The organism is Pirellulales bacterium (genome assembly GCA_019636345.1).
Taxonomy (GTDB): domain Bacteria; phylum Planctomycetota; class Planctomycetia; order Pirellulales; family Lacipirellulaceae.
The window spans coordinates 115,344-197,605 of record JAHBXQ010000008.1 but is presented as its reverse complement, the minus strand read 5'-3'; the positions used below and the strand labels follow the sequence as shown (position 1 = coordinate 197,605).

The window sequence follows — 82,262 nt, the reverse complement described above, 5'->3', positions numbered from 1 at the left end:
CCTCCGGCAGTAACGTCATCGTCGGCAATCAAGTGTCCGGCAACGGGGGGACGACGTACCCGCCGATCGGTCTCACCGGCACGACAAGCGTCGTGGCCCGCAACTTCGCAGGCGCCGGCGTCGATGTGGCCGACAGCGGCGGATTCCGGCAGACCATCGATGGCTGGATCAAAGACGGAGGACTCACGAGTCTGACGAACTCGGAGATGGCTCGGAACAACTTCACCACCGGCAACGCCGGCGCCGGCCGGTTCCGCGCCGTCCGCTCGGGGTCGGTCACCGGACTCGTGATCACAAGCGACGTTCCTAGCGCGACAACGGTGACGGGGACGCTGACCGCCGAAGTCTTCATCAATTTATCGGGTATTACAGGAGGAAGTGGAACCGGGACAGGGCTAACGGCGGCGTTGGATTCGACAGAGAAGAACATCAAGGCCACGACACAGGCGATGAACGCTGATCCATTTCAAGCGGGCCATGAAATCTATGTCGCACTCACGACTGCCGCTTGGTCGGCGACCGGGGCAAAGATTCGCTGCGCCATTGAAATCGAAGATTGAGCACCGATTTTTCCAGAAAGGAAGAAACACGATGCACCGAATTCTAGTTCTCACGACTTTTTCAGTCGTATGCCTGTTCGCATCGACATGGCTCGACGAGGCCTTCGGGGCTAATCTCGAAGGGAAGGTCATGAAAGTCATTCGTGAGCACCAATCCGATTCGTCGAGCAATATTACTGTCATTGACTCGGGCAAGTTCGTCGTCGGCCCGGGGGTCGAAGTCCCGGGGTTCGGCTACCATGAGAACCCCCAATTGCCGGCGCTGATGGACGTCGACGTGACGAACAACCAGATCATCCTCACGTTGTTGATTGATCACCCCCCCGCAATCTTGGACGCCGTGACGTTCTGGGACATCAACCTTACGATTCCGTCGTTTATCGGGCGGGTCAGCATCAATCCCGCCTCGACCTGGCAGCTGGTCGCGTTTCCAGATAAAGAGGTGATCCTCATCGACTTGAATGTCAATGGCGTAGCGGGCGAGCAGTTCATCCTCAACATCGCCCCCGAACCGGCCGGGGCGACCCTCGCCGCCGGCGCCCTCGCGGCCGGCGTCCTCTTCCGCCGCCGGCGGCTGTAGGGAACGCCCTCCGCGGCGCTGCTCGTCGCTTTCGGTGAAAGCGACCTGCGTAGGTCCCTTTCTCCGAAAGGGGCTTCTCTACGCCGCGTCGCCGCGGCGTTTGGATTTGGGCGCCGCGGTTTTCGCGGGTTCCGTGGGGCGGATGTTGCTCAGCTTCGAGTCGTAACGGCCCGTCAAACGGCTCCGCAGTGCGGCCAAGCGGCCAGTCGACGTCGGCAGCGAGGTCGGCATGTCAGCCGGCGGCGCGGGGCGCTGGCCCAGCGTGCGGACCCCCAGGTCCATCCCTTCGCCGAAGTAGTACTTGCGGGCCTCGGGGTTTTGCAGAATCTCGTTCGGCTGGCCGTGGCACAGGACCTGTCCCGCGCGGATCACGTAGCTGCGATCGGTGATCTGCAGCGTCTCGCGGACCTGGTGGTCGGTGATGAGGATCGAAATGCCTCGCGAGCGCAGGTCGCGGATGATCTCTTGGATGCTGGCGATCGTCACGGGATCGATCCCCGTGAACGGTTCGTCGAGCAGAATGATCTGCGGGTCGGAGACCAGACAGCGGGCGATTTCGAGCCGCCGTCGTTCGCCCCCGGAGAGGCTCATCGCCTTGCTCTTGCGGAGCTTGGCGATGCCGAACTGCTCGAGCAGTTCGTCGCATCGCCGGCGCCGGGTCTTGCGGGGGATGCCGAGCATTTCCATGACCCCCAGCAGGTTGTTCTGCACCGACAGCTTGCGGAAGACGCTCGACTCCTGGGCGAGGTAGCCCATGCCCCCTTCCTTGGCGCGGCGGAACATGGGCCAGTTGGTGACGTCCTTGTCCGCCAGCGACACCTTGCCGGCGTCGGGGTCGATCATGCCGCAGGTCATGCGGAAGCTGGTCGTCTTGCCGGCGCCGTTGGGGCCCAAGAGGCCGACGATCTCGCCCCGTTCGACATGGAACGCGACCCCGTCGACGACCCGCCGCCGGCCGTAGTTCTTCACCAATCCTGTGACGCGCAACAGCGACATTGTCTTCCGTCCTCCTTGACGGGGCATGGCTCTTCAACGACAGCCGGCGTCCGGCCGTCGGCGATCCTCAGCGCACCAACCGCATGTCTCCGAAGTTCGGCCAACCGGGGAGCATCGGCAGGCCCGGGATGGCGCCCCAACTATGGGGCCAAAACACCGCCAGCGCCTTGCCGATCAGCAGTCGGCGATCGACGTAATGGCCGCCCGGCTCGCCGTTGCGACCGCGCGGGTCAGTCCACAATCGGGCGTCAAGGCTCTCGGGGCTGTTGTCTCCCATGACGAAGAACTGGTCCTCGCCCACTGCGAAGTCGACCGTCCGCCGCAACGCGAACCGCGACCATGCGTCGCGGCGCGACATCAATGTCGGCACGCTGTTGACCGCGGGGACGCGCGTGCCGTCCGGCAGCCGCATCTCGAAAGTGAAATGGGGATAGTCGAGCGCCCCTTGGTTGGGTTGCCCGCGTTCGTGCTTGGCGGCTACGTAGTAGATGTCGCGCAGCACGGCGAGTCGATTGATCGCGAGGCTCGTCCCGCGGGCGCCGACCCCTGCGGGGGCCAGATCGCCCTGATCGCCGGCTTGGTCCTCGTTGGCCCAGGGGAGCAGGCCCTGCCGCCCGCCGAGCAGTTCGTCGGGGTCCCAGGTCGCTCCTTCCAACTCGACCAGCTTGTCGTCGACCCACAGCCAGAGCCGATCGTCGACGTTGGCGAATCGCAAGCGGTACTTGCCGGGCGACTTCACCCGGCACTGGCCGGTCGCTTGAAAATCAAGCGGCTCGCCGGTGCGACCGTCGACGATCGAGCAATCGACGGCGCCCGTGTCGAGCGTCACGGTTGCGCGGAAGTGGTAGCCCGCCTCGACGAGGTCCAAGAGCAACTCGCCCTGAGCCTCGCGCACTTCGACGTGGCACTCGAGCGCGAGATCGCCCACCCACTCGTAGCCGGTCGAACCCGTGACGCCGTCCTGCGGCGGTTGCGACGGAGGCATCACTTGCCAGCCGAGCCGATTGGCGACGTCGCGCTGCAGCCGAGCGTTGTAGGGGTTGAAATCGCTGATCAGCTCGGGGCGTTTACTCGGCTCGAGCGCGTCGCGCTCGGCCGCGGTCAATTCCCGGTCGCCGGCGCCGAGCACCAGTTCCCACACGTCCTCGTTGGGAACGAGATGCCGATAGCGAATCCAAGCCGGTTCGCCCTCGCCGCCTGCGGCGTCGATCGTGAACGACTGCACGACGTTCCGCTCAGCGACGTCGACTTCATGCCGCCAGCCGTCGGGGGTGGTCGGCGCCCAGCGCAGCGGCCAGCCTGCCTTCGCCAGGACGCTGGGCTCGAAGTCCGTGTCATGCACTCCCTGCAGCATCGCCCGAACGATCTCGGGGGGGCGGCGCGTAATCTCGAATGCGCTCGAGCCGGGGCTCTGCACGAACAGATCCCCCTGCGTGATCTTCAGCTTGTCGCCGGGCAGGCCCGTGAGTCGCTTGATGTAGTTCATGTTCCCGTCGCCGGGATACTTGAACACGACCACGTCCCACCGCTCGGGTTCGGAGAAGTCGAGCCCGAACTTGTTCACCACGATCCGGTCGCCCGGGTAGGTGCGCTGGAAGGAAGGATCCTGCGTACCGGCCGCTTCGAGCAGTTCGGGCCTCAGGTCCGCGCGAAACGGCATCAGCCGCCGGCACATCGGGCACATCCCCCCCACCGTTTGGGCCAGTTCGGGGTTGCGGGCGTACCGGGGGGGCATGTCCTCGGGGTCTTCGCTGCTGGCGGTCACCTGAAAGCGGTAATCGCACTGGTCGCAGCGGACGTCCTTGTGGCGCCCCTGCAACGCCGGCGACATCGAACCCGTGGGGATGACGAACGCCTCGGCGACGAACGTGCGGAACATGAACGCCAGTACGAACGCCACGGCCACCGACTCAATCACCTCGCGGACCGCGTGGAACTGGCGTCCCCCCGGGGCGAGGATCGCCGGGTGGTCGTCGACCGACTCGGCTTGGGGCTCCGATTGTTTGGGCGTCTTGCGTGCCATGAGGTTCGTCGCGGCGAGCGGGCGGTAAGCGATACCGTAGGGTATTCGTTCGCTCGGAGGCGATCTAGGCGGATTAGGGAAAAGGATTTTGCCCGCCGGCGCTGCCAGCACTTCCGACAAAAATCGCCGGTGCGGCGATCCGCGGCATCGGTTACTTTTCCCGCCCCGCCGGCTGCGCTCGGCGGTGCACAAGTCCTCGCTCGGGAGCCGTTCGTCATGTCCCTCGCTCGTCTGTTCCGTCGCCGCCCGGAGGTGCCGTTCGCCGAATGGGGACACGAGATCCGCGATTTTCACCTGCCGCACGACGGCCGGGTGCAGTACGCCCAGTGGCTTCACCCGTACGAAACGCCCAAGACGATCGACCCTGCCGAGGTGGCCGGCCTGCGGCGATTCATCCGACCCGGGGACTTCGTGATTGACGTGGGCGCCCACACCGGCGATACGACCGTCCCGTTGGCGCTTGCCGCGGGGGCGTCGGGGTGCGTGCTGGCGCTCGAGCCGAACCCGCACGTGTTCAACGTGCTGGCGGTCAACGCGGCGCTCAATCGCGACAAGACGCGGATCGAGGCCCGCTGCTACGCCGCGACCGAGGAGCCCGGGCAGTTCGTCTTTCACTACAGCGACGCCAGCTTTTGCAACGGCGGGTTCAAGTCTCAGCAGCGCTGGAAACTGTTCCGCCGCAAGTATCCGCTGACCGTCGAGGGGCGCCCGCTGGCCGAGGTCCTTCGCAACGAGTTCGCCAGCCGCCTGCCGCGACTCAGCTTCGTGAAGGTCGACGCCGAAGGATACGACCGAGCCGTGCTCGCATCGATCCTGCCGATCCTGCGCGAGTATCGCCCCGTGATCCGCACCGAGGTCTTCCGCAAACTGGTGGCTCGGGAGCGACACGAACTGTTCGAGCTGCTGGCGGACAACGGCTACTCGGTCCACCGGTTCCAAGGCGGGGCCGCTCCCGAAGGAGAGCGCGTGGCCAAGGCGGACATGACCGCGGCCAAGCACTTTGACCTGCTGGCGATTCCTGCGACGCGCCAATTCCGTCGCGCCGCATAACGCGGGGCAGGAGCCAACGAGGACGCCTGATGCTTGGCTTCAGAACATTGCCGCAACGCGCACAAGACAGCAGGCAGCGAGCGTGTCGCTTTCACGGCTCGACGGCGTCGTCGATTCGCTCGATTCGCACGTCATCGATCCACGCTTCGCCCGGAGCGACGGCGAGGATACGCAGCGTGACGTTCCGGTAGCCTTCGACCGTCGGCGCCGTTGCGTCCTTGAGATCGAACTCGCCGGCGAGTTCTTGCCAGTCGTACGTCCCCGCGGGGAGCGAGACGAGCGGCTTGTCGCGGCGATCGTCGAGCACGACTTGCACGACTCCCGCGGCAGCGTCGCTGGCCTTCGCCCACAGCGAGAGGCGGTACCGGCCGCGCGGGTCGGCGGGGAGCGTCTGCGACGAAACCCCGTAACCTTGCCGAACTTCGCGCGGATAGACGACGTGCAGCGAGCGGCCCCCCCCGTGGGCGACGGTCGGGTCGAGCGTGCCGCGCGATTGGCAGCCGCCGACGTTTTGCCACGCCATTCCCGCGATGTCGTCGTTGTTCCAGTGCCGGCCCCCTTGGCCGATCTCGAAGTCGCCGTTGAGCAGCGGCAACTCGCGCGGCGGACCGGCGAGTTCGGCGAGGCGGGCGGCGACGCTGCGCCGCTTCAGCCGGGCCTCAAGCTCCGCAGAGAAGTCGGGGCTGCCGTGTTCACGAGCCGCGATCAGCACGCTGGTCAGCTCGCAGGCGGGTTTGTGCTCGATCGCGGCCGCGGCGGCGGCGAGCGCTTCTTCGCGGCGGCCCGCGGCCAGGAGCGTCCGACAGCGGCCCAATTCGCAAGCCGCGCGTTGAAACGCCGTCTCGGCGCCGGCGAGGGCCGATTCGTACCCCTCGAGCGCTGCGGCGAAGTCCTTCTGCCGTTCGTGGGCCTGGGCCAGACCGAGCCGCGCGAACAGGTCGTGCGGCGCCGCCGCCAGGGCGCGGCGGAAGTCCCCCTGCGCCGCGGCCCCTTCGCCCCGTTCCAACAACAGGCGTCCGCGCACAGCGAACGCCAACGGCGGGGGATCGACCGCCGCCAGCGCCGCGGCGACGTCTTCCCACGCCAAGTCGTTCTCCCCGAGTTGCAGCCGGGCGAACGCCCGCAGCGTGCGCCACCGCGGGTGATCGGGATTTTCGGCGAGCAAATCGTCGGCGATTTGCAGCGTCTCGGGGAGCGCGCGCTGCCGCTCCGGGTCGATCAGCCGTGGAATCGTCTCGACGTCGTAGCGCTCTCCCAGTTCGAGCGCCGCCAGCAGGGCGTCGATCGCCGCCTCGCGATTGCCGGCGATCCAGTGGGCGAACGCCACGTACCATTGCACCTCGGACCGGGTCGAAGCGACCTCGACGGCCCGTTGCGTGTCGCGAATCATCCACTGCAACATCTGCGACTCCGATTCCGCCTGGGAGACGTTGCGTGCGTCCTCGGGGTGACGGCGTCGCGACTCGATCTCCTGGCGGATCGCCCCCGACCGCTCGGCGTACGACAACCAGTAGTCGGGCTTGATCGCAATGCTGTGCCCCAGCGCGCTGCGGGCCGCGGCGTAGTGCGGGTGCGAAACGCTCGGCAGGACGACGGCCGGATCTCCTGCTTCCAACAGCTCGATGAAGCCGAAGAGGAAGTGGCTCCAGTAGTCCGCCGGCGCGAGCGCTTCGACCACCGTCAGTTGTCGTTTCGCGTTGGCCACAAAGTTGGTTTCGCCCCGAGCGTACGTCGCGGCGAGCACCGGATTTTGCGAAGCGACGACCCACAGTCCCCCCAGCATGTAGGCGTCGGCCGCAGTGACCGGGGGGTCGAGCTCCGCGGCGGCGGGCGGGGGAGTCAGGCTTTGCCCCAATCGCAGCCGGGCGCCCCCCGCGAAAAACCGCAGCGACTGCGTGCGCCGGAACCGCTGTGCCAACTCGCTGGCCGCGAGCAGCTCGCGGGCCTCGTCGGCCCCGCCGGCCGACAGCCCGGCCCGCATCATCCGTTTGCTGTGGACGCTCGCCAGCAGAACGAATTTGCGATAGACGTCGAACCGCAAGTCGTCGAGCTGATCGGCCGTGAGGTCCTCGGCCGGCAGGTTGTTCCACCAATCGCCGCGGTCGAGGGCGCCGATGCGTTCCAGCGCGTCGTAGAGTTCCGCCTGCGCCTCGGCGTCGTGCTGGAAGAAGTTCAGCTCCTCGGCCGATTCGCCCCAGCGGCGGAAGTCGGCGAGCCGGGCGGCGCGCTCGCGACGGGCGACGATCTCGTCGCGTAAGGCCGCAAATTGCGGTTCGTCGTCCAACGATTTGCTCGCGCGGTCGAGGAGCCCGACGGCGGTCTCGAACCGCCCGGTCCGCAACTCGGCGAGGGCCGTCTGCTGGGCCGCCTCGGCCGAAACTTCCAATTCGGCGGCCCGCGACTGCCGCTGTTGGTCGAGGGCGTGCTGCTGCTGCCGGCGCTCGCTCTGGACGCGGCTCCACAGGATCGACCCCGCGACGATGGCCGCGGCTGCGACCCCCTGTGCCGCCACCGCCGAGATGACCAGCGTGCGGTGATTGCGCATCCAGCGAAAGGCCCGCTCGGCGAGCGAATCCTCGTACGCGAGCACCGGCTCGTCGGAGAGCCACCGCTGCAGGTCCTCTCCCATCGCCCCCGCCGAGGCGTACCGTCGCTCGGGAAGCGGGTCGAGGGCCTTCATGCAAATCGCCGAGAGTTGCTTGGGGATCCAGCGCTCCCGTTCGCGCGGCGAGCGGAACGAACCGCGATCGATCTGCGCCATCAGCACGCCGATGTCGTCGCTGGCGTCGTGGGGCACGTCCCCCGTCAGGAGGTGGAACAGCGTCGCCCCCAGGCTGTAGACGTCGCTTTGCGGGCCGAGATCGTTGAGCCGGCCGGCGGCCTGCTCGGGGCTCATGTACGCGGGGGTTCCCACGACCGTCCCCATGCGGGTCGCCGAGCCGCTGTCGGCGCCGCTCCCCAGGCCGACCGGTTTCCACTTGGTGTAGGTGTCGACGACGATGTCTTCTTCGTCCCCGACGACCTTGGCCAGTCCCCAGTCGACGACCAGCGTCTCGCCGTAGCGTCCCAACATGATGTTGGCCGGCTTCACGTCGCGGTGGATGATGCCGCGGCTGTGGGCGTACTCCAGTGCGTTGCAGACCTCGACGAACCGCGCCAGCAGCCGCCGGAGTTCGGGGAGCTTCTCCGCACCGTCGGCGCCCTCCTCGCGCGGTTTGTGGAAGCGGTCGATCACCGCCAGCAGACTTTCGCCCCGGATCAGCCGCATGGCGTAGTACGGCCTGCCGCTGGCGTCGGCCCCCAGGGCGTAGATGGGCACGATCCCCGGGTGTTCGAGCCGCCCCGTGATCTTCGCTTCCAGCAGGAACCGCGCCCGCGAGTCCTCGTCGTCGGCCCACTGCGAGCGAATCTGCTTGAGCGCCACCGTGCGATCGATCTCGCCGTCGCGCGCCAGGAACACGGCCCCCAGCCCCCCCTGGGCATGCAGTTGGACAATCTCGAACCGATCGCTGGCGGGGAGGGGTTCGGCCGCAGCCGCGCGGGGGCCGCGCGAACCGTGCGTCGGCCCGTCGCTGGGGAGGGTCGCCAGGGCGTCCCCCTTGGGGGTGTGATACTGCGTCGCCGCCGACCCGGTGAGCCGCCGCCGCAGCTCGGTCGGCAACTCGACCAGCAGCGCCTCGATCGGTTCGCTGCGGGTCTTCATCGCCTCGGCGGCGGCGTCCTTGCGCAATTCGTCGAGCTGCTCGGGGGTGAGCCGGGCGTGTTCCGCGACCAATTCGGCCAGCGACCGCCCGGGAACGCCCCCCCACAGCCGCGCAGCGGCCTCAAGCTGCGCATCGGCAGCCCATCCCCGACGCCGGGCGAGCAGGAAGAACAGAAAGTCGCGATCCTGGGACGAGTAGGCCATACCTGCTCGGTTGTACCTTGGAGGCGACCTCCGGGCCAACTGCGGGGCCGCCAAGTCCGCGTCGTCTCCGAGAAAGCGCCGGAATTTCCGAACCCCCGCCGTCGCGAAGTGTCGGCATAAACGAGCCGGTCGCGGCGAACCCTGCCTTCTGGACGCCGGGGGCCGCAGGTTGTCGCCCCCCGGCGGCGTGGTTATCATCGGAGATTCGTTTTTTCCCGCGTTTGACCAGTTATGCCGGCCTTCCAAGCCGGACCTTCCCCATGCGTCACGTCATTTCCGCGCTGGTGCAGAACGTGCCCGGCGTGCTCGCCCACGTGGCCGGCATGCTCGCCTCGCGCGGCTACAACATCGACAGCCTCGCCGTCGGCGAGACCGAGGAGCCCGAACTCTCCCGAATGACCTTCGTGGTCGTCGGCGACGACACGGTGCTCGATCAGGTCCGCAAGCAGCTCGAAAAGATCGTCACGGTGGTCCGCGTCGACGACGTCAGCTCCAAAGAGTTCGTCGAACGCGACCTGATGCTCATCAAAGTCGAGGCCCAGGCCGCCGGCCGGGCCGAGATCCAGCAGTTGTGCGAGATCTTTCGCGGCAAGATCGTCGACGTCGCCCCCGAGCAGATCATGATCGAGATCTCGGGGCAGGAGAAGAAGATCGAAGCCTTCATCGACCTCATGCGCCCGTACGGCATCGTCGAGTTGGTCCGCACCGGCCGGATCGCGATGGTCCGCGGCGTGAATCGCCCGTTCGGCGGCGAAGCGTAGCGGACGCAAGCGTCCGATCCCCATTCACCAATCACCAGTCACCCTCTCCCCCCACACGCCCATGGCCGCCACGATCTACTACGACAAAGACGCCGACATGAAGGCCCTTGCGGGCAAGACCGTGGCCATTCTCGGTTACGGCTCGCAGGGACACGCCCACGCTCAGAACCTGCGCGACAGCGGCGTCAAAGTGGTCGTCGGCCAGCGTCCCGGCGGCAAGAACTACGACTTGGCCAAGAGCCACGGGTTCGAGCCGGTCAGCGCCGCCGAAGCCGCCAAGCAGGGGGACGTGATCAACATCCTGCTTCCGGACGAACTGCAGGCCGACGTGTTCAAGGCCGACGTGCTGCCGCACCTGAAGCCGGGCAAGGTGCTGATGTGCTCGCACGGGTTCAATATCCACTTCGGACAGATCACGCCCCCCCCGGGGGTCGACGTCCTGCTCGTGGCCCCCAAGGGCCCCGGGCACTTGGTTCGCAGCGAGTTTGAGAAGGGGGGCGGCGTTCCCTGCCTGATCGCGCTCGGGGACGGCGCGAGCGAGGAGACCTTCAAGATTGGCCTCGCCTACGCCAGCGGCATCGGCGGCGGCCGCGCGGGGGTCATTCGCACCACGATCGCCGAGGAGACCGAGACTGACCTCTTCGGCGAGCAGGCCGTCCTGTGCGGCGGCGCCGCGGCTCTGGTGAAGGCGGGCTTCGAGACGCTCGTCGAGGCCGGTTATCAGCCCGAAATGGCGTACTTCGAGTGCATGCACGAGTTGAAGCTGATCGTCGACCTGTTCTACCAGGGAGGCCTCGGCTACATGCGCTACAGCGTCTCGAACACCGCCGAGTACGGCGACTACACTCGCGGCCCGCGAATCGTCACCGACGAGACCAAGGCCGAGATGAAGAAGATCCTCGAAGAGATCCGCAGCGGTCAGTTCGCCCGCGACTGGATCCTGGAAAACCGCGCCGGCCAAGCCAGCTTCAAGGCGACCCGCCGCCGCGAACGCGAACACGGCGTCGAAACGGTCGGCAAGGAACTGCGCAAGATGATGTCGTGGATCGACGACAAGGTCGTCGACTAAGGAAGCCGCAGAGGGTTCGGCCGCAGTGAGGAAGAAGTTCCGCGCTCGGGACGCGGGCTTTGCTCCTCAACGTGCGCCGATTGGCGTCGCCCGCCTCAGCTCAAGCGCTGCGACAAATCACGAGGCGCCGTCCGGCGCAGGATCGTCGCTCTTGCGTTCCAGCGCGTCGCGGATGATCCCCTCGATCGTGCTGACCAGCTGATCGAGACGGAACGGTTTGTAGAGGACCGACTTGAGCCCCTCGCGGCGGGCCTTGACGATCGAGTGCCCCGGGTCGTAGCCGAAGCCGGTCATCAGCACCAGCGGCACGTCGTCCATCGTCTCGCGCAGCGCGACGAGGAACTCATAGCCGTTCATGTCCGGCAGGCGAATATCGGCGATGATCACGTCGTAGCGGGCGTCGGCGTCGAGGTTGCGGACCATGTACTGGGCCTCGCGGCCGTCGTGGGCCGTCTCGACGATCGTATGGTACCGTTCAAGCAACTCGTGAGCGGCGGCGCGGACCGCCTGGTCGTTGTCGACGACCAGCACGCGGCGACCCGCCAACAGCGGCCGCACTTCCTCGGCCAAGCCGCCGGGATGGGCCTGCGTGGGGGCCATTTTCCGGCCCACCTTCTGAATCGCCTTTTTGATGTCGCGGGCGTTCGCCAGGATCCGCTGCAGCCGGGCCACCACGTCGGGCTCGTGCCCGATGTAGCGCTCCATGACGTTCACGGCGTCGTTGAGGATGACGTCGATCGGCAGCGCCACGGCGCTGTGAATCGCCTCGACGCTCGCCGCGGCGGTGCTCGCCTTCTCGGCGGCGAGCAGTTCGAGCGTGTTGAGGGCCGCGGCCACGCTGCGGGCGAAGATTTCGAGAAACTGCAGGTCGCTCTCGTTGAACGCGTTCCCCTCGGGGCTCTCGACGTTCAGCGTGCCAATGAGCTGCTCGTGCAGCATCAGCGGCACGGTCATCGAGCTGCGCGCCCCGCGGGCGCCTTCCAGGTACAGCGGATCCTCGGTCGTGTGGCCGCAAAGATAGCTTTTGCCGGTGGCCGCGACGAAGCCCGTGACGCCGTTGCCGGTCTCGGCGGCGAACAGCTTGCGACGTTCCGCCTCAGGCTCCATGCCGACCGCCATGACGGGATCCAGCTCGCCCGATTCCTGGTCGAGCATGCGGATCTCGATGACGTCCAGGTGGAGCACGTCCTCCATGCAGTGAAGGATGTTGTCTTTGAGCAACTCGACGCGCTCCGCGTACTCGAGGTCGGCGACCTCGTCGGGCATGATGTCGGCCAGCGCGGTGCCGGCTTGGTGGAGCGCCACCATCTTCTGTTGCTGCAGAATTTCCTCGCTGACGTCGCGGATCGTCACGACGAGGTGCTGCGGCTCGCGCACTCCTTCCAGGATCGGCGCCGCGTGAATGCGGTAGTACTTGTTGTGCTCGGTGCGAAGCGTCGACGCGCTCGCTTGGCCCGTGGCCAGGGCGGTGGAGAAGGGGCAAAACTCGGGACCGAGGATCTCGGGACTGCCGAACACCTGGTAGAAGTTCTCGCCGACGACCGAATCGCAGCCGGCCCACTGTCGCAACCGGCCGTTGCCCCACAAGATCGTCTTCTCGGCGTCGAGCAGCACCACCCCGTCGGGCATGGCCTGCATAATGCGGTCGGCCTCCAGGAGCCGGCCGAGATCGACCGCGGCGGCAAAATGGTCGGCGTCGACGTAGACGGCGGCGAACTCCTCGCGAGCCAGTCGGGCGAGAGTACGGGCAGTCGTTGGGGCCGAGACGATTTCGACGTCGTCTCCCAATCGCTCGGGGAGATCGATCGCCTCGTCGTGGGCGCCCCCGATGTAGAGAATCCGCGGTTTGGGGGCCGCGGCGCCTGAGGCCGGACCCGCCAAGGTCGGATCCCCTGCGTGCGACGCCGAATCGGGCGGCTCTATGTCCTCTGACACCACGTTATCCCACGGTGCAAGCCGAGCAAGCGAACCAGTCGGTATTAGCCTCGCGGGAATAGGGGCATATCCCGCCATCATTGCACGGTAGTATAGGGCGCACCGGAAGCGGCAACAAGCGCGAGCGCAGCCGATCAGGGTGAATGCCCGCAAAATATTCGCTCGGGCGCTCCCGAGCGACGCCGCGCCCGAACACGCTGGCGTGCTTCCGATTCGCGAACAAACGGCCGCCAAGAGCGCCGACGGGGCGATGCTCGAGACCCGCGGAGAATCGCCGATCGACGCGATCGCCGAGGGAACGTTCTGCGTCAATTTGCGTTCCGCTGCGGCTTTTTGTTCCAGGGGGTCCAGGCGTTGTCGGAGGCGATCGTCATCGAGACCGCCGCCGCCGTCCCGCCTCGACGCGGGGGTGGACTGCCGCAGGGGGCGTCGATCGCATAGAATCTGAGCCCGCGTCGCTTTCCCCCACTGGCGTCGGCCCCTGGCCGGCGTTCCCGCCTCGTTCGCCCCCGGTACTATGGCCGTCTCCCGTCTGGTCGTCCCCGCCGCCCGCTTGCGCAACGTCGCCATTGTCGCCCACGTCGACCATGGCAAGACGACGCTCGTCGACAAGATGCTGTATCAATCGGGGCTCTACCGCAACGAGCAGCTTGACAAGCTCGCCGGCGGGCAGCACGGCCTGATTCTCGACAGCAACGACCTGGAGCGCGAGCGCGGGATCACGATCCTCGCCAAGAATTGCGCGGTCGTCTATCGGGCCGCCGACGGCGAAATGTACCGGATCAACCTGATCGACACCCCGGGCCACGCCGACTTCGGCGGCGAAGTCGAGCGGGTGCTCAATATGGCCAGCGGCACGCTGCTGTTGGTCGACGCCTACGAGGGACCGATGCCGCAGACGCGGTTCGTGCTGCAGAAGTCGCTGGAGTGCGGCCTGCAACCGATCGTCGTCGTCAACAAGGCCGACCGCCCCGACGCCCGTCCTCACGAGGTCGTCGACGAGGTGTTCGACTTGCTCGTGGACCTGGGAGCGCCGAACGAGGTGCTCGACTTCACCACGGTGTTTGCGTCGGGGCGCGACGGCTGGGCGACGCTCGACCTCGACCAGCCGAACGCCGATCTGACGCCGCTGTTCGAGGCGATCGTTCGGCACGTGCCCCCCCCGGGCGACAACGCCGCGGCGGCTCAACCGATGCAGTTGTCGGTGACCTCGCTCGATTACTCCGACTACGTCGGCCGAATCGCAATCGGTCGGGTTCACGCCGGCACGATCAAGCGCAAGCAGACCGTGGCTGTCATCGACCACCTGGGCGAGGTCGCCCGTCGGCAAGTCAGCCAGTTGCTGGCGTTCGAGGGGCTCGAGCGGATCGAGGTCGACGAAGTGGCCGCCGGCGATCTGTGCGCCGTCGTGGGGCTTGAACCGATCGAGATCGGCGATACGATCGCCGACGCCGAACAGCCCCACCGACTCCCCACGATCAAAGTCGACGAACCGACGCTCCACATGACGTTTCGCGTCAACGACGGCCCCTTTTCGGGCCGGGACGGCAAGTTCCTGACCAGCCGGCAGATTTCCGAGCGACTCGAACGCGAACTCCGCTCCAACGTCGCGTTGCGGGTGAGCCCCGGCGCCACGCAGGAGCAGTTTCGCGTCTCGGGACGCGGGCTGATGCATCTGGGAATCCTCATCGAAAACATGCGCCGCGAGGGGTACGAACTGTGCGTCGGGAAGCCGACGGTCATCACCCGCGAAATCGACGGCGTCAAATGCGAGCCGATCGAGATGCTGGTCGTCGACTGCCCCGACGACAACCAGAACGCCGTCATGGCTTTGCTGGGCGATCGCCGGGCGGAACTGGTGAAGATCAGCCGCCGCTCGTCGGGCGCGGGGTTCGTTCACATGGAGTTCAAGATTCCGGCCCGTTCGCTGATGGGATTGCGCAGCCGCATGCTCAACGCGACCGCGGGGCAGGCGATCATGCACCATACACTGCTGGGCTACGAACCGATCCGCGGCGAGACCCCGAGCCGAGCCCTGGGGACGCTCATCGCCAACGAAACGGGCCAAGCGACCGCCTACGCTCTCGACGCCTTGTACGACCGCGGCGTGTTCTTCATCCGCCCCGGCGACAGCGTCTACGAGGGGCAAGTCGTCGGCGAGAATTGCCGGGCCGGCGATCTGGTCGTCAACGTGGTGCGGGCGAAGAAGCTGACCAACGTCCGCGCCGCGGGCAAGGACGACAACAGCCAAGTCCGCCCCGTGCGCGACATGTCGCTGGAAGGATGCCTCGAATACATCGAAGACGACGAGCTTGTGGAAATCACCCCCACGAAAGTCCGGCTCCGCAAGGCGATGCTGCTGGAGAACGACCGCCGGCGGGCGAACCGGCAAGCCGCGGCCATGGCGTGACGGGCCGACGGTTTGCCGCCGCCTTGCCCCGCGCGATCGCTCCAACTGCGCCAATCGGACCGCCGGAGGCAAGCGGCGCGAACCGCCCCCCGTGTCGCGGCCGATCCCTCCGGCCCTCAAGCTATGATTCGTGAGGCGCAGCCTCCGCGCAGACGGCTGCCGTGCAGGCGCCTCCGACGCACCGTCGTGCGCCGGGCTGCTCGATCACTTCCTCGCTGCGAGCTTCGTACCATGTCGTCACTGCACATCGTCCGCCGTCGGACTCGGCACGGCCGCGCGCGTCGCGGGGCGTCGTTGTTGGAAACCTTGGGTTGCATGATCGCGCTCTGCGCGGGGCTGGTCTTCGGCGCCAATTACATGGGGGTCGACCTCAAAGGAATCGCCGCGGGAACGCTCAAGAGCGCGTCGATCGCGGCTCCCGAGTGGCTCTCCGACGCCGAGCCGCCGGCGCTGGGTCTGACCGCCGAGGGCGTTGTCGAGCCGGCGCCCGCAGCGGTCGACGCGCAGAGCCCCGCCTCGCCGTCTGCCGAGAGCGTCGCCCCGCCGAGCGCGGATCCGGCTCCCGCCGAACCGGTGACGCCGGAGACGGCCCGACAGCGTCAACGAGACTCCCTCGGCTATCTTGTGCCGCTCACCTCGGAACAAAAGGCGGTCCTCACCCGCGCGTACTGGGACGAGTTGGCGACGATCATGGCCGCCGAACGGGCCAGTCGCGAAGCGTCGATCGACAACGTGCACGAACTGCAACTGTTCGACTACCTGACCGACCGCAAGAACGCCCACGGGGCGGCCGTCGCGGCGATCGAGGAACTCGACTCGTTGGGCGTCGATCCGCAGGTCAAGTCGTTCGCCGAAAAGGTGCTCGCCTGGCACGAGGAAGGGCAAGCGCTGTTCGCGCGTGCGATTGCGCTGCTCACGAACGCCCCCACGGCGCAGCTCACCGGCCCGTTCGCCCAAAGCTGGCAGAGCGCCGCGAAACAGCACCGCATGGAAGAGCGGCTCGTGCTCGAGAAACGCACCGCCGTCCAGACGTTGCTCGACCACGAGCTGGCGGGGACGACTGCCGCGTCGGCGGCGCCGACGTCCCGTCCGTAACGACTCCGACCGGGCGGTCATGAACGCCGCTCGGCATGACGACAGCAATGAGACGCACGATGATGACTTGCAAAATCGGACGAGCGGCGGCATGGATCTTGGCGGCGGCGATGTTCGCCCAGTCGGCCGGAGCCGGAGTCTTCTGGCGGCACTGCTGCCGGTGCCGGCCTTGTCCGCCGTCGTGCTGCGAGGAGGCCGCTTGTTGCGCGGCGACGGTCGACTGTCCTTTGGCAAGCGAGCCGGGCGATTGTTCACCCGATCAAGAACCGCCGGCGCCTACTGAGACCGAGGCAATCGCGCCGACGGTCTCGACGCCCGAGCCGGTCCCGACCCCTGCCGCGACCGATCCGACGCCCGCGGACGAACCGGGTGAAGAGGACGCCGCGGAGGAAGTTCGCCCGTTGTCCGCAGCGGTCGCCCCGCCGGTTTGGTCGCCGGAGCGCCCGGCCGCGGCTGACGCCGACGCTCCGAGCGAGTCGATTGCGCCTGCTGAGGATGATTCGTCGTCCCCAGCCCCTGTGCCCGCACCGATCGACGAGCCGACGCCGCAGCCCGCGCCGGCCGCCGATCCCGCAGTCGCGGACGAGGCAGCGGACGAGGCCGCTAAGACCGAGGACGCCGCCGAACCCGCTGCAGACGATCTCGACATGTCCGCGGATCAGGGCGCATACGAGGACGAGGGCGCGTCGATTTTCGGCGAATTCGACGACGCCGAAGAATCCGGGGACGATTCGACCGAAGACGCGGCCGACGAATCCGCAGAGGACTCGGAGGACCAGCCCGACGCTGAATCGGAAGCGCTGGACGACCCGTTCGCCCCGCAGCCGGAGTCGAGCGACGAGCCGGCTGAGGACGAGTCGGAGTCGACCCCCGACGCCGACGACCTGTTCGGCCCGCTCGGCGTCACGGGGCCGGACGAGGCGCTTCGCGCGGCGGGCGGTCTGGCCAGTTCCGCTCCGCGCGGTTGGTCCACGCTCGACGCTCGCCGCAAGTGGGCGGCCCGCCTTGCCCGCGTAACCGCCGACGAAGCGGTCTTTGTGCAGCCGAGCGGTCTGGAGACGCGATGCATGCTCGCCGAGCTCAGCACGGACGACTTGCGGTTCGTCCAGCAGCAAGTTCGCGCCCGGCACGAACAACTCGCCCGGCAGGAGCGAAACGGCGACTCGCAAGTGGCGGCGGTCGCAGGTCGGTGAGCGTCGCTCGCAACGACAGCCAGGCGGAACTTGGCACTCCCATGCCGGACCATGTCCAGACAGGAGTTTCGTCGTGCGCATCGTGGTGCTGCCCAATCGCCGCAATTCAAAGACGAGCCCGCTGCTAGCAGGCTGCGCCGTCAATCGGTCTTGATCTCGGCAAGTTCGCTGGCGACGACGCCGCGTGCCGGCCGATGGAGACGATGCAGGACTGCGCTGTCGCTCGGTCCGGCCCGCTGGGCTTGTCTCACTTCTCGTCGGTGTGCGAATGAATCCGTTGCTCGCTGCGATTGCTGCGCCGGCGGCCCTGACGGTCGCTCGGACTGCGGGGACGGTCGTTGCCGGCGGGGTCGAGTCGTTCGCCGACGCCCTCTCCGGGGCGTTTGCCCGCAGCACAGGGACGGAAGCGCCTTCGGCCGACCAGCCCGAGACGCGTTCGCTCCGCGACCGTTTAGAGCAACGACTTGCCGCGGTGCTGGCGCCGTTTTGGGGAAGCGGGGACCAGATCGGCGTCAGCGTCGATCGCGCCACGGGCGAGTTGGCCGTCCACGGCGATTCGCCCGCCGCCGAGGCGCTCCGCACCGCGCTGGCCGAGGACCCGCACCTGCAGGACGACCTGCGAACGTATCTGGACGAGGAATCTGCCAAGACGAACGACGAAGTGTCGTTTTTTTCCGACGTGTTCGCCGCGAGCCGGTCGCTGCAGATCGAACTGCTCAAGGACGGGCTTGCTCTGAGCGCCGCGGAGTAGCACGAGCGCACGCCGACGCCCTCAGAAATCGCGGAGCGATTTCGGCGGCCACGCGGCGCGCAACGCATTGAGCACTGCGACGACGTCGATCGCTTCCTGGGCCACGGCGCCCGCGACGGGCGGCAGCCACCCCGCGGCGGCCAAGCCCATCCCCACGACGCTCGCGGCCATTCCTCCGACGGCGCTTTGCAGCGCGATCCGCCGCATCCGTCGGCTGATGTGCATGAACTCGTCCAGCTTCCCCAGCGAACTGTCCATGACGACCACGCCCGCGGCCTCGGTCGTCACGTCGCTGTTCTGGCCGAAGGCGATCCCCACCGTCGCCGCGAGCAGCGCGGGGGCGTCGTTGATGCCGTCTCCCACGAACAGCGTGGGGGCGACGGCGGTCTCGGCCCGAACCCGCTCGAGCTTCTCCTCGGGGCTTTGGCCGGCGTAGATCTCGCTGATTCCGACCGCGTCGGCGAGATAGCGGACCTCCGACTCGCGATCGCCCGACAGCAGCATGATTCGCTCGATCGCGTGACGGGGGGCGAGATGTTCGATGAACGGCGCCCCGTCGCGGCGTGGGGCGTCGCGGAATTGATAGGTCGCGGCCAAGCGGTCGTCGACCAGCACCACGCATTCCATGCCGCCGACAGCTGGGGGAAGCATTGTCGCCGCCACGGGATTTTTCTCCGCCAGCTGCGCACGATTGGTGATCCGCACGCGTTGCGAGCCGACCTCGCCGACTAGCCCGGCGCCAGGGGCTTCGTGGACGGAGCCAACCTCGCGGGTCGGCACGCGGCGGGCCTCGCTCGCCCGCCGAATCGCCGAGGCGAGGGGATGTTTCGAGTAGCGTTCGACGCTCGCCGCGAGCGCCAGCACTTCGTCGGCGTCGAACCCGTCGGCAAGCGACTCGCCCACCAACTGCGGCGCGCCGTAGGTGAGCGTCCCCGTCTTGTCGAGGATGACGGTTCGGCAGCGGTCGGCCCGTTCGAGAGCCGCGGGGTCGCGGACGATGATCGCCCGCCGTGCCGCGAGCGAGATCGAGCCGATGATCGCCACGGGAATGGCGATCAACAACGGGCAGGGAGTCGCCACGACCAGCACGGCGAGAAACCGCACGGGGTCGCCCGACGCCAGCCACGCCCCCCCGGCCACCGCCAAGGCCAGCGGCGTGTAGAACGCCCCCAACTGGTCCCCCAGCCGCCGCAACTGCGGGCGCTGTTGCTGCGAGGTTTCCATGACGCGCATGATCTTGGCGTACCGCGAGTCGATCGCCAGCTTGTCGGCGCGGATCGTCAAGGCCGATTCGCCGTTGATCGCCCCCGACAGCACCGCCGCGCCGGCGGTCTTGGCCATCTGGTACGGCTCGCCCGTGAGGTACGATTCGTCCATCACGCCGTGTCCTTCGACGACCGTGCCGTCGACCGGGCACACTTCGTGCGGAAACACCATGACCAGATCGCCGACCTGCACGGCGGCCAGTTGCACGTCGACCAATCGCGACCCTTCCTTGCGATGCGCCAAGGCGGGCATCCGTTTGGCGAGCGCGGCCAGCACCGACGAGGCGCTCCGCACGGCGTACGATTCGAGCGCCTCGCCCCCGGAGAGCATCAGCACCACGAGCGTCCCCGCGAGGTATTCGCCCAACAGGGCCGAGGCGACGATCGAGATTCCCGCGAGCAGATCGGAGCCGAACTGCCGGCGGACGAGCTTGGCCGAAAGCTCGACGACCAGCGGCGTTCCGCCTAGGGCGAGCGCGATCCACAACGGCCAGTCGGCCCGCGCGGCGACTTCTTCCCCGCCTGCCAACCGCATCGCCAGGTGCACGGCGATCATCGCCAGGGCCAGCGCGGCGATCGCCGCCTGCCGCCGCGCCGGCGTGAGGATCGAGACCAGAGGGCCCATGCCTTCATCATACGAACCGCCTGCGCTCCCCGGGAGAGCTCCGAGGCTGCGGCACAGGGGGTCAATCGAGACGTCGTCTCATGACGGGAGTACAACGCTCTGTCGAGACCGTGACCATCGGGCCGTCCCGAAGAACTTGGCCGCTTACGCAGGTCCCCGTTGCCGGACGGCTTCGTAGAACATGATCGCGGCGGCGACCGAGACGTTCAGGCTGTCGGCCAAGCCGTGCATGGGGAGGCGCACGGAAAGGACGTCGACCTGCCGCCAAACGTCGGAGAGTCCCGCGGCCTCGCTCCCCAACAGGATGGCGGCGCCGCCGCGATAGTCGACCGCCGTGTAAAGTTCCGTCGCGTCGGGACGGGTCGCCACGAGCGGCACGCCGAGGCCGCACAGCCAGGGGAGCGCCTCAGCGGTCGTCGCCGTGCAAACGTGCCGACCGAACACCGTGCCGAGGCTTGCTCGGATCGTCTGCGGGTTGTAAAGATCGGTCCGCGGATCGACGACGACGACCGCGTCGACCCCGGCCCCGTCGGCGCTCCGCAAGACGGCGCCGACGTTGCCCGGCTTCTCGATCCCTTCGAGCACGGCCACGAGCGGCGCGGGGGGGAGCTGCAACTCGGCGAGCGACCGTCGCGGCGGCACGGCGACCGCGACCGCTCCGCTGCCGCGCTGGCCGAAGCAGAGTTTCTCGAACACTTCGGGGGTCACGGTGGCGAACTCGCGGGCCGCGGAGCGGAGGGCGGCGATCTCAGGTGCGGCCTGGGGATCGCCCAGTGCCGCGACGAGCGGTTCGCAGACAAACGCCTCGGCGATCTCGACCCCTGCGGCGATCGCCCGGGCGATTTCTCGCGGCCCGTCGATCAGAAACCGAGCCGCGACCTCACGCTTGCGCCCGGTGCGCAGTTTGGCGGCGTCTTTGACGCGCGGATTGTGGCGGCTTGTGATATGCACGAGGGGAAACGCGAGGGGAGAGGGAATAAGCGGCAAGGTCCGACCAAGTCGAAATCGTCTGATCACGAGTCACCGGCCACCAGTCGCCCCGTTCATTCCTCAGCCGCCGCCTCATCCTGCTCCTGACGGACGGCGGCGTTGATGCGGGCGAGGATCGCTTGCGGGGTCGGGTCGTCGGGGGCGAGTTGCGTCATCCGCTCGAGCGCTGCGACGGCTTGGGGCCACTTCTGTTGCCGCTCGCAGATCAGCGCCAAAGCGAGCCAGCTTTGATAGTCGTTGGGCCCCAGGCGGCATGCTTCGACGAGCGACCTGCGCGCTTCGTCGAGATCCCCCAACAGATACAGCAACATCGCCTTGCGATAGTAGGGCGTCGGATTGCCGGGCAACAGGCCCGTGTCGCGGGTTAACAGTTCGACCTCCTCTTCCCGCAGCGCTCGCACCTCGTCAGCGTCTCCCCCCTCGGCTTCGACCAGCCGGGCCAGTTCGCCGCGGGGACCAGTCAGATACGGCTCGCGAGCGATCGCAGCTCGCAGTTCGGCGATCGCCTGCGGCAACTCGCCCAGTCGAAGCGCCAAGCTGGCCAGATTCAGATGGGCGGACGCTCGTTCGAGATGAAGCTGCTGCGCCGCGCGGAACTCCTCGACCGCCTCGTCCAAGGCCGCGCGAAATTCGCTCTGAGCGAGCTCCCCGGCGGCCTCGACCATCCGATGCGCCGTGGCCAGCCGGACCGAGCGGGTCCCGTCGCGCAGCATGGGCGCCGTCTTCTCGATGAATCGCGAGCGTGTCTGTCCCCACGGGTTGAGCGCCGCCTCGGCTTCGTCGTCGCGCGGACCGTCCTGCGACGGGGGGGGCGGCAGCGGCAGGGCCCGCACCGCGGCGCTGCGGACCAGCGGGCTGTCGTCGCGCAGCGAGCGCTCGACCGCCGCCAGGGCGTCCGGCCCCGGGTAGCGGGCAGCCAACTCGATCGCCGTGGCGCGGACGATCGCCGGGGCGTCGCGCCGGCCGATCCACTCGCGCAGGGCCTCGTCGGCGCCCGGTTCGCCGGCCCGACCCGCGGCGATCGCCGCGGCCCAGCGAGGATCGTCGGGTCGCTTCTCGCCGTACCACGCGCGGACCGCCTCGGCCGCCCACTCGGCGTCTTCCTCAGGCTTCGTGTGGCAGTTGTTGCAGGCGTTGGGCGTGCCGAGCGCCGCCGTCAGATCCGGTCGCGGGACCCGCATGCTGTGATCGTGCCGATCGTCGACGACCATGTAGGTGCGGGTGGGCATGTGACAGCTCACGCACTGCGTCTCCGCCGCGTCGGCAGCCGCGGCGACGTGGCGATGGTGGTTGGGGGTGTCGTACTTGCCCGGCTGGTGACACTGGGCGCACAGTCGGTTCCCTTCGTACTTCAGCTTGAGCGAATGGGGATCGTGACAATCGCTGCAGCGGACTCCCTGGCGGTACATCTTGCTCTGCAGGAACGAGCCGTAGACGTACACTTCGTCCTGAATCTGTCCGTCGGCGTGGTAGAGCCCCTCCTCCAGCAGCGCCGGCTCGAAATGATCGAGGTAGTTCGCCCCGGCATGATAGTCGCCGTGCACTTGCGCGCGGCGCGAGTGGCAGGGAGCGCACGTGTCGACTTGCTTCACGTTCGTCGCCCCTTTGAGCGTGTTCGCCATGCCGTAGCCGACGTTGCGGTCCCAGAACAACGAACGGCCCTCAGCCAGCTTCACGTGCACGCTTCCCGGGCCGTGGCACATCTCGCAACTGACGTCGATCTCGTTGTAGGTCGACTGGTACGTGTCCGCGACGGGGTCGTAGTTCTTGCGATAATCGGTCGTGTGGCACTCGGCGCACATCGTGTTCCAGTTCTGGGCGAGGCCCGTCCAGTGGAGCGGGTCGCCGGATTCGATGCGCGAGTCGGGCACGTCCTCGGGCGTGACGAAAAACCACTCGTTCTTGCGGACGTCCCACGATTCGCGGAGGACCTGGATCCGCCCGTCGGGGAACTCGACCATGTACTGCTGCAGCGGGTTGACGCCGAAGGTGTACTTCACCTCGTAGTCGCGGAACTGTCCGTCGGGGCCCTCGGTCTGGACCATGAATCGGTCCCCGTCGCGGAAGAACCGCGTCTCGACTCCCAGCCGCTCGAACCGGGCGTCGTTGAAGTCCCCCAGCACGGATTCGTCGGTCGCCAGTTCCATCGCCCGATCGTGATTCGAGCCGTGCCACAGGGCGGCTTCCGCCTGATGGCAGGCGATGCACGACTGCCGTCCGACGTACGTCGCCGTGCGAAGCGACGAAAACGGCTCGGCCGAATACCAGTCGGCCGCGGCCCAGGCGGCCAACAGCGCAATCGCCGCGGCCAACAACACGAGCGAACGACCCACAAGCGGCGAGGCCAATGGCATGGAGAGCACTGCAAGCGGTCGATGGCGAGGCGACTTCCCGGCGGCGCGGGGAATCGTTCCATCTTACTCGCGTTCACGGCAGGCGTCACTCGGCTGCAGATTCGAGGCAACCGCTCCGCTGGCCGTTTCAATCGCTACGATTCAACCTCGCCGGCGCCGCCCTTGCCCCACGGCGTGCCAAGCGATTCCCCGACGCCGTACCGGCGGCAAGCATGCAGCCAGCGAGGGGGGCGCGTCGTCGCTGTGCGAGCGGCCTGGAGCGAGTATCATCAAGGGATGCAGCCGACCTCTTTCGCCGTGTTAAACCGCAATTGCGGCTTGGCGTTTTGCGCCCTCGTCGCGATCGCAACGGGCGTTGCCGCCGACGCCGTCGCCAAGCCGACCGCCGACATCCGCGTTCTCCCCGGATTTCGCGCGGAGTTGATTTACGCTCCGCCGCTGGAGGTCGAGGGTTCGTGGGTGTCGCTGACCGTCGACGAGCTCGGACGGTTGATCGCCTCGGACCAGGAAGGGGCGTTGTATCGCATCACCCCTCCTCCTCCGGGAACCCCGGCCGCACGGACGAAGGTCGACAAAATCGATCTGGGCATCGGCATGGCTCAGGGGCTCGCCTGTCTCGACGGCAAGCTCTACGTCATGCTCAACGGGGTTCGCGGGTCGCTCACCTCGGGGCTCTACCGGTTGAGCGATTCCACCGGCGACGACCGCTACGACCATGTCGAACAGCTTCGCGTGTGGAGCAACGTCGGCGAGCATGGGCCGCACGCGGTCGTCGTCGGCCCGAACAAGCGGTCGCTGTACGTCTGCTGCGGCAACGCGACCCGGTTGCCAATGTACGACCGCACCCGCGTTCCCAAGGCGTGGCAGGACGACCGCCTGTTGCCGCCGCTGTTCGCCGCGGAATTCGTCCCCGGGCAATTCGAGGCGCCGGGGGGCTGGATCGCGCGGACGGATCTCAACGGCGAGCTCATGGAGCTCTACGCCGCGGGCTTGCGCAACGTGTACGACATTGCGTTCGATCCGGACGGCGAACTGTTCACCTTCGACTCCGACAACGAAGGAGACGTGGGGCTCCCTTGGTATCGGCCCACCCGCGTTTGCCACGTGACCAGCGGGGTCGACTTCGGCTGGCGTGCGACCGACGGCGTCTGGCCCGCCGGCGCCATCGACTCGCTCCCCCCCGCGGTCGACGTCGGACCGGGGTCTCCCACGGGGCTCGAATTCGGCACGCACACGAAGTTCCCCCCCAAGTATCGCCGCGCGATGTTCGCCGGCGAGTGGAGCTACGGCAAGATCTACGCCGTCCATCTGCGACCCGAGGGCGCCAGCTATCGCGGCAAGTACGAACAATTCGCCGCGGGCCTGCCGTTGCCGGTGACCGATCTTGTCGCGAACCCCGTCGATGGCGCCCTGTACTTTGTTGTCGGGGGGCGCAAGATCGAATCGGGGCTGTATCGCATCGCCTGGGTCGGCGGCGACGCGGCGGCGGAAGAGTTGACCGCGGACGTCGACTCGCAACAGGCCGCCGCTGCCGGCGAGGCCCGTCGCAAACGGCGGGAACTCGAAGCGTTCCACGTCGGCGCCCCCGAGGGGGCTGTGGACAAGGCGTGGCCGTATCTGGCGAGCAACGACCCCGCGCTCCGCTCGGCGGCGCGGATCGTCTTGGAGCAACAGCCGATTCAACGCTGGGGCGAAGCGGCGCTCAACGAACCTGACCCGCGCCGCCGGATTGCAGCACTGGTCGCGATGGCCCGTATGGGGAGCGCCGCCTTGGGGGACGTGTGGACCGAGTCGCTGCGACGCATCGACTGCGCGGCCCTCCCCGAGAGCGACCAGTTCGACTACGTCCGCGCCGCGTCATTGGGCGTGCTGCGGTTGGGGCTCTCGCCCGAGAATCGGCAGAAACTGCTGGCGCGGCTCGACCCGTTGCACCCGTCGGGCAACGCGGAGTTTGACGCCCAGTTGGCGCCGTTGTTGGTGCGGCTGGCGGCGCCGCGGATCAAAGAGCGGCTTCTCGCCCGATTGACCGAGGCCCCGACCCTCAGCGAGGGGTTCGACGCCGCCCGCGCGGCAAGCGCGATTTCCGCCGACTGGACGATCGATGAGCGGCGGCAGTTCTTCGCTTGGTGTCGCCGGGCCGCGGCTGAGACGAACGCGGGCGCCTTCAAGTCGCTCGTCGAGATCCGCAATCGGGCGCTTCAATCGCTGACCGCCGCGGAGCGAACCGCGCTCGCCGCGGAGCTTGCCAAGTCGTTCGAGCAACCGACGACCCCGCTCGAGGCGATTCCGGCCCGGCCCTTCGTGCAGAAGTGGACGCTCGACGAGGCGATCGCCGCCGTCGAGGCCGCGGGAGAGGACCGCGATTTGGACAACGGCCGTCGTTTGTTCACAGCGGCCCTGTGCGCGAATTGCCATGTGTTCGCCGGTCGCGGGGCGATGGTCGGCCCCGACCTGACCGGCGCCGGGGGGCGATTCGCATTGAGCGATCTGCTGCGGGCGATCGTCGAACCCGATACGACGATCTCCGACCAGTATCAACAGACCCGGTTCACGGTGAACGGCCGGGTCTTCACCGGCCGGGTGAGCAACATGCACGGCGAGGAGATCTTCGTATCAACCGACTTCCTCGATCCGACCAAGTACGTGAAATTCAGCCGCGAGGACTTGGAGGATCAGCGCCCCTCGGACGTCTCGCCGATGCCCGCGGGGTTGCTCGACACGCTCGCCGGCGAAGAGATCGCCGATCTGGTCGCCTTCTTGCGGAGCGGTGCGCGATGAGACAAGGCGACCCGGCACCACCTGAACCGCGGGCGCTGGGCGCGTCGCTCGTTCGCAGCGCGAGTTGCTTGATCATCGCGGCGACGATCGCCGGAGCTTGCGCTGCCGAGCCGGCGGCCTGGTTGATCCGCTCGCCCTGGTTTCAGGAATCGTGGGGAACCCGCACGGAACCCGCAGGCGTGCGGATCCACGTCAACTATCCGCTCGACGGCGTCAGCACGCTCAAGTCGACGCGGCTCGTGCTGTTTGCGCTCCCCAACGGCAACACGCTCGAACAGACGCTCGGGTGCCGGGCGGCCGAGAGGCTCGATTGGCATTTCGACATCCAACACGTCGCCGCTCAAACGCGGTTGCTGCGAACGATCTCGCCGCAGGAGCGATACGTGCTCGCGGTCGTCGAGGCCCAGGGCCTCAGTTGGCCCGCGTGGCGGGCTTCCCGCGCCGACGCCGACGACACGATCGTCGCCCTGCTGGACCGCTGGCGGCAAGAGCTGACCGACGACGCGCCGGTCGCGCTGGCCGCCCACAGCGGCGGGGGAAGCTTTTTGCACGGCGTCATCGAGGGGCACGCCGCGATCCCCGCGTGGATCGACACGATCGCGTTTCTCGACGCCAACTACTCGTTCGACGCCGCCAAGCACGCTGCGAAGCTGCTCGACTGGCTCCGCGGCGATCCCGCGCGGCGGTTGGTCGTCCTCGCCTACGACGATCGCGAGGTCACGTTCCAGGGGAAGAAGGTCGTCGGCGAGACCGGCGGCACGTACCGCGCCACGCGGCGCATGGCCGACGCCTTCGCCGCCGCGGGGGTTCCGCTCGTTCGCACCGACGGCGAACCGTTCGTCGCCTACGAGGGACTCGGCGGTCAGATTCGGGCGTGGGTCCACAAGAACCCCGAGAACAAGATTCTTCACACCGCGCTGGTGGGGGAGATGAACGGCCTGCTCCATGCGTTGACGACTCGCACGCCGCTCGCAGAGCGCTGGGGATCGTTCGGCGGTCCGCGGGCGTACGCGTCGTGGATTCAGCCGGCGCCGACCCCGGCCGATCCGGCGGACCGTTCGGCCGCGGCGGCGCTCCCGCCGCTCGCAGAGCTGCCCCCCCTGGCGTTCCCCCCGCGCCCCGCGGGTGCGATCGGCGGCACGGAGTTCGCCCGCCGAGTTGCCGACCTGCCGCGCGAGCGGCGCGAGGCGGCGATCTTCGCCGAGATCGCCGCAGGGAACGTTCCCGAGTTTCTGCGCAAGCTTCAGCGCGTCGCAATCCCGGCGACCGACGCCGACGGTCGGTCAATCGAGGTCGTCGTCGAAGTCGCACCCGACGTGCTGGCCGTGGGAAGCGACGCCGACTTTCTGCGGATCCCGATGACGCCGCAAACGGCCCAGCGGTTGGCGGACCGGCTCGGCTGCACGCTTCCCACCCGCAAGTTGGTCGACGCGATCGACGCCGCAGCGACGGTGCGACTTGCCCCGCAGCCCCTCACCGAGGATCGTGAGAGCGTCGCCGCGTTCGTCGAGTCGAATCGCAGGATCGAAATCCAGCGCGGCACGAACTCCCTGGAGGCTCTCGTCACGGGGGCGAAAAAGGACGTGGTCCTCTCGCCCCGCATCTTCGAGCGCCCCGATCGCGTGGCGATCTACGGCTGGCGGAAACTCGACGGCGAGCCGATTCAACCCCTCACGATCGTCCATGTCGACTGGTACGTCGACTATAGCCACGGCGTGCGACTGATCCGCAACGCGGCGCTTGTCGACGGGAAAGCGGTTGCCGTGACCGATCTGTTGTCCGACCCCCGCACAGCCGGTCTCGTGAGCGACGAAGGCCCGATGATCCCTTCGCGATATCCCGTCCCGTAACGGCCGAATCCGCGTGGTTCGGCGACGTTCCGACACAGGCGAACAGACCGCTGGGCAACAGGGCATCGTCGTGGTTGAATAGGGCGCCTTGGCTCCGCGGGCTGACGCCTCGCGGCTCGGGGGGCGGGCTGACGCGTTGCAGCCGTTCTCCATTTCCTTGCTCCGATCGAGTGTGCCGTGGCCGACGACTCTTCCAGCCGCATCCTTCCGGGCGCCACGCTCGGCGTGCTCGGCAGCGGGCAGTTGGGGCGAATGTTCGCCATGGCCGCCACGCGGCTCGGTTACCGCGTCCGCGTGTACGCCCCTGAGCACGACGCCCCGGCGGCCGACGTCTGCTGGCGGCAAAGCGTGGGGGCGTTCGAGGACGTCGCCGCGGTCAGCGAATTCGCGGCGAGCGTCGCGGTGGTCACCCTCGAGTTCGAGAACATCGCCCCGATCGCGACCGAGACCGCCGGCCGTCACGCCCCGGTGCGCCCCTCGGGGTTCGTGCTCCACACGGTACAGGACCGACTGCGCGAGAAACGATTCCTGGAGCGCATCGGCGTCCCCTGCTCGCCGTTCGCCGAGGCGACGACGACGGCGGACCTCGCGGCGGCGATTCCCGCCGTCGGGCTCCCTGCCGTGCTCAAGACGGCCGCGTGGGGCTACGACGGCAAAGGACAATCGCTGGTGCGATCGCCCGAGGATGCCGCCGCAGCCCACGCCGTGTTAGGGGGGCAGCCGTGCATCCTCGAGGGGTTCGTCGACTTCCAGTGCGAATTGTCGATGCTCGTGGCCCGCAGTCCGGCGGGGGAGATGGCTTCCTTCGGGCCCGTGGCCAACGATCATGCCGACCACATTCTCGACGTATCGACCTTCCCTGATCCGTCGCTGGCGCCGTTCGCCCCTGCGGCGACCGAAATCGCCACGACGATCGCGCATCAGCTCGACGCGGTCGGGCTGTTGTGCGTCGAGTTCTTTCTGACGCGCGACGGTCGGCTGCTGGTCAACGAAATCGCCCCCCGGCCGCACAACTCAGGGCATCTGACGATCGACGCCTGTCGCACGTCGCAGTTCGAGCAGCAAGTGCGAGCAGTGTGCAATTTGCCGCTCGGATCGTTCGAGCCGCTCGTGGGAGGCGCCTCGATGGCCAACCTGTTGGGCGACTTGTGGTCGCCGGGCGAGCCCGACTGGCCCGAAGTGCTGGCCGACCCGCAACTGCGACTCCACCTGTACGGCAAAACGAGCGCCCGCCCGGGCCGCAAAATGGGCCACCTGACCGCCCTGGCCGCCGATGCAGACGCCGCCCGTGCCGCAGCGATCGCGGGTCGCCGACGACTGCGAGTCGGTCGCTAGCCTCCAGCGCCGCGTTGCTTGTCCTTTGACTTGCGGCGCGATAGGCTCTGCGGGCGTGATGGACCCCGCTTTGCGAACGACGCCTGCCCCGCTGGTGATGCCCGACTTCGGCGTCGCGGCGTTCGCCAGTCGGCATGCGCCGGGGTTCGAGATGCCGGCCGAGTCGCACGAGTTCGACGAGCTGGTGCTGGTCGACGCGGGGCGCGGCGCCGTCGAGTCGGCCGGGCGGACGACGCGATTGGCGATTGACGACGTCGTGCGGATCCCCGCCGGGACGGTGCATCGGTTCGTCGACGATCCCGAGTCGCCGCTGACGCTTGCGATCACGGGGCTCGCCCCGGCGGTCGTCGCGACGCCGACGAGCGTCGCCCTGGCGTGGAGCGAACTGATTGCGTCCTGGCCGACGAGCGTGCCGCTGCGGTTCGCTACAGCTTACGATTCGGGTGAATACCGCCGCGTGTTTCGCGCGCTGTTGTTGGAGCTGGGAAGCGAGCGCCCTGCGCGGGCTGCGCTGGTGCACGCGCACGCGATTCACCTGCTCGTGCTGCTGCGGCGAGCGGTCGAACGGCGCCGCGGCGCGGGGGAGGACCAGCGCGGGTTCGCGGCCAGCCTCGCGGCGCTCGAGGATCGGCTCCTCGAACCGGTGCGGATCGGCGAACTCGCCGAGCTGGCCGACATGAGCTATCGCTCGTACACCGAGCACTTCCGCCGGCACATGGGGATGACGGTCAACCAGTACGTGACGCGGCGGCGGATCGAGTTCGCCTCGCGGCGGATGCGCGAGACGCACAACGTGCTCGGTTCGGCGCTCGAAGCGGGATTCCGCGACGCGAGCCACTTCTACCGTATCTTCAAACGCCAAACCGGCCGCACCCCGCAAGCGTTCCTGCAGGAGTACGAGCAGCAATTGCCGAACCCTGCGGGGCGTCCGCGAGGCGACTGACTCTGCCGGCGCATCGGCTCCGGACGTTCCGAGGCGAGTTGTGCTGGCTTGACGCGACCGAGTCGTCGAACGCCCCCTGGCTGGCGCCTGACGTAGTTTCCGCAAGGTTCGTGCAGCGATCCGTGCGAACCGCTATGATGGCGGCTGATCGCGGCGCCGTTCGAGCGGCCCGCGCGACTCGGAGAGTCCTGCTCCCCCGCACGCCGCATCCTCCTTCCCAGCGATCGTTCTGATGCCCTTGCCAACTCGCGCCGTCCTCGTGACCGGCGCCTCGTCCGGAATCGGCCGCGCGACCGTCAAGTCGCTCATCGAGTCCGGGCGCCATGTCTTCGCCGGGGTCCGCTCGGAAGCCGCTGCGGCCGAGTTGCAGGCGGCGCTGGGCGATGCGCTGACGCCGCTGGTGCTGGACGTGACCTGTGCCGAACAGGTCAAAGCGGCCGCCGAGCGGATCGAGCGCGAGGTTCCCCACGGTTTGTACGGCGTGGTCAACAACGCAGGCCTGGGCATGCCGGCGCCGCTGGAACTGACCGACGTCGAGGAGCTGGCGCAGTTGTTCGACGTCAACGCGCTGGGACCCCTGCGCGTGATCCAAGCGATGTTGCCCTTGTTGCGTCGCGGCGGGGGGCGGATCGTCAACATCACGAGCATGAACGGCACGACCAGTCTGCCGATGGTCGGCGGGTACTCGGCGACAAAATTCGCGCTCGAGGCGATGTCGGCGGCGCTGCGGGTCGAACTGCGGCCGTGGGGGATCCCGGTCTCGGTGATTCGCCCCGGGCAAGTTCGCACGCCGATCTTCGCCAAAGCCCGGGCGAGCATCGCCGCCGCGGCGCGGCGCGTCCCCGCGGAACTGGCGCCGGGGTACGCCTTGCCGCTGACGCGCACCGCCAAGTTCAACGAACGGGGCGCCAAGTCGCGCACCGCGCCCGACGCGGTCGCCCGGGTCGTGCTCAAGGCCCTCTCCGCACGCTGGCCGCGCGCTCAATACCGCGTGGGGTGGGACGCCCTCGGGCTGGCGATCGCCCAAGCCCTGTTGCCGACCCTGCTGTGGGATCGGGCGCTGGCGCGGACGATCGGCTCGCTGGGCAAACGGCCCGACGAGCCGCTGCCGGGGGCCCCGCACCGCGAGCGTGAACCCATCGTTCAGACGCCGCGCGGAGCGGCCGCGGTCGAGCCGTCGCTGAGCGGACCCTGATAGATCGCCAGCCGAGGAAACAGCCACCCCCGGGCGACGATCCGGTCGACCGGAAATCGATTCCAGACGCTGGCCACGATCGGCGACAGATCGGTCCCCGCGCGGCGTTTGGTCTCGTTGTTCAAGGGCCCCATCGTGACGGCTCGACAGCCGCGGGCAATCGCCTCGCGCACCGCGGCGTAGATGAGGTTGTGGTACGCGTACGCTTCGAGCGACAGGCCGTAGTCGAGCCCCCCGTGGACCTGCATCCACCGGTCGCCCGCCTGCAGAAAGCTCATGAATCCGACCGCCCGGTCTCCGACGCGCGCCACCAGCGCCGTCTGCGGCTGGGCGGCGAAGGCCTGCGGGCTGATGAGCACGTCGTTGAAGGGGACGCTCAGATCGCTGCGGGCTTCGCTCGCGCGGAGGCAGTCGACGAGCGCGGCGAGCAGCTCGGGCCGAGCGGCGAGCGGCCCCTCGACGACCTCGATCGTCGCGCCGACCGCGGCGAACGCCTCGCTCTCGTGACGATAGTTGCGACGGCGTTTCTTGGAAAGCGTCGCCAAATAGGCGTCGAACGAATCGCTCCCGGCCAGATCGATCGCGACCATCGGCAGCGTATGGAATTGGTCGAACTTGCCCCCGGCGGCCCACGTCGCCTCGGCGGGAGGTTCGGCGATCCAGACCGTGTCGACCTTCTTCTGCCGGCAGAGAAAGTCGGCGATGGTCTGCTTCGCCGTGCGGCGATCTTCCTCGGGAGCGACGAGAAAAGGGCTCGCCGGGTCGAAGGCCAAGAACGCCGTGTCGACCAGCAGCGTCGTTTTGCGCAGCACCGGGGCAAGCCACCCCAATCGTCTCCGCCACGCCGTTTGCAGCAGGTCGGTGACGGAGCGCCGCCGCAAGCGAACGACCGGCGCCGCGGCGACCAGTTGTCCGCTCCGCCGCAGCACGGCCCAGGAAAGCTCGGTCGCCGAGGTCGAGTAGCGTTGGAAGTGGTTGAAGTTGGCGACCAGCTCGGGCTGGGCGTCGAGGGTCTCCGCCTCGGCGAGCGTCGTCTCCCAATGCACGCCGGCGGTCTCGTGGGAGGCGGGGGGCATGGGGATGTGCGGGTTCCTGCGTGTCGGGCGGGCTTTGGCCGCCTTTGTATCGAGCGTAGCCGGCCCCCGGCTCCCCCGCAAATTGACCGACGCCAGAACGCGGGGTAAAGTTGGGGAACTGGGCAGTTGGGTCGCCTTGCGGCGATTGTCGCGAGTTTGACGACTGCCGAGCCCTGCCGCACCTCCGTCTGGCATGCGGATGCCGGACGGTTCTTCCCGCACGGACGCCCCGGCATCGCCCGGAGACTCAAGCATCCGCGCACGATCGGCTCGCCCGAGACGTCGGCGAGCGGCCGCTCGTGCGTCCCGGTCCGTTCCGGAACACACCGTTTCAGCAAGCTCTGGATTGCCGCGACTCCGGCCCGCTTTATTGAGACGGAGCGAGGATCGCGGCGCCGGCGGAGGAGTCGCCTCCGAGACAGGCGCAATTAACAACGGAACCTAGGCGTGGGCGCGACGACCAACTTCACCGCCGCTGAACTCGAGCACCTCGACGAGAAGCAAACCTTGCCGCGGCTTGCGTCGGTGCCGCTCGCGGCCGCAGGGATGCTGATCGCCGACACGACGTACGTGGCCGACCGGCCGTGGCTGGCGGCAATCATGGCGCTGTTCACCGCGACCATGATGTTCTGCTGGACGAGCGCCCTGCACGAAGCGGCGCATCAAACGCTGTGGAAGTCGCGGTTCTGGTCGGTGTTGTGGGGGCGGCTGTTGGGCGCTTTCATGTTCACCCCCTACACGACTTATCGCGAGGCCCACATCCGGCATCATGCTTATCTCAATTCGCCCCGCGATTGGGAATTGTGGCCCTACACGGACCCTGACGCGTCGCTGGCGTTTCGTCGGGCGTTCGTCTGGTTCGACTTGCTCGCCGGGGTAATCGCCGGGCCGATCATCTACGGCCGGATCTACTTCTCGGCGAAGTCGCCGATCAAATCCCCTGCAATCCGGCAGACGATCCGCTGGGAGTACGTCGGCATCGTCGCCTTGTGGAGCGTCATCTGGGGCGTCGTCGCCTGCCTGGGTTGGTGGCCGCGGCATGCACGGTGCGTGCTGTTGCCGATGTATCTGGCCGCGCTCATGCAGACCGGCCGCAAGTTCACCGAGCACCTGGGGATGGCCAGCTTCGACCCGCTGTTGGGGACGCGCACCGTGCTGCCGCGCAAGTGGCTGCTGCGACTCAGCTCGTTTCTGAACTTCGACATCTTCATCCACGGGCCGCACCATCGGCATCCGCGGCTTGTGCATACCCAGCTCGAATCGAAGCTGGACGAGTATCGCGGCGCGAACCCGGAGACGACCTATCCGGCGTACGAGCGGTACTGGAAGGCCACGCTCGCGATGCTGCCCTGCCTGTGGCGCAATCCAGGTTGCGGCGTGAACGCCGGGGCCGCGCCGACTGATGCGAGTCTGCCGGCCGACGCCGAAGATTTCGCCAGCGACGTCGTCGCGGAGGCGGGGGACGTTTGACGCTTGAAAGTTGACTTTTTGGCCCCGGCCGCGACAGGACGGCAATCAAGCGCCAAAAATCGCACGTCAAACGTCAATCATCCCCGTGGTCGTCGACCTTCCCTTGCGGTTCTGGGCGCATGAGTGCGCCCGTCGTTCGCCGCCTTTGCCTGGTTCTGGGGGATCAGCTTGACCGCCGGTCGGCGGTGCTGCGCGACTTCGACCCGCGGTGCGACGCGGTGTGGATGGCCGAGGTCGCCGGCGAGGCGACCCACGTTTGGTCGCACCAGGCGCGAATCGCGATCTTTCTGGCCGCGATGCGACATTACCGCGACTGGCTGCGGGCGCAAGGCTTTACGGTTCATTACGCACAGCTCGATGACCGCGACAACCGCGGCACGCTCGCCGCGGAACTGGCCGCCGCGATCGAGCGACTGCGGCCTGAGCGGCTGGTCGTCGTCGAGCCGGGCGAGCACCGCGTCCGTGCGGCGCTCGAGGCGGTCGCCCGGAAGGCCGGACTCCCGCTCGAGATTCGCCCCGACGAGCACTTCTTGGCGACGCTCGACGAATTCAACGCCCACGCCGACTCGCGGAAGCGACTCCGACAGGAGTACTTCTACCGAGAGCTTCGCAGGAAGCACGCAGTGCTGCTTGACGAGGGCGAGCCGGTCGGCGGCGCCTGGAACTACGACGACCAGAACCGCGGTTCGTTCGGCCGGACCGGACCGGGCGCAATTGAGCCGCCGCGGTCGTTCGCCCCCGACGTTGTCACGGCCGACGTGCTGCAGTTGGTCCGCGAGCGATTCGCCGACCATCCTGGAGATCTCGCCGCGTTTGATTGGCCTGTGACCCCCGAACAAGCGACCGCGGCGCTCGACGATTTTATCGAGCATCGCCTGCCGATGTTCGGCAAGTGCCAAGACGCGATGTGGACCGACGAGCCGTGGCTCTATCACGCGCGGCTTAGTGCGGCGTTGAACCTGAAGCTTCTTGATCCCCGCGCCGCGGTCGCCGCGGCCGAGGCGGCTTATCGACGAGGCGATGCCCCGTTGTCAGCTGCAGAAGGGTTTGTTCGTCAGATCCTTGGCTGGCGCGAGTATGTGCGGGGAGTCTACTGGCGGTTCATGCCCGAGTACCTGGAGCTCAACGAACTGGGGGCCGACCGCGACTTGCCGCGGTTCTACTGGACCGGCCAAACGGAAATGAACTGCCTGCGGCAGGCGATCGGTCAGACGTTGCGGCTCGGCTACGCTCACCACATCCAGCGGTTGATGGTCACAGGGCTCTACGCGCTTCTGGCCGGGATCGATCCCCGGCAGGTTCACCAGTGGTATCTGGCTGTGTTCGTCGACGCGGTCGAGTGGGTCGAGCTGCCCAACACGCTGGGAATGAGCCAGTATGCCGACGGCGGGATCATGGCGAGCAAGCCGTACGCCGCGACCGGCAAGTACGTCCAGCGGATGAGCGACTACTGCCAGAGGTGTCGATTCAACCCGGCCAGCGCGACCGGCCCCGACGCGTGTCCGCTGACCACCCTGTACTGGGACTTTCTGGCGCGGCATGAGAGCAAGCTCGCCGCGAACCCGCGAATGGGATTTCAGATGAACAACCTCCGGCGAAAGAGCGCCGAAGAGCTTCGCGCGATCCGCACGCAAGCCGCACGGGTACGCGACCGCCTGGACGAGGATCGCGACGGGATCGGAAAACGCTGATCGGAAACGCCTGCAAGCGCTCCAGCCAAACGTCAAACCGCAAGCTTGCCCGCTATCGTCCGTCGGTTTGCCGGCAGTAAGCGAGCATCTGGTCGACGTCCATTCCCGACTTGTCGACGCGCTGCGGCTGGGCGGGCTCGGTCGAAGGGGCGGGCGCCGCAGCGACGGTTTCGGCGGCGGCCTTGGCTTCCTCCTGCGGGGGGGCGACCGGCTCGGCCGGTTTGCTGGCCGGGGGGGCGCCGCCCGGTTTGTCTCCGCGCGCCATCGCCAACATGTCGGCGACCGACATCTTCGCCCGGTCGACCTTGGCCGGGGCGCCGCTCGCTGCCGGGGCCGGCTTTGCTTCGGCCGGTTTGGCTGCGGGCTTGTCGCTCCTGGCCGGCGCGGCGCCGCCGCGCGCGGCGGCCAAAATGTCGGCCGTCGAGGTCTTGGCCCCCGCAGGCTTCGCGGCGCCGCCGGCGCCTTGTTGCCGGGCCAACTCCAACGGCGAGAGCTTCTTCGCGCCCGCATCGGCCGCGGGCTTCTTCTCGGCCGCCGGCTTGGCCGCCGGTTTCGCCTTGGCCTCGGCCGGCCTCGGTTCGGGCTTGGGGACCTGCTTCAAGTACGCCCGATCGATGTCGTACCAGCCGACGTTCAGGTGGTAGTCCATGAACTCGACCAGCGCCCGACCGCTCATGTTGACGGTCTTCACTTGGCCGACCAACTCGCGAAACCGGGCCAACTCGGGCAGAGTCGCATCGACGACGACGTACTTGTCGGTCCAGTCCTGTTTGATCTGCTCGATATTCTCGGCGAACATGGGCGCGACGCGGGGGGCGGAGTTGGGAAACAAGCGGCTGAGACCCGCGGGGCGAATTGCCCGCCGGGCCCCGAATTTTCGCCCAACGGGCCCCGGCTGGCAATGACCCTGGCCCGCAGAAACTGGTTGCCCTGCCCAGTGCGCCGGCCCATAATCGACCGCCGTAACGGCCCGCTCGAGCCCCGGCGATCACGGGGCGCTGCGGCCTCTCTTGTCAGAATTTCTCAGGGGCAACTCGTGCGATGAAGATGCAGCGTGAAATCGTCCGGCCCAGCCGCAGCGTGCCGGCCGCCGTTCTGTTCGGGGCCGTCGTCCTGTCCGGCGCCGTCGTCCTGCCGGCCGCGGCCATGGAGTACCTCCCCGGCGTCAAATGGCCCGAGCCCCCGGTGGTGACCCCCGGCAGCGAGCCCGGGGCGCCCCCCTCGGACGCGGTGATTCTGTTCGACGGCAAGGACCTCTCTGCCTGGAACGGCGCCGACAACTGGAAGGTCGTCGACGATGCAGCGGTCGCCGGCAAGGGAGACATTTACTCGAAACAGTCGTTCGGCGATTGCCAACTCCATATCGAGTGGTCGGCCCCGACCGGCGTCACGCGCGAAAGCCAGCAGCGCAGCAACAGCGGGGTCTTCTTCGGCCCGTACGAGCTGCAAGTGCTCGACTCGTACCAGAACAAGACCTACTTCGACGGCCAAGCCGGAGCGATCTACAAACAGCAGCCCCCGCAGGTCAATGTGATGCGCCCCCCGGGCGAGTGGAACGTATACGACGTCATCTGGACGGCGCCGCGGTTCAACGACGACGGGTCGCTCGCCTCGCCGGCGGCGATCACGGCGTTGCACAACGGGGTGCTGATCCAGAATCACTTCCAGCTCAAGGGAGACACCCCCTACGCTCGGCCCCCGATCTACACGCCGCACGACAGCCGGCAGCCGATCAAGCTGCAGGACCACGGCGACCCGGTGCGGTTCCGGAACATCTGGATCCGCGAGCTGAAGCCGATCCGCGGCGTACAGACCGAGCCCCCCGCGAAGCGCATCGGCGACAAGATCGTGCCGATCGATCAGATGCAGTGACGGTCCCCGACGATTGCGCGGCGGCGGCGACCGCTTCGCCCCGGCGTCACTCCGGCGCGAGCAACTGCACCGCGTACCGCCAGCGAAGCGTCGTCGGCAGCCCCGTCGCGGGATCGACGGGCCGCCGGATGCGGAGTTGCGCGCCATCGAGCGTGCAGTCAAGCGGCTCGTCCGCGACCGGGGCGAGTCGCAGTCGCCACCGGCCGTCGGCCGCTGTGACGACGACCTCGCCGCCGAGTCCTGCGCAGCTCTCGGCGCCGGGAGCGAGGCAGTAACGGCTTCCCAACGCGGGGGGAAGTCGCTTGATCCGGCAGGCGGCGTCGAACAGCAGCCCCGGACCGGCAGGTTCGCTCCTCGGCTCGATCCCCAGCGACCAGTGGCAGGCGCCGCTCATCCCCACCAGGGCCGCCACGGTCGCTTGGCCCGCGTCGGCGGCCCGCACCAGTTGATCCCGGTTGAGCGCCTGCAGGGCCGGGCTCTCGGGCCAGGGATCGCCGTCGGCGCCTTCGAGCGACTCCAACGCCGGTGCAATCTGTCCGTCGCTGGCGACGACGACCACGCGATGGGCATACCGGTCGCCGACGTGGCGGAACTCGACGCGAAGTCGCAGGTCCGTCGCGGTCGCCGGACCGTCGAGCCACGCCGCGCACGGCGAGTCGGCGAAGTCCTGAAGTGCGGGGTCGGCCATCGGGCGTTACGCCTCGATTTCAAACACCGACTCGATTTCGACGACCCAGCCCGCCGGCAGGGCTGCGGCGCCGAACGCGCTGCGAGCGCCGAGGCCGGCCTCCTCGCCCAGGACGTCGCGCATCACTTCGCTGAACCCGTTGATCACAGCCGGGTGGTCGACGAACTCGGGGGCGGAATTGACCAGCCCCATCGTCTTCACCAATCGCCGGACGCGATCAAGCGATCCCAGCGCGGTTCGCAACGAGGCGAGACTGGCGAGCGCGGTGAGCCGCGCCCCCTCCTTGGCCGCGGCGACGTCGAAGTCGACGCCCGCCTTCCCCTTGACGAACGTGCCGTCGGCCCGCAGCGGTCCGTGACCCGACAGGTAGGCCAGATTTCCCACGACCAGCACGGGGCGATAGAGACCCAGCGCAGCGGGGAGCTGCGGCAGCTCCAGACCAAGCTCAACGATGCGCGATTCAAGACTCAAGGTCGGACGTCCTTTGCGTAAACGATGGCGGCGTGATGCAAGGTGAAAGCAGTTTCTTCAGTACCGCGGATGACATGGCCTCATCAGGGAAACCTAGGCTGTCGGACGGCAAAGCGGGAGTTGCGGTTTACTGGGCGGCCGAGTCCTTCGCCCCGTACACGGCCGCGGGGTCGAACAGGCGCTCGCCGACCGTCTCCCATCGCTCGCCGGCGCGGCGGCGAAAGAAGCAGCTCGCGTATCCTTCGTGACAGGCGGCCCCGCCGAACTGCTCGACCTTGAGCAGGATCGCGTCGCCGTCGCAATCGACCAACGCCTCGCGAACCCGTTGGACATGGCCGCTGGTCTCGCCCTTTTTCCACAACCGCCCCCGGCTGCGGCTAAAGTAGGTCGCCTCGCCCGTGGCGAGAGTCGCCTGCCAAGCGGCCTCGTTCATGAAGGCGACCATCAGCACGGCCCCGGTCGCGGCATCCTGGGCGACGACTGGCAGCAAGGCGTCGGGGTCAGAAAAGTCGGGGAGGCGAGACATGACGGCCACGACAAGGGCGGAGACGGCGCTAGGCGAGGACTCAGCATACCAGTGCCGGGCCTCAACGGCAAAACCGGTCCTCGCGACAGCCCGCGGCAGCGTACGACCGGCTCTCGCGCTGCGAACCTCACGACCCGCGCGATGCGTGCGGATGGCGCCGTCGGCGTCTGGAGCCCGCGATTCCAGTTGCCCGTCGGACCGCCCGATGAATCTAACGGTCGGGCTTCCTGAACCCGGCTGGGCGACGCCCTCCCCGTCCCTCGTCGCCGCGGACCCCTCCCTCGTTGTCGACTCGCGGCTTGGAGACCTCGCTATGAATTCCCGCGCGACGATCGTGCTCCCAATCCACAACGGCGAACGGACCCTGCGGGCGACGGTCGATGCGGTGTTGAGCCTGGCCATGGGGCCCGGGGGGGGATTCCAGTTGGTGATCGTCGACGACGGCTCGACCGACGAAACCTACGAAACGGCGTGCGAATTGGCCGTCCGCTACCCGCAAGTGCACGTGCTGCGGCAACCGTTCCAACGAGGTCTCGGCGCGGCGCTCGAGCGCGTGCGGAGGTCGTTGGGGGTGAGCGAAGTGATCGCTCACGACGGCGCCTCGGCGATCGATCTGGAGGAACTGGCGACGATCCTGCGAAGCGAAGCCGCCCCGGCTCGCCGGGAAGCGGGCGAGTCGCGCGGCTCGCGGCGGTTCGCCGCGGTGACCAGCCTGAACGCCCGGCTGCAAGCAGCCCATCGCACCGTCCTCGGCTTTCGCCGGCTGGCCCTGGAACCGGGCGTCGAACCGCGTCGACGCCACGCCCCGGCGCCCCTGTCGCTGGGCGCCAATTTGCTTGCAGCGTTCACCGGTTCGCCGGCGACGAATCCGTAGGCCGCCAAGCTTCAGCGCGGTCCCCTGCAACGCACGTTCTGAACGCGCGACCTTGGGGAGAAAACGCCGAGTCAAGTTCCCCTCGCGCGAGTGTCCGTCAAGCATGCAAACGCTTCCTGCGCCAGCAGCAAGCGAGGTTCTTGGGCGGAACGTGAAAGCACTTGCAATTCGGCAATCGCTCGGCGACGCTTGCCGGCTGCACGTCGTTCCGAGCGGCGGCAGTCTGCGATTTCTCCGGCGACGCTTGTCGAGCCGCCCCGGCGCGTTTATGATGCCACCGGCATGAATGGCTGCGGAGTCGCCGGCCAGCGACTCCTGCTTTTCCCGCCGACGCCAGGGCAAGATTCGATCTGGTCGATCGATTAGGCGTTCGGCAGTATTTCGCAGCTTGCATCGCACTGACGGCGGCAAGCGTGCTCTTGCGGGACTTATCTTCGCCGGTGCTTCGCCGCTGGTCGTCTCCTGCGCTCCCTGCGCTCGGCCGCCCTTGCCGCTGAAGCCGTTCTCGTCCCTCGGACACGATTGCTCTCGCCCCGGAACGGCGAGAGGGGAGGCCCATGCCATGAGTACGGTCGATTACAATTTCGAAATTGGCGGTTTGAATTCCCCCCAGCCCGTCTCGCCCCGCCTGTCGGCTCCGTCGCCGTCGCGCAAGCTGCACCGCATCGCCGAGGTCCGGCAGCAACAGGGGGTCTCGGTGCGCTCGGTCGCCCGCAAGCTGAACATCAGCATGCAGGACGCCCGCTGCCAGGAAGAGCCGACCGCCGACCTGCGACTCTCGCAGCTCCTCGATTGGCAGCAGGCGCTCGAAGTGCCGTTGGCCGACCTGCTGATTGACAGCGAAGGCCCCCTGTCGGCCCCGGTCGACGTCCGGGCCCGACTGCTGCGAGCGATGAAGACGGCCAAGAGCCTGGCCGAGTCGGCCCACACCCCCGCCGCTCGCCGGCTGGCCGACATGCTGATCGGGCAACTCGTCGACGTCATGCCCGAACTGCAGGACGTCTCGCCGTGGCACTCGGTCGGCCAGCGACGCACGCAGGACGAATTGGGCCGGATCGCCGAGCGGACGATCCCGGACAGTCTGTTCGGCGATTTGGGATCGTAGCGGGGCGATCCGCGTCGCAACCGCGGACGCACGCCGAGGCGCTGAGGGCGCAGGGGACCTTTGTCGAGACAATCCGGAGCCTGCCCGCTCTCTCTGCGCCCTCAGCCCCTCGGCGTGTTCTGCTCCTTGCGATCAGCGCAAAAAAAACAACCGCCCGGCAAACCGAAGCTTGCCGGGCGGTCGACTGTTCGCAGCGTTTAGGATCGCCGTGAAGGCGAGGCAAGCGTTACGAGACCACTTTCACGGTTTCAGCCCGCGGGCCCTTGGGACCGCGACCCTCGGTGTACTCAACTTCCTGCCCCTCGCGGAGGCTGTCGAAGTCGCTGTTCACGACGGCCGAGTGGTGAAAGAACAGCTCGCCGCTCTCACCCTTGATGAAACCAAAACCTTTGTCCGTCAGCTTCTTGATCGTACCTTGCGACACTTCGCAAATCTCCCGGCACGCAGCAAAAACGTAAAACGCAGCCCCCCGCGCCGTGCCAATCGCCGAGGGCCAAGTCACAGACGTCCCCCGACAGGGAGACGGACGCTCGCGGCGAGCAAAAGAGCCACCCAAGGAGCCGAACGCAGGGAAGCCGTGAGAGCCTCCCCCGCGAAGGGGCGAGGGAAGAAAGAGTAGGCAGTCGACCGCGGCCGGCCGGCTGGCAAAACATCTCGCAATCGCCTTCGCTATCCGCAAGCTCGACTATCATACCACGCAGGACATGGCGAAGTCAATCGAAGAATCGCCGGATATTCTCGCTTGCGATCGCGAGGAACGAGGGCTTCGTCCGGTTACGCTGAATCGGACGAACCGCGTCGCGGCGACAGGGCGGACTACTCGTCGTCGTCCTCCTCGACCGGCTGGCCGGCGCGCCAGCGGAGCACCGCGTCGAGAAACCCTTGGATTTCGCCGTCCAGCACGGCGTGGAAGTTCGTCTGCTGGTACTTCGTGCGCGCGTCCTTCACCCGTTGGTCGGGGTGAAGGAAGTAGTTGCGAATCTGCGACCCGAAGCCGGTCTTCGCCTGGCGCTGGTACTTGATCGCTTCTTCCTGCTCGCGCTTCTCTTCCTCCCGCTGCACCATCCGCGAGCGGAGCATCTTCCACGCAGTGGCGCGGTTCTTGTGCTGGCTGCGTTCGCTTTGGCACGTGACCACGATCCCCGTGGGCATGTGGGTCAGCCGAATGGCGCTCGAGGTCTTGTTGACGTGCTGCCCGCCGGCGCCGCTGGCGCGATACGTGTCCTCGCGGATGTCGCTGTCGTTGATCTCGACCTCGACCGAGTCGGAAATCTCCGGCGAGACGTCGACGGCCGCGAAGCTCGTCTGACGCTTGCCTTCACTGTTGAAGGGGCTGATCCGCACGAGCCGGTGCATGCCGGTCTCGCCGCGGAGATAGCCGTACGCCATCGGCCCCCGCACGGCGAGGGTCGCGCTGTTGATCCCCGCCTGTTCGTTGTCCTGGCGATCGATCAGCTCGGTCGCGTAGTCGTTCTTTTGGGCCCAGTGGATGTACATCCGCAGCAGCATCTCGGCCCAGTCGTTGGCGTCGGTCCCCCCGTCGCGGGCGTTGATCGTCACCAGCGCTCCGGCCCCGTCGTGCGGGCCGTTCAGCAAGGCCTTGAGCTTGAGGTCTTCGAGCGTCCCCTCGAGTCGTTCGACCTCAGCGGGAACTTCCTCGGCGAACGCGGGATCCTCCGCGGCCATTTCGAGCATCGCCTCGAGGTCCTCGCTCCCCTTCTGGATCGCGGCCAGCGGGCGGACGACGGCCAGCAGGGCCTTCCGCTCGCCCACGATCTGCTGGGCCCGTTCCTGGTCGTTCCAGAAGTCGGGCGCCCCCATCTGGTCGTCGATCGCCGCGATGCGGTCGTTCTTGCCGGGGGCGTCAAAGAGAGTCCCGTAGCTGGACAATCGCCTCGCGGATCGCCCGGGCGCGATCGTAGTATTGGCTGTCGAGCATCGATGGGGACTCCCGGCGAGGGGCGAGGGGGGAACTCAAGCAGAGGATTATAGGGAGCCGCCGCCGGTCCGACGAGGGCCTGACGTCGCCGCGGCTCACGGGCCGCCGAGTTCCATTTGCAGGACCTGCTCGCGGGGGATCCAGACCTCGCGCGAGGGAGCCCCTTCGCGACCACGGCCGGTCCGGAGGACGATCCATTGGTCGTTCATCCGTACAAACGAGCCGGCGAGGTAGTTATGCGTGCCGTCCAACTCGATCGCCCGGGGGCCCGAGCGGACGACTCCCACGGCGTCGCTGCGGAACACGATCGTGCACCAGGCGCCGGCGGCGGGGGCCATGTTCTCGCGCGCCCGGCGAGCCGCAGCGTCGCGGTACTCGGCCCAGTAGCTGGCGACGCTCCACGCCACGAGCAGCCCCGCGATCAGCAGGAACCAAGTCCGCAGACGAATTCGCCGCGGGCGATAGACGGTGTATTCGGCGTCGAGCATCGGGGGATTGTAGCAAACGGGAACGCGGCAGGGGGCGTGCGAAGCGAGCCCCCAGGGAGCCCCCGCGGCAGTTCCCCGGAGCGAGTTGCCGGCGAGCTCACCCCACGAGCTTCTGCCACACGCCCCAAGCGGCGACGGCCGAGGCGGCGATCATCGCCGCGGCGGCGAGCAGTCCGCCGACCAGCGCTGGGCCGCCGGTGCGATACGCCCGGGGGAGTTGGAAGTTGAGATAGAGCGCCGCGAGCACTGCGATCGCCACTCCCAGGTTCGTCGCCAGGAAGGCCGTGAGGGTCGTCAGCAGGTCGAAGTTTGCGTCGCTCCAGATGAACGCCGTCGCGGCCATGAACACGTACGCGCAGATCCAGCGCTGTATCCGCGGTTGGCTCCAGGGGCGTTGCGGCCAGATCGCGTCGGCGTACTCGGCGACGCAGCGGGCGTAGATGTCGGGATACGCCTGCAGCGTCCCCCACAACGCGGCCAGCACGCAGGCGTAGTAGACCCACACGAGCGTCGGGTGAATTGTCTGCCAGATCGACGCCTGACTGGTCAGCAGGCTCCACCCCGCGAACGCCCCGCTGAGCGTTCCGGCCGCGACCTGCGGGGAGATCACTGCGGCGCCGGCCGTCATGAAAGCGGCCGTGACCACCAGCAGCACGATCGCCCCGCAGGCAACGTCCCATTTGAGCGGAGCGATCGAACGGCGGACCGCCTTCACCGCGACCGGGTCGGTCGGCAGATAGTCTTCGGGCGCCCCGACGGCGGCCCGGCGGCGAATCTCCTCGAGCCGCGGATGCGAGGTCATCCCCCACCCGTGCAGCGCGATCCAGTCGGGATAGACCAGGTACGTCATCACGCTGCCGCCGACGTAACCGAACGTCACGGCCAGCATCGCCGGGGCGTGCTGACGAAAATCCGCAGGGGCGCCGGGCAGGACGTCAGGAATGCGACCGAACGACAGAAATCCCGCCAGTGCGGCCCGCAGGTCGGGTTGCACCAGCGCCGTGCCGACGACCGTGCCGAGCACCAAGGCGCCGCAGATGATCAACTGTTGCCGTTCGAGCCCCTCGTACGACAGGGCCAAGCTGAGCCCCAACGCCAGCGCCATGAACGCGATCGCAAGCATGCGCGTGACGTCGGCATGCTGGCCGACGCCCTCGCCGTAGACGAGGTATCCCAGGAGCTCGCCGCTGGGTCGGGCGATCGCGGCCCACAAGGGTCCCGCGGCCGCCAGTTCCAGCACGGCGAGCAGGACCAACAGCCATCCGCGCGGCCCCGGCAGACGGACGATCTTGTGGCCGAACGACTCGCCGCTGATCGCCGTGTATCGTCCCAAGAGATAGGGGACCATGATCCCCTTCACCAGAACGCTGGCGAGCACCATCCACAGCAGGCCGTAGGCAAAGAAGGCGCCGGTGCGGACGACGATGATCGTTTCGCCGGCGCCGATCGCCACCGAGGCGACGATCGCCGCAGGACCGAAGAGGCGCGCGACCCGCCCCGCTTTGCCAAGCGACCACGGCCCTGCCAGCGCCGCGCACGGCGGCGGAGGTTCGACGGGGGACAGGTTGCCGGTGTCACGGGGCGAGGCGTTCACGCAACAGACCGGCGAGGGGGTGAGAAGCGAGCGTTGACGCTTTGCAAAGCGTCGTAGCCGGCGGCGCCTTCGGCTCAGGGAGCCGACGGGTTGAGCGGCGCGAGCCGCAGTCGCTTACTCCGCTGCGGACTTCGGCGGGCCGAGCAGTTTGTGAAGCTCACGCTTGAGGTTGTCGCCGCGGGCCTGCAGGCTGACGACCTTGCCCTCTTGGTCGAGCAGGATCGCCAGCGGGATGCCGGTCACGCCGTACTCGACGGCGCGGGGATCTTCCCAGCCGCGGGCGTTCTTGTCGTCGCTGAACAGCGTGGCCCAGGGAATCTCCATCTTCTCGATGAACGAGGCCGCCTGCTTGGGGTCGTCGTCGAGACTGATCCCCAGCACCTCGAAGCCCTGCTCGTGGTACGACTTGTACATGTTGAGCACGTTGGGGAGTTCGGCCCGACAGGGGCCGCACCAAGTCGCCCAAAAGTCGACCAACACGACCTTCCCCTCGTACTGCGACCAGTCGAGATCGGTGCCGTCGAGAAGCGTCCCCTCGAGCGCCATCGTCTTGCCCGGCAGCGAGAGCCGGCGGGCCACCCCGCCGAGCATCTTCACGGCGTCCTCGCGGCGGGGGAAGTCGCTGTTCTCGATGAGCGGAATCGCGGCGCTCAGCAGCTTGACCGCCCGCGGCAGGTCCTCCTGCATCTCCAGAAAGTCAGCGACCGTCATCACGGTTTGAATCTGGTTCCCCTCGACGACTCCCTGCTCGAGCGGGGCGAGGATCTCGGCGATCGTCTCGGCCCGCTCGTCCTCCTCGAGATTCGGCCAATCGCCAAGGCGACCCTCGATGAAGAACTTCAGGCCCAGCGCGGCGACATCCTCGTTCTTGCTCTTCCGCGCCGCGGCGACGGCCTTGGCCAGATCGTCGGCAGCGTCGGGCAGCTCCAGGCGAACCCCCAGGGCGAGCCCCTGCAGCCGGTAGAAGTAGGCCTGGGCTTCCTCCTCCGGCGTGGCGGGCTTCGCGGCGATCGCCTTCGCGGCAGCCGCGGCGATGCTGCGGATCACTTTCCGTTGCAGGGCAAGCTGCTCCTCCTCGGTCGCCTCCTCGGGCTCTTCTTGCTCGGCCAACTGCTCGATGAACTTGAGAATCTCGGCCGTGCTGCCGTCGGGGGCTTCCTCGATTTTGGCGGCCGGGGCGGCTGGGGCTTGGGCGAAGCCCGGCACGGCCGCCGCGGCGACTCCCGCCAGGGCGACTGCGAACAACAGACGGCTCTGACGACAACGACGCCAAACGGCAGACGACATGAATGACTCCGCAAAGGGGAACGGCGCGTCGTCGTCGAGTTCCAAGCTCGGATGAGCAAGACGACGGCCCACGCGGGGCGGCGACGCGCAAGAGGCACTAAGGACTGGGGCCCGGCGAACGGAAGGCTCCGGAGGGGACGGCGTCGGGCGCGGGCGACTCGCACGCCACGGTGCAACCAGCCAGCGTCGCCGACTGCAGGGATTATCGCAAATCGGCCCGATCGGACAAGCTGGGTCTCGCCCGGCCTTGGGCGGCGAGGGCGTCGGAATTTCGCATCGCGGTGCAGGGGCCCCAAAGAGCGATGAGACGGCCGCGGAGACCGCCGGCTGCCGGCAGGCTCCGCTCGCGGGGTCGGTGTCGCGTCTGCGCGCCTGGGCGCGAGGTCTCAGCACGCGAACGGCGATTTCGGGGGCGAATCTCGGTATTCGCGCACCGGGAGGAGCGCGTACAATCCTCTCCGTGGCGACCGACTTGGCCGTGCCGGCCGGGGCGCTTCGGGCGCTGGCCGGCCAACTTGACCAGCACGCCGGCTTCACCGCAGTCGTCTCCGAACTGGCCGCCGGCCACGGGGGGACGCTGGGCGGAGTCTGGGGGTCGTCGCGCGCCCTCGCCGCCGCGGCGCTGGCGGGGCACTGCTCCGGCGCGCTGGTGGTCGTCATCCCCCACGCCCGCGACGTCGACGCGCTGTGCGACGATCTGGCGCTCTTCACCGACGCGACCGTGCTGCCGTTCCCCGCGTGGGAGACCGACACGGGCGAGCGCGTGCTGCACGACGAGATCTTCGGGCAGCGGTTGCGCGTGTTGAAGCGGCTGGCCGCGGGCGAGGACCGGCGCTGCCTCCTGGTGGCCGCGATCCACAGCCTGATGCAGCCGGTCCCGAGTCGCGAGGAGTTGGCCGCCGCGACCCGCACGATCGCCGTGGGCCAGTCGCTCGACGCCGGCGAACTGACCCGCTGGCTCGCCGAGCACGGCTGCACAGGGACCTCGGCGGTGGAACTGCCGGGCGAGTTCGCCCAACGCGGCGGGATCCTCGACGTGTTCCCCCCCGATGCGCTCCACCCGTTGCGGATCGAGCTGTTCGGCGACGAGATCGAATCGATTCGCGCGTTCGACGTGACGACCCAGCGCAGCCTCGCTTCGCATCGCGAAACGGGGATCACAGTCCTCAAGCCGTCGGCGCGCAATCGCACGCATCTGGTCGAGTACGCCCCGCCGGGAAGCTGGGTCATGCTCGTTGAGCCGATGGAGCTTGAGGAGGAAGGCCGCTACTATCTCCAGCGACTCGAACGGCCCGACGAAGCGTTCGGCACGTCGACGGCGCTGAAGGAACTGTACAAGCTGCCGTCCGTCGCCGCGGCGGGGGTTCCCGCGGGGTCGTACGAGACGACGGCCCACCTGCAGTTCGAATCGATCGAACAATTCAGCGGCGACGTGGCCCGGGTGCGCAAGGAACTCGACGCCGCGGCCGCGGGGCAGGACGTGTTTCTGGTCTGCGACAACGAAGCCGAGGTCGAGCGTCTGGGCGAGGTGTTCCGCGAGACGATGCTGGCTGCGGAAGGGCGCTTGCATTTCGCCCACGGCCGTTTGGCCGCGGGGTTCCGCGTGATTCCGCCTCGCCGCGCGACCGAGGTCGAGCGAAGCGAGCCCGGTCACGCGGCGAGGCGCGGGACGATCCTGATCAGCGCCGCGGAGCTGTTTCACCGGCAGGAACTGGTCCGCCGCGCCGTGCGCGAGACCGGCCGCGCGATCGACAGCTTCCTGCAACTTCGCGAGGGGGACCTCGTGGTCCATCTCGCCCACGGGGTGGGGCGCTATCGCGGCATCAAGCTCATCGAGAAGGACGCGGCGGCCGAGGAGCATCTCGAACTCGAGTACGACGGCGGGACGCGCATTTTCGTCCCGGCCAGCAAGATCGAGCTGGTGCAAAAGTACGTCGGCGGACGAGCGGCGCGGCCCCGGCTGGCGAAGATCGGCGGCACAGCGTGGCTCCGCCAGAAGAAGGCCGCCGAGCAGGCCGTCACCGATCTGGCGGCCGACATGTTGCAGCTGCAGGCGGTGCGCGAGCTGCGCGCGGGAATCGCGTTCCCCGGCGACAGCCACTGGCAGCAGGAGTTCGACGCGGCGTTCCCGTACCAGGAGACGCCTGACCAACTCTCCGCGATCCGCGACATCAAGGCCGACATGCAGCAGCCCAAGCCGATGGACCGCCTGCTCTGCGGCGACGTAGGCTTCGGCAAGACCGAGATGGCGATGCGGGCCGCGTTCAAGGCGATCGACGCGGGCTATCAGGTCGCGGTGCTGGTGCCCACGACTGTGCTCGCCGAGCAGCATCGCCGCACGTTCTCGCAGCGGATGGCCGAGTACCCGTTCGAGATCGCCGCGTTGTCGCGGTTCTGCACGGCCAAAGAGCAGCGCGAGATCCTGAAGAAAACCGCCGAGGGGGCGCTCGATCTGCTGATCGGCACGCATCGGCTCGCGTCGCCCGACGTGACGTTTCAGAACCTGGGATTGGTGGTCATCGACGAGGAGCAGCGATTCGGCGTCGCGGTCAAGGAGCGACTCAAGGCGCTCCGGGCCGCGGTCGACGTGCTGACGATGACCGCCACGCCGATTCCGCGCACGCTGCACATGTCGCTGTTGGGGGTGCGCAGCATCTCGAACCTGGAGACGGCGCCCAAGGATCGGCTTGCGGTCGAGACGCGCGTGGCGCGGTTCGACGAGTCGCTGATCCGCCACGCGATCCTCCGCGAGCTGAATCGCGACGGACAGGCGTACTTCGTCCACAACCGCATCCACGACATCCACGCGGTGGCCCAGCGGCTGGCGCAAATCGTCCCGGAGGCGAGGATCGGCGTCGGGCACGGGCAAATGCCCGAGGGCGAACTCGAAGACGTGATGCTGGGGTTCGTGCGCCGGGAGTTCGACGTCTTGCTAGCCACGACGATCGTCGAGAGCGGCCTGGACATTCCCAACGCGAACACGATCTTCATCGACGACGCCGATCGCTACGGCTTGGCCGACCTGCACCAACTGCGGGGGCGCGTCGGGCGATACAAGCACCGGGCGTATTGCTATCTGCTGGTCGACGAGAAGCGGCATCTGTCCCCCGAGGCGGCGCGGCGGCTGCGCGCGATCGAGGAGTTCAGCCAGATGGGCGCCGGGTTCGCCCTGGCGATGCGCGATCTCGAGCTCCGCGGCGCCGGCAACCTGCTCGGCCCGCAGCAGAGCGGCCACATCGCCACGGTCGGGTATGAGTTGTACTGCTCGCTTTTGGACCAAGCGGTGCGGCGGCTGAAGAAGATGCCGCAGCGCGAGGCGGTCGACGTCACGATCGATCTGCCGGTCGCGGCGTACTTTCCGCGGCAGTACGTCACGGACCTGCGGACGAAGATCGATCTGTATCGCCGGTTGGCGCGGATCGCCGACGAGTCGGATCTCGACGATTTCGCGGCGGAGATGGCCGACCGCTTCGGCCCGCGGCCCGAGCCGGTCGATCAGCTCGTCGAACTGGGCCGGTTGCGGATCTGGGCCCACAAGTGGGGGATCGCGGGGATCCACCTGGAAGACAAGTACGCCGTGCTGACCTACGCCGACCAGCGGCGGCTGCGCGAGCTGCTAGCAGGGTCGGGAGCGGCGCTGCGCGTGGCGGACGATCGGTCCGCGTACCTGCCGCTGGGCCCCGCGGCGGGCGATCCGGGGGCGACGTTGGCGGCGCTGGAATCCGTCTTGCGGCCGGCGCTGGTCGGCGCCTAAACTCCCGCCCCCCTGTGCCGCGGCCAGCTTGCAGCCGAGATCGCCGCCGGCGCCGGGCCGGAGTTCGTCGTTCTGCCTCCTCCTCCCCCCAGCGAACCCCACGCGCGTGTCACGCTCTAGCACCGCCGTTCTGTTGGCTGCGTCCGCGCTGATCGCCGTGCGCGCGGGGGCCCAAGCCGCGTTCGATCCGCCGCCTCCCCCGGGCGAGAACCCGCGCGTACGCGGGTTGTACGATCCGTTCCAGACGCCCCCCGGGCCGACGAATCTCAACGTGCCGTCCGCCACGTTCGAGCAACCGGGACCGTCGACGCAACGAACCGGCCCCGCCGTGACCCCCCCCGACGCCAAGCCGCTCGAGGGGGGACAGATCGTCGCCCGCATCGACGGCCAAGTGGTGTTGGCGGGAGACGTCATGTGGCAGGTCGACCAGCTCTTGGAAATGAACCGCGACCGCATTCCCCCCGAGCAGTTCGAGGCGGTCAGCCAGATGGTGCTGCGACAGCAGGTGCTGGCGCTGGTGGAAACGAAGCTGCTGCTGGCCGACTTCCGCCGCACCGTTCCCAAGGACAACATGAAGCAGATCGAAGAGCAACTGGCCAAGCCCTTCGAGGAGATCGAAATCCCGCGGCTGCTGCAGATGACGGGCGCCACGAGCCGCGTCGAGTTGGAAGAAAAGCTCCAGGCGAGCGGGGCCGCCCTCAAAGACATCCAGCGGCAGTTCGTCGAACGGACGATCGCGACCGAGTGGGTCCGGCAGAAGACTCCCAAGCTCAAACCGGTCACGCACGACGAGATGCTCGAGTACTATCGCGAGCACAAGTCCGAGTACGAATACCCGGCGAAGGTGCGGTGGGAGGAGCTGATGGTCCGGCTGGACCGCTTCGGCGGCGATCGCCAGGCGGCCTGGAAGGCCTTGGCCGAAATGGGCAACGACGTCTGGACCAAGGTCGTGCTCAACCCCGAGCTGCGCGGCCCCGTGTTTGCCGAAGTCGCTCGGGCGAAGTCGCAGGGCTTCACCGCCCACGAGGGGGGTCTGCATGAATGGGAGACGCTGGGATCGCTCCGCTGCGAAGCCATGAACGACGTGCTGCGGACGCTGCAGATCGGCCAGATGAGCGACGGCATTGAAAGCGAACTGGGCTTCCACATCGTGCGGGTTCTGGACCGCAAGGAAGCGGGCTGCACTCCGTTCACCGAGGCTCAGGCCGAGATCCGCAAAGCGCTCGAGGACAAGCAACGCGCCGAGGGGACCGAGGCCGAGATCGCGAAGCTGATGAGCGAGGCGCGGGTTTGGACGCTGTTCGACGGCGACCTGCGCGGCGCCGACCTGCAGCAAGCGCTCAGCGGTCGCAAACGGCGCTAAAGTCGGCTTCTTCCCTACTTTGCGTCACGCGCCGGGTTTGCGTACAAGCGCGTGTCGGCAAGCGGGGGCGCGAGTCCCTGTGGCGCCGACGAACCACGCCAGCCAAGGGCTGAGGCCCTCCGCTCGCCTGTTCTGACGCAGGGTCCTTCGACGGCGGCGCAGCAAGGGCGGCGCGAGGCCGGCGATTGAACCCCCGGGCGAGCCCCGGTAAACTGCAGGCTCCCGCGGCAGTGCGGACCGGACGCCGGCGCACGGCGTCCGGCGAATCGCCCGCTCGTCGCGGCGTTGACGTAAGGCCCGCTTCGACAGGCTCGAAAGGACAGTCTCGATGGGAGAGGTCGCGAAACTCACGTTGCCCGACGGAAAATCGGTCGACCTCCCCGTGATTGTCGGCACTGAGGACGAGCACGGCGTCGAGATCGGCAAGCTGCGCAGCTCGACCGGCTACATCACTGTCGACGACGGCTACGTGAACACCGGGTCGACGACCAGCAGCATCACCTACCTCGACGGCGAGGTGGGAATTCTTCGTTACCGCGGCTATCCGATCGAACAACTCGCCGAGAAATCGGACTTCGTCGAGGTCGCGTACCTGCTGATCTACGGCGAATTGCCGACCCCGCAGCAAGCCGAGGCGTTCCGCAATACGCTGCGGCGGCACACGCTGATCCACGAGGACATGCGGCTGTTCTACGACGGCTTTCCGCGGGACGCTCATCCGATGGCGATCCTCAGCTCGGTCGTCGGAGCGATGTCGACTTTTTACCAGGACTCGCTCAACCCCCACGATCCCGACCAAGTGGACCTGTCGATCGTGCGGCTGCTAGCCAAGCTCCCCACGATCGCGGCGTTCGCGTACAAGAAATCGGTCGGCCAGCGGTACATCTATCCGCGCAACTCGCTGAACTACTGCCAGAACTTTCTGCGGATGATGTTCGCGGTGCCGACCGAGGAGTATCAAGTCGACCCCGATCACGTCGACGCGCTGAACCTGCTGTTGATCGTTCACGCCGATCACGAGCAGAATTGCAGCACCTCGACCGTGCGGATGGTCGGTTCGTCGAACGCGAATCTGTTCGCGTCGATCTCGGCGGGCATCAACGCGTTGTGGGGCCCCTTGCACGGCGGAGCCAACGAGGCGTGCGTCGCGATGCTCGAGCGCATCCGCCAGGACGGCTGCAACGTCAAGAAGTACGTCGACATGGCCAAGGACAAGGACAACAACTTCCGGCTCATGGGCTTCGGGCACCGGGTCTACAAGAACTTCGACCCCCGCGCGACGATCATCAAGGAAGCCTGCCACAAGATCCTCCAGAATTTGAAGATCAAGGATCCGATCTTCGACATCGCCCAGGAACTCGAGCAGGTCGCGCTGAGCGACCCGTACTTCATCGAACGCAAGCTGTATCCGAACGTCGACTTTTACTCGGGGGTCGTCTATCGCGCGCTGGGGATCCCCGAGCAGATGTTCACGGTGCTGTTTTCGATCGGTCGCCTTCCCGGATGGATCGCCCACTGGCGCGAGATGCACGCTAACCCCGACAAGCGCATTTGCCGCCCCCGGCAAATTTACACGGGGTCCACCGAGCGCGACTACGTGCCGATCGACCGGCGGTAGCGCCGCGGCGGCGCGCTTCGCGCGCCCCTTTCCGACCTGCCGGCAGATCGTCCCCGTGCTGATTTCCACTGAATCGCTCGCAAAACGCTACGGCCCCGTCGCGGCGCTCGACGATTGCACGCTGGGGGTCGAGCGGGGCGAGATCCTCGGCCTGTTAGGCCCCAACGGCGCCGGCAAGACGACCCTGTTGCGGCTTCTGTTGGGCTATCTCAAACCGACCGCCGGGCGGGCGACGGTCGACGGTCTCGACTGTTACCGGCAATCGGTCGCAGTGCATCGGCTGACCAGCTACCTCCCGGGCGAAGCGCGCTTTGCGCGGCGACTCACCGGACGCGAGACGCTCGAATTCTTCGCTTCGCTTCGCGGCGCCGGCACGCTCGCGCGGGCGCACCGCATCGCCGAACGGCTGCAGCTTGATCTCGCCCGCCGGGTGAGCGAAATGTCGACCGGCATGCGGCAGAAGCTCGCTCTGGCCGCGGCCCTGGCGCCCGACGTGCCGCTCGCGGTGCTCGACGAACCGACCGAGAACCTCGACCCCACGGTGCGCGGCGACGTGCTGGAACTGGTCCGCGAGGCCCGCGCCGCGGGGCAAACCGTGCTGTTCTCGTCGCACGTGCTTTCGGAAGCCGAAGAGGCCTGCGATCGGGTCGTCATTCTCCGCGCCGGGCGATTGGTCGAGTCGGTGCGGGTGGCGGAGCTGCGCCGGCAACATCGAATTCGCCTGCAACTCGCCGGCCCGATGACGCCGCTCCCCGCGGAACTGGCCGCGGGCGTGGTCGTCGAGACTGGCGCCGGGGGGACGGTCGTGATCACCACGTCCGGCGATCTGCCCCCGCTGCTGGGATGGCTCGCCCGGCAGCCGCTCGCCGAGCTGCAGATCGAACCGGTCGGCCTCCGCACGGCCTACCAACGACATCACGCGGGAAGCAGCTAGCCGCCCCTCGCGCCTCCGGCGTTCGGCCGCGATTCCCACGACAAGCGACGGACGAACGACCACGCACCAACGAGCGCCCCGCCCATGAACCTGGTCCTCTTTTGCCGCTACCTGCGCGACTCGGCCGGCATGCTCGCGGCGTGCACGGCGCTGATGGTCGGGTTTCTGTGGCTGCGGTCGTGGGTGTCGGCGATGATCGAGTTCGACGCCTTCATCAAGCTGTTCAGCGAGGGGCTCAAGGCGTTCAGCAAATTGCTGCCTGTGCCGATCGAGCAGCTCGCAACTCCGTTGGGGCGATTGGCGTTCGGCTACGAGGAGGGCCCGGTGCTGTTGGCGTCGGGGCTGTGGGCGATCGCCCGCGGGTCGGAGTGCTTGGCCGGGCAACTCGGCTCGGGGACCATGGAGATGCTGCTCGCCCAGCCGGTGCGCCGAGCGAGCGTCGTCGGCGCCCACACGGCGGTCACGCTGCTGGGCGCCGTGGCGCTGGCCGCAGCCGCGTGGTGCGGTTCAGGGCTGGGGATCGCCACCGCCGGGTTCGCCGATCCCCCGCCCTGGTCGGCGTATCTGCCCGCGTCGATCAATCTGGCCGGGTTGATCGTTTGCGTCACGGGGATCGCGACGCTCGCCTCGGCCTGGGCCCGCAGCCGCCCGCAGGCCGTGGCGCTGGTGATCGGGTTCTACATCGTCGAATTGGCGCTGATGATCGTGGCCCGCATCGCCCCGCGATTCGCGTGGTTCGAGCAGTTGACGATCCTGTCGGCGTACGAGCCGACGCGGCTGGTGCTCGCCATGACCGCTGATCGCTCGGCGGCGATGCCGACGTTCCTGGCCTGCAACGCAGTGCTGTATGGCGTCGGACTTGCGTGCCTGGGGTTGGCGACGTTGCGGTTCTGTCGCCGAGACGTCCCGGCGCCGCTGTAGGGGAGCGATTGGCCGTCTGCGATCGGCCGCTCGCGTGATGACGCTTGGCGTCGGCCGCGTGCCGCGATCCAATCACAAATCGCCGATGACTTCCTCCAAGTCCTGCACCACGTACGAACCGGTGAACGCCACGAGGGGACCCTCGGCGTCGGCGATCTCCACCGCGACGTCAATCTTGGACATCCCTTTGCTCAAGAGCAACTCGAAGAAGTAGCCGGATTGGTCGACGGGGACCGGCAGGCTGGCGGCGCGAATTTGGGGGTCGCGCACAGGACGAAGGAAGCGAATCTGGCTTCGGCGGATGACGATGTTGCCGTACAGCCCGCGCTGGTGAAGCAACAGGAACACCGTGCCCCACCCGGTGATCGTGCAGAGCGCACTGAGACTGCCGGCAAAAGCCGTCGATTGGTGATTGCGATTCGGCTCGAGCGGCATGACGACGGTCAACCGATCCGCGTCCCAGGCGGCCGCTTGAATCTCCATCGCTGCGCAGATCGGCATTTCGCGCAGCAGAGTCGCTTGCAGCAACGTGACGGGGGACTGGCTCATAGGGGTCGACTCGCGCGGCTCCGACGAATGCGCCGGCGGGAGTGCGCCCTGGAACCAGAGTCGCCCGCGTCGGCGCAGACTCGGCATCTTACCCCGTCGTCGCCCCCGGCTCTAGGAGGGCCGGCGGTCGCTCGACAGATGCAGCATTCTGACGGCAGACGCATCCCTCGACTGAGTTTCGCGCAACGGCGCAATCCCTCGCAAGAAAGGACCTGCGTCGGTCTCGTTCGCTCCTCGAGGGGCGTGCTCGCTTGCGCCCTTCACAGCGCCCAGATCAGCAACACCGCGTAGTTGAGCGTATTGGGCGAGGCGCCGTCGGGCGTGCTGTCGTACCAGTCGATCACCGAGACTTTCAGGCTGACGTTCTTGGGCTTGTCGAGCGCAACTTGCCATCCTAGGTCGGTGACGACGCGATAGTTGTTGAAGTCGGCCCACTCGGGATAGTAGTCGACCTTGCCGACGAGCTTCTGACTCGGCGAGATTTGGTGCGAGTAGTCGGCGCCGAACAGGGCCTGCGGCGCCCAGTCGTTGTTGACGCCGCCGAACTCGCGGACGGCGCCGGCGCCGAACCGCGCGGTCAGGTCCAGATCGGGGGTCTTGAAGATTTGGCGTCCCACGCCCGTATTGAGCGAAAGCTGTGTGTCCCAGGTCTGAAACTCGTCGTAGATCAGGTTGCCCAGATAGAACACCGACCAGGGGGACGCGGCCAGGATCCGATCGAGCCGCACGTCGAGCTTGCCGTTGTTCTGCGTCTCGACGCCGTTGGCGTGGTTCTTGTTGTAGGCGAGCGACGAGTCGAACTTCCAACTCGGGGTCTCGCGTTTGAGATGCCCGCCGGAGCGCATGCTGAACGTTTCGTTGTTCCCCTGGCTGCCGTTGATCCCCAGTTCGACGCCCGCGTCCCACGGGACGGGGCCGAACCAGTACGCCGGCTGGTACCAGTAGGGGGTCGGAGTGACGGGCTCGGCGACCAGGTCGGTCAGCGGCGTCTCGGCCGGCGACGCCTGCGGGGACGAGAGAAGCGATTCGTACGCGGGGAGCGGAATCGCGTCGGCGATCCCCCCCGCCTCCGGCGGCGGCAGCACGGCCGGACCCGTCGATTGGGCCGGCGCCGGCGAACCGCCGACGCAACCCAAGCCCAACAGGACGACTCGCAGCAAGAGTGTTCGGCGAAGCATGAATGATCCCGCGCGCGTCGATGCTCGCGCGGCGAATCGTACCCCGCCTCGCCGCGGCCCCAAGCCCAGGGGGGGAGAGTGATACCAAACCGACCCCGGCCCGGACAAGCCGAGTCGGTTGCCGAACAGGAGGACTGCAAAGTCGTCTCATGGAACCGCCAAGGTCGCCAAGGGACCCGAGATGAACTGCAACGGCACGACGAACATGGCGACGAAAACTCAGCGATTCCGACGCGCAGTGCGCGACGCTAGCAACGCCGGCGTCGGTCGGGGTCCGGTCAATCGACGTTCGCCCGGGCGCGCAAGTCGTCCCAGAAGGGCCGAGCCGCGGCGACATCGGCCTGCACGGCCGCATCGTCCACGAACTTCGCGGCCAACTCGTCGAGCCACGTGCGAAAGAACTCGACGCTCTCGCGGCTGATCCGCGGCTGCTCGCCCGCCTGGACGAAGTACGCTCCGCTCGTGGCGAACTGGCGCCGCTCGAGGTCGCTCGTGACCGCACGGACGGCGAACCACCCGCTGGCATCGAAGGGGACCTTCGGCAACCGCCCCCCCTGACCCGCCAACTCGTCCAGCCGGACGTTGTGAATTACGCGGCCGTCTTTGACGATCTCCAGGTACTCGATGTGCGTCTGCGCGTAGAACGCCAAGTTCAGCGCGACTTCGTACTCGCGCGTGCCGTCGGTCGGCTGTTCGAAGAGATGCCCGGGGGGGCGGCCGTCGACGCTCGTCCGCAACAACGGACCGTTGGTCACCGTGACATGACCGGCGCGAAGTCCGGCCAGCCAGTCAGCGGGCGTGACGTCGTCTCCGCAGCGGACGTAGACGCGGTTGGCTCCCAAGGACATCTCGCCGCCGTCCCCCGCGCCGGTTCCCGCGGCCGGGACGATTCGCAGTCCGCAGTCGAGGAGCCGGTGATAGATCGACTCGGCGTAGCGGCCGGGGCCGGTCTTGCCGGGGAAAAGCGTGAGATCGCGCGGCCGGCTGCTCTCGGTCGCAGTCGCGGTTCGGTTCCCGCGCCGGGTCGGCGAGCCTTCGGCGGACATGATCTGCACCGCGTCGAGCTTTCCCGACGCAATCCACACCGGCAGGGCCCAAGCGTCGGCCCGCATCGCGACGATCGCCGCACCGGCTTTCCGCGCCGCGGCCAGCGGAGCCAGCAGCGATCCGTCGGCCGGCACGTCGCACACGTCCGGCAGGGTGTCGCCGCCGACCAGCAGAAGTCCGCCGCCACGGCCTTCGTAGCGGACCGTCGTCGGCGCTGCGGCTCCAGCCGCGGTCTTCGGCCGGCGGCAGCGACCAAGCTCGTTGACGGCGACGGCGACAGGCGCCACGTCGACGCCGCGAGCCGCCATGACGGTCGCCAGCCCCTCGGCCGGCAACCGCACGTCGAGGTCGCCGGCGTACCACCCCTCGCGCCGCATGTCGACGCGGCGCATCATTGCCACGTCCTTGGCGTCGTCGGCGCCGCGAACGATTTCGAGCGTCCCAGGCTGAGTGAAAAACGTCTGATACTCGGGCCCCGCCTCGAGCATCAGCGTGTAGTTCCCACGGCGGAGAGCGAGCGTCGTCTCGCCCGTGAAGTACACGCCGTCCGCGGCGGCGACGGATTCGGGCGGGTTGATCCGCACGAGTCGATCGCGCGCGTCGCGCAGTTCGAGCCGCACTGCGATCGGGGCCTTGGTCTGCTCGTCGACGACTCGCAGGACGAGCTTGCCGTCGGTCCGCTGTGCGACGCAGTTCGAACCAGCCGTTAGCGCGCACGTCAGCAAGGCCATGCGACACAGTGCGAACGACGTTCGTGGCAGGGAATGCGTCATATTCCCCAAGTCTAGCACGCCCCGACAGCCTCGGCGCCAAGGTGCGTTTCGCATCGCGCCAACAGCTTTCTTAGCCGCTGCGGCGTTGATTCCTAAAACAGTCCGTGCAACGGCCCCCCCGGAGCGGCCAACTCTTCCACGCGGCGCGTCGTCGCAGGGTCTTCCGCCAGGACCGGTGCGTGGTGCGGTTTCACCCGGGCGTCGATCACCAGCGCCCCCCGGCAACCCCAGTGCTTCTCGCTCGTCAGCGCGTCGATTCCCCACAGGTCGTCCGCGGGATTGGCGCGCGTGAACGTCGTCCACAGCCAGTTCCCCAGCGACTCGCTGACGAACTGGCTGTCGTCGACGATCACGACCAAGCGAAAAGCGTTCACTGAACTCTCCGCCGTGAACGACTCGCAAAACCGCCGCATCGGCGCCGCGACTTGCTCGCGGCCGGCGGTGCGGGCGCGGACCGATTCGTCGTAGTCGAACGTCGGCGCCGGGCACCTCGGTCCTTCGATCGCCAACACCCCGGGGAGCGCGACGCGCGGGTTGGCGAACCCCTCCGGCAAGCGCAAGTCGTTCGGGATCCGCTCCGCCAGTTCGTACCGCGGCGGTCCCGCAGCGGCGATCACCACTTTCGACCCCGCATTGAGACCGGCGCCCGAATAGTCCAGCGTGTCGATCGTCGTGTGCGTGTGGAAGTGGAGATCGCGGCTCCAATCGGCTCGCCGCAGCACATGGGCCAGAAACGCTCCCTCGTCCCCCGCGTCAAGCCGCGGGTCGTCGTTCCGGGCGGCGATCAGCAGGAACTTGGCGAGCGACAACTGTCCCTGCCCCAAGATCGCGCACGCCTGGGTGAGCAACTCCTGCGGCGCGACGCGTTCCAAGAACGGCATGTACCGCTCGCTGCCGATCGCCAGCAGCAGCGGATGAACTCCCGCCGCGTCGACCGCGTTCACTTGGTGCACCCCGGGCAACACCGTGGGAATGAGCGGCCCCGTCAGCTCGTGGATGAGCCGGCCGAACAGCGTGTCTTCCTGCGGCGGGCGACCCACGACGGTGAACGGCCAGATCGCGTCGCGTCGGCACATGACCTGCTCGACCCGCAGCACCGGAAACGGATGGGCGAGGCTGTAGTATCCCAAATGATCGCCGAACGGCCCTTCGGGGACGAGCCGCTCGGGGTCGACGATCCCCGTGATGCAGAAGTCGCTGTCGGCATGGACGGCGATGCCTCCCGGGCGTCGGATCATTCGCGTGCGGCGACGCGACAGCGCCCCGGCGAAGGCCAGCTCGCTCATCCCCTCGGGGCACGGCATCACCGCGGCGACCGCCATCGCCGGCGGCCCGCCGACATGCACGTTCACGCGGAACGGCTGGTTCGCTTCGATCGCTGCCGCGTGGTGAACTCCGATGCCGCGGTGGATTTGATAGTGAAGCCCGACCTCGCGATCAGGCTCGTAGTGCGGCCCGGCAAGCTGCACCCGATACATCCCCAGGTTGGAGCGCCGCAGGCCCGGCTCGCGAACGTCTTCGGTGTACACGACCGGCAGCGTGACGAACGGTCCCCCGTCGCGGGGCCAGCTGACCAGTTGCGGCAGTTCGCTGAGCCGCACTTGGCGTTCGAGCACCGGCCCGCTGCGAACGTAACGGGGGAGCATCGTGACGGCATCGAGCGGCGCCCGCCAGTATTTCCACGGCGCCCGCAACGCTTGTTGCGGCCTCGCCTTGAGCGTCACCAACCGCTCGACCGCAGCCAGCGAGTCGCGAAACATGAGCCGCGTGCGGTCCCAGGTTCCGAACAGGTTGCTGACCATGGGGAACCGACAGCCGACGACATTGGCGAACAACAACGCCGGCCCCTCCGCGGCGTGAACGCGGCGATGGATCGCCGCCGCTTCGAGCCGCGCGTCGACGGGGGCGTCGATCCGCAGCAGTTGGCCATGTCGAGCGAGGTCGTCGACGCACTCGCGGAGATTGCGATAACCCATAGTCGATTTTGCGATTCGGCCCCGGGACGGACGAAGCTCTCCGGCCTCGGCGGCGGCCAACGCCGGGGCGTTCTGCTCGGCGGAGGCAGGCGAGAACGCTCGGCTGGGAAGTGTACCGGCGATCGGGCGCCAGCGTAACTCGCGCCCGGTTGCGGCCCCGCCGGAGCACTGGTTCGACCCGCACAACCCGTGCGATTCGCCTCGCTTCGGCAGGGTGTTTCCTTCCCTCGGACCGTCAAATCCTAGTGGACGCCCGGAGAAAACCGTACACTACAGGGATTGCCTGGACCGGCGGCCGACGCCTCGGCCCGCCCCGGGAGCCCCGTCGCTCCGCTGCCCGGAGCGACCGCTCGCGACACCTTACCGAGTCGAAGGACTCTGCGCATGGCTCACGACGACGACCGCCTGCCCGAGATCGCCATCGTCGGCGATCTCACCGAGAACGAATCGGAACTGACCGAGCGGATCCTCGACGTGGAACCGGGGGGAGAGTGCCTCATCTACTTCGACTCGCCGGGGGGGAGCCCCTACTGTGCGATGTCGCTGATGACGCTCATCCGCCTGCGCGGTTTGCAGGCCACGGGGATCGTCACGGGCGAGTGCTCCTCGGCCGCGCTTTGGCCGTACGCCGCCTGCAAGCGCCGGCTGGTCACCCCGTGCAGCGTCATGCTGTTCCACCCCATGCGGTGGCAGAGCGAAGAGAACGTCGGTCTGGCCGAGGCCGCCGAGTGGGCTCGCCACTTCGGCTCGCTCGAAAAAGAAATGGACAAGCTGCTGGCCGACCTCTTCGGCGCCAGCTACGAGTCGGTCGACCAATGGATCAACCCGGGTCGTTACGTCTCGGGTCCCGAACTCGCTGAAGCCGGTTTGGCCGAGATGGTGGGATTCGACCAACTGTCGTCGGTGCTCGCCTCGATCCGCCCGTCGGCCAACGGGAAGCCGCGCGGCAAGTCCCCCGCGCGCGTCGCCGCCAACTGAGTCGCAGGCCCGTCTCTCCGTAACGGGCGGTTGCGCCCGAAACATGCTCCGCCGAGTTGGCCGGCAGCTTCAGCGCACGAAGCCCGCAGCAAACGGCCGGAAGCGGGACCCCGGCAATAAACGGCTCCTGCCGACTCGCGACCTCATTACGCTCGCCGGCCTCTCGCGAGCGATCCCCTGCCTCGCACCGCCGTCGCACCGGCGGCACAGAGCGCACCCAGGGCGAACGCCGCCGGTTCGGGTGCGGCGAGCACGGCGCCGCTTGCCGCGGCGCTGAAGCCGCGCTGCCAAGTCAGGAAGTCGCCGCCATCGACCGCGCCGTCGCCGGTCGCGTCTCCCTGGGCCGCGGTCGAGAGGTCGGTCTCGCCGTAGTGCGTCTGCCACACCGCCAAATCGGCGCCGTCGATTGCGCCGTCGAAATCGAAATCCCCCGGTCCTCCATACGCCTTCCCGCGGACGACGAACCGCATATTCGAGCCGACATTGGTGCGCCACTCGCTCGTGCTGGCGATCCACAGCAGGAAGGAACTCGGGGTCGTCGGGGCGATCAGCGGTTGATCGGCCGCCTGGACCATGGCGCCCGTCCCCCACGTCGTGCCAGCCGGCCCGAACTGCCCGGCCCCAAAGACCAGCGCGTAGGCCCCCGGCGTCAGCGACGCTGACAGCGGCGCGAACGTTTCCTCGCTGGGATACGCCGCGGCGACCAGCGCACTGCCGACGACCGCGCTCGTGGCGAACGGCGGCTCCGGCGGCAATGCCGTGACGGATTCCAACCGCACGATCGCCGCGAACAACTCACCCGCTAGCGGCAGCGCCAAGTGGCCGCCGACCTCCGTGGCCAGCATATTGCCCGTCACCGTGAATCGCCAGGCGACAAACTGGCCGACGCCGATCGTCTGCCCGCCGCGGACCCCGGGGGCGCCCATCGCGGCCGAGGCGAACTCGATCGTCGCACCGGCGGAGCGGAGCGGAGCCCCGGTCAGAGACGCAACGAGGATCAGGGCGAAGCAACTCGGCGACTTCATCGCGCACCTCGATCTCAGCAGGGAGATGCCGCCGAGCGCGACGAGCCGCCTCGGGGCAAGTCGGGATGGTAGATGGCCCCGGTCCGGCCAGCCATGGCACTTGCCGGTCGCACCGGTTGTGCCGCCAGACGTCCCAGAGCGTCCCCGCTAGCAAACGGCGTAACGTCCTGGCCGACGTTGCGCTTCAGCAGGGGTCCGGCCCCGTCGCGGCCAGTTATGCCGTGACCGTGGCGCCGGGGACTTCTCCCGCTCCAGGAGCCCTCCATGGTCGCCTTCGATTCCCGTTCGCCCGATTCAACCCGACTCGACTCGACCGTCAGCTTCACGCGGCCGGGGCGCGGCGCGCTGCACGTCGAGCGCGACGAGACCGGCGGCATCCGCGAGGTGCGGATCGCCGGGTGGCGCATCCTGCGGTCGAGCCCGCTGCGACGGATCGCCGAAGTGCGCGAGTTCTCCGCGGGGCGAATCGCCGTGCTCAGCGAGCGGTTCGTCCCCGCCGGCTCGGTCTCGCTGCAGGTCTGGCAGATGTACAACGCCGCCGGCCGACTGACGGCCGCCGTGCACGCCAAGCCGGACGGGACCGAAGCCCTGCTGATGAACTACCAAACGCGCGAAGCGTGCCGCCTGGCGCCGGACGACCGCGGCCAACTCGAAACCGTCGCCGCGTGGCGATTCTGAGCACGCGACGCCGGCGCGGCATTGGGCTACCGGCTCAACCCGCGGGCTTCGCTCCACTTCCAACTGCGCGGCCGGGACAACAGTTGGGCGACATGCCGATCGTAGTCGCCCTGGTCGACAATCCGCCGGCGCGTCCCCCGATGCGACAACCAAGTCCGCTGCCCCGTGGCCCGCAGCCGCCGGACGATCGAGTCGCGCACCGCGCGGCGGATCTCCTCCCACGGCCGGTCGTCGTTCCAACTGACCACGACATGCAGCGAGGTCGCATCGGCCGCAGCAACGTGGACCCGAAAGCCCTCCTGCCCGGCCGCGATGTTCGTCTCGGCCAGCAGTTGCCGCTGCAGGGCGTCGTCAAAGCACGCCTCGGGGGCGTCGCCGGCATGGCGAAATCGCTCGGCGACGACCCGGTCGGGCAGAAGCCGCTGCCCCGCGACGACCAGCGTCTCGGGAGCCGGCGTCGCCCACTGGCCGTAGGCGTCCCAGGACAGGTGATAGCACGGCATGGCGCAAGCCTCCGCAGAATAAGTGTTCGTACGTACACTAATCCTACGCGCCGCCGCCCACACGGGCAAGCTTTTTGCGCGCGGCCTGGCGGACTGCACAATCCCTGTCTGAACCGCCAATCATGCCGAGGACCTGACGAGACATGACCGCCGGGGGGATTGCGCCTGCAACCGCGATCAACTCCGGTTGAGGCCGTTCGAGTCAGCCGGCAATGCCTGAATCCGCGTCCAACTCCGTGATTGAGAACGCCTTTTTTTGGGCGCACCGGGAGCGTTGGCGGTACAGAACATGGACTTCTGCGGGCGTCCTGCTCGGCCGTCGCGATTCGCGTGGTCAGGAATACCCGGGGCGGTAATAATTGCCGCTGGGCGCGTCCGCCCTCGTTGCTGGCGCCTCCGCACGCCGCCCGGTTCACCTGGCTCTTACGCCTTCCGAGGTTCTCCCTTCATGTTCGCTTTGCGTCGCTTGTGGTTCGCGGTGGCCTTGTCCTGCCCCCTGGCTGCGGCCCCCGCTTGGGCCGAGGGCCCTGGGCAGGAGGATCTCGACGAGGCCCTCCGCGAGAAGATCACCGCCGAGGACCTCCGCGACGTCAATCGCGTCATCGATCTGTTGCAGTCCGCCGTCGACAAAGGGCTCGACGACGAAAGCCTGACGTTCGCCGATCAGATGCTCGCCGAGACCCTCATGCAGCGGGCCACGCAGCTCATGGCGGCGATCGACCGCGTGGCCCCGGCCGAGCAGGCCGACCCGCGAATTCAGCAAGTCCGAGGGATGGCGGTCTCCGACCTGCGGCGCATCCTGGCCGCGACGAACCCGCCCGGCTCTGCGCGGCTGATGCTCGGCAAGCTGCAGGCCGGCCCGGGCGGCGATCCCCACGAGGCGAAGCGAATTCTCACCGACTACGTCAAGGACGAAACCGCCCCGGCCGACGATCGCGCGATCGCCTACGCCCTGCGAGCCCAGTTGCAAAGCGATCCGGCGCGACGACTGGCCGACATGGATCAGGCGATCGAGCTGGAACCGGAGAACCCGCGGTTCCGACTGGCCCGGGCCGCGCTCTTGCGGCAGGACAAGAATCTCGACCAAGCGCTCGCCGACGTGGCGACCGTGCTGGCCGACAACCCGGACGAACTGGCGGCCTATCTGCTGCAAAGCGAAATCCTGCGCGAGCAGCAGAAGTACGACGACGCGCTGGCGGTGCTCGAGAAGGCGACGATCGCCGTCCCCGATTCGCCCGTGCCGTATCAGCAGCGGGGCGAGATTTTTCGGCAGCAGGGCGAGACGGCCAAGGCGATCGAGGAGTTCGGCAAGGTGCTGACGATGGCGCCCGACTCGCTGTTGACGCTCATCCATCGGGCCGAGGCGAACTTGAGCGAGGAGAACTTCGCCGCCGCGATGGCCGACGTCGACGCGACGCTCGCCAAGCAACCGGGCCTGATCGCGGCGCTGCGCCTGCGGTGCCAGATTCTGGCCGCCGAGGATAAGCTCGCCGAGGCGATCGCCGAGATGGAGAAGCTGGTCGCCGCGGCCCCGAACCAGCCTGAACTGCAAATGCAGCTCGCCCTCTACAGCGTCATCGCCAAACAGCCGCGGCGAGCGATCGCCGCTTACGACGCGGTGCTTGCGACCGATCCCGACAACTACCTCGCCCGCCGCAGCCGGGGGGACGCCTATCTCAACGTCGGCGAGCACGCCCCGGCCGTCGACGACTTCAACAAAGCGCTTGAGATCGAGCCGCACGACCCTGCGCTGCTCAACAATCTCGCCTGGGTGCTGGCCACCTCGCCCGACGACGAGGTGCGCGACGGCAAGCGGGCGGTCGAACTGGCCGAACAAGCGTGCAAACTGACCGATTACAAGGCGGCTCACATCCTCAGCACCCTGGCCGCCGCGTATGCCGAGGCGGGAGATTTCGCCCAGGCGAAAGAGTGGTCCAAGAAGGCGGTCGAACTGGGGGACGAGGACTACGACGGCCAGCTCGCCAAGGAACTTGCCAGTTACGAGGCCGGCAAGCCGTGGCGCGAGCGGCAAGACCTGGAAGCGGAAGCCGCCGCCGAGTCCGCCGAGGAAAAGCCCTCCGCCGAGGCTCCGTCCGCCGGCGCGGAATCGTCGGAAGTGCAACCTGACGATCCGGCGACGACCGACGACCAAGCAACCCCGCCCGGAGGAGTCGCTGCGGGGAACGAGGCCAAGTAATCTTCGCCGCTCAGAGTCGTTCGCAAGTTGTGAGCGGCAAACTCCGTGCGATCCGTGGCGGCGCGAAATTCGAGTGAGCGCCGTCGCATCAGCTCGCCGCGCGTTCGTACTGGTTCTGCGCCAGCGCCGCAGTCGACTCGACCCGCTCCGCCTCCATCCTCGGGATCGCGATGACTCGCAACCGCTTGGCTCTCCACTGGCAGATCCTCATTGCCATGCTGCTGGCCGCGGCGATCGGCATCGGCCTGAACGCGGGCGCCGGCGGGCGGCAACTCGCCCAGCCGATCGAGATCAAGCCCGGTTCGATCCAGAAGGTCGGCATGAAGGCCCCCGTCGCCGTCCCTGCGGGGCGGTTCTGGTCGCTCGATTCGTCGCAGCGCACGCTGATTCAGTTCGACGAAGTCGTCGACAAAGCCGGCCCCGGAGCGACCTACCGCACCCGGCGCTGGGCGATCGGCCCCGAACAGGACGTCGACGACCTCGCACAAGAGTTGGGCGAACCGTGGCCCGAATTGCCGCCTCAAGCCGCCGACGCCCCGGCGCCCCGGCGCCACGCGCCGACGATCAAGCAACTGGCGGCGCTCGACGGGCCGGCCTACGCCCTGTTCGCCGCCGAGGGTCGGTCCCTCGCCCGCGCAACGGGGGACTACGCTCAACTCATCGGCGACCTGTTTCTGCGGATGCTGAAGATGGTGTCGGTGCCGTTGATCATCGTGTCGCTCGTGTCCGGAGTCGTGGGACTGGGACACGCCGAGTCGCTCGGCCGGATGTTCGGCCGCACGATGCTGTACTACGCGTCGACCAGCCTGATCGCGATCTGCGTCGGGCTGGCGATGGTCAACATCATCCGCCCCGGGGTCGGTCGAGCCCTGCAGGCGGTCGAGGCGGTCGAGGCCCCGCAAGGGCAAAGTCTCGCCGCCGTGCTGTACGAGCAGCTTCTCGCACTGATCCCCGAGAACCCCTTTGCCGCAGCCGCACAGGGACAGTTTCTGTCGATCATCGCGTTCAGCCTGCTGTTCGGCGTCTGCACGATCCTCGTCGGGGGGAAGTCGGCCGAGCGGATTCGCGAACTGATCGACGCCGCGTTCGAAGTGATGATGAAGATCACGATGCTCATCATTGCGCTCGCGCCCTTCGGGGTGTTCTTCCTCATGCTCTCGGCGACCGCCACCGAGGGGAGCGCCATCTTCGGCTCGCTCGGCTGGTATATGCTGACGGTCGCTCTGGCCCTGGGGTTCCACGCGGGGGTCGTGCTGCCGGCGATCCTCAAGTTCGTCGCCAAACGCAACCCTCGTGAGTTCGCCCAGGCGATGAGCCCCGCCTTGTTCACCGCGTTCAGTTCGGCCAGCAGCAACGGCACGCTCCCCTTGACCCTAAACTGCGTCGAGCAGCGTGCCGGAGTCAGCAACCGAGTCGGGGCGTTCGTGCTCCCCTTGGGGGCGACGATCAACATGGACGGCACCGCGCTGTACGAGGCGGTGGCCGTGCTGTTCATCGCCCAGATGACGGGGCACGACCTGTCGCTCGCTCAGCAGGCGATCGTCGCGCTCACGGCGCTGCTTGCCAGCATCGGGGCTGCGGGCATTCCTCACGCGGGGCTGGTGATGATGGTCATCATCCTGCAGGCGGTCGGCCTCCCCGCCGAGAGCCAGGGCCTGATCATCGCGGTGGACCGCGTGCTCGACATGGCCCGGACGATGGTCAACGTCTGGAGCGATTCCTGCGGCTGCGCGGTGATCGCCCGCTTTGAGGAGGCTCCCCGTCCGGCGTAATTCGGCCATGGCGAGCGGGAAACGCAGCGGTCGTCCCAGCCTCGAAACTTGGCCTGCGGCATGGTCAGGCCGTCGCATTCGCCACGGGACGAACCTCGACTGCCCGGATTTCCCCCGTGCCTTCGTGCCTCTGCTGTGAATCTCCGCTCGTCGGGACTTGGCCAGGCGCCCGGCACGGCGCCAGCCAGCTTGACGCCCCTCGCGGCGCGGCTAGACTGCTATGTCCGGACGCAAACGCCGGGATTCTCTGGGCTCGTGGCGGAATTGGCAGACGCGCAAGGTTGAGGGCCTTGTGCCCGTTAAGGGCGTGCTGGTTCGACTCCAGTCGGGCCCACTCAGAGAGAGACCGTCGCCGACCGAGACGCCGGCCGCGGCGGTCTGTTGAGACTGAGACAACGGCTCGTCGGCCTCTGCGGTCGGCGAGCCGTTGTTTTTTCTGTAGATTATCTCTGGCGCACGGAGGACGCCGACGGCCCAGCGGAGAGAATAAGCGTGCGCGCCCCGACGCGGGCGCAGGCGGCGACGCCGCGCGAATTCCTTTGCGTCCCGGCCGTCCGCTGTGGCGCCTTGAATCGATCCCGACCGAACGGAGCCGCTATGTTGACCGACAAAGTTCAAAGCGCGATCAACGACCAGATCAACAACGAGCTGTTCTCGTCGTACAGCTACCTCTCGATGGCCGCGTGGTGCGAGCACGAGCAGTTCACCGGCTGCGCCCACTGGCTGCGGCTGCAAAGCGCCGAGGAATACGCCCATGCGATGAAGTTGTACGACTTCCTCATCGCGCGGAACGGCCGGGTGCTGCTCAGGCCGATCGCTCAACCCGAGGTGGACTTCCCGTCGATCCCGCAGGTGTTCGAGGCGTCGCTCGCCCAAGAACAACGGGTCAGCGCTCAGATCGACGCCCTCTATGAACTGGCGTTCCACGAAAAGGCGTTCGCGGCGCTCGTGGAACTCGAATGGTTCATCACCGAGCAAGTCGAGGAAGAGAAATCGGCCCGCGAGATCGTCCACAAATTCAACATGGTCAAAGACGATCCGGCGTCGCTGTTGGACCTCGATCGCGAGCTCGCCGCACGGGTCGCCGAGCCGGGCGGGGCGTGACGTCGTCGCTCCGCGCTCCGCTGCCGCGTCGCGGCTAATCGGGAACGCCCGCTCGCACTCACTCTCGCCGCCGTTTGTCGCTGCCCATGCCCCGTCGGATCCTCGTCACCGCCGCCTTGCCCTACGCGAACGGGCATATCCACATCGGCCACCTGGTCGAGTACATCCAGACCGACGTCTGGGTCCGCTTCCAGAAGCTGCGGGGGCACGACTGCCGGTTCATGTGCGCCGACGACACGCACGGCACGGCGATCATGATCCGGGCCCGGCAGGAAGGCCGCAGCGAGGAGGCGGTCGTCGCCGACATGCAGGCGGCGCACGAACGGGACTTCGCCGAGTTCGATATCGAGTTCGACAACTACGGCAGCACCCACAGCGAGGAAAATCGCGCGCTGTGCGCCGAGATCTGGGCCAAAATCCGCGCCGCGGGGCTCGTCAAGGAGCGGAACGTCGAACAACTGTTCGATCCCGAGGCGGGGACCTTTCTCGCCGATCGGTTCGTCCGCGGCACGTGTCCCAAGTGCGGCGCCAAAGACCAGCCCGGCGACAACTGCAGCGCCTGCGGCCATCACTACAGTCCGATCGATCTCGTGGACCCGGTCAGCAAGCTGAGCGGCGCGACGCCGGTCGTAAAAAGCTCGCCCCATCTGTTCATCGAACTGGAGCAACTCCACGGCTTCCTCGCTGAGTGGACCCAAACGGGCTCGGCCCTGCAGGCCGAGATCGTCAATTATCTGCAAGGGCACTTCCTGGGCGAGCCGCTGCGAGACTGGGACGTGTCGCGCCCGGCGCCGTACTTCGGCTTCGAGATCCCCGACTCGCCCGGCAATTACTGGTACGTCTGGTTCGACGCCCCCATCGGATACATGGCTTCGACCAAGCAGTGGTGCGACCGTACGGGCGCCAAGTTCGACGACTGGTGGAAATCCACCAAAACAGAAATACACCACTTCATCGGCAAGGACATCACCTACTTCCACACGTTGTTCTGGCCGGGGATGCTGAAGACCGCCGGGTACAGCCTGCCGACGAAGGTCCGCATCCACGGCTTCCTGACCGTCGACGGCGAGAAAATGTCCAAGAGCAAGGGGACCTTCGTCGCCGCGCGGACGTATCTCAACCGGCTCGATCCCAGCTACCTGCGCTACTTCTACGCCGCGAAGCTCAGCTCGCGGGTCGACGATCTCGACCTGTCGCTCGACGAGTTTCAGGCCAAGGTGAACACCGATCTGGTGGGCAAGGTCGTCAACCTGGCCAGCCGCACCGCGAAGTTCGTCGAGAAAACCGGACTGTCCGCCCGGTACCCCGACGACGGCGGGTTGTTCGAGCATGCGGCTGCGCTCGGCGAGGAGCTCGCCGCGGCGTACGAGGCATGCGACTACAGCCGGGCCATGCGGCTAGTGATGGGGCTCGCCGATCGGGCCAATCCGTACGTCGAAGAAAACAAGCCCTGGGAGCTGCGCAAGGACCCCGCCCAAGCGAGCCGGCTGCAGGACGTCTGCACGGTGGCGCTCAACCTGTTCCGGCAACTCGCCGTATACCTCGCCCCGGTGCTGCCGAAGCTCGCCCAGCAGACGGGCGAGCTCCTAGGCGATCCGATCACGAGTTGGGACCAAGCGGCCGCCCCATTGGTCGGCACGCCGGTCGCCAAGTTCCGGCACATGCTTCAGCGCGTCGATGAAAAGGACCTTCACGCCATGATCGAAGACAGCAAAGACCAGTCCGTCCCGGCGTCAGCTTCCCCGGACGGCCCGGCGTCGGACGCTTCAGCGCCCAGCGGCGCAAGCGCCGACACGTGGAACGACGACGGCGCCCCGCTCGCCGCCGAGCCGCTCGCCGAGGAGTGCACGATCGACGATTTCGCCAAGGTCGACCTCCGCGTCGCCCGCATCGTCGAGGCCGACGGGGTCCCCGAGGCCCGCAAGCTGCTCAAACTCAAGCTGAGCCTGGGCGGGGGCGTCACGAAGCAGGTCTTTGCCGGGATCAAAAGCGCGTACGAGCCCGAGCAACTCGTCGGCCGGCTCGTGGTCTGCGTCGCGAATCTCAAACCGCGGCAAATGAAGTTCGGCCTGAGCGAGGGAATGGTCGTCGCCGCGGGAGGCGAGGGGGAGGTGTTCCTGCTGACCCCCGACGACGGGGCGAAGCCGGGACATCGGCTCCACTAGGCAGCGTCGTCCCGCACCCTGTTATGACTTGAGCCGCCTGGCGCTCGCCGCGAGGGGCGTTGCCGGTCGCAGCTCTTGCGCCCCCTCCGAGCCGGGGATTGCGAATTTTCTGCATTGCTTGCGAAAAAAACCCTCCTGTCCGCAACTCGCAGAGTTCGGGCAAACTGCTTATTCTGGCACTTTCGCAGCAGAGCGACCGAGCCGGCAATTCCACACTCTTCCGACAGGGGCGGACATGGCGAGCGATTTGTTCAAACTCGACGGCGCGGCGGCCGCCGTTCTCGGCGGGACGGGCGCCCTGGGGGGCGCCATGGCCGAGGCCCTCGCTGCCGCCGGCGCCAAGGTGGCCGTCGTCGGACGCAGCGCCGAGCGCGGCGCCGAGCGGGTCCGCGCGATCGAAGCCGCCGGCGGCACGGCGATGTTTCAATCGGCCGATGCGCTCGATCTCGTTTCGCTCTGCGCGGCGCGCGACGCGATCGCCGCGCAACTCGGCCCCGTGACGGTGCTAGTGAACGCGGCCGGAGGGAACCGCCCCGAGGCGACGCTCCCCCCCGGCGCCGACTTCTGCAAGCTGCCGCTCGAAGCGTGGCGCGACGTGTTCGACCTGAACCTCGTCGGCGGTTCGCTCCTGCCGTGCCAGGCGTTCGGAGAGGGAATGCTCGCCGCAGGGCGGGGGAGCGTCATCAACATCGCCTCGATGTCGGGCATGATCCCGCTCTCGCGCGTCGTGGCGTACTCGGCGGCCAAGGCGGCGGTGATCAACTTCACGCAGTTCCTGGCCCGCGAGTGGGCGACCCACGGCGTGCGGGTCAACGCAATTAGCCCCGGTTTCTTCCCTGCCGATCAAAACCGCAAGCTGCTGTTCAACGACGACGGCAGCTACACCGAGCGGGGCGGTCAGATCATCTCCCACACCCCGATGGCCCGCTTCGGCGAAGCGAGCGAACTGGCCGGCGCCGTCGTCTGGCTGGCTTCGCACCGGGCCTCGTCGTTCGTCACCGGTCAGAACATCGTCGTCGACGGGGGATTCTCGTCGACGACGATTTGATCCCGTCGATTCATCGCCGAGTTCGCAAAGACTGCAGAGGTCATGTCCGGCGTCGCTCAGCCCAGGGACAGTGCCCTGCGTGGAAGCGTTCCTTTCTCCTCTCCGCGCCCTACGGCGACAACCCTGTCGACAGACAAGCTTGATTCCGCCGCTACACCACCCGTCACTCGCTTGGATCCTCTGATGCCCGCCCTTACGCTTCGTCCCGCTGCGGAATGCGAACTTGACTTCCTCTCGCTGGGGGCCGTCGTCCATCGGCTCGACCCCGGGGTGATCCCCTTCCGGCAAGCCCGGTCGTTCGAGGTCCACGTCTCCGGAGGCGAGTACAACGTCTCCGCGAACTTGGCGAGCTGTTTCGGGCTGCGCACCGGCGTCGCCACGGCCATGGTCGACAACGGCATCGGCGAACTCGTCGAGGCCCGCATCCGCGAGACGGGGGTCCGCCCGTTCTACAAACGCTTTAAGCACGACGGCGTGCGCGGGCCGAACATCGCCACGGTCTACAGCGACCGCGGCCAGGGGGTGCGGGCGCCGGTCGTGTTCTACAACCGAGCCAACGAAGCGGGCGCCCTGCTCAAGCCGGGCGACTTCGACTGGCACGCCATCTTCAGCCGCGGCGTACGGTGGTTCCATTCGGGCGGGATCTTCGCCGCCCTGTCCGACACGACCTCGCAGACGATCATCGAAGGAATGCAGGCCGCCAAGGCCGCGGGCGCCGTCGTCTCGTTCGACCTCAACTACCGCGCCAAGTTGTGGGCCACGCTTGCGGGAGGAAACGAGAAGGGGCGGCAGGTGATGCGCAGCATCGTCGAGAACGTCGACCTGTTGATCGGCAACGAGGAGGACCTGCAACTGGGCCTGGGGATCGCCGGTCCCGAGGGGCACGCCGGAGCCGGCAAGCTCGATCCCGGCGCGTTCTTCGGCATGATCGAACGCGTCCGGGCCGAATTCCCCGGCGTGAAGGGGGTCGCCACGACGCTCCGCGAGGTGAAAAGCACCAACCGGCACGACTGGGCTGCGGTCGTCGTGTTGGGGGACGAACAGCTCGTGAGCCCGACGATGCAGCTCGACGTGATCGACCGCATCGGCGGCGGCGACGGATTCGCCGCGGGGCTGCTGTTCGGACTCCTCGACGGCCGACCGACCGAACAAGCCCTCCGCCTCGGCTGGGCCCACGGCGCGCTGCTGACCACGTTCCCCGGCGACGTCTCGATGGCCAAGCTGAGCGAAGTGGAATCCCTCGCCGCCGGCGGCTCGGCCCGCGTTCAGCGGTGAGCCTCGGCCGAGATGCCCGGTCACGCTGTCCCGGGGCTTGGGAATCGCACGCAGGAACGCGAGTTCAAGAAACGCGAAGTCCGCCCGAGCCTTCCCGCGGCTGGCCTTCGACGGCGTGCAGTTCGTCCAGCAGCGACTCCATCCGCTTGATCTGGGAGCTGCTCTGGGAGACGAGTCGTTCGAACACCGCGATCTTCGACGCCAGTTGGCCCATGATTTCGCGGGCCGTTTCGTGGAGCTCGACCGACTCGCGGTTGACCAAGGCCGCTGCGTCGTGCTGCACTCCCTCCCACTTCTGCTTCGGTCGCGGGATGCGTTCGAGCGGATCCGTGACGAACCGCCGCTGGAGGAGCTTCGCGGCGCTCCGTCGTCGCCGGACGTTCAGTCGCACGAACACCCCGGTCAACAGCGCGATCCCGGCCAACAGCATCCAGTCGGATTGGATTGCGAGCAGGGACATCGCCGAAGGGGCTGAAGGGGGAAGGGGGCATCCACTGAGGGTTATCGACCCGCGGAGGGGCGGAGCCTCGGTGATTTCGCCGGGCGACTGCACGCGAGGGCGGCAAACTTCGCCTGATCGGAGCAATCGGGTCGGCCTGGGACCCGAAGTGCTTCGAGCCGCGAATAGGGGCGGCGCCCCCTCACCCCGGAGCGTTGAGATATGCCTGCCGGGCGGCGGCGTCGACTTGGCGCCAAGTGACGTCGTGCCGATCGCTCGCGGCGACGCACGAGCGGTACTCGGGCGAGAATCGTTCGGCGCCGTCGGGCAGCGTGGCGACGATGCCGGTCACCTCGCCCCACGGGGTGAGGACCGTGGCCGTGCGACGCGGCAAGGTGAGCCGCTCGACGAACTCGCGGCGGAGACCCAGGGTCGTCGTCTCGCGAAAGATCAGTTCGGCCAGGCAACGGTCGTCGCCGGGGCGGCACTGCACGGTCAGCAACACGCCGGGGCGGCCCCCCTTCATCTGCAGCGGCGAAGTCGCCACGTCCAAGGCGCCGGCCTGCCACAGCCGCTCGACGCACCGGCCGATCATCTCGCCCGAGGCGTCGTCGATGTTGGTCCGCAGCTCGACGATCGCGTCCGCCTGGGGGGAACCGGTCGCGGCGGCTGCGGGTTCGACGGACGTGCCCACGATCAGCCGCAGCAGATTCGGCTGCGGGAAATCCTTTTGCCCGGCGCCGTAGCCGATCCGGTCGATCGTCAGCGCCGGCAGAGGGCCGAACGATTCAGCCAGCGCGGCGACGATCGCGGCGCCGGTGGGGGTGGTCAACTCGCCTTGGCAATCGCACGCCGCCAGCGGGGCGCCGGCCGTGGCCAACAGCTCCGCCGTCGCGGGCGCCGGGATCGCGCACCGTCCGTGGGCGATCGTCACGAACCCGTGCCCCGTGGGGATCGGCGAGCAGACGATTCGCTTGATCCCCAACAGGTCAATCGCGATCGCCGTGCCGACGATGTCGGCGATCGAATCGACGGCCCCGACCTCGTGGAAGTGGACCTTCTCGATCGTCGAGCCGTGAACTTTCGCCTCAGCCGCGGCGAGCTTGCCGAAGATCGCGCGGGCGAGCTCTCGCTGCCGCGGCGTCAGAACGCTCCCTTCGATCATCGCCTCGATGTGGCTGAGATGGCGATGGGCGTGCTCCGGCTCGTGCTCGACGACCAATTGCGTCGCGCGGAAGCCGCGCTTCTTCACAGTCTCGACCCGCAGCGTGCAACTGGGAAGCCCCAGCGAATCGATCCCCGCCTGCACCGCTGCCAGATCGACCCCGGCGTCCACGAGGGCCCCCAACGTCATGTCGCCGCTGATGCCGCTGGCGCAGTCGAGGTAGGCGAGGGACATGGGGAGAGAAACTGGCGACTTGTGATTGGGGGAAGGAGAAGGGGAGAAGGAAGCTGTGACTGGGTTAGGCCTGTCGCCAATCGCCAGTCGCCAATCCCCTCACGCCCCGCCGCACCGTGCCTCCAGATCGTCCTTGCCCTTTCGGCAGCAAAAATCGCCGAACGATTCGCCGCTTTGGCGTTCGTCGCGGAAGTAGTGCAGGACCGGCGTCAGGGCGGGGACGACCTCTTCCTGCGGGACGAGGTCCTTGTAGATGAAGTTGAGTCGATCCCCCTCGACGCGGCCGCCGAGAAAGATCGTGTATTTGCCCTTCGTCTTGCCCACGAGGCCAATGTCCGAATTGTACGGCCGGGCACAGCCGTTGGGGCAACCGGTCATGCGGGTCGTGAACAATTCATCCTGCAACCCCAGATCGGCAAGCGTCTTTTCCAACTCGTCGATCATGCCGGGAAGGACCCGCTCGCTCTCGGTCACCGCGAGCCCGCACGTGGGAAGCGCCGGGCAGGCGATCGCCCACCGCCGCACGGTCGAGGTCTCCTCGGTCGCGGGGACCCCGTGTTTGTGCAGAATCTCGACGATCCGCTCGCGGTCCCCCTCGGCCAAGTCGCAGAAGATGACGCTCTGGTGCGGGGTGAGCCGCAGCGGCGGGGCGAGCGTGCCGCAGATCTCGCGGAGCGCCGCCTTCAAGCGGAAATTTCCCTCGTCCTTGATCCGGCCGTTCTCGACGTTCAAGCCGTAGAAAAACTTGCCGTCCCCCTGCGGATGCCACCCCATGCCGTCGTCGTGGCCAGTGACGTGCACGGGCCGCGGCGCGGGGAGGGACTCGCCGTAGTACTCCTCGACCTTCTGCTTGAACCGTTCGAGCCCCCAGTTGTGGATGAGGTACTTCATCCGCGCGATCTTGCGATCGCTGCGGTTGCCGAAGTCGCGCTGCACCTTGACGATCGCCACAGCCGCATCGACCGCCTGCTCGGGCGTGACGAAGGCCAACGGCTGAGCAATGGCGGGAAACGTCTTGGCCGCGCTGGGAGTCGTGCCGAATCCGCCCCCCACGAGCACGTTGTAACCGACGACCTGGCCCCCCTCGACGATTGCGAGGAAGCCCAGGTCCTGCGAGTAGACGTCCGCGCTGTTGTCCCCGGGCAGGCCGACGCCGATCTTGAACTTGCGCGGCAAATACGTCGGGCCGTAGATCGGCTCGACCTCGGCCCCGCCCGCCAGTTCCTTGGTCCCGGTCGCCTCGTCGGAGAGCCACAGTTGGTAGTACGCGGGAGTCTGCGGCCGCAGCGTCTTGGCCAGGACGTCGGCGAACTCCTGCATCGCGTCATAAACGAGGTCGCCGTGCAGCGGCAGCGGCGAGCACATGACGTTGCGATTCACGTCGCCGCACGCCGCGATCGTGGTGAGCTGCACGTCGTTGATCCGACGGATGACGTGCTTGAGATCTTTTTTGAGGATGCCGTGCAGCTGCAGCCCCTGACGCGTCGTGATCCGCAACGTCGTGTTCCCGACCTCGTCGCAGAGATCGATTTCGGCCAGCAGTTGAGCGCTGGTGAGCTTTCCCCCCGGGATCGAGCTGCGAACCATGAAGCTGTAGTGCTTGCCACCCCCTCGATCGTCGCGGTTGTCTTGCTGATACGTGCCGTGGTGCTTGATGAGCTGGACGCTCTCCTTGCCGAAGTGGTCGTTGCCGTCGACCAACTCCTCGGCAATGGGGCTCAAGAGGTATTGGCTCTCGGATTTGAAGCCCTCGACGGGGCTCAACTTCTCTTCAGTCGTTTCAGACATGGCGGCGAGTGAGGGGCTCGGCGAACAGGGGGGGCCGCGAGGCACGGCGACGCAGCTTGCCTAGTCGATGAATTTTACAGTGAGACGAACCATGATATCCGGGTCGCCCCGGGGCGACCATATCGACGCGCCGCCGGGCCGTCCGCACTGACAAACCCGCGGACGCAAGCCTCCGGCAGCTTCGGGGCTCCTTACTCAGAGGCAATGAGCCCGCTGCGAGTTCGCCAGTCCGCTCCAACTTCGCTTGAATCCTCGGCGGCAAAGGCCGGCACGCTCTCCTGGCGTGCCGCCGATCCCGTAGCAGACAGGCCCCGGAGCGGGCGGCGCTGCGACTCCCCTCTGCGTCCTCAGCGCCTCGACGCGGGTTCTCGAAGACTGGCGCCGCGACGGCAAGCGGCGCACGCGTCGAGTCGATTCAGCCGAGCGCCGCTTGAGGCCCGGAGCCGGGCCGCCTACCATGCGATCCCATGAGCGTGCATGACGACAATCCGCTGCCGGCGACGGGCCTCCCCGGCCGACTCGCCCTGTGGATCGCCACCGGGCTGGGGATCGGACTCGTGGCGCCCGCCCCAGGGACGATCGGCGGGCTGTGGGGGCTCCCCCTCGCCGCGGCGACCAGTCGGCTCGCCCCGCTCGGGTTGCAGTTGGGAGTCGTCGTCGCCTTGGCCGTGCTCGCCGCGCTGGTCTGCACGGCCGCGGCCCGCTCGCTCGCCGCCGGCAGCGACCCGCAATCAATCGTGCTCGACGAGATCGTCGCGCTCCCGCTGGCGTTCATCGGCGTCGGTCCCGTGACTTGGCAGACGCTGCTGCTCGGGTTCCTGCTGTTCCGCGTGTGCGACATCCTCAAACCGGGACTGGCCCGCAGCGCCGAGCAACTCCCCCGCGGTTGGGGAATCGTCGCCGATGATTGCGTCGCCGCGATGCTCGCCTGCGTGTTGCTCCACGGAGCGATCAGCTTGGACGCCTGGGCGGGGTGGGGCGCATTGACGCGGAACGGGTGAATTGCGAAGCGACGGGCGATCGGTCCGCTGGCCGGTTTCGCCCTTCGGTCATGCTCCCGTCTCGCTCCAACCCTCTCCGCCTTCCCCCAATCACCTCACGCCAAAGTCTTCTCCTCCCATGCCCGCCGAAATCCTCAGCGGCAACGCCCTGGCCAAGCAAATCCGCGGCGAATTGGCGACCGAGGTCGCCGAGTTCGTCGCCGCGACCGGCGTGACGCCGACCCTGGCGGCGGTCCTCGTCGGCAACGACCCGGCGAGCGAAGTCTATGTGCGCAACAAGCGCCGCGATTGCGAGCTCGTGGGGATCGGCAGCCAACTGGTCGAGCTCTCCCCCGGGGCCGCTCAGGACGAACTGCTGGCGACGGTCGACCGGCTCAACTGCGACCCGGGCGTCCACGGCATCCTGGTCCAACTGCCGCTCCCCGAGCAGATCGACGAGACGGCGATCCTTGAGTCGATCGACCCCGCCAAAGACGTCGACGCGTTCCACCCCGAGAACGTCGGCCGCATGATGCAGGGCCGGCCGCGGTTTCTGCCCTGCACCCCCAGCGGGTGCCAACAGATTTTGATGCGGCACGGCGTGCCGATCGCGGGCCAGCACGTGGTGGTCGTCGGCCGCAGCGACATCGTCGGCAAACCGGTCGCGGCGATGCTGGTGCAGCGCGGACCGGGAGGGGACGCGACCGTGACGATCTGCCACAGCCGCACCCGCGACCTCGCGGCGATCACCCGGCAAGCCGACATCCTGATCGTGGCAATCGGCCGAGCGAACTTCATCACCGGCGACATGATCAAGCCGGGCGCCACGGTGGTCGACGTGGGGATCAACCGGACCGATGCGGGGCTGACGGGAGACGTCGACTTCGCCTCGGCCATCGAGGTCGCGGGGCGCATCACCCCCGTCCCCGGCGGCGTCGGCCCGCTGACCCGCACCATGCTGCTGGTCAACACCCTGGCCGCGGCCCGCGGGTTGACCTCGTCGCATCGCCCGCTTTGAGCGGTCGTCGCGCTCGTTCCGGGCGATAACAATCTCGCTCAACCAAGGCGATTTGATTGCCACCGCCCCCGGGCGCGGTATCTTGGTCCTTTTGCGGCGAGGTCGCGCCTCGGCCGCCGCTTGCCGTCCGCCCTCCCCATCGCTTGCGAGGCTCCCCATGTCCGACCAGAGCGGCAACTCGCCGACCTTCTCCCTGCTGCGGGTCCTGGTGCTGGCCTTGCCCCTGGCGGTTGCAGCCTACGCAGGCGCCAGTTGGTACAAGGGCGACATCCAGCGCAATGCCGACGAGGACTTGGCCAAGACGACAATCGCCCGCATGTTGGGACCGCAGTCGCAGTTGCGGATGTCGGACCGCTACGCCGACTCTGACGGCGACCTGCTGGCCGACGCCCCCGCCGACGAGGCTGATCTGATCGACCCGGCCGAGATCGCCTTTTCGTACGTCGCTTCGACCTCGGCCCCGCCTGAGACCCCCTGGAAAGAACTGCTGGGCGCCCTCAGCGAACAACTCGGCAAGCCGGTGAAGTACATGCGGTTCACCGATCCCGACGAGCAGCTTCGGGCCCTCAAAGCGGGCGACCTGCACATCGCGGCGTTCGGCACCGGCGAGGCGCCCACCGCGGTCAACGGCGCGGGTTTCATTCCGCTGGTCGTCCCCGGCGACGCCCAAGGGCGATTCGGCTACACGATGAAAATCATCGTCCCCGCGGCAAGCACGATGAAAGACCCCAAGGACATTCGGGGCCAGCGGATGACCTTCACCCGTCCCAACAGCAACAGCGGCTTCAAGGCCGCCCTCGTGCTCCTGTTGGACGAGTACGACTTGGCCCCCGAGCGCGACTACAAGTGGGGTTTTTCCTACGGGCACGAAATCTCCATCGAGGGAATCGCCAAGGGGGAACTGCAGGCCGCCTCGGTCGCCAGCGACATCCTCGAACGGATGATCGCCGCGGGCGAGGTCTCGGCTGACGCGATCAAAACGATCTACGAGTCGGAGCGGTTCCCCCCCGGGACGATCGGTTGCGCGTACAACCTCAAGCCTGAGTTGCGGAACGGGATTGAAAAGACGCTGGTCGGCTTTGGCTTTGCCGGGACGGGCCTCGAGGAGGCGCTGGGCGGGTCGGAAGCCGCGGAATTCGTACGGATCAACTACAAGAACGACTGGGACAACGTCCGCCGCATCGACGCCGCCGCAGCCAAGGCCCGCAGCGAACTCGGCGGGGAGTGACCCCCGTTGAACTTCGATGCGGGGCCGTCCTCACCGGGATTGGCCCCTCGGACGGTTAGGGCCTGCCCGCTCCGGGCCCAACTCCCCCGTGCAATCGGCATAGTCCCCCTCCCCGGCCCGAGGCCGAAGCGCCGCCCCGCGCCCGCGCTTGCCGCCGGCGCGCGGACCTGTTCGGCGCGGGGTAGGGTTGCTCCATGAGCACCTCGCGCGTCCCGCTTGCCCCTGTCGACCCCGACCTCGTTTCGCCTAGTTCCGCGGCCGCGGCGCCCCCCCGCGCGGCACGGGTCCTGCATGTCGTCAACGGCGAGCATTATTCGGGCGCCGAACGGGTTCAGGACCTGTTGGCCGGTTACCTCCCGGCGTGCGGCTACGCGGTCGGGTTCGCCTGCGTGAAGCCGGACCGCTTCCCCCGTGTGCGGAAGTTCGCCGAGGCCCCGCTGTACGAACTGCCGATGCGCAACCGGCTCGACCGCTCCTGCGGTCGGCGGGTCGCTCAGCTCGTGCGGGACGAACAATACGACCTCGTTCACGCCCATTCGCCACGGTCGTTGGTCGTGGCGAGTCAAGCCGCGGAACTCGCCGGCGTGCCGCTCGTGTACCACGTCCATAGCCCTGCAGGGCGCGACTCGACGCGGCGACTCGTCAACCGAATCAACGCGTGGACCGAGCGCCGGTGCGCGAAGATCGCCGCGCGACTGATCGCCGTCTCGCCGAGCGTGCAACAGTACATGATCGACCAAGGGTTCCCCGCGGAGCGCGTCGTTTGCGTCCCCAACGGCGTGCCGCGGATCGAGGTCCCCCCCCGGACCCAGACTCCGCGGACCTGGACGCTGGGAATGGTCGCGCTGTTTCGCCCCCGCAAGGGAGTCGAAACTCTGCTCGACGCGCTCGCCGTCGCCCGATCAACCGGAGTCGACGCGACTCTCCGCGCAGTGGGTCCGTTTGAAACGCCGCAATACGAGGCTCAAACCAAGGCCCGCGTCCAGCGGCTCGGCTTGGAAGAGGCCGTTCTGTGGACCGGATTTGCCGCCGAGATCGCCGGCGAACTGGCTCGCGTCGACGCGCTGGCGCTCCCCAGTCTGTTCGGCGAGGGGTTGCCCATGGTCGTCTTGGAGGCGATGGCCGCCGGGGTTCCGGTGATCGCCAGCCATGTCGAGGGGATCCCCCTGGCGATCCGCCATGGGCAGGACGGCTTGCTCGTCGAACCGGGAAGCGTCAGCCAACTCGCCGCGGCGATCGAAGAACTCGCCGCGGGACGGTACGACTACCCCCGGCTGAGCGAGTCCGCCCAGCGCCGCCACGCGGAATGCTTCTCCGCCGAAGTCATGGCCCGCCGCACGGCGGCCGTGTACGACGAAATCCTCGGCTAGGCGTCGTCCCGCGAGTCGCTCACGCGGCCACGCAGAGCGGGGTGCGATCGCGCGCCCCGCGTCGCCGTCGCACAAGCCCGAAGGCCCCGCACGCCAGAACGGCCAAGCCGACGGAACTTGGCTCGGGAATCTCGCAGACGATGTTGCAGTCTCTCATCGCCGACCAGCCCGCAAACGCGCCGTTCGTCAGCGCCGTGTTGATCGTCGCCACGTTGGCGGCCGTGGGAAACCCGTTCATGTTCTTGGCCTGCAGCGTGGCCATCCCCCCCAGCGTCCCCGAGCCCCACTCGAATCCGGCGATCACGCAGAATTCCTTTGCCGCCGTGGCGGCGACGATCCACGTATCGAACGCCGCGCCCGTGACGCTGGGGACGTCGCTCGTTTTGTAGAACTTGTTGCCCGCCCCGTCGGTTCCGTTGAGCATATTGTTGGCAAT

The 82,262-nt window shown here is 67.8% G+C and carries 63 protein-coding genes and 1 tRNA gene (1 of these 64 only partly in view); 37 read left to right on the top strand and 27 right to left on the bottom strand.

What is annotated here, in order from left to right; translation table 11 throughout:
* Positions 1-560, top strand: a 560-nt coding sequence (locus KF688_17365) for a hypothetical protein (protein MBX3427452.1), incomplete at its 5' end; no start/stop codon positions are given.
* Between the two features lie 31 nt (positions 561-591).
* Entirely contained in the window at positions 592-1,140 is a 549-nt protein-coding gene (locus tag KF688_17360) for a hypothetical protein (GenBank protein MBX3427451.1), read from the top strand.
* A gap of 78 nt (positions 1,141-1,218) precedes the next feature.
* Here KF688_17360 and lptB read toward each other — a convergent pair whose 3' ends face one another.
* Positions 1,219-2,136: an LPS export ABC transporter ATP-binding protein gene (gene lptB, locus KF688_17355; protein MBX3427450.1), complete on the bottom strand. Its 918-nt coding sequence runs from the start codon at positions 2,134-2,136 to the stop codon at positions 1,219-1,221.
* Positions 2,137-2,203: 67 nt separating this feature from the next.
* Complete coding sequence (lepB, locus tag KF688_17350) at positions 2,204-4,159, bottom strand: signal peptidase I (protein ID MBX3427449.1); 1,956 nt, start codon at positions 4,157-4,159, stop codon at positions 2,204-2,206.
* A gap of 216 nt (positions 4,160-4,375) precedes the next feature.
* Between lepB and KF688_17345 the strand changes: the two genes are divergently transcribed.
* Positions 4,376-5,209 (top strand): FkbM family methyltransferase, encoded by an 834-nt coding sequence (locus tag KF688_17345; GenBank protein MBX3427448.1) that lies wholly within the window; start codon positions 4,376-4,378, stop codon positions 5,207-5,209.
* Positions 5,210-5,300: 91 nt separating this feature from the next.
* Here the strand turns inward: KF688_17345 and KF688_17340 are convergent, their stop codons facing one another.
* Complete coding sequence (locus KF688_17340; GenBank protein ID MBX3427447.1) at positions 5,301-9,116, bottom strand: protein kinase; 3,816 nt, start codon at positions 9,114-9,116, stop codon at positions 5,301-5,303.
* Positions 9,117-9,376: 260 nt separating this feature from the next.
* On the opposite strand from KF688_17340, the gene ilvN reads away from it, so the two are divergent.
* Complete coding sequence (ilvN, locus tag KF688_17335; GenBank protein ID MBX3427446.1) at positions 9,377-9,877, top strand: acetolactate synthase small subunit; 501 nt, start codon at positions 9,377-9,379, stop codon at positions 9,875-9,877.
* A gap of 61 nt (positions 9,878-9,938) precedes the next feature.
* Positions 9,939-10,946, top strand: a complete 1,008-nt coding sequence (ilvC, locus tag KF688_17330) for a ketol-acid reductoisomerase (protein MBX3427445.1) — start codon at positions 9,939-9,941, stop codon at positions 10,944-10,946.
* Between the two features lie 117 nt (positions 10,947-11,063).
* On the opposite strand, the gene KF688_17325 is transcribed toward ilvC, so the two are convergent.
* A complete protein-coding gene (locus tag KF688_17325) occupies positions 11,064-12,584 on the bottom strand; it encodes a response regulator (GenBank protein MBX3427444.1) in 1,521 nt (506 codons plus the stop codon).
* An 814-nt stretch (positions 12,585-13,398) separates the two neighbouring features.
* Here KF688_17325 and typA point away from each other — a divergent pair.
* The 4 genes from typA (at position 13,399) to KF688_17305 (ending at position 18,330) form a co-directional block, all read left to right on the top strand.
* Positions 13,399-15,291, top strand: coding sequence for a translational GTPase TypA (typA, locus tag KF688_17320; protein MBX3427443.1), 1,893 nt, complete (start codon positions 13,399-13,401; stop codon positions 15,289-15,291).
* 315 nt (positions 15,292-15,606) lie between these two features.
* On the top strand, positions 15,607-16,386 hold the full coding sequence (locus KF688_17315) for a hypothetical protein (GenBank protein MBX3427442.1): 780 nt from the start codon (positions 15,607-15,609) through the stop codon (positions 16,384-16,386).
* A 59-nt stretch (positions 16,387-16,445) separates the two neighbouring features.
* Entirely contained in the window at positions 16,446-17,579 is a 1,134-nt protein-coding gene (locus KF688_17310; GenBank protein MBX3427441.1) for a hypothetical protein, read from the top strand.
* 268 nt (positions 17,580-17,847) lie between these two features.
* Positions 17,848-18,330 (top strand): hypothetical protein, encoded by a 483-nt coding sequence (locus KF688_17305; protein ID MBX3427440.1) that lies wholly within the window; start codon positions 17,848-17,850, stop codon positions 18,328-18,330.
* Between the two features lie 21 nt (positions 18,331-18,351).
* Here KF688_17305 and cadA read toward each other — a convergent pair whose 3' ends face one another.
* The 3 genes from cadA to KF688_17290 all read right to left on the bottom strand — a co-directional run bounded on the left by cadA (position 18,352) and on the right by KF688_17290 (position 23,564).
* Positions 18,352-20,220 carry a cadmium-translocating P-type ATPase gene (gene cadA / locus KF688_17300; protein MBX3427439.1) on the bottom strand — a complete coding sequence of 623 codons (1,869 nt, stop codon included), beginning with the start codon at positions 20,218-20,220 and terminating at the stop codon, positions 18,352-18,354.
* A 144-nt stretch (positions 20,221-20,364) separates the two neighbouring features.
* On the bottom strand, positions 20,365-21,171 hold the full coding sequence (locus KF688_17295) for an RNA methyltransferase (protein MBX3427438.1): 807 nt from the start codon (positions 21,169-21,171) through the stop codon (positions 20,365-20,367).
* A gap of 92 nt (positions 21,172-21,263) precedes the next feature.
* Positions 21,264-23,564: a tetratricopeptide repeat protein gene (locus KF688_17290; protein ID MBX3427437.1), complete on the bottom strand. Its 2,301-nt coding sequence runs from the start codon at positions 23,562-23,564 to the stop codon at positions 21,264-21,266.
* 297 nt (positions 23,565-23,861) lie between these two features.
* On the opposite strand from KF688_17290, the gene KF688_17285 reads away from it, so the two are divergent.
* From KF688_17285 to KF688_17265, 5 genes are all read left to right on the top strand, one after another.
* Entirely contained in the window at positions 23,862-26,342 is a 2,481-nt protein-coding gene (locus tag KF688_17285) for a c-type cytochrome (protein ID MBX3427436.1), read from the top strand.
* The gene (locus KF688_17280; GenBank protein ID MBX3427435.1) at positions 26,339-28,192 is read left to right on the top strand and encodes a hypothetical protein; all 1,854 of its coding nucleotides are present in this window, start codon (positions 26,339-26,341) and stop codon (positions 28,190-28,192) included. Before KF688_17285 ends, KF688_17280 begins: the two co-directional genes overlap by 4 nt.
* Before the next feature lie 177 nt (positions 28,193-28,369).
* Entirely contained in the window at positions 28,370-29,527 is a 1,158-nt protein-coding gene (locus KF688_17275; GenBank protein ID MBX3427434.1) for a 5-(carboxyamino)imidazole ribonucleotide synthase, read from the top strand.
* A 70-nt stretch (positions 29,528-29,597) separates the two neighbouring features.
* Positions 29,598-30,470 carry a helix-turn-helix domain-containing protein gene (locus KF688_17270; protein ID MBX3427433.1) on the top strand — a complete coding sequence of 291 codons (873 nt, stop codon included), beginning with the start codon at positions 29,598-29,600 and terminating at the stop codon, positions 30,468-30,470.
* A 232-nt stretch (positions 30,471-30,702) separates the two neighbouring features.
* Complete coding sequence (locus tag KF688_17265) at positions 30,703-31,665, top strand: SDR family oxidoreductase (protein MBX3427432.1); 963 nt, start codon at positions 30,703-30,705, stop codon at positions 31,663-31,665.
* Here KF688_17265 and KF688_17260 read toward each other — a convergent pair.
* Positions 31,614-32,741, bottom strand: a complete 1,128-nt coding sequence (locus KF688_17260) for a GNAT family N-acetyltransferase (protein MBX3427431.1) — start codon at positions 32,739-32,741, stop codon at positions 31,614-31,616. The genes KF688_17265 and KF688_17260 overlap by 52 nt on opposite strands.
* 447 nt (positions 32,742-33,188) lie before the next feature.
* Between KF688_17260 and KF688_17255 the strand changes: the two genes are divergently transcribed.
* Both KF688_17255 and KF688_17250 read left to right on the top strand, forming a co-directional pair.
* Positions 33,189-34,211, top strand: coding sequence for a fatty acid desaturase (locus KF688_17255; GenBank protein ID MBX3427430.1), 1,023 nt, complete (start codon positions 33,189-33,191; stop codon positions 34,209-34,211).
* Between the two features lie 119 nt (positions 34,212-34,330).
* Complete coding sequence (locus KF688_17250) at positions 34,331-35,902, top strand: cryptochrome/photolyase family protein (GenBank protein MBX3427429.1); 1,572 nt, start codon at positions 34,331-34,333, stop codon at positions 35,900-35,902.
* 52 nt (positions 35,903-35,954) lie between these two features.
* Here KF688_17250 and KF688_17245 read toward each other — a convergent pair whose 3' ends face one another.
* A complete protein-coding gene (locus KF688_17245; protein ID MBX3427428.1) occupies positions 35,955-36,701 on the bottom strand; it encodes a hypothetical protein in 747 nt (248 codons plus the stop codon).
* 347 nt (positions 36,702-37,048) lie between these two features.
* Here KF688_17245 and KF688_17240 point away from each other — a divergent pair, with 347 nt between their 5' ends.
* Entirely contained in the window at positions 37,049-37,774 is a 726-nt protein-coding gene (locus KF688_17240) for a DUF1080 domain-containing protein (GenBank protein MBX3427427.1), read from the top strand.
* Between the two features lie 46 nt (positions 37,775-37,820).
* Here the strand turns inward: KF688_17240 and KF688_17235 are convergent, their stop codons facing one another.
* The 3 genes from KF688_17235 to hisI all read right to left on the bottom strand — a co-directional run bounded on the left by KF688_17235 (position 37,821) and on the right by hisI (position 39,459).
* The gene (locus KF688_17235) at positions 37,821-38,462 is read right to left on the bottom strand and encodes a hypothetical protein (protein MBX3427426.1); all 642 of its coding nucleotides are present in this window, start codon (positions 38,460-38,462) and stop codon (positions 37,821-37,823) included.
* Positions 38,463-38,468: 6 nt separating this feature from the next.
* Complete coding sequence (locus KF688_17230; protein ID MBX3427425.1) at positions 38,469-38,933, bottom strand: RidA family protein; 465 nt, start codon at positions 38,931-38,933, stop codon at positions 38,469-38,471.
* Between the two features lie 127 nt (positions 38,934-39,060).
* Entirely contained in the window at positions 39,061-39,459 is a 399-nt protein-coding gene (gene hisI / locus KF688_17225; GenBank protein MBX3427424.1) for a phosphoribosyl-AMP cyclohydrolase, read from the bottom strand.
* A 313-nt stretch (positions 39,460-39,772) separates the two neighbouring features.
* Between hisI and KF688_17220 the strand changes: the two genes are divergently transcribed.
* Both KF688_17220 and KF688_17215 read left to right on the top strand, forming a co-directional pair.
* Positions 39,773-40,333, top strand: coding sequence for a glycosyltransferase (locus KF688_17220; protein ID MBX3427423.1), 561 nt, complete (start codon positions 39,773-39,775; stop codon positions 40,331-40,333).
* 562 nt (positions 40,334-40,895) lie between these two features.
* Positions 40,896-41,438: a hypothetical protein gene (locus tag KF688_17215; protein ID MBX3427422.1), complete on the top strand. Its 543-nt coding sequence runs from the start codon at positions 40,896-40,898 to the stop codon at positions 41,436-41,438.
* Between the two features lie 226 nt (positions 41,439-41,664).
* Here the strand turns inward: KF688_17215 and KF688_17210 are convergent, their stop codons facing one another.
* The 5 genes from KF688_17210 to KF688_17190 all read right to left on the bottom strand — a co-directional run bounded on the left by KF688_17210 (position 41,665) and on the right by KF688_17190 (position 46,746).
* Positions 41,665-41,862: a cold shock domain-containing protein gene (locus tag KF688_17210; GenBank protein MBX3427421.1), complete on the bottom strand. Its 198-nt coding sequence runs from the start codon at positions 41,860-41,862 to the stop codon at positions 41,665-41,667.
* A gap of 392 nt (positions 41,863-42,254) precedes the next feature.
* Complete coding sequence (prfB, locus tag KF688_17205; protein ID MBX3427420.1) at positions 42,255-43,355, bottom strand: peptide chain release factor 2; 1,101 nt, start codon at positions 43,353-43,355, stop codon at positions 42,255-42,257.
* 117 nt (positions 43,356-43,472) lie between these two features.
* Positions 43,473-43,865 carry a hypothetical protein gene (locus KF688_17200; protein ID MBX3427419.1) on the bottom strand — a complete coding sequence of 131 codons (393 nt, stop codon included), beginning with the start codon at positions 43,863-43,865 and terminating at the stop codon, positions 43,473-43,475.
* Between the two features lie 97 nt (positions 43,866-43,962).
* Positions 43,963-45,459: an Nramp family divalent metal transporter gene (locus KF688_17195; protein MBX3427418.1), complete on the bottom strand. Its 1,497-nt coding sequence runs from the start codon at positions 45,457-45,459 to the stop codon at positions 43,963-43,965.
* A gap of 114 nt (positions 45,460-45,573) precedes the next feature.
* Positions 45,574-46,746 carry a TlpA family protein disulfide reductase gene (locus KF688_17190; protein MBX3427417.1) on the bottom strand — a complete coding sequence of 391 codons (1,173 nt, stop codon included), beginning with the start codon at positions 46,744-46,746 and terminating at the stop codon, positions 45,574-45,576.
* 451 nt (positions 46,747-47,197) lie between these two features.
* Here KF688_17190 and mfd point away from each other — a divergent pair, with 451 nt between their 5' ends.
* The 5 genes from mfd to KF688_17165 all read left to right on the top strand — a co-directional run bounded on the left by mfd (position 47,198) and on the right by KF688_17165 (position 55,336).
* Positions 47,198-50,500 carry a transcription-repair coupling factor gene (gene mfd, locus KF688_17185; protein MBX3427416.1) on the top strand — a complete coding sequence of 1,101 codons (3,303 nt, stop codon included), beginning with the start codon at positions 47,198-47,200 and terminating at the stop codon, positions 50,498-50,500.
* A gap of 106 nt (positions 50,501-50,606) precedes the next feature.
* Positions 50,607-51,863, top strand: coding sequence for a peptidyl-prolyl cis-trans isomerase (locus KF688_17180; GenBank protein ID MBX3427415.1), 1,257 nt, complete (start codon positions 50,607-50,609; stop codon positions 51,861-51,863).
* A 328-nt stretch (positions 51,864-52,191) separates the two neighbouring features.
* Positions 52,192-53,481 carry a citrate synthase gene (locus KF688_17175; protein ID MBX3427414.1) on the top strand — a complete coding sequence of 430 codons (1,290 nt, stop codon included), beginning with the start codon at positions 52,192-52,194 and terminating at the stop codon, positions 53,479-53,481.
* Between the two features lie 55 nt (positions 53,482-53,536).
* Positions 53,537-54,415, top strand: a complete 879-nt coding sequence (locus KF688_17170) for an ABC transporter ATP-binding protein (protein ID MBX3427413.1) — start codon at positions 53,537-53,539, stop codon at positions 54,413-54,415.
* An 84-nt stretch (positions 54,416-54,499) separates the two neighbouring features.
* Positions 54,500-55,336, top strand: a complete 837-nt coding sequence (locus KF688_17165; GenBank protein ID MBX3427412.1) for an ABC transporter permease subunit — start codon at positions 54,500-54,502, stop codon at positions 55,334-55,336.
* A gap of 72 nt (positions 55,337-55,408) precedes the next feature.
* On the opposite strand, the gene KF688_17160 is transcribed toward KF688_17165, so the two are convergent.
* The 4 genes from KF688_17160 to KF688_17145 all read right to left on the bottom strand — a co-directional run bounded on the left by KF688_17160 (position 55,409) and on the right by KF688_17145 (position 60,859).
* The gene (locus tag KF688_17160) at positions 55,409-55,885 is read right to left on the bottom strand and encodes a YiiD C-terminal domain-containing protein (protein ID MBX3427411.1); all 477 of its coding nucleotides are present in this window, start codon (positions 55,883-55,885) and stop codon (positions 55,409-55,411) included.
* Between the two features lie 260 nt (positions 55,886-56,145).
* Positions 56,146-57,063, bottom strand: a complete 918-nt coding sequence (locus KF688_17155) for a DUF481 domain-containing protein (protein MBX3427410.1) — start codon at positions 57,061-57,063, stop codon at positions 56,146-56,148.
* Positions 57,064-57,341: 278 nt separating this feature from the next.
* Positions 57,342-58,841: a hypothetical protein gene (locus KF688_17150; GenBank protein ID MBX3427409.1), complete on the bottom strand. Its 1,500-nt coding sequence runs from the start codon at positions 58,839-58,841 to the stop codon at positions 57,342-57,344.
* 134 nt (positions 58,842-58,975) lie between these two features.
* The gene (locus KF688_17145) at positions 58,976-60,859 is read right to left on the bottom strand and encodes a UbiD family decarboxylase (GenBank protein MBX3427408.1); all 1,884 of its coding nucleotides are present in this window, start codon (positions 60,857-60,859) and stop codon (positions 58,976-58,978) included.
* 384 nt (positions 60,860-61,243) lie between these two features.
* On the opposite strand from KF688_17145, the gene KF688_17140 reads away from it, so the two are divergent.
* Positions 61,244-61,837 carry an ATP-dependent Clp protease proteolytic subunit gene (locus KF688_17140; GenBank protein MBX3427407.1) on the top strand — a complete coding sequence of 198 codons (594 nt, stop codon included), beginning with the start codon at positions 61,244-61,246 and terminating at the stop codon, positions 61,835-61,837.
* Between the two features lie 146 nt (positions 61,838-61,983).
* On the opposite strand, the gene KF688_17135 is transcribed toward KF688_17140, so the two are convergent.
* Positions 61,984-62,862 carry a hypothetical protein gene (locus tag KF688_17135; protein MBX3427406.1) on the bottom strand — a complete coding sequence of 293 codons (879 nt, stop codon included), beginning with the start codon at positions 62,860-62,862 and terminating at the stop codon, positions 61,984-61,986.
* A 264-nt stretch (positions 62,863-63,126) separates the two neighbouring features.
* Here KF688_17135 and KF688_17130 point away from each other — a divergent pair, with 264 nt between their 5' ends.
* Positions 63,127-63,540: a hypothetical protein gene (locus KF688_17130; GenBank protein ID MBX3427405.1), complete on the top strand. Its 414-nt coding sequence runs from the start codon at positions 63,127-63,129 to the stop codon at positions 63,538-63,540.
* A 26-nt stretch (positions 63,541-63,566) separates the two neighbouring features.
* On the opposite strand, the gene KF688_17125 is transcribed toward KF688_17130, so the two are convergent.
* On the bottom strand, positions 63,567-64,043 hold the full coding sequence (locus KF688_17125; protein MBX3427404.1) for a hypothetical protein: 477 nt from the start codon (positions 64,041-64,043) through the stop codon (positions 63,567-63,569).
* A 448-nt stretch (positions 64,044-64,491) separates the two neighbouring features.
* Between KF688_17125 and KF688_17120 the strand changes: the two genes are divergently transcribed.
* The 7 genes from KF688_17120 (at position 64,492) to KF688_17090 (ending at position 73,604) form a co-directional block, all read left to right on the top strand.
* On the top strand, positions 64,492-66,240 hold the full coding sequence (locus tag KF688_17120) for a tetratricopeptide repeat protein (protein ID MBX3427403.1): 1,749 nt from the start codon (positions 64,492-64,494) through the stop codon (positions 66,238-66,240).
* 170 nt (positions 66,241-66,410) lie between these two features.
* Positions 66,411-68,012, top strand: coding sequence for a dicarboxylate/amino acid:cation symporter (locus KF688_17115; protein ID MBX3427402.1), 1,602 nt, complete (start codon positions 66,411-66,413; stop codon positions 68,010-68,012).
* A 249-nt stretch (positions 68,013-68,261) separates the two neighbouring features.
* A tRNA-Leu gene (locus KF688_17110) sits at positions 68,262-68,346 on the top strand.
* 263 nt (positions 68,347-68,609) lie between these two features.
* Positions 68,610-69,116, top strand: coding sequence for a ferritin (locus KF688_17105; GenBank protein ID MBX3427401.1), 507 nt, complete (start codon positions 68,610-68,612; stop codon positions 69,114-69,116).
* Positions 69,117-69,202: 86 nt separating this feature from the next.
* On the top strand, positions 69,203-71,281 hold the full coding sequence (gene metG / locus KF688_17100) for a methionine--tRNA ligase (GenBank protein ID MBX3427400.1): 2,079 nt from the start codon (positions 69,203-69,205) through the stop codon (positions 71,279-71,281).
* 235 nt (positions 71,282-71,516) lie between these two features.
* Positions 71,517-72,329 carry an SDR family oxidoreductase gene (locus KF688_17095; protein ID MBX3427399.1) on the top strand — a complete coding sequence of 271 codons (813 nt, stop codon included), beginning with the start codon at positions 71,517-71,519 and terminating at the stop codon, positions 72,327-72,329.
* Positions 72,330-72,512: 183 nt separating this feature from the next.
* Complete coding sequence (locus tag KF688_17090) at positions 72,513-73,604, top strand: sugar kinase (GenBank protein ID MBX3427398.1); 1,092 nt, start codon at positions 72,513-72,515, stop codon at positions 73,602-73,604.
* Between the two features lie 64 nt (positions 73,605-73,668).
* Here KF688_17090 and KF688_17085 read toward each other — a convergent pair whose 3' ends face one another.
* The 3 genes from KF688_17085 to KF688_17075 form a co-directional block, all read right to left on the bottom strand.
* Positions 73,669-74,064: a hypothetical protein gene (locus KF688_17085; protein MBX3427397.1), complete on the bottom strand. Its 396-nt coding sequence runs from the start codon at positions 74,062-74,064 to the stop codon at positions 73,669-73,671.
* Positions 74,065-74,245: 181 nt separating this feature from the next.
* Complete coding sequence (gene larC / locus KF688_17080; GenBank protein MBX3427396.1) at positions 74,246-75,442, bottom strand: nickel pincer cofactor biosynthesis protein LarC; 1,197 nt, start codon at positions 75,440-75,442, stop codon at positions 74,246-74,248.
* Between the two features lie 99 nt (positions 75,443-75,541).
* Positions 75,542-77,230, bottom strand: coding sequence for an NADPH-dependent assimilatory sulfite reductase hemoprotein subunit (locus KF688_17075; protein MBX3427395.1), 1,689 nt, complete (start codon positions 77,228-77,230; stop codon positions 75,542-75,544).
* 467 nt (positions 77,231-77,697) lie between these two features.
* Between KF688_17075 and KF688_17070 the strand changes: the two genes are divergently transcribed.
* The 4 genes from KF688_17070 (at position 77,698) to KF688_17055 (ending at position 81,826) form a co-directional block, all read left to right on the top strand.
* Positions 77,698-78,231 (top strand): phosphatidylglycerophosphatase A, encoded by a 534-nt coding sequence (locus tag KF688_17070; protein ID MBX3427394.1) that lies wholly within the window; start codon positions 77,698-77,700, stop codon positions 78,229-78,231.
* Positions 78,232-78,349: 118 nt separating this feature from the next.
* Positions 78,350-79,228 (top strand): bifunctional 5,10-methylenetetrahydrofolate dehydrogenase/5,10-methenyltetrahydrofolate cyclohydrolase, encoded by an 879-nt coding sequence (locus KF688_17065; protein ID MBX3427393.1) that lies wholly within the window; start codon positions 78,350-78,352, stop codon positions 79,226-79,228.
* Positions 79,229-79,385: 157 nt separating this feature from the next.
* Positions 79,386-80,456: a phosphate/phosphite/phosphonate ABC transporter substrate-binding protein gene (gene phnD / locus KF688_17060; protein MBX3427392.1), complete on the top strand. Its 1,071-nt coding sequence runs from the start codon at positions 79,386-79,388 to the stop codon at positions 80,454-80,456.
* A gap of 194 nt (positions 80,457-80,650) precedes the next feature.
* Positions 80,651-81,826 (top strand): glycosyltransferase, encoded by a 1,176-nt coding sequence (locus KF688_17055; protein MBX3427391.1) that lies wholly within the window; start codon positions 80,651-80,653, stop codon positions 81,824-81,826.
* A gap of 19 nt (positions 81,827-81,845) precedes the next feature.
* Here the strand turns inward: KF688_17055 and KF688_17050 are convergent, their stop codons facing one another.
* A protein-coding gene (locus KF688_17050) for a PEP-CTERM sorting domain-containing protein (protein ID MBX3427390.1) crosses the window boundary here: on the bottom strand, positions 81,846-82,262 show its 3' portion. It continues 384 nt past the right edge of the window; the window shows 417 of its 801 coding nt (coding positions 385-801); its start codon lies off the right edge, out of view — the gene reads right to left on this strand; it ends in the stop codon at positions 81,846-81,848.

Coding starts and splice junctions, on each gene's coding strand:
- KF688_17360 (MBX3427451.1), top strand. CDS start 592: ATGCACCGAATTCTAGTTCTCACGACTTTTTCAGTCGTATGCCTGTTC.
- lptB (MBX3427450.1), bottom strand. CDS start 2,136: ATGTCGCTGTTGCGCGTCACAGGATTGGTGAAGAACTACGGCCGGCGG.
- lepB (MBX3427449.1), bottom strand. CDS start 4,159: ATGGCACGCAAGACGCCCAAACAATCGGAGCCCCAAGCCGAGTCGGTC.
- KF688_17345 (MBX3427448.1), top strand. CDS start 4,376: ATGTCCCTCGCTCGTCTGTTCCGTCGCCGCCCGGAGGTGCCGTTCGCC.
- KF688_17340 (MBX3427447.1), bottom strand. CDS start 9,116: ATGGCCTACTCGTCCCAGGATCGCGACTTTCTGTTCTTCCTGCTCGCC.
- ilvN (MBX3427446.1), top strand. CDS start 9,377: ATGCGTCACGTCATTTCCGCGCTGGTGCAGAACGTGCCCGGCGTGCTC.
- ilvC (MBX3427445.1), top strand. CDS start 9,939: ATGGCCGCCACGATCTACTACGACAAAGACGCCGACATGAAGGCCCTT.
- KF688_17325 (MBX3427444.1), bottom strand. CDS start 12,584: ATGCAGGCCATGCCCGACGGGGTGGTGCTGCTCGACGCCGAGAAGACG.
- typA (MBX3427443.1), top strand. CDS start 13,399: ATGGCCGTCTCCCGTCTGGTCGTCCCCGCCGCCCGCTTGCGCAACGTC.
- KF688_17315 (MBX3427442.1), top strand. CDS start 15,607: ATGATCGCGCTCTGCGCGGGGCTGGTCTTCGGCGCCAATTACATGGGG.
- KF688_17310 (MBX3427441.1), top strand. CDS start 16,446: ATGATGACTTGCAAAATCGGACGAGCGGCGGCATGGATCTTGGCGGCG.
- KF688_17305 (MBX3427440.1), top strand. CDS start 17,848: ATGAATCCGTTGCTCGCTGCGATTGCTGCGCCGGCGGCCCTGACGGTC.
- cadA (MBX3427439.1), bottom strand. CDS start 20,220: ATGGGCCCTCTGGTCTCGATCCTCACGCCGGCGCGGCGGCAGGCGGCG.
- KF688_17290 (MBX3427437.1), bottom strand. CDS start 23,564: ATGCCATTGGCCTCGCCGCTTGTGGGTCGTTCGCTCGTGTTGTTGGCC.
- KF688_17280 (MBX3427435.1), top strand. CDS start 26,339: ATGAGACAAGGCGACCCGGCACCACCTGAACCGCGGGCGCTGGGCGCG.
- KF688_17265 (MBX3427432.1), top strand. CDS start 30,703: ATGCCCTTGCCAACTCGCGCCGTCCTCGTGACCGGCGCCTCGTCCGGA.
- KF688_17260 (MBX3427431.1), bottom strand. CDS start 32,741: ATGCCCCCCGCCTCCCACGAGACCGCCGGCGTGCATTGGGAGACGACG.
- KF688_17250 (MBX3427429.1), top strand. CDS start 34,331: ATGAGTGCGCCCGTCGTTCGCCGCCTTTGCCTGGTTCTGGGGGATCAG.
- KF688_17245 (MBX3427428.1), bottom strand. CDS start 36,701: ATGTTCGCCGAGAATATCGAGCAGATCAAACAGGACTGGACCGACAAG.
- KF688_17240 (MBX3427427.1), top strand. CDS start 37,049: ATGGAGTACCTCCCCGGCGTCAAATGGCCCGAGCCCCCGGTGGTGACC.
- KF688_17235 (MBX3427426.1), bottom strand. CDS start 38,462: ATGGCCGACCCCGCACTTCAGGACTTCGCCGACTCGCCGTGCGCGGCG.
- hisI (MBX3427424.1), bottom strand. CDS start 39,459: ATGTCTCGCCTCCCCGACTTTTCTGACCCCGACGCCTTGCTGCCAGTC.
- KF688_17220 (MBX3427423.1), top strand. CDS start 39,773: ATGAATTCCCGCGCGACGATCGTGCTCCCAATCCACAACGGCGAACGG.
- KF688_17215 (MBX3427422.1), top strand. CDS start 40,896: ATGAGTACGGTCGATTACAATTTCGAAATTGGCGGTTTGAATTCCCCC.
- KF688_17200 (MBX3427419.1), bottom strand. CDS start 43,865: ATGCTCGACGCCGAATACACCGTCTATCGCCCGCGGCGAATTCGTCTG.
- KF688_17190 (MBX3427417.1), bottom strand. CDS start 46,746: ATGTCGTCTGCCGTTTGGCGTCGTTGTCGTCAGAGCCGTCTGTTGTTC.
- KF688_17175 (MBX3427414.1), top strand. CDS start 52,192: ATGGGAGAGGTCGCGAAACTCACGTTGCCCGACGGAAAATCGGTCGAC.
- KF688_17165 (MBX3427412.1), top strand. CDS start 54,500: ATGAACCTGGTCCTCTTTTGCCGCTACCTGCGCGACTCGGCCGGCATG.
- KF688_17160 (MBX3427411.1), bottom strand. CDS start 55,885: ATGAGCCAGTCCCCCGTCACGTTGCTGCAAGCGACTCTGCTGCGCGAA.
- KF688_17155 (MBX3427410.1), bottom strand. CDS start 57,063: ATGCTTCGCCGAACACTCTTGCTGCGAGTCGTCCTGTTGGGCTTGGGT.
- KF688_17150 (MBX3427409.1), bottom strand. CDS start 58,841: ATGGCCTTGCTGACGTGCGCGCTAACGGCTGGTTCGAACTGCGTCGCA.
- KF688_17145 (MBX3427408.1), bottom strand. CDS start 60,859: ATGGGTTATCGCAATCTCCGCGAGTGCGTCGACGACCTCGCTCGACAT.
- KF688_17140 (MBX3427407.1), top strand. CDS start 61,244: ATGGCTCACGACGACGACCGCCTGCCCGAGATCGCCATCGTCGGCGAT.
- KF688_17135 (MBX3427406.1), bottom strand. CDS start 62,862: ATGAAGTCGCCGAGTTGCTTCGCCCTGATCCTCGTTGCGTCTCTGACC.
- KF688_17130 (MBX3427405.1), top strand. CDS start 63,127: ATGGTCGCCTTCGATTCCCGTTCGCCCGATTCAACCCGACTCGACTCG.
- KF688_17125 (MBX3427404.1), bottom strand. CDS start 64,043: ATGCCGTGCTATCACCTGTCCTGGGACGCCTACGGCCAGTGGGCGACG.
- KF688_17120 (MBX3427403.1), top strand. CDS start 64,492: ATGTTCGCTTTGCGTCGCTTGTGGTTCGCGGTGGCCTTGTCCTGCCCC.
- KF688_17115 (MBX3427402.1), top strand. CDS start 66,411: ATGACTCGCAACCGCTTGGCTCTCCACTGGCAGATCCTCATTGCCATG.
- KF688_17105 (MBX3427401.1), top strand. CDS start 68,610: ATGTTGACCGACAAAGTTCAAAGCGCGATCAACGACCAGATCAACAAC.
- metG (MBX3427400.1), top strand. CDS start 69,203: ATGCCCCGTCGGATCCTCGTCACCGCCGCCTTGCCCTACGCGAACGGG.
- KF688_17095 (MBX3427399.1), top strand. CDS start 71,517: ATGGCGAGCGATTTGTTCAAACTCGACGGCGCGGCGGCCGCCGTTCTC.
- KF688_17090 (MBX3427398.1), top strand. CDS start 72,513: ATGCCCGCCCTTACGCTTCGTCCCGCTGCGGAATGCGAACTTGACTTC.
- KF688_17085 (MBX3427397.1), bottom strand. CDS start 74,064: ATGTCCCTGCTCGCAATCCAATCCGACTGGATGCTGTTGGCCGGGATC.
- larC (MBX3427396.1), bottom strand. CDS start 75,442: ATGTCCCTCGCCTACCTCGACTGCGCCAGCGGCATCAGCGGCGACATG.
- KF688_17075 (MBX3427395.1), bottom strand. CDS start 77,230: ATGTCTGAAACGACTGAAGAGAAGTTGAGCCCCGTCGAGGGCTTCAAA.
- KF688_17070 (MBX3427394.1), top strand. CDS start 77,698: ATGAGCGTGCATGACGACAATCCGCTGCCGGCGACGGGCCTCCCCGGC.
- KF688_17065 (MBX3427393.1), top strand. CDS start 78,350: ATGCCCGCCGAAATCCTCAGCGGCAACGCCCTGGCCAAGCAAATCCGC.
- phnD (MBX3427392.1), top strand. CDS start 79,386: ATGTCCGACCAGAGCGGCAACTCGCCGACCTTCTCCCTGCTGCGGGTC.
- KF688_17055 (MBX3427391.1), top strand. CDS start 80,651: ATGAGCACCTCGCGCGTCCCGCTTGCCCCTGTCGACCCCGACCTCGTT.